Origin of the sequence: Pluralibacter gergoviae ATCC 33028 = NBRC 105706 (assembly GCF_001598855.1) — a bacterium.
GTDB classification, from domain to species: Bacteria; Pseudomonadota; Gammaproteobacteria; order Enterobacterales; family Enterobacteriaceae; genus Pluralibacter; species Pluralibacter gergoviae.
This window is the reverse complement of record NZ_BCZS01000012.1, coordinates 56,750-157,550: the sequence shown is the minus strand read 5'-3', so window position 1 is coordinate 157,550 and position 100,801 is coordinate 56,750. Positions and strand designations below refer to the sequence as shown.

Genomic DNA, 100,801 nt, shown 5'->3' with positions numbered 1-100,801 from the left:
CCGGCGTGGAAGATTTCGACGTTGGTAACAGAATTTGCCTGGCGGCACTAGCGCGGTGGTCCCACCTGACCCCATGCCGAACTCAGAAGTGAAACGCCGTAGCGCCGATGGTAGTGTGGGGTCTCCCCATGTGAGAGTAGGGAACTGCCAGGCATCAAACAAACGTGAAAGCCTCATGCGAAAGCATGGGGCTTTTTCGTTTGTCTGCTGTCTGTCGGTGAGCGCTCTCCGGGAGCAGGACAAATTCGCCGGGAGCGAATTTGCCTTGCGTTATTGCTGCCTGGGCCATCCGGCCTTACTCATGTACCAGATTCAATAACGGATAGGGTTTTCCAAGGTCATCCGTTTCAGAGCGCCCCGCCACCTTAAAGCCCATCTTCCTGTAAAAACCGACCGCCTGTTCATTCTGCTCGTTCACATCGGTCGTCAGCCTGGGCGCTAATGTCAGTGCGTGTTCAATCAACAGTTTACCCACACCACGGCCGCGGACGGCGGGATCAACGAATAGCGCATCCATATGTTCCCCCGTAAGGAGCATAAAGGCGACCGGCTCGTCTTTCTCCGTCACCGCTACCCACAGCGGCGCTTCGGGTAAAAACGCGCTCACCAGACCTTCCAGTTCTGCCCTGTACGCTCCTGACAGGAAATCGTGCGTTGCATCGACCGACCGGCACCAGATAGCAATCAGTTGTTTCCCTTCCTCATGCCGCGAACGGCGGATCTTAATAACCATATTTGCTCCTTTTATTTGTTCTTATATTCTAACGTAGATATGGCCGTGAAATTTTCTCACCCTGAACCTGCAGGCTCGACATTCACATCATTCCCGGTTATCTTCGGCTATCTGGATGTCTAAACGTTTAAACGTATGCTTTGAGGTAATGAAGATATGCCGATTCGGGTTCCGGACGAGCTGCCAGCCGTCAATTTCTTGCGCAATGAAAACGTCTTCGTGATGCCGTCATCGCGTGCCACAACTCAGGAAATTCGTCCGCTGAAGGTGCTGATCCTCAACCTGATGCCGAAGAAGATCGAGACTGAAAACCAGTTCCTGCGCCTGCTCTCTAACTCCCCCCTGCAGGTGGATATTCAGCTCCTGCGTATCGATTCCAGGGAATCGCGGAACACGCCGGCGGAGCACCTGAATAACTTCTACTGCAACTTCGAAGATATCTGTCAGGATAACTACGATGGCCTGATTGTCACCGGCGCGCCGCTGGGCCTGGTGGAGTTCAACGACGTCGCCTACTGGCCGCAGATCGAGCAGGTGCTGGAGTGGGCAAAAGATCACGTCACCTCGACGCTGTTTGTCTGTTGGGCGGTACAGGCCGCCCTCAACATCCTCTACGGTATCCCCAAGCAGACCCGCACTGAAAAGCTCTCCGGCGTATATGAACACCACATCCTCCACCCGCACGCGCTGCTGACGCGCGGATTTGACGATACTTTCCTCGCGCCCCACTCACGCTACGCAGATTTTCCCGCGCAGCTGATCCGCGACTACACCGATCTGGATATTCTCGCCGAGACGGACGCGGGAGATGCCTATCTGTTCGCCAGCAAGGACAAGCGTATCGCTTTCGTCACCGGCCACCCGGAATATGACGCCCACACGCTTGCCGGGGAGTATTTCCGCGACGTTGAGGCCGGCCTATCGCCGGAGGTACCTTACAATTATTTCCCGCAAAATGACCCGCAGAACAAGCCAAGGGCGACCTGGCGCAGCCACGGTAATCTGCTGTTCACCAACTGGCTGAACTATTATGTCTACCAGATCACCCCGTACGATCTGCGCCGTATGAATCCAACCCTGGATTAATCTTCTGCTGCCACGATCGTAAAGCGATTCAGCACTCCATCTCAGGCACCTTCGGGTGCCTTTTTTATTTCCGAAAGATAAACCAATTTGTTAATTAACTTTAAATTCATATTTATCATAATGTTAAATGCAATTTAAATTGAAAATGGAAATTGTTTTTGATTTTGAAAAATAAATGAGTAGGCTAGACCCTGCTGAACGAAAAAGAGACAAGGATCTTCGTTCGCACGCGGGAGTGATTTTGGATCAACGATTGAGGAGCCATGCGATGACACAACAGGCAACAACCACCGAAGAACTGGCCTTTAGCCAGCCGTTTGGCGAGCAGGAGAGACAGATCCTTACGCCGGAAGCGGTCGAGTTTCTCAGCGAGCTGGTGACCCGCTTTACGCCGAGGCGCAATAAGTTGCTGGCCGCGCGCATCCAGCAGCAGCAGGAAATTGATGACGGTAAGCTGCCTGATTTTATTTCGGAAACAGCTTCCATTCGCAATGGTGAGTGGCAGATCCGCGGCATTCCGCAGGACCTGCTCGATCGTCGGGTCGAAATTACCGGCCCCGTTGAGCGTAAAATGGTGATTAACGCCCTGAATGCCAACGTAAAAGTGTTCATGGCCGACTTCGAGGATTCGCTGGCGCCGAACTGGGGCAAGGTCATCGACGGCCAGATTAACCTGCGCGATGCGGTTAACGGCACCATCAGCTACACCAATGAAGCCGGTAAAATCTACCAGCTGAAGCCCGATCCTGCCGTGCTGGTCTGCCGGGTACGCGGCCTGCACCTGCCGGAAAAACACGTCACCTGGCGTGGGGAGGCGATCCCGGGCAGCCTGTTCGACTTCGCGCTCTACTTCTTCCACAACGTTAAAAATCTGCTGGCGAAAGGCAGCGGCCCCTACTTTTACCTGCCGAAGACGCAGGCCTGGCAGGAAGCGGCCTGGTGGAGCGAGGTGTTCAGCTATGCGGAAGACCGCTTCAGCCTGCCGCGGGGCACCATCAAGGCGACGCTGCTGATTGAAACCCTGCCCGCCGTGTTCCAGATGGATGAGATCCTCCACGCGCTGCAGGATCACATCGTCGGCCTCAACTGCGGCCGCTGGGACTACATCTTCAGCTACATCAAGACGCTGAAGAATCATCCGGATCGCGTCCTGCCGGACCGTCAGGTCGTCACTATGGATAAGCCGTTCCTCAGCGCCTACTCCCGGCTGCTGATCAGGACCTGTCACCGCCGCGGCGCGTTCGCCATGGGCGGCATGGCGGCCTTTATCCCCAGCAAAGACGCCGAACGCAACGAATGGGTGCTGAACAAAGTGCGCGCCGATAAAGAGCTGGAAGCGCGCAACGGCCACGACGGCACCTGGGTTGCGCATCCGGGGCTGGGCGACACGGTGATGGAGGTGTTCAACAAAGCGCTCGGCGAACGGCAGAATCAGCTGAACGTCAGCCGCGAAGACGATGCGCCGATTACGGCTGAAGAGCTGCTGGCGCCCTGCGACGGCGAGCGCACCGAAGAGGGAATGCGCGCCAATATTCGCGTAGCGGTGCAGTACATCGAAGCCTGGATCTCCGGCAACGGCTGCGTGCCGATTTACGGCCTGATGGAAGATGCCGCCACGGCGGAGATCTCCCGCACCTCCATCTGGCAGTGGATCCACCATCAGAAGACCCTCAGCAACGGCAAGGCGGTCACTAAAGCGCTGTTCCGCCAGATGCTGGCCGAAGAGCTGGAGGTGGTGAAGCAGGAGTTGGGCGACGCGCGCTACGACGGCGGCCGCTTTGAAGAGGCCGCGCGTCTGATGGAGCAGATCACCACTTCCGATGACTTGATCGATTTCCTTACGTTGCCCGGCTATCGCCTGCTGGCTTAATCCCTCACATAAAAATATGGAGCATCTGCATATGAAAACCCGTACCCAACAAATTGAAGACATCAAGCAGGCATGGACCGACGCGCGCTGGGAAGGCATTCGCCGCCCGTACAGCGCGGAAGAGGTGATTAAGCTGCGCGGTTCGGTTAACCCGGAAAATACCCTCGCCCGCCGCGGGGCGGAAAAAATGTGGCGCCTGCTGCACGGTGAATCGAAAAAAGGCTACGTTAACAGCCTCGGCGCCCTGACCGGCGGCCAGGCGCTGCAGCAGGCGAAGGCCGGTATTGAGGCTATTTACCTCTCCGGCTGGCAGGTGGCGGCGGACGCTAACCTGGCCTCCAGCATGTACCCGGATCAGTCGCTCTATCCGGCCAACTCGGTGCCGGCGGTGGTCGATCGGATCAACAATACCTTCCGCCGGGCGGATCAGATCCAGTGGTCGTCGGGCATTGAGCCGAACGATCCGCGCTTTATCGACTACTTTCTGCCGATCGTCGCCGATGCCGAAGCCGGATTCGGCGGCGTGCTGAACGCCTTTGAGCTGATGAAGTCGATGATTGAAGCCGGCGCGGCCGCCGTACACTTTGAAGATCAGCTGGCCTCGGTGAAGAAGTGCGGCCACATGGGCGGCAAGGTGCTGGTGCCGACGCAGGAAGCCGTGCAGAAGCTAGTTGCCGCGCGCCTGGCGGCCGACGTCCTCGACGTCCCGACGCTGGTGATCGCCCGCACCGACGCCGACGCGGCTGACCTGATCACCTCTGACTGCGATCCGTACGACAGCGAGTTCATTACCGGCGAGCGCACCAGCGAAGGCTTCTTCCGCACCCGCGCCGGTATCGAGCAGGCCATCAGCCGCGGCCTGGCCTACGCGCCTTACGCCGACCTGGTGTGGTGCGAAACCTCCACGCCGGACCTCGACCTGGCGCGCCGCTTCGCCGAGGCTATTCACGCCAAATATCCGGGCAAGCTGCTGGCCTACAACTGCTCGCCGTCGTTCAACTGGAAGAAGAACCTCGACGACAACACCATCGCCAGCTTCCAGCAGCAGCTCTCCGATATGGGCTACAAGTACCAGTTCATCACCCTGGCGGGCATCCACAGCATGTGGTTCAACATGTTCGACCTGGCCCACTCCTACGCCCAGGGCGAAGGCATGAAGCACTACGTCGAGAAGGTGCAGCAGCCCGAGTTTGAATCTGCCGGCAAGGGCTACAGCTTCGTCTCGCACCAGCAGGAGGTGGGCACCGGCTACTTCGACAAGGTGACGACCATCATCCAGGGCGGCGCGTCGTCGGTTACCGCGCTGACCGGCTCGACGGAAGAATCGCAGTTTTAAAACCGTCCCTCACCCTCACCCTGTCCCTTTGGGAGAGGGTGGGGTGAGGGAAAACCACGACTCGCCAGCAAAAAGGAAACCCCATGTCCCGAGGCCTGCCGCTGCTGATCGCCCACACCATACTGCAGGGTTTCGACGCCCAGTATGGCCGCTTTCTGGAAGTGACCTCCGGCGCCCAGCAGCGCTTTGAGCAGGCCGACTGGCACGCGGTGCAGCAGGCGATGAAGCAGCGCATTCACCTCTATGACCATCACGTGGGGCTGGTGGTGGAGCAGCTGCGCTGTATTACCGACGGCAGGCTGCCCGATGCCGATTTCCTGCAGAGCGTAAAGGCCCACTACATCGCCCTGCTGCCCGACTACCCTCGCTTCGAGATTGCGGAAAGCTTTTTTAACTCCGTGTATTGCCGGTTATTTGACCACCGCTCGCTGACGCCGGAGCGGCTCTTTATTTTCAGCTCCCAGCCCGAACGGCGGTTTCGCGCTATTCCGCGTCCGCTGGCGAAGGACTTCTGGCCTCATGACGGCTGGAGCACGCTGCTGACGCGGGTCCTGAGCGATCTGCCCCTGCGCCTGCCGTGGCAGGATAAGGCCCGCGACGTCAGCTATATTGTCGCCCATCTGAACGAGCACTTTGCCGCCCGCACCCTGCGCGACTCGCACCTGCAGGTCGCCAACGAGCTGTTCTACCGCAACAAGGCCGCCTGGCTGGTGGCAAAACTCTGCACCCCCGACGGCACGGTGCCGCTATTGCTGCCCATCCACCGCAGCGACGAGGGCGAGCTGTTTGTCGATACCTGTCTGACGACCGCCGCCGAGGCCAGCATCGTCTTCGGCTTCGCCCGCTCCTATTTTATGGTCTATGCCCCGCTGCCCGCCGCGCTGGTGGAGTGGCTGCGCGAGATCCTGCCCGGCAAAACCACCGCCGAACTCTACATGGCCATCGGCTGCCAGAAGCACGGCAAAACCGAGAGCTACCGGGAGTACCTGACCTGGATCCAACAGAGCGACGAGCAGTTTATCGAGGCGCCGGGCATTCGCGGCATGGTGATGCTGGTCTTCACCCTGCCGGGCTACGATCGGGTCTTCAAGGTGATCAAGGACCGCTTCGCGCCGCAGAAGGAGATGAGCGCCGCCCACGTCCGCGCCTGCTATCAGCTGGTCAAGGAGCACGACAGAGTGGGGCGCATGGCGGACACCCAGGAGTTCGAGAATTTCGTGCTGGAGAAGCGGCAGATCTCTCCCCAACTGATGGCGCTTCTTCAGCAGGAGGTGCCGCAAAAGCTGACCGATCTCGGGGAGAAAATCGCCATCAGCCACCTCTATATTGAGCGGCGGATGGTGCCGCTGAACCTGTGGCTGGAGCAGGTGGACGGCCAGCAGCTGCGCGATGCGGTCGAGGAGTACGGCAACGCCATTCGCCAGCTGGCCGCCGCCAACATCTTTCCCGGCGACATGCTGTTCAAGAACTTCGGCGTCACCCGCCACGGTCGGGTGGTCTTCTACGACTACGATGAAATCTGCTACATGACCGAGGTAAACTTTCGCGACATTCCTCAGCCGCGCTATCCGGAGGATGAACTCTCAGGCGAGCCGTGGTACAGCGTCTCGCCCGGCGACGTCTTCCCGGAGGAGTTTCGCCACTGGCTGTGCGCCGATCCGCGCATTGGTCCGCTGTTTGAGGAGATGCATGCCGACCTGTTCCGCGCCGCTTACTGGCGCGAGCTGCAGGCCCGCATCAAGGGCGGCCACGTTGAGGACGTATTTGCCTACCGCCGGCGGCAGCGGTTCTGCGTCCGCTACGCCGACGCAATCAGCGCGAAGGTTTCGTAAACCAGCTCCATCTCAGGAGACCAGCCTCCCTCACGTTCGAAAAATTGCCGGTGGGCGCTGCGCCAGTAGTTCAGGCTCAGATCGCCTTCGCCCTCCAGCGCGGCCTGCGCCTCGCTCACTTCATTAAAGCGCACCAGCGTCAGCGACAGGGTGCGGATAACGCACGCGGGCTCGCCGCGCCCGTTGAGGACAATATGATAATCCCCCGGCTTAACCGCGCGCGCTTCGGCCTGAAAGCTGGCCAGCGAGCCGCAGGTGCCGCGCTTTTTCCCGGCAATCACCAGCGCCGCCAGCTCGTCCGCCAGCGCGGGCGAATCGCCGAACGCCCAGCAGTGCGCGTCCGGGTATTTCTCCAGCCAGCGTGCTTTGCGCTCCATCAGCGCGTACCGCCGTAGGCCAGAGTCACCTCTTTTGCCGCCCGGATAACCATTGCGCCCAGTTCGGTCACCCGGTCGTCGGTCATGCGCGAAATCGGCCCGGAAATGGAGATGGCGGCGAACGGCTCGCGGTGTTCGTCAAAGATGCAGGAGGCGATGCAGCGCAGGCCGAGGGCGTGCTCCTCATCGTCAAACGAATAGCCGCGCTTGCGCGACTGGGCTAAATCTTCCTTCAGATGCACCGGCGACACCAGCGTCGCATGGGTGTAGGCGTGCAGCCCGTTGCGGTGCAGCAGATTGCTTACCTGCTCTTCGCTCAGCTGGGAGAGGAAGGCCTTCCCCGCGCCGGAGGCGTGCATCGGCAGCTTGCCGCCGATGGGCGCCGACATGCGCATCAGCTGGGTACACTGCACCTGATCGATGATAATCGCCTGATGATCGTTCTGGTCCAGCACCGCCAGGTTGACGGTTTCGCCCGACTCCTCCATCAGCTTGCGCAGGATCGGGTGCACAATGGCCAGCAGGTTGCGGCTCTGCAGAAAGCTGCTGCCGACGATAAAGGCGTGGGCGCCGATGGTCCAGTGGCCGAGCTCGCCCACCTGGCGGACGAAGCCCTGCTGCTGCATGGTGGTCAGCAGGCGGTGCGTCGTCGAGTTAGGCAGCCCCGCCTGCTGGGCCAGCTCGGTCAGCGCGACGCTGCCGTGGGCCTCGGCGATAAACTCCAGCAGCGTCAGGCCGCGGGTGAGGGACTGAACCTGACCGCCTGTCTGGGCGGCAGCGGTGGCCGGAGCGGGTTTTCTGCCGCGCTTAGCGGGTACGGTGGCAACCATGACGGCCTCCTTTTTCTGTATCGTGGAAACTATTTTCGTTTTATATGGTTATAATGCAACCGTTAAACAACTGATCGGATCAGTCGTGGTGAACATCTCTCATGTTTATTGGGGTTCTCTTTTCCGCATCGGGTGATTATGCCACTATGACGTGTTGATTAGCGCCTTGTCGGAGTTTTACGTGAGCAGCCTCGTTACTACATTAAAACAGCAATTAAATGACCGCATCCTCGTCCTCGACGGCGGCATGGGCACCATGATCCAGAGCCATCGCCTCAGCGAAGCGCAGTTTCGCGGCGACCGCTTTAGCGACTGGCCCTGCGACCTGAAGGGCAATAACGACCTGCTGGTGCTGACGCAGCCCGACATTATCGCCGCTATTCACAACGCCTATTTCGAGGCCGGGGCGGATATCGTCGAGACCAACACCTTTAACTCGACCACTATCGCCATGGCGGACTACCAGATGGAGTCTCTGTCGGCGGAGATCAACTACGCCGCGGCGAAGCTGGCCCGCGCCTGCGCCGATGCGTGGACGGCGAAAGATCCGCACAAGCCGCGCTATGTAGCGGGCGTGCTCGGCCCGACCAACCGCACCGCCTCTATCTCACCTGACGTTAACGACCCGGCGTTTCGCAATATCACCTTTGACCAGCTGGTGGCCGCCTACCGCGAGTCCACTAAAGCGCTGGTGGAGGGCGGGGCGGACCTGATCATGATTGAGACGGTGTTCGATACCCTCAACGCCAAGGCCGCGGTCTACGCGGTGAAGGCGGAGTTTGAAGCGCTCGGCGTCGATCTGCCGATCATGATCTCCGGCACCATCACCGACGCCTCCGGGCGCACGCTCTCCGGGCAGACCACCGAGGCCTTCTACAATTCCCTGCGCCACGCCGACGCCCTGAGCTTCGGCCTCAACTGCGCGCTGGGCCCGGACGAGCTGCGCCAGTACGTGCAGGAGCTGTCGCGCATCGCCGAATGCTACGTCACCGCGCACCCCAACGCCGGGCTGCCCAACGCCTTCGGCGAGTACGATCTCGATGCCGATACCATGGCGACGCAGATCCGCGAGTGGGCCGAATCCGGTTTCCTCAATATTGTCGGCGGCTGCTGCGGCACCACCCCGGAGCACATTGCCGCCATGAGCCGGGCGGTTACCGGCCTGCCGCCGCGCCGGCTGCCGGACGTGCCCGTCGCCTGCCGCCTCTCCGGCCTGGAGCCGCTCAATATCGGCGACGACAGCCTGTTCGTTAACGTCGGCGAGCGCACCAACGTCACCGGTTCGGCGAAGTTTAAGCGCCTGATCAAAGAAGAGAAATACGCCGAAGCGCTGGACGTCGCCCGCCAGCAGGTGGAGAGCGGTGCGCAGATTATCGACATTAACATGGACGAAGGGATGCTCGACGCCGAGGCGGCGATGGTGCGCTTCCTCAACCTGATTGCCGGCGAGCCGGACATTGCCCGGGTGCCGATCATGATCGACTCCTCTAAGTGGGAGGTGATCGAGAAGGGGCTGAAGTGCATTCAGGGCAAAGGCATCGTTAACTCCATCTCGATGAAAGAGGGCGTGGAGCCCTTTATCCACCACGCGAAGCAGGTTCGCCGCTACGGCGCGGCGGTGGTAGTGATGGCCTTTGACGAAGTGGGCCAGGCCGATACCCGCGAGCGTAAAATCGAGATCTGCCGCCGGGCCTATAAAATTCTTACCGAAGAGGTGGGTTTCCCGCCGGAAGACATCATCTTCGATCCCAATATCTTTGCCGTCGCCACCGGCATTGAAGAGCACAACAATTACGCCCAGGACTTTATCGGCGCTTGCGAAGATATCAAGCGCGAGTTACCCCACGCCCTGATCTCCGGCGGCGTCTCCAACGTCTCGTTTTCGTTTCGCGGTAACGACCCGGTGCGCGAGGCCATTCACGCGGTGTTCCTCTACTACGCTATCCGCAACGGCATGGACATGGGGATCGTCAACGCCGGCCAGCTCGCCATCTATGACGATCTGCCCGCGGAACTGCGCGATGCGGTCGAAGATGTGATCCTCAACCGCCGGGACGATAGCACCGAGCGACTGCTCGATCTCGCTGAGAAGTACCGCGGCAGCAAGAGCGACGAAGCGGCCAATACCCAGCTGGCGGAGTGGCGCGGCTGGGAGGTAAAAAAGCGGCTGGAGTACTCGCTGGTCAAGGGCATCACCGAATTTATCGAGCAGGATACCGAAGAGGCGCGCCAGCAGGCGGAGCGGCCGATCCAGGTCATTGAAGGTCCGCTGATGGACGGCATGAACGTGGTCGGCGACCTGTTCGGCGAAGGCAAGATGTTCCTGCCGCAGGTGGTGAAATCCGCCCGCGTAATGAAGCAGGCGGTGGCCTACCTGGAGCCGTTTATCGAAGCCAGCAAAGAGCAGGGCAAAAGCAACGGCAAAATGGTGATCGCCACCGTGAAGGGCGACGTTCACGACATCGGCAAGAACATTGTCGGCGTGGTGCTGCAGTGCAACAACTACGAGATTATCGATCTCGGCGTGATGGTGCCGACGGAGAAAATCCTCAAAACCGCCCGGGAAGTGAACGCCGACCTGATCGGCCTCTCCGGCCTCATCACGCCGTCGCTCGACGAAATGGTCAACGTGGCGAAAGAGATGGAGCGCCAGGGCTTCACCATTCCGCTGCTGATCGGCGGGGCGACCACCTCCAAGGCCCATACGGCGGTAAAAATCGAACAGAACTACAGCGGGCCCACCGTCTACGTACAGAACGCCTCCCGCACCGTCGGCGTGGTGGCGGCCCTGCTGTCGGATAGCCAGCGCGACGATTTCGTCGCCCGCACCCGCAAAGAGTATGAAACCGTGCGCATCCAGCACGGCCGCAAAAAGCCGCGCACGCCGCCGGTCACGCTGCAGGCGGCGCGCGAAAACGATCTGGCCTTTGACTGGGAAAGCTATACGCCGCCGGTGGCGCACCGTCCGGGCGTGCAGGCGGTAAGCGCCAGCATCGAGACGCTGCGCAACTACATCGACTGGACGCCGTTCTTCATGACCTGGTCGCTGGCGGGCAAATACCCGCGCATCCTCGAAGACGAGGTCGTGGGCGAAGAGGCGCAGCGCCTGTTTAAGGACGCGAACGACATGCTCGACCGGCTCAGCGCGGAGAAATCCCTCAACCCGCGCGGCGTGGTGGGGCTGTTTCCGGCCAACCGCGTCGGCGATGACGTCGAGATTTACCGCGACGACACCCGCACCCACGTGATTGCCGTCAGCCGCCACCTGCGCCAGCAGACCGAAAAAGTCGGCTTCGCCAACTACTGCCTCGCGGACTTCGTGGCGCCGAAACTTTCCGGCAAAGAGGATTACATCGGCGCCTTCGCCGTCACCGGCGGCCTGGAGGAGGACGCTCTGGCGGAGGCCTACGACGTGCAGCACGACGACTATAACAAAATCATGATTAAGGCCGTGGCCGACCGCCTGGCGGAAGCCTTCGCCGAGTACCTGCACGAGCGGGTGCGTAAGGTTTACTGGGGCTATGCCGCCAATGAGAATCTCAGCAATGAAGATCTCATTCGCGAGAACTATCAGGGCATTCGTCCGGCGCCGGGCTATCCGGCCTGCCCGGAGCACACGGAGAAAGCGACGATCTGGCAGCTGCTGGACGTGGAGACCCACACCGGCATGAAGCTTACCGAGTCTTACGCCATGTGGCCGGGCGCTTCGGTTTCCGGCTGGTACTTCAGCCATCCCGACAGCAAATACTTCGCCGTGGCGCAGATCCAGCGCGATCAGGTGGAGGATTATGCCCGCCGTAAAGGCATGACCGTGGCGGAAGCGGAGCGCTGGCTGGCGCCAAACCTCGGCTACGACGCCGACTGATTCACAAAACTGTCATTTTTGTTTACAACAAACGGGGCACCTTCACGGTGCCCTGTCTCTTTCTGGCGCGTAAGTCTCTATACTGAAAGATAACGCTTTTTTCTCCATCCTCAGGAAGAGGCCGCAAAAGAGCGTAAGGACTACCTATAACGATAAGGAGAACAATAACCCGTGCTAACCTTGTTACACCTGCTTTCCGCCGTTTCGCTGCTGGTGTGGGGCACCCACATCGTGCGCACCGGCGTGATGCGCGTCTTCGGCGCCCGCCTGCGCACCGTGCTCAGCCGCAGCGTAGAGAAAAAACCGCTCGCCTTCTGCGCCGGTATCGGCGTCACCGCCCTGGTGCAGAGCAGCAACGCCACCACCATGCTGGTGACCTCCTTCGTTGCCCAGGATCTGGTGGCGCTGACGCCCGCGCTGGTGATCGTCCTCGGCGCCGACGTCGGTACCGCCTTGATGGCCCGCGTGCTGACCTTCGACCTCTCCTGGGTGTCGCCGCTGCTGATTTTTGTCGGCGTGATCTTCTTCCTCGGCCGCCGGCAGACCCGCGCCGGCCAGCTTGGCCGCGTTGGCATCGGCCTCGGCCTGATCCTGCTGGCGCTGGAGCTTATCGTCCAGGCGGTGCATCCCATCACCCAGGCCAACGGCGTACAGGTCATTTTCGCCTCGCTTACCGGGGATATCATCCTTGATGCGCTGATTGGCGCGGTATTCGCCATCATCACCTATTCCAGCCTGGCGGCGGTGCTGCTGACCGCGACCCTGACCGCCACCGGCGTCATCTCATTCCCGGTAGCGCTGTGCCTGGTGATTGGCGCCAACCTCGGTTCCGGCCTGCTGGCGATGCTCAACAACAGCGCCGCCAATGCCGCCGCCCGCCGCGTCGCGCTGGGCAGCCTGCTGTTCAAGCTTATCGGCAGCCTGATCGTCCTGCCGTTTATCCATCCGCTGGCGAACCTGATGGCCGATCTGCCGGTATCGAAATCCGAACTGGTTATCTACTTCCACGTCTTCTATAACCTGATCCGCTGCCTGGCGATGGTGCCCTTTGCCGAACCGATGGCGCGCTTCTGCAAGCGGGTGATCCAGGACCAGCCTGAGCTGGACGGGCGCCTCAAGCCGAAGCATCTGGATCCGACCGCGCTGGATACGCCCACCCTGGCGCTGGCCAACGCCGCCCGCGAAGCGCTGCGCATCGGCGATGCGATGGAAAACATGATGACGGGGCTGCACAAGGTGATGCACGGCGAGCCGCGCGAAGAGAAGGCGCTGCGCAAGATTGCCGACGACATCAACGTGCTCTATACCGCCATCAAGCTCTATCTGGCGCGGCTGCCGAAAGAGGATCTGGCGGAGGAAGAGTCCCGGCGCTGGGCGGAAATCATTGAGATGTCGCTCAATCTGGAGCAGGCGTCGGATATTATCGAGCGCATGGGCAGCGAGATTGCCGATAAGTCGCTGGCGGCCCGCCGCGCCTTCTCGCTGGAAGGGCTGAAAGAGCTGGACGCGCTGTACGAGCAGCTGCTCAGCAACCTGCAGCTGGCGATGTCGGTCTTCTTCTCCGGCGACGTGGACAGCGCCCGCCGCCTGCGCCGCAATAAGCACCGCTTTCGCATTATGAACCGCCGCTATTCGCACGCCCACGTGGACAGGCTGCACCAGCAGAACGTACAGAGCATCGAGACCAGCTCCCTGCACCTGGGGCTGCTGGGCGATATGAAGCGTCTGAATTCTCTGTTCTGCGCGGTGGCCTACAGCGTGCTGGAGCAGCCGGACGAAGACGACGAGCGGGACGGATATTGACAGGAAGAGGCAGCCGGAAAGGCTGCCTCATTAACGATTAGCCCGCGCGGGCAAAGGCGGCAGCTTCGGCGATCAGCGCGTCATCCGGACGCACGCCGGTGTACATCGCAAACTGCTCGACGGCCTGCAGGGCGATGACCTCCGCGCCACTGATGGTCTTTTTATTCAGCTTCTGCGCCAGCCTGATGACCGGCGTTTCCGCCGGCAGGGCAATCACGTCGAACACCACGCCCGCCGCCGCGACCATTTCCTCATTGAAGGAGAGCGCGTCGCTCTCGCTGCCGCCGGCCATGCCGATGGGCGTGACGTTCACCAGGATATCCGCCTGAATACCCTCCGGCAGCGGCTGCCACTGGAAGCCGTACTGGCGCGCCAGCGCCGTACCGCTCTGCTCATTGCGCGCCGCAATAATGACGTTCTTAAATCCCGCGTCGCGGAAGGCGGCGATCACCGCCTTACCCATGCCGCCGCTGCCGCGGATCATCACCCGGGCAGCCGTATCAAGCCGGTGGCTGTCAATCAGGCTTTTCACCGCAATATAGTCGGTATTGAAGCCCGTCAGATGGCCGCCGTCGTTGACGATGGTGTTCACGGAGTCAATGACCTTCGCCGACGGATCGATAGCGTCCAGAAACGGCATACAGCTCTCTTTGAAGGGCATCGACACCGCGCAGCCGCGGATGCCCAGCGCCCTGACGCCTTTGACCGCCGCCCCGATATCCTGGGTCGTAAAGGCTTTGTAGATAAAGTTGAGGCCCAGCTTCTCGTACAGATAATTGTGAAAGCGGGTACCAAAATTGCCGGGGCGTCCGGCAAGCGACATGCACAGCTGAGTGTCGCGGTTGATCATCTTAAATCTCCTCGGCGTGGGGCTGCAGAAAGTATTGCGCTGTCCTGACCATATCCCACAACGGCTTTCAGGTATAGCCCCGGATAGCCGGGTCATCATCCTGATTTTCAGTCATTTATATGCAAAACATCGCTTTGCATCACATTTATTCCCCGGATGGGTAAAAATGGCTGTTTTTTCTCACCCGCAATGTGCGGTATATTGCGCGGCAATTGACAGGAGACCTTATGCTGCCAGCCCAATCCACCCGTTTAAACAAGTACATTAGCGAGAGCGGCATCTGCTCCCGCCGCGACGCCGACCGCTATATAGAGCAGGGAAACGTCTTTATTAACGGCAAGCGCGCCAGCGTCGGCGACCAGGTGATGCCCGGCGACGAGGTAAAGGTTAACGGGCAGCTGATTGAGCCGCGCGATGCGGAAGACCTGGTGCTGATCGCCCTCAATAAACCGGTCGGCATCGTCAGCACTACCGAAGACGGCGAGCGCGACAACATCGTCGATTTTGTTAACCACAGCAAGCGCGTCTTCCCCATCGGCCGCCTCGATAAAGAGTCGCAGGGGCTGATTTTTCTCACCAACCACGGCGATCTGGTGAACAAGATCCTGCGCGCCGGCAACAATCACGAGAAAGAGTACGTGGTGACGGTTAATAAGCCGGTAACCGACGACTTTATTCGCGGCATGGGCGCCGGGGTGCCGATCCTCGGCACGGTAACGAAGAAATGTAAGGTAAAGAAAGAGGCGCCGTTCGCCTTCCGCATTACCCTGGTACAGGGCCTCAACAGGCAGATACGCCGTATGTGCGAGCACTTCGGCTATGAGGTGACGAAGCTTGAGCGCACCCGCATCATGAACGTCAGCCTGAAGGGGCTGCCCGTCGGCGAGTGGCGCGATCTGACCGACGACGAGCTGATTGAACTGTTTAAGCTGATTGAAGGCTCCTCGTCCGAGGCGAAACCGGCGAAAGCGAAGGCGAAGCCGAAAGCGGGCGCGCCGAAGAAGCCCGCCGGCGGCGGCAAGAATATGGCGAAAACCCCCGCCGAGCTGGCGTCGCGCAAGCGCTTTACCTCCCCGGGCAGGAAGAAGAAGGGACGCTAAGGTTTACTCTCTTTTCGCGCCGGGGTCTTCTGTCCCGGCGCCGTATCGCGCATGTCTTCTGCAGGCCGCTCACAGCATCTCACGCTTTTGCCCTATTTTTTATCGCGCGTAACGTGCTGGCAGTTCGAGGACTGATTGTGGTATAAAATTTTATACAAAAATGTAATATGCTTCGTCTCGCTCGGTATTAACAAACTGCAGGGTAGGCCATGAAACAGATGACTGACGGTAAGATCGCCCACATCACCCCGGCGGACGGCAATATTTTTGCCGATCTCGGCGTTGCTGCCGATGAGGCGCAGCAGCTTAAGCAGCAGGCAGAGCAGGAAGCCGCGCAACTGCTTAACCTTAAGCGCCAGCTGATGAACGAGATCGCCGGCTGGATTGACGAGCATCATCTCAAGCAGGCGGAGGTTGCCCGCAGGCTGCACATTTCCCGGCCGCGCGTTTCCGACGTGGTGAATCAGAAGACCAGCAAATTTACCCTCGATGCGCTGGTCCTGATGCTCGCCCGGCTCGGCAAACCGGTCACTCTTCAGGTCGGCTAACTAGCGCCTGCCGCGCACCGGCGCGCTGGCTGACCACGAGAACGTCGCTTCCTTATCCGTTTTATAGGCCTGCTTCTTCTTCAGCTGGCGGGCCTTCTTCGCTTCCGCTTCGCGCTCGGCCATCAGCGCGTCAATGTAGGCCTTCTTGATCTGATTGGTTTCCGCGTTGGTCAGTACCCGGCCGTGGGCGATTCTGGCGCGGTCGAGCCGGGTTTTCAGCTCGCGCTTTTCCTGCTCGGTCATGTCCTGCTGGGTGAGGCGTGGGATGGCCATGATGGGAGTCTCCTGAAGGATGAATGCTGAGTGTATCGTACAATCAGAACTGGAATGAGGATCGCGTGCAGAAATTATGGCACCGACTTTCAGTTGCCTTTATCGCCGCAGGAGATTATACAGACTCGTGTGGATCCCCGTGCAAATGTTCGTTTATATTATTGTGCATAATAAACGAGCGGGGCGGAAAGTATGTCAATAAAACAGCGAACAACGCAGAGCGTTACTATGACCATCGATCGTAATCTTCTTGCGCGTGCGCGTGAGGCCGGTATTAATCTCAGTGCTGTATTGGCTGCAGCGCTCAGTGCCGAAGTGAGCCAGTACGAAACAAAAAAATGGCAGGTAGAAAACAGCGCGGCTATTGAGGCGCTCAATCAATTCCACGATGAGCATGGCGGCTTCAGCGATGACTACAGGACATTTTAGTGATGCAATTTACCGTATATGGAAATACCGGAAAAAGTGCTGTTTATCCTTTACTGATTGACGTGACGAGCGACATCATCGGACAGCTCAATCGACATATTGCGATTCCACTTTTACCTTTAGAAAAGTATCCCGCAAGCCAGCGTCCTGAACGCCTGATCCCGTTAATCAGGCTGAGTGACGGCAAGGAATATGCCGTCATGACGCATGAGATGGCGAGTATCCCTGTTAGCGTGCTGGGGCCAGTGTTTTGCGATGCTTCTCACTACCGTCCGCAAATTAAAGCGGCGATAGATTTCCTTCTCGACGGCATTTAGCGTGCGTTGCCGAACGACCCGGCTCGTTCGGCGAAGGTTCACGCTCAGGTTTTGTCTTTACTGACTGCCTTCCCCGACCAGTATCCCGCCAGCAGCGAGCCAGACAGATTGTGCCACACCGAGAATAGCGCGCCGGGCAGGGCGGCGAGCGGGCCGAAGTAGATTTTCCCCAGCGCAGCGGCAAGGCCGGAGTTCTGCATGCCTACCTCAATCGCCAGCGTGCGGCAGGTGGATTCGTCGAAGCCGAACAGCCGCCCGCCCCAGTAGCCGCTCAGCAGGCCAATACCGTTGTGCAGGATCACCGCCACAATCACCATCAGGCCCACGGAGGCGATATGCGACGCCGAACCGGCCACCACCGCGCTGATAATGGCCAGAATGCAGACCATCGAAAACGCCGGCAGATACGGTTCCACGGCTTTTACCACGCGCGGCAGCAGGTGGTGGACAATAAGCCCTAACCCAATCGGGATCACTACAATCTGCATAATGCTCAGCAGCATCCCCCAGACGTCCACCTGAATGTGGGCGTCGACGTACAGGCGGGTCAGCAGCGGCGTGGCGATGACGCCCACCAGAGTAGAGACCGACGAAATCGTCACCGACAGCGCTACGTCACCCTTCGCCAGATAGATCATCACGTTGGAGGCCGTGCCGCTGGCAACGCTGCCCACCAGCACCATCCCCGCCGACAGTTCAGGCGGCATATGAAAAATCAGCGCCAGCAGCCACGCCGCGAAAGGCATCACCAGATAGTGCAGAAAGGTGCCGGCCAGGACAGGCGCCGGGCGCGACAACACCCGCTTAAAGTCGTCAATTTTCAGATGCACGCCCATGCCGAACATAATCAGCATCAGCAGCGTGGCGACCCAGGGGCCAATGGGAGTAAACGTGGCGGGCGTAAAGTACGCCAGTACGGAGAGCAGCAGCGCCCAGAGCGGGAACAGCCGCGTCAGCGTCGATAACATAGGGATATCCTTGCGATTGTGAAGGTTGTTGTTGTGTTTTTATAAAAAAGCCGGGTTCGAGCCCGGCCTTAGGTATTGTTTATCGCGTGGCGCTGTCTAATTCAAACTAAAAATGCCTATCGCGAATAGTTTCCCAGCTGAAACCAAAGCGTGCCAGATACTTACGCAGGCGATCGGCATCATTCGGATTGGCTTTTTTCAATCTTGAAACGGCAAACAGTTCTCTTCCAGCCTGCGACAGCGATTCGCTACGGCGGCAGACCTCAAGTACCGTTTCAAGCTGCTGGCGATCGAAGAGGTCGATCTCCTGTTCCATTAGCGGTTCCCGCGACTCTTCATACCAGCTTTCACGTAGGCGCATAATCTCTTCCTCAACGAGCGCTACGGTAATTCGCCCCTGCTCAGCTAACGTTGCCATTCTGGTTATTGAGGAGCCAAGTTCGCGGAAATTACCGCGCCAGCTGGCCTGCGAGGAACTGGAAAAAGCCAGAAAGCGTTCCCTTGCCTCTTTATCAAAGCGCACCTGATTTTGTTGCTCATGGCAAAATCGCTGAAGCTCATATTCGACGTTGGGCGCAATATCTTCCCGTCTTTGGGCCAGTCCCGGCAGTGCGAAACTCCAGAGATTAATTCGCGCGTAAAGATCCTCACGAAAGCGCCCCTCTTTGACCCACTGGCGCAGATCGCGATGTGTCCCGGCAATCAGTTGAAAATCGCTTTTTACCTCGTTATCAGAACCGAAGGGTAAGAAGGTTTTCTCCTCGATGGCCTTGAGGAGCATCGCCTGCTCGTCGAGTCCCAGTTCCGCTATTTCGTCAAGAAAAAGTACGCCGCCGTTGGCCTCTTTAAGCAAACCGCTTCTGGCCGACAGCGCTCCGGTGAACGCCCCCTTTACATGGCCAAATAGCGTCGACATGGCATTATCCCCGCGTAGCGTCGCGCAGTTAACCGCCACGAATTTTCCCGCAACAAGATGGCGGCTTTGGCGCAGCATAAAAATACGCTGAGCGAGAAAGGATTTTCCCGAACCAGTCGGGCCCGTCAACAGTATGGGAGCGGAGGAACGGAGTGCGACTCGCTCAATCTGATCAATAAGCCTGTTAAAAGTGGGATTTCGTGTCTCAATTCCCGCTTTAAGAAAAGAGACCGACTGCTGCTGCTCGCGCTGAAAGCGGCTTGTGAGGGTGGCATAGCGGCTTAAGTCCAGGTCGATCATCGAGCAGACGCCGGCGACTGTTGCTTCCTGTGTTGAATCTTTGGGCGCGGGACCGGTTTGCAGCAGGGTGGCTGGCAGATAGCGGGCCTCCGTCAGCAGGAACCAGCAGATCTGAGCGACGTGCGTACCGGTGGTGATATGTACCAGATACTCTTCATTTTCAGTATCGAACGGATAGTGGATGGCGAAATCGAGAAAGGCGGCGTACACCTCCTCGAAATCCCACGGATTTTGCAGCGCAATGGCGTGCGGCCTGACATGAGTACCGGCAGATACCTGAGTTATATCTTCAGCAAGCTGCTTCGCCAGTCCGGCGTCACGAGGCTGGTGAATCAACTCCAGGCGGTCAATAGAGAAATCGGGCTGCAGGCATAACCCGACCGTAGGGCGCCACTTGCGGTGGCGATTCGCTCGTTTTCCACGCTTATCCAGTACCGTACCCAGTACGCCAATCACTACTCGACGCTTTTTCATATCTTATCCTGTGGGATAAATAGCGATATTAAAAGATAGTTAATTTGCATTTTTCAAACAATAGCAACCCAGCATTTAAATTTTTAATTCTTTATTTATCAGTTAATTGAAAGCAAAAAAAACGTGATCTTCCGCTTCTGGCACGTATCTGGCTTTAACGTATGGGTCAATACGCTGAAAGCGCAGGGGTTTGTACCCCGCCGGCACTTCCGAAACAGCACTGGCTGTATTTCCGACGTGTTCCGTCAGCCGCTGACACCTGAACAGGGTTCGATTCCCGACTCACTCTTCTCAGTGATAAATGGTTTACAGAGCAATACCGGGGCAGCGCGCAGTTGGGCGTCCCCAAAGCAGGCAGCCGGTAAAGATACCGGGCGACAGGCGAAAAGGTCTTCCCCTGCCGCTCCGTACGGCACCCGCGCCTGTCCAGAAAAAGGATCAGAGAAATGATGAAAAAAGTGACCCTAAAAAAAGGCCAGCTTGGCCTTCTTTCCAGAAACGGAGACTACGTTAAGGTGCTGGAAGCCGGCGAGCACCGCCTGCCGTGGTTTAATGCGCCGCAGGTCCTGACCGTGAATGCCGATGGCAATGCCGTTGAACGTTCACTGGCTGACTATCTGCGCCGCTTCCAGCCGGAGTGGGTAGAGCGCTACTGTCTGCAGGCTGACATGACGGAAAACGAAGCCGGCGCCCTCTATCTGCACGGCGTATTGCAGGAGATTATCCCGCCGTTAACCCGTCGACTGTACTGGCAGGCCGGTGATGCACTCACGCTGGTGCGGATGGATAGCCGAGAGGCCCGGGTACCCGCCGAAGTAATGAGTGCGGTGCTGCAGCCGCGGGCTAATGAGCCGGTAAAAGGCCGGGACGCCATACTGGCCGTGTCGGTACCGGCCTGGCACGTGGGTGTGCTGAAAATTGACGGTAAGACGCAGCCTCTGCTGCCGCCAGGCGTGACGGGCTGGTGGCAGGTTAATCATCTGGTCGAGGCGGAGGTGGTAGACACCCGTCTGCAGGCGCTGGAGGTTAGCGGTCAGGAGATTCTGACAAAAGATAAGGTAAACCTGCGCCTGAACCTGGCGGCAAACTGGCGCTATAGCGCCGTTATGCAGGTTTTCGAGCAACTGGCAAAACCGCTGGAATATCTCTACCGCGAGCTGCAGTTCGCGCTGCGGGAAGCAGTAGGCACCCGCACGCTCGATGAACTTCTGGAAGACAAGCAGCTCATCGATGAGGTCGTCAGCGCTCAGGTGAAGGCGCGAATGGCCGCATTCGGTATCGAAATCGCTTCTCTTGGCGTAAAGGACATCGTTCTGCCCGGTGATATGAAAGCGATCCTCTCCAGAGTGGTCGAAGCTGAAAAGGCAGCGCAGGCAAATGTTATTCGCCGAAGAGAAGAGACGGCCGCGACGCGCTCTTTGCTGAATACCGCAAAGGTGATGGAGAACAACCCCGTGGCGTTGCGTCTTAAAGAACTGGAGACGCTTGAGAGAGTCGCAGAGCGTATCGACAAAATTTCCGTTTTCGGTGGCCTGGATCAGGTATTGAACGGCCTCGTGAACATTAAAGGATAGGGCAATGGAAACAGAACAATTCCAGTTAGTGAGTGCGCCAGGCGGCGCGCCGATAAAAATGTGGACCTGCGGTGTGCCGGTCGATGCAAAAGCGCAGGAGCAACTGCTTAATACCGCAAAAATGCCCTTTATTTTTAAGCATCTGGCGGTGATGCCTGATGTGCATCTCGGAAAAGGCTCGACTATTGGCAGCGTTATTCCTACTAAAGGCGCAATTATCCCGGCCGCAGTTGGCGTGGACATCGGCTGCGGCATGATTGCCGTGCGCACGTCGCTAACGGCAGGCGATCTGCCCGACCACCTTAGCGGCCTGCGCAGCGCCATTGAGTCGGTGGTGCCGCACGGGCGGACAAATATGCGCTCCCGGCGCGATAAGGGCGCTTGGCATACGCCGCCTGAAATCGTAGACGGACACTGGTCTGTGCTGGCACCGCGTTTTAAGCAACTGACGGATAAATACCCGCAACTGCAGAAAACTAATCACTATTTACATCTGGGGACGCTCGGCACCGGGAACCACTTCATTGAAGTTTGCCTGGATGAGCAACAGCAGGTCTGGGTCATGCTGCACAGCGGATCGCGGGGCGTAGGGAATGCCATCGGCAACCTGTTTATTACGCTGGCGCAGAAAGATATGCAGCAACATATTGCCAACCTGCCGGACTGCAATCTGGCCTATTTCCGCGAGGGTAGCCGGCACTATGATGATTATATTGAAGCGGTTGAGTGGGCTCAGGACTTTGCCCGCCACAACCGTGAGGTCATGATGTCCAGGGTGCTGGCAGCGCTGTCCCTTATAGTGGCAAAACCGTTTACCACGCATCAGGAGGCGGTTAACTGCCACCACAACTATGTACAAAAAGAGACGCACTTTGGCGAGGAGGTACTTATCACCCGCAAAGGCGCGGTTTCAGCGCAGAAAGGGCAGATGGGGATCATTCCCGGCTCAATGGGCGCGAAAAGTTTTATCGTGCGCGGGCTGGGAAATGCTGAGAGCTTCTGCTCCTGCAGCCACGGCGCCGGCAGAACAATGAGCCGTACCGCGGCAAAAAAACAGTTTACCGTTGCGGATCAGATCAGGTCTACGGCGCACGTTGAATGCCGCAAAGACGCAGAGGTGATAGACGAGATCCCGATGGCCTATAAAGATATCGATGCCGTGATGGCGGCACAGTTATCGCTGGTGGAGATTGTACATACGCTACGGCAGGTAGTGTGCGTGAAAGGATAATAAATGATGACCTTAAACAGCGTTGATACCGCGATGCGCGAGCGCGTGCTGCGGCAGCTCGGAGATATCGAACAGCAACACGATGTGCGCATTCTTTACGCCTGCGAGTCCGGCAGCAGGGGCTGGGGGTTCGCTTCACCGGATAGCGACTACGATGTCCGCTTTATCTATGTGCATGCCCCCGAATGGTACCTGAGGGTGGAACCGCAGCGCGACGTTATTGAACTGCCGATCGACGACGAGCTGGATGTCTCCGGCTGGGAGTGGCGCAAGGCGCTGGGACTGCTGAAGGGGGCAAACCCCACGCTCATCGAATGGCTGCGATCGCCCATTGTCTATCGTCAGGACGATGAGGTCGTAGGGCAGTTACGCCAGCAGGTGCCGCTGTGGTTCTCTCCCTTGCGTGCTCGCTGGCATTACTACTCAATGGCGCGAAAAAACTTTCGCGGCTATCTGCAGGGCAGCGAAGTGCGTCTGAAAAAGTATTTCTACGTGCTGCGTCCGCTGCTGGCAGTGCGCTGGGTCGAGGAGGGAAAAGGTATTCCACCTATGCGTTTCGCCGATCTGCTGGCGGGAAGTGAGCTGGATGCAGCGCTGCGCGAGGAGATCTCTCTGCTGCTTGAGAAAAAGCAGCGCGCCGGGGAGGCGCATTACGGTGCGCGAATGCCGGAGCTGCACGCTTTTATCCAGCAGGAACTGGTGCGGGGGGAGACACCGTCGACGCTACCGGACAGCCGCAAAGGTGACATCCGAGCGCTGGACTGGCTATTGATGAACACCGTTCTGCAAAATAAAAAGGCCCGGTAGCGTAGCTCCGGGCCGTCTTCACTAAATATTATTCAAACAAATTATGATGCAGCTTCTGCACCACCTGCTCGGCGTCGCCGCCGGGCACCAGGAAGCAGAGGTTGTGGCTGGATGCGCCGTAGCAGATCATGCGGATATTAAACGGATCCAGCACGCCGAACACCTCTTTACCGACGCCGCGGGCGTTGACCAGATTGTTGCCAATCAGCGCCACCAGGGCCAGGTCCTGCTCAACTTCCACCAGGCACAGGGACGACAGCTCGGTGAGCAGCGCCTGGGTCAGCAGCGTGTCGGCGGTGGAGGTGGAGCCGGTGGTGTCCAGCGTCAGGGCGACGCTCACTTCCGAGGTGGTGATCAGGTCAACCGAGATGCTGTGGCGCGCCAGAATGCCGAACACCTCCGCCAGAAAGCCGCGCGAATGCAACATGTTGAGACTGTGCAGGGTCAGCAGCGTCTGCTTGCGGCGCAGGGCCAGGGCGCGGAACAGCGGCGGCTGCTCGGTTTTATTGCACACCAGCGTCCCGCCCGCTTTCGGCTCTTTGCTGGAGCCGACGAACACCGGAATGTCGCTGCGCACGGCGGGCAGCAGGGTAGCCGGATGCAGTACCTTGGCGCCGAAGGTCGCCATCTCGGCGGCTTCTTCAAAGGCGATAACGTCGATGCGGCGGGCGGCGGGCACAATGCGCGGATCGGTGGTGTAGATACCGGGCACGTCGGTCCAGATATCGACCCGCCCGGCGTGCAGGGCCTCACCCAGCAGGGCGGCGGTATAGTCGCTGCCGCCGCGGCCCAGCGTCGTGGTGCGGCCTTTATCTTCGCTGCCGATAAAGCCCTGGGTGATCACCAGGCTCTCTGCCAGGCGCGGCGCCAGCTGCTGGGTGGCAAGCTCCGCCAGCGCGGGAACGTCCGGTTCGGCGCGGCCAAACTGGTGGTTGGTGCGCATTACTTTACGCACATCGAACCACTGCGCTTCCACGCGGCGCTCGCGCAGGATCTCGACAAACAGCAGGGTGGACATCAGCTCCCCGTGGCTGACCAGCTCGTCGGTCAGCGCCGCAGACGTCGCCAGCGAGGCCGCTTCGGCAAGGGTGGTAATATTATCCAGCAGGCGCTCCACCTCTTCGCGGATCACCAGCGGGTTCTGCATCCGCTCCAGAATATCGAACTGAATCTTGCGCAGGGCATCGAGCTTCACAAAGCGCTCGGTGGCCTCCAGGCCTTCAGAGAGTGCCACCAGCAGGTTGGTGACGCCCGCAGACGCAGAGAGCACCACCAGGCGCACGGCGCTGTCGGCCAGCACCACGTCGGCGCTGCGGTTCATGGCGTCATAATCGGCCACGCTGGTGCCGCCAAATTTGGCCACGACGAATGAGGAGAGAGCAGTAGTCATTAGTGTAAAACCTCGTGTCAAGTATTCAGCCATGGCACAAGGGAAGAGCGAAAAACAGGGTGGGCGCAGAGCAGTTAACAACTACGAATTCACCCAGAAGTGCTCCACCTTGCGAAACGCCCGACTGGGAACGTTTCTGGTGACAGCCCAGGGGATTCAGCCCCTGTAGCCGGTGATTAACGCGCCAGGACGTTTAATCACCTCGGCGTTGCTCCCCCTCAGGTGCTTTCGTCGAACCGGCTTCTCAAACACCGTACCTGGGCAACGCGCCTCTTCTGGCCTGCGTAAGTGCAGGTTGTACATAATAAATACGGGTTAATACGGTGTGCTGTCAATGTTGCGGTTATGCGGATTTTTCATGCAGAGATAAGACGAAGTAATGGCGCTTATAACAACTATACTTTGCGGGGCATTTTACGAATAACGGTGTATCGCCCTGGCAATGATATAAAAATCATCACAATCCCGATCTCAGGCGCTACAATCGACCAAGGTCACAAATCTCACACCAGAAAGAGTATTGTTATGAAAAACATCAACCCAACGCAGACCGCCGCCTGGCAGGCGCTACAGAAACATTACGATGAAATGAAGGACGTGACGATCGCCGAGCTGTTCGCTAAAGATGGCGACCGCTTCGCGAAGTTTTCCGCCACCTTTGATGACCTGATGCTGGTGGATTTCTCTAAAAACCGCATCACCGAAGAGACGCTGAGCAAGCTGCAGGACCTGGCAAAAGAGACCGACCTGACCAGCGCCATCAAATCGATGTTCGCCGGCGAGAAGATCAACCGCACGGAAGATCGCGCCGTCCTGCACGTTGCCCTGCGTAACCGCAGCAACACCCCGATCCTGGTCGACGGCAAAGACGTGATGCCGGAAGTGAACGCGGTGCTGGAGAAGATGAAAAAATTCTCCGAGGCGATTATCTCCGGCGAGTGGAAGGGCTATACCGGCAAGCCGATCACTGACGTGGTCAACATCGGCATCGGCGGCTCCGACCTCGGCCCGTTCATGGTGACCGAGGCGCTGCGCCCGTATAAAAACCACCTCAACATGCACTTCGTGTCCAACGTTGACGGCACCCACATTGCGGAAGTGCTGAAGAAGACCAGCCCGGAAACCACGCTGTTCCTGGTCGCCTCCAAAACCTTCACCACCCAGGAGACCATGACCAACGCCCACAGCGCCCGCGACTGGTTCCTGAAAACCGCCGGTGATGAAAAGCACGTGGCTAAACACTTTGCCGCGCTCTCCACCAACGGCAAGGCCGTAGGCGAGTTCGGGATTGATACCGCCAATATGTTCGAGTTCTGGGACTGGGTCGGCGGCCGCTACTCCCTGTGGTCGGCGATTGGCCTGTCGATCATTCTTTCCGTCGGCTTCGACAACTTCGTTGAGCTGCTCTCCGGCGCGCACGCCATGGACAAGCACTTCTCCACCACGCCTGCGGAGAAAAACCTGCCGGTACTGCTGGCGCTAATCGGCATCTGGTACAACAACTTCTTCGGCACCGAGACCGAAGCTATCCTGCCGTACGACCAGTACATGCACCGCTTTGCCGCCTATTTCCAGCAGGGCAACATGGAGTCCAACGGCAAGTACGTGGACCGCAACGGCAACAAAGTGGATCACCAGACCGGGCCTATCATCTGGGGCGAGCCGGGCACCAACGGCCAGCATGCCTTCTACCAGCTGATCCACCAGGGCACCAAAATCGTACCGTGCGACTTTATCGCCCCGGCCATCAGCCACAACCCGCTCTCTGACCACCATCAGAAACTGCTGTCTAACTTCTTCGCCCAGACCGAGGCGCTGGCCTTCGGCAAGTCCCGCGAAGTGGTTGAGCAGGAGTATCGCGATCAGGGTAAAGATCCGGCCACCCTCGACTACGTGGTGCCGTTCAAGGTGTTCGAAGGCAACCGCCCGACCAACTCCATCCTGCTGCGCGAAATCACCCCGTTCAGCCTCGGCGCGCTGATTGCCCTGTATGAGCACAAAATCTTCACCCAGGGCGCGATTCTTAACATCTTCACCTTCGACCAGTGGGGCGTTGAGCTGGGCAAACAGCTCGCCAGCCGCATTCTGCCGGAGCTGGAAGATGGCAAGGAAATTGAAAGCCACGACAGCTCGACTAACGGCCTGATTAACCGTTACAAAGCCTGGCGCGCGTAATCGCCTAATACAGTAAGCCCTTCCCGGTGAGAAGGGCTTTTTGTCTTCTCGCCCTCAAATCCTCATCCCCAGCACCTGCAGCACGCTAACCTGCGTAGCGGAGGCAAAGGTCGTGTCTCTGAGGTGCGTCATACCCAGGCGTTCGTAAAACCGCCTGGCGCGCGGATTTTCAGCCAGCACTTCCAGCCAGAGGTAGCGTTCGCCGTGCGCTTTTGCCTGGCGGATCACCTCATTCATCATTGCCTCTCCGCATCCTGCCCCGGTTGCGCCCGGCATCAGGTAAAGTTTGTGCAGCAGGGTTCCCGTTACGCCGCCCGGCTCAGCGCTACGCTGAAAGCTGAACTTCGCGAAGCCGGCGTCAGCGCTGTCGCGCGTGGCGATCAGCCAGCGGCTGGCGTCGTGCGTCATAGTTCTGGCGATGGACTCCGGCGCGTACTCTTTCTCGACAAAAGCCGCAAGTTCCTGCGGGCTGTGCCAGAGGTGGGCAAAGTGGTGCGGATAGCTGATTTTCCCCATCGCGCTGAGCCGCGGGGCATCTTCTTCGGTCGCGAGCCGTATCTGTAGCATCGCTCTCCTCCCGGGATAAACGGACAATAAAAACATCACAAAAGATAAGTAAAAAATGTAGATCTGCGTCACATTTCTGCGCTATACAACACTCCATGTTAACAATGGAGCTGACGTCATGAATTCCCTGCCACGACCGCTGGTCGAGCTTATCTCAACGCTTCTGCAGATTGTGCTTAACCTTGGGCTGCTGTGCCTGGCCGTAATCCTGGTCGTGTTTCTCGGTAAGGAGACGCTGCACCTCGCCGACGTCCTGTTTGCGCCGGAAAAGACCAGCAAGTTTGAGCTGGTCGAGGGGCTGGTGGTCTACTTTCTCTACTTCGAGTTTATCGCCCTGATCGTGAAGTATTTCCAGTCGGGATTTCACTTCCCGCTGCGCTATTTCGTCTATATCGGCATCACCGCCATTGTGCGGCTGATTATCGTCGATCACCAGTCGCCCGTTGACGTGCTGATGTATTCCGGATCGATTCTGCTGCTGGTGGTGACGCTGTGGATCTGTAACTCGAAGCGGCTGCGGCGGGAGTAGCGAAACTGCAGGGGCAGTGCGCCCCTGCGGTGAGGTTATTATTTCTTCGGAATGATCAGCGTCTGGCCGGGATAGATCTTATCCGGATGGCTGAGCATCGGCTTGTTGGCTTCAAAAATCTTATTGTAGGCGTTGGCATCACCGTACTGCGACTTTGCAATAGCGCTCAGCGTATCGCCGGACTTCACGGTGTAGTAGGTGCTCTCTGCGCCGCCGTCGGTGGCTTTCATATTGTTGACCACCTCGGCGATGCCGGAGACGTTACCCACCGCCACCATCATTTTTTCCTTCGCCTCCTGGCTCAGGCCGTCACCTGACACTTCGGCTTTACCGTTCTCATCCACCTTCACATCGACCTTATCGGCCCCCGGCAGATTCAGCTTTTGCAGGTGCGACTTCAGCGTCTGGCCCAGGCTTTCGGGGCTTTTATCGCTTACCGCGTCCAACAGTTTCTCACCCGCGTCTTTCACAAAACTAAAGAGACTCATCCTAACCTCCTGAAGTTGATGCTGAGGAACAATTGTTCCGGACCTCTTGAGGTTAGGTAAAATAGTCGGGTGGGGCAATGAGGAAAGGACTGAAATCTCTTCGGACAGGCCTCATCATGCCGGTGAGGCTGTTCGGAGCGGGTCAGGCGCGTAATAGCACGCAATCAATCTTTACCACAATTTTGCGGATCGCCGCAGGCGCGCCTGTGGCGCACATCGGGCGATGCAGCTCCTGCGGGAAGATGATGGCAAGCGATCCCGGCGCCAGGTGGATCAGCGTTTCGCCGCTGATACCGGTGCAGAAGCCCAGATCGAAAGCATCGTTGAACGGCTCGCTCTGATGCAGCGGCTGGCCCTGAGGCGCCGCGCCGATGATCTCTTCTCCGGCGAGGACAATGTGGATATCAAGGTACTGGCGGTGAAACTCCGGCCGCTGCTCCTGATGCGGGCGCGTCTGCCCCTCGTTGACGGAAAAGAAGACCGTATCGCCCTGCAGCGGATATTTACCGGCAGGCAGCGTGTCCGGCTTCATGTCAATGATGGCCTGCAGGGTGCGGCGAATTACGGGCGGATAGAGCGGGTTGGCGGCACCCGCAGATAACGTATCAATAATCATGCTGGCTCCCTCCGGGCAGCGGCGTATTGGAGCAGGTCGAGGCTTGTGGTCACGATGGCCTCCACCGGCGGTGTAATATCGACGGCGATGACGTCCGTTTCATCCTCTGCGGGCGTCTCCAGCGCGGCGAACTGGCTCTTCAGCAGCGCTTCCGGCATAAAGTGCCCCTTGCGGCGCTGCATCCTGTCCAGCACGCAGGCGTAGTCGCCTTTGAGCCACAGAAAGCGGACGTTGGGATTGCCCTCGCGCAACCGGTCGCGGTAGCGCCGCTTGAGCGACGAGCAAACCAGCACGCCCAACTCATTTTTCTGCTCAAGGCTAAAGATCACATCGGCAAGCCGCTCCAGCCACGGGGCGCGATCGTCGTCGTTCAACGCTTCTCCGGCGCCCATTTTGCGGATGTTATTTCGCGGGTGAAGGTCATCGCCATCGATAAATTTCGCCCGCATTGCGCCGGCAAGGGCCAGTCCCACGGTGGATTTACCGGTGCCGGAAACGCCCATTAAAATAATGCACTGTCCTGCCATTTTGCGCTCCTTACACCGCCGCCAGCATGCCGCCGTCAACAAACAGTAGATGGCCGTTAACGAAATCAGAGGCTTTGGATGAAAGGAACACCGCGGCGCCCACCAGCTCCTGCGGATCGCCCCAGCGCGCAGCCGGCGTCCGCTTACACAGCCAGTCGGTAAAGGCTTTATCGTCCACCAGCGTTTGGGTCATTGCGGTTTTAAAGTAGCCCGGTGCGATGCCGTTGACCTGAATATTGTGGCGCGCCAGCTCAACGCACATGCCGCGGGTGAGCATTTTTACCGCGCCTTTAGCGGCGGCGTAGGGCGTAATGGTGTCGCGGCCAAGCTCGCTCTGCATCGAGCCAATATTGACGATTTTGCCTTTTTTGCGCGTCACCATGCGTCTGGCGACCGCCTGGGATACCAGGAATACGGCCGTCTGATTGACGGCGATCACCGCATTCCACTCCGCCACCGGAAATTCGGTAAAAGGATGACGCCGCTGAATGCCGGCATTATTAAATAAGACATCGATCGCCCCGATATTGATTTCGATATCGTTAATCGCCTGCTCGACGGCGTCGCTGTCCGTGACATCAAATATTGCGGTCCAGACCGTCGCGCCTTCATCGCGTAATTTCATCGCGGCCTGTCCGGCGCGCTCTGCCGAAACGTCGTTAATCACGATTTCCGCGCCATATTTCGCCAGCCCCTGAGCCAGAATAAAGCCAATACCCTGACCGGCGCCGGTGATTAATATACGCTGACCCTGCAAGTCAAAAAGATTCGTCATGGTGCTTTCCTGAAACGGTAATGTATTACCTATCTCACGGTTTTTAGGGGCGATGAACTGTGATGCAGATCACCAGAATCCATGTTACAAAAAGGGGTTACTTTTAGTGTGATGCTGGCGGCAATCGGGCAGGTTACTGCCGTCCCCGGCGCACTGACATGCGTTCTCTTTTGCTGACGCAGAGGGCATAATGTCCGACTCAGACTGGCGTCCGGCGGGGGTTAATAGTGAAAGCACACCGCATTACCTTAAGTGATATCGCTACCCTGGCTGGCGTAACAAAGATGACGGTCAGCCGCTATCTGCGCACGCCGGAGCAGGTCCGGCCCGATACCGCCGAGCGTATCGCCAGCGTTATTGCCGAAGTGGGCTACCGGCCCGATCCCGATAATGCGGCGGTATTTGCCAGCGGCCAGCCGCGCATCGGCGTATTGATCCCCTCCTTTCATAATCAAATTTTTGCCGACGTGCTGGCGGGCATTGAGTCCGTGACGTCCGCCAACGGCTACCGGACGCTGGTGGTGAATTATGATTACGATAGCCAGCGGGAAGAGGAGCAAATCGCGGCCGTGCTTGCCTTTAAGATCAAAGGTCTGCTGCTCACCGAGTCGGTCCACAGCCTGCGGGCGGAAAAATTCCTTAAAGCGGCAAAAATCCCGATTGCGGAAATTATGGGCCTGTCGGACACGCCGGACAGGATCAACGTCGGCTTTGACAATGATAAGGCCGGCTTTGATATGACCACTATGCTGCTGGCCAGCGGCAAAAAGCGCATCATCTACTTTGGCTCAATGTCAGATATCCGCGATGAACAGCGCTATGCCGGCTACTGCCGGGCGATGGCGGAGCAGGGGATGCCCGTCGGGCGCATCTCGCCGAATAAAGTCTCGTCGATTTCAATCGGCGCGGGCATGATGACCCTCGCGCGGCAGATGTATGCCGATATGGACGGCATCCTCTGCACCAACGACGATCTGGCCGTTGGCGTTCTGCAGGAGTGCCTGGCGCGCGGTATCAGCGTCCCGTCGCAAATGGCCATTGCCGGCTTTCACGGCCTGGAGATCGGCCAGGTGACGACGCCCAGACTGGCGAGCGTGCTGACGCCCCGCTATGAGATGGGAAAAGTGGCTACGGAGATTATCATAAAGAAAATCAACGGATTGCCGACCATCGAACACGTCGATCTTCACTACCGTCTTTCAATGGGCGAAACTATTTAGCCCGCGATTATTCTGCGCCGATCACGAAGCCTGTAACACGTTTTTTTAACACGATTCAGTGTGATGCAGGTCGCAAAACGAACTGCCCAAAACCCGTTTGATAAGACGTAAATAACGTTCTTACATGCTCAAACGGATCTCCCTATGACTAATGACACCCAGGCTGTACTCCTGATTGCTCCCGTGGTTGACGACCTCATAACGCGCCTCTCTGCGGCGTATACCGTCTACCGGCTCTACGACCAGCAGGAGGATCCGGACGACTTTTTACAGCGCGTCGGCGACCGGGTGCAGGTCGTGGTGACGCGCGGCGATATCGGCGTCACCCGTGCCGTACTGGACGCGCTTCCCCGTGTCGGACTCATCGCCATCTTCGGTGTCGGCACCGACGCCGTGGATCTGCCGTATGCCCGTTCCCGCGACATTGCGGTGACCATTACCTCCGGCGTTCTGACCCAGGGCGTAGCGGACCTGGCGATGGGCCTGCTGCTGGCGGGCGCGCGGCAGCTGTGCCTCGGCGACCGCTTTGTGCGCGAGGGGCGCTGGTTAAACTCGACGCTGCCGCTGGCGACCCAGGTCAGCGGCAAGCGCATCGGCATTCTCGGTATGGGCAACATTGGGCAGGCGATTGCCCGGCGCGCCAGCGGCTTTGATATGCAGATCCTCTATCACGACCGCAATCCAAATCCGCAGCTGGACTATCAGTGGTGCAGCAGCCTGCACGCCCTTGCCCGCGAAAGCGACTTTCTGGTTATCGCCGCCTCAGGCAGCGCGGAAAACCGCAGGCTGATAAATGCGAATGTCTTTGAGGTCATGCCGGCGCACGCCTGGCTGATTAATATCGCCCGCGGATCGCTGATTGATGAGGCCGCGCTTATTCAGGCGCTGCAGAATAAGACCATTGCCGGCGCGGCGCTTGACGTCTACGAAGATGAACCGAATGTCCCAGCGGCATTAATGGCGCTCGACAACGTCGTACTTCAGCCGCACGTCGCCAGCGCCACCCGCGAAACGCGGCAGAATATGAGCAATGTGGTGTTTGCCAACGTTGAGGCTTATTTTTCCCGGCGTCCCTTACCTAACCAAATTATCTGATTAGCTGCGTCGTTTCTGTCTTATTGCACAGAGGAAACAGGATGAATACTAAAATACCCGGCACCCGCTGGTGGCGCATTATTGCCCCGGTGCTGATTGCCTGCATTATTTCCTTTATGGACAGGGTGAATATTAGCTTCGCCCTCCCCGGCGGTATGGAGTCCGATCTGGGGATTACCAGCCAGATGGCGGGCGTCGCCAGCGGCATTTTCTTTATCGGCTACCTTTTTCTGCAAATTCCCGGTGGGCGCATTGCGGTTAACGGCAGCGGCAAGCGCTTTATTGCCTGGTCGCTGGTGGCGTGGGCGGTGGTTTCGGTGGCAACCGGCTTCGTCACCCACGAATATCAGCTGCTGGCGCTGCGCTTTATTCTCGGCGTCGCCGAGGGCGGCATGCTGCCGGTGGTGCTGACCATGGTCAGCAACTGGTTTCCTGAGAAGGAGATTGGCCGCGCCAACGCTTTTGTGATGATGTTCGCTCCGCTGGGCGGGATGCTGACGGCGCCGGTATCGGGCGCCATCATCGCCGCCTTTGACTGGCGCTGGCTGTTTATTATCGAGGGGCTGCTTTCGTTTGTGGTGCTCTTTATCTGGTGGTTTTTGATAAGTGACAGGCCGGAAGAGGCGCACTGGCTGCCGGCGAGCGAGCGCGAGTATCTGGTGACGACGCTTAATCAGGAGCGTGAGGCGCGGCTGAGAGAGAACCCGCCGGTCGCCAGCGCCTCCATCAAAGAGGTCTTCCGCAACTCCGGCCTGCTGAAGCTTATCGTCCTTAACTTCTTTTATCAGACCGGCGACTACGGCTACACGCTGTGGCTGCCGACGATCCTTAAAAACCTGACCGGGGCCAATATGGCGGGCGTCGGCGCACTGGCTATCCTGCCCTTTGTCGCGACCCTCGCCGGGATCTACGTCATCTCCCTGCTCAGCGATCGCACCGGCAGGCGGCGGGCGATGGTGCGGCTTTCGCTCTACTGCTTCGCCGGATGTCTGCTGGCCTCGGTTCTGCTTAAGGAGCACATTGTCGCCGCCTACATTGCGCTGGTGATGTGCGGCTTCTTCCTCAAAGCGGCGACCAGCCCGTTCTGGTCGATGCCGGGCCGCATCGCCTCGCCGGAAGTGGCGGGCAGTGCGCGCGGCGCTATCAATGGCCTGGGCAACCTGGGTGGCTTCTGCGGGCCTTACCTGGTCGGCGTGATGATCTACTTTTACGGGCAGAATGTGGCGATCTGCGCCCTGGCGGGCTCGCTGATTATCGCCGGGACAATCACCTTCTTCCTGCCGGCGAAGTGCGATCTGGTGTCTGCGGATAAAACCGCAAAAGCGGGAAAGCCGGCATCGGCAGCGCTTAAAAGCGGGAGGGGCCTGTGAATACTGAACGGCAGCTCGCCGTCTGCCGGGAGCATCAGGCCATGTTGCGCTTCCCCGCATTCGGCGCCGCGCAGGCCTGGGCGCTCGGCCAGTCCTTGTATCACAATGCGGCCGGACGCGACTTTGCGCTGGCCATTGAGATCCGCGTCAATCACCTTTGCCTGTTCAGCGCCCTGATGCCCGGCGCCTGCGCCGAAAATCAGGACTGGGTTCGCCGCAAGCGTAACCTGGTTGATTTTCTCGGTATCAGTTCGTGGGCCGCCGGGCTGATGCTGCAGGAGCGGCAGACCACGCTTGCGGAGCGCTACGGCCTGGACAGCCGCGATTATGCCGCCTTTGGCGGCGGCTATCCGCTTTACCTGACTGATGGGACAATGGCGGGCAGCGTCACGGTATCCGGCGCGCCCCAGCGCGACGATCACTGCCTGGTGATTGCCACTCTGGGCGAGATGCTGGGGATCGCGATACCCGAATAGCGTTTGCTGCGGGCGCGGCGTCTTCAGGAGGCGCCGCTCTCTGAAACCGCCGCCGCAATCACCAGCGCCCAGCGCTCACCCTCCAGCACCTCGCGTCCGCTCTTACTCAGTCCGGCGTCGGTAATCAGCATATCGAACTGCGTCAGCGGCAGCGCCAGATGGGTCGCTATCTTGTTGTACTTCGAGCTGTCGCTCAGCAGCACCCGCTTGCTGCTGACGCCGCTTGCCGCCTGCTTGACCGGCACCTTCTCCTCATCCGGAGTAAACAGCCCGCGCGGCCCCCAGCAGGAGGCGGAGATAAAGGCGATATCGATCGCCAGCTGGCGCAGGCTGCGGGCGGCGGATTCGCCGACGGTGGAGCAGTTCTCCCGGCAGACGGTGCCGCCGATGTGGATCAGGCGGCAGCGGCTGCTCTCCATCAGCAGGCCGGCGATCGCGAAGTCGTTGGTGACCACCAGCAGATCGTCGCGCTCCAGCAGCTCGCGGGCCAGCGCCAGCGTCGTGGTCCCGGCGTCGAGATAGATACAGCTGTTGCGCGGGATGTAACGGGCGGCGCAGCGGCCAATCGCCGTTTTTTCCTCGCTGTACATGCCGGTTTTCGCCAGATGCGTCGGCTCTGCCGCCAGGCGGTCTGTCGATCGCACGCCGCCGGACACCGACAGCAGGGCCCCTTGCTCCTCAAGCTTCTGCACGTCGCGGCGAATGGTCATGTGCGAGACGCCCAGGCGCTCGGTCAGCTCGCTGATGCTGATGACGCCGCGCTCCGCCACCAGGGCTAAAATTTTTTGATGTCGCTCGGTTGGGATCATAGCCGCTCTCTTTATCATTTTTTCACATTGTAGATCATCGGCCTGCCGCCTACAGCACGCTTTTTGCCGCCGGTGGGAGCCGCCAGCATGTGAATATCTGTTATTTTCGACTGTGATAAGTTAATTTTTGTGATTATCAGCACGTTTATCTGCCCGCCATTGCGGCAAAGTTAACCTATCGGAACAAATTATCACTTAAATTAACACTGGAGGTCTGCCGTGTCAGCACCCGTTAACAACGTTGGCATTATTGGATTAGGCTCTATGGGCATGGGCGCCGCGCAGTCCTGCATTCGCGCCGGGCTGAACACCTGGGGGGCGGATCTGAATCCCCAGGCGCTGGAAACCCTTCGCAAGGCGGGGGCGCGCGATGCGCAGCCCTCCGCCGCCGCGTTCGCCGGCGAGCTGGAGGCGGTTGTACTGCTGGTGGTTAACGCCGCCCAGGTCAACGCGATCCTGTTCGGCGAAGAGGGGCTGGCGGCGCGGCTGAGGCCCGGCACGGCGGTGATGGTCTCCTCCACCATTTCCGCGCAGGACGCGCAGGCCATCGCGCAGCGGCTCGCGGAGCATCAGCTGCTGATGCTGGATGCCCCGGTCTCCGGCGGCGCGGCGAAAGCGGCCCTCGGCGAGATGACGGTGATGGCCGCCGGCAGCGATGACGCCTTCGCCCGCCTGCAGCCGGTGCTGGATGCCGTCGCGGCGAAGGTCTATCGCGTCGGCGATAAAATCGGCCTCGGGGCGACGGTGAAAATTATTCACCAGCTGCTGGCGGGTGTACACATCGCCGCCGGCGCGGAGGCGATGGCGCTGGCCGTCCGGGCGGGCATTCCGCTGGAGACCATGTATGACGTGGTGACCAATGCCGCCGGCAATTCGTGGATGTTCGAAAACCGCATGCGCCACGTGGTGGACGGCGACTACTCGCCGAAATCGGCGGTCGATATCTTCGTTAAAGATCTCAATCTGGTGGCCGAAACGGCGAAGTCGCTGCACTTCCCGCTGCCCCTGGCCTCCACCGCGCTGAACATGTTCACCGAAGCCAGCAACGCCGGATACGGCCGCGAGGACGACAGCGCGGTGATCAAAATTTTCAGCGGTATCACGCTGCCCGGCGGGGAGAAATAGCCATGCGCTTAGGGGTCATCGCCGACGATTTTACCGGCGCCACGGACATCGCCAGCTTCCTGGTGCAGAACGGGCTGTCCACCATTCAGTTCAGCGGCGTCCCGACGCAGAGCGGCCCGCTCAGCGCGCAGGCCATCGTCATCAGCCTCAAGTCGCGCTCCTGCCCGCCGGCGCAGGCCGTTGCGCAGTCGCTGGCGGCGCTGGAGTGGCTGCAGCAGCAGGGCTGCGACCGCTTTTACTTCAAGTACTGTTCTACTTTCGACAGCACCGCGCAGGGCAACATCGGTCCGGTGACCGACGCGCTGCTGGCGGCGCTGGGCGAAACGCAGACCGTTATCTCTCCGGCGCTGCCGGTCAACGGCCGCACTGTCTACCGCGGCTACCTGTTCGTCGGCGACCAGCTGCTGGCAGAGTCGGGTATGCGCCACCATCCGGTGACGCCGATGACCGACAGCAGCCTGGTGCGGCTGATGGAGCGCCAGGCGCAGGGCAGGGCGGCTGTGATAGACGCCGCAGAGCTGGACAAGGGCGCGGCGGTGGTCGCTGCCCGGCTGGACGACCTGCGCGCGCAGGGCATTCGCTACGCGGTCCTCGATGCGCTCCACGAGCGGCACCTGCTGACCCAGGGCGAAGCGCTGAAGCAAATGCGGCTGGTGACCGGCGGATCGGGGCTGGCGCTCGGCATCGCCCGGGCGTGGGCCCCGGCGCGGCAGGGGAACGATGCACAGCAGGCAGGCTGGCCGCAGGGAGAGCGGGCGGTGGTGCTCTCCGGCTCCTGCTCGCCGATGACCAACCGGCAGGTGGCGGCCTACCGCCAGCAGGCCCCGGCGCAGGAGGTGAACGTAGAGCGCTGCATCGCCGATGCCGCAGGCTATGCCGCCGCCCTCTGCGACTGGGTTGAGGCAAACGCGGCGTCGCCCCTGGCGCCGCTGCTCTACGCCACCGCCGATCCGCAGCAGCTGCAGGCCATCCAGCGGCAGTACGGCGCGGCCCGCAGCAGCGAGGCGGTAGAGCAGCTGTTTGCCGCCGTCGCCCGCGCGCTGAAAAACCGCGGCTGGCAGCGCTTTATTGTGGCGGGCGGCGAAACCTCCGGCGTGGTGGCGCAGGCCCTGGGCGTCACGGCGTTCCATATCGGTCCGGCCATCTCGCCCGGCGTGCCCTGGGTGCGCGACATTCACCAGCCGCTGTCGCTGGCCCTCAAGTCCGGTAACTTCGGCGATGAGCAGTTCTTCGCCCGCGCCCAGCAGGAGTTTTTGCCATGAGTGAACAGCGGGCAAGGGAGGAGATGGTCAGGCTCGGCGCCTCTTTCTTTCAGCGCGGCTACGCCACCGGCTCGGCGGGCAATCTCTCGGTCCTGCTGGCGGACGGCACCCTGCTGGCGACGCCCACCGGCTCCTGCCTGGGCGAGCTGGCGCCGGAGCGGCTGTCGAAAGTGACCCTCAGCGGCGAGTGGCTCAGCGGCGATAAGCCGTCGAAAGAGATCGCCTTTCACCGGGAGCTGTACCTGAATAACCCGCAGTGCCGGGCCGTCGTACACCTGCACTGCCACTATCTGACGGCGCTCTCCTCCCTGGAGGGCCTGGACACGCAGAACTGCATCCGGCCCTTTACGCCCTACGTGGTGATGCGGGTCGGCGACGTGCCGGTGGTGCCCTATTACAAACCCGGCGATATCCGGCTGGCGCAGGAGCTGGCCCGCCGGGCGGGCGGGCATCGCGCGTTTTTGCTGGCTAACCACGGCCCGGTGGTGACGGGAACGTCCCTGCGCCAGGCCGCCGATAATCTTGAAGAACTGGAAGAGACCGCGCGTCTGATGTTCACGCTCGGCGACCGCGCCATTCGCTATCTGACCGACGGCGAAGTGGCTGAACTGAGGGACTACTAATGCCAAAATTCGCAGCAAACTTATCGACCCAATTTAACGAATACGCTTTCCCTGATCGCTTCGGCGCGGCGGCAAAGGCGGGCTTTCGCGCCGTGGAGTTTCTGTTTCCCTATGACTACCCGGCGGAGGTCATCAAAGCTGAACTGGATAAGCATCAGCTAAAGCTGGTGCTGTTCAATACCGCGCCGGGCGACGTGCAGGCGGGGGAGTGGGGGCTGTCCGCCGTGCCGGGATGCGAGGCGCAGGCCCGGGCCGACATCGACCAGGCGCTGGAGTACGCCCTGGCCCTCAACTGCCCGCAGGTGCACGTCATGGCGGGCGTCGTGCCGCCGGGCGCGGACCGCGGGGCGTATGAAGCCGCGCTGATCGGCAACCTGCGCTATGCCGCAGAGCGCTTTGCGCCGCACGGCATTAACCTGCTGCTGGAGGCGCTCAATCCGCTCACTAAGCCCAACTATCTCTACGCCAGCCAGTACCAGACCCTGGAGATGGTGGCGCGCATCGACCGGCCCAACGTCTTCACCCAGCTCGATCTGTTCCACGCCCAGCGGGTGGACGGCAACCTGAGCCACCTGATCCGCGAGTATGCGGGCCGCTACCGCCACATCCAGATTGCCTCGGTGCCGGACAGGCGCGAGCCGGACGAGGGCGAAATCAGCTACCCGTACCTGTTTAACCTGCTGGATGAGGTGGGCTACGATGGCTGGATCGGCTGCGAATATATTCCGCGCGGCCGCACCGACGCCGGGCTCGGCTGGATAGCGCCGTACCTTAATTAATCCTGTGTCGTGACGTCTGCCGCCGCGCTCCCCGCGCGGCGGCAGACCGCGTGCACCCTGAAAACGCCAGTCTGTACCCTATTATTCTAATTAAATCAGGTGATTACTATGTCAACCGCCCTGCTGTTAGCCATTGCCGTCGCCAGCATTCTGATCCTGCTGCTGCTGGTGATCAAAGCCAAAGTCCATCCTTTCGTGGCCCTGCTGGTGGTCAGTCTGCTGGTGGCCATCGCCACCGGCATTCCCGCCGATAAAATTATGGAGACCATCTTCAGCGGCATGGGCAACCTGCTGGGACATATCACGATCATCATCGTGCTGGGCGCGATGCTTGGAGCAGTGATTGAGGCCTCCGGCGGCGCCGAGTCGCTGGCGCAGCACTTCAGCCGCCGACTGGGGATGAAGCGCACCGTCGCCGCCCTGACTATCGCCGCCTTTATCCTCGGCATTCCTGTCTTTTTTGAGGTGGGCTTTATCATCGTCATTCCGCTGATCTACGGCTTCAGCAAGGTGGCGCAGGTATCGCCCCTCAAGTTCGGCCTGCCGATGGCCGGGGTGATGCTGACGGTGCACGTGGCGCTGCCGACCCATCCCGGCGCGGCGGCGGCGGCGGGCATTCTGCACAGCGATATGGGTTGGCTAATGATGCTGGGTATTCTGGTGTCGATTCCGGTGGGCGCGGTGGGCTACTACGTGGCGAAGGCGATGAACCGACGCCGGTACCACCTCTCCGTTGAGGTGCTGGAGCAGCTGCAGCTGGCGGAACCCGCCGACGCGGAAGGTAAAGCGGCGCCGAAGGTGGCGCCGCCGGGGGCAATGACTATCGCCGGGCTTATCGTGGTGCCGATTGTCCTGATCGTGCTGGGCACCCTCGCGCACTCGATGCTGACGGAGGGCAGCGCGCTGCGGGCTACCATGATGGTGCTCGGCAACCCGCCGGTTGCCCTGCTGATCGCCCTCGCGCTGGCGGCCTGGCTGCTGGGCGTGCGCCGCGGCTGGAGCAAGGAGAAGCTTGAGGATCTGACCGGCCACGCCATTCCCGGCTCCGCCAGCGTCATCCTGGTGGCGGGGGCGGGCGGCGCTTTCGGCAAGGTGCTGGTGGAGTCCGGCGTCGGCAGAGCGCTGGCCCTGACGCTGGAGACGCTGCACCTGCCGCTGATCCCGGCGGCCTTTATCCTGTCGCTGGCCCTGCGCGCCTCGCAGGGGTCGGCCACCGTCGCCATTCTCACCACCAGCGGCCTGCTGAGCCAGGCGGTAGGCGACGTCACCGACATGCAGCGGGTGCTGGTGACCCTGGCGGCCTGCTTCGGCGGCCTCGGCCTCTCCCACGTCAACGACGCCGGTTTCTGGGTGGTGACCCGCTACCTCGGCCTGTCGGTCTCCGACGGCCTGAAGACCTGGACGGTGCTAACTACCCTGATGGGCCTCAGCGGCTTCGCCATCATCTGGCTGCTGTGGGCCGTGCTGTAGATCAAAAAAAGTAGCGATGGCTTGCGCGATCGCTACAAAGAACTTCCAGGATCAAATGTTGAGGATAACAGTGGCAATAATGATGATGAAATTTAGCCCTTCACGCCGCCCGCCGTCAGGCCGTTGACCAGCCAGCGCTGGGCCAGCAGGAAGACGACGGTGATCGGGATCGCGGACAGCACCGCCGCCGCCGCAAAGTCGCCCCACAGGTAGTTCTGCGGATTCAGGTACTGCTGCATCCCGACCGCCAGGGTGTAACTGTCGACATCGCGCAGCAGCAGCGAGGCCACCGGCACTTCGGTGATCGCGGCGATGAACGACAGAATAAAGACCACCGCGAGGATCGGTACCGACAGCGGCAGCAGCACCAGGCGGAACGCCTGCCACGGCGTGGCGCCGTCCAGCGCGGCGGCCTCTTCCAGCGAGCCGTCGATGGTTTCGAAGTAGCCCTTAATGGTCCAGACGTGCAGGGCGATGCCGCCGAGGTAGGCGAAGATCACTCCGCCGTGGGTGTTGAGGCCGATAAACGGAATGTACTGGCCCAGGCGGTCGAACAGGGCGTACAGCGCCACCAGCGACAGCACCGCCGGGAACATCTGGAAAATCAGCATTCCCTTCAGCAGCGTCGCCTTGCCGGGAAACTTCATCCGGGCGAAGGCGTAGGCGCAGGTGGTGGAGAGCGCCACGATGCCGACGGCGGTGATCCCGGCGATCTTCACCGAGTTCCACAGCCACAGCAGCACCGGGAACGGCGGCGGCGTCACCCGGCCGTCGGCGTGCTCAACGCTGAAGCCCAGCGCCAGCCGCCAGTGCTCCCAGGAGATGTGTTCCGGGATCAGGCTGCCGGTGGCGAAGTTGCCCTCGCGCAGAGAGATGGCGATGACCATCAGCAGCGGGAACATGATCCCGGCGATAAACAGCAGCAGCAGCAGGTGGGTGATGAACAGCCGCAGCTTCTGGGATTTGGGTTGTACCATAGCCATGATTTTTCTCCCTTAATCAAACTTCATGCGCGTGGCTTTGAGGTTCACAACCGCAAGTGCGCCCACCAGCAGGAAGATCAGCGTGGCAATCGCCGCCGCCAGCCCGAAGTCCTGGCCGCCGCCGCCTTCAAAGGCGATGCGGTAGGTATAGCTCACCAGCAGGTCGGTATAGCCCGCCGGCGTGGTAGTGCCGAGCCGGTCCGGGCCGCCGTTGGTCAGCAGCTGGATCAGCACGAAGTTGTTAAAGTTAAAGGCAAAGCTGGCGATCATCAGTGGCGTCAGGGGCTTGATCAGCAGCGGCAGGGTAATTTTAAAGAAGTTCTGCAGCGGCCCCGCGCCGTCCATCGCCGAGGCTTCGTACAGATCGTCCGGGATCGCTTTCAAAAGCCCCATGCAGAGGATCATCATGTACGGGTAGCCGAGCCAGGTGTTGACGATCACGATCATCGCCCGGGCGGTGGTCGGATCGCTGAACCAGGCCGGCTTGATGCCGAACAGGGCGCTGAGCATCATGTTGATCTCGCCGAAGCTCTGGTTGAACAGCCCTTTGAAGATAAGGATCGAGATAAACGACGGCACGGCGTAGGGCAGGATCAGCAGCACCCGGTAAATCGCCTTGCCCTTCAGGGCTTCCCACTGCACGACGCAGGCCAGCACCATCCCCACGGCGACGGTCAGAATCACCGTCAGCACCGAGAACACCACCGTCCAGACGAAGATGGCGAAGAAGGGCTTCTGGATCCCCTCGTCGGTGAAGACGCGGGTAAAGTTGTCAACGCCGATGCTGACGGTATAGCCGGGGCTCAGCTTCTCGCCCGCCCAACTGCCGTCGCCATTGACCGATTCGTAAAAGCCGATGTGGTTATTGGGGCGATACTTGACGCCGGTCTGGTTATTGGTCAGCTCGCCGTCGTCCGCCAGGGCGTAAAGCGGGCGGGTGCCGGAGAACTGGCGCAGTGAGCTCATGGTCACTTTGCTGTTATCCGGCAGGATCGCCGTCAACTGGCCGAGTGCCTGACGATTCTGGGTTATCACCCGCAGGTTGCCGCGCTCGCCGTCCGGCAGGGCGTCGGCCTGCCTGAGCGGGATCTTTTGTTCACCGCCGAAGGTAAAGGCGTCGGAAACATAATATTTATCGTTATCGCTGAGCGCCAGCCGCCACTGCTCCCCGGCCGGATAGAGGGCAAACTGGTAGGTTTTACCCGCCTGATAGGCGCGCTCCATCAGCACCTGCTGCGCCCGCTCCTGGGTCAGCTGGTTGGTGCTGCTGTAGTTGGTAAAAGCGATGGCGATGGTGCAGATCAGCGGGAAGAGGACAAACAGCCCCATTCCGGCGAGACCCGGGTAGACGTAGCGCCAGGCATAGGTTTTGCGGTTTGCAAAAATGTAGAGGCCAGCCGAGCTTAATATCAGCGTCATGATGGCAAACAGGTACTCCCCCTGGGCGTACATCACGACAACAAGATAGCCGACCAGCAGGCCCAGCAGCCCGATGATGGACCACTTCAGGGCATCGCTCTGCCACCAGTGACTCTTCTTAACGACATCCATGGGGAATCTTCCTCTGTAGCATTTTCCCCCTCACCTTAACCCTCTCCCCGGTGGGGGAGAGGGGCGGGCCGGGGTTGTGTTTCTTCCTCTCCCCTCCGGGGTGAGGGGCAGCCGTTACTTCGTAATACGACCTTCTGCATCCTTCAGCGCCGCATCCACCGTCTGGCGACCGCTGGCGGCGTTAATCACCGCCGTACGCACCGCATACCAGAAGGCGGACATCTGCGGAATGTTCGGCATGATTTCGCCCGCCTTGGCGTTGGCCATGGTGGCGGCGATGCGCGGATCTTTCTCCAGCGCCTCCTGATAGGACTTCAGCGCCACGGCGCCCAGCGGCTTATCTTTGTTCACCGCTTCCAGACCCTGGTCGGTCAGCAGGTAGTTTTCCAGGAACTCCTTCGCCAGCTCTTTGTTCGGGCTGGCGGCGTTGATACCCGCGCTCAGCACGCCGACGAACGGCTTCGAAGCTTTGCCTTTGAAAGTCGGCAGCAGGGTAACGCCGTAGTTGACCTTGCTCTTATCGATGTTCGACCACGCCCACGGGCCGTTGATGGTCATCGCCGTATCGCCCTTGTTGAAGGCCGCTTCGGCGATGGAGTAATCGGTATCGGCGTTCATGTGCTTGTTCTTGATGAGATCCACCAGGAAGCCGAGGCCCGCTTTCGCGCCCGCGCTGTCAACGCCGACGTCCTTAACGTCATACTTGCCGTTTTCAAACTTAAACGCGTAGCCGCCGTCGGCGGCGATCAGCGGCCAGGTGAAGTACGGCTCCTGCAGGTTAAACATCAGCGCGGACTTGCCTTTCGCCTTCAGCGATTTATCCAGCGCCGGGATCTCTTCCCAGGTCTTCGGCGGGTTCGGCACCAGGTCTTTGTTATAGATGAGCGACAGCGCTTCGACGGAGATCGGATAGGCAATCAGTTTGCCGTTATAGCGCACCGCGTCCCAGGTGAAGGGGTAAAGTTTGTCCTGGAAGGCTTTATCGGGAGTGATTTCCGCCAGCAGGCCGGACTGGGCGTAGCCGCCAAAGCGGTCGTGGGCCCAGAAGATGATATCCGGGCCGTCACCGGTGGCCGCCACCTGCGGGTACTTCTCTTCCAGCTTATCCGGGTGCTCAACGGTCACCTTGATGCCGGTATCCTGCTCAAATTTCTTACCGACCTCGGCGAGGCCGTTGTAGCCCTTGTCGCCATTGATCCAGATAACCAGTTTCCCTTCCTCAATTTTGGCGAGGGCAGAGGCGGAAAACATCATCGCGGTCAGGGCGGACAGTGCGAGGATGCGTGCGCCGGTATTCATTTTCATATGTTCCATCCTTTTGGTGGGGTACGCGTAGGCTCTTAATGTCCCTTAGTTTCTTTATATGACATCCTCTTTCCATCCTCCCCGCGCCTACGCCCCCGGCGGTGTTTGTGTGATCTGCATTGCTTAAATCGCCGTTATGCGCGCTGGCGCACATAATCACCGGCTGAATTTTGCAGGCGGCATCACGATTTTTTGCCCTGTCCGCCGGCCGCCGCTTTCGCACCGACCTTCTCATCCTCCCGTCTCCTCCCCCATCAAAAAGCCCGCAGGCGGAGGATTTACGCCCGTAACGGATAACGCATAGTCAGGCCCATCTTGATGTTTTTAGGGAGAAGGGCATGGCGAGCGTACAGCTGAGAGACGTGACAAAAGCCTGGGGCGACGTCGTGGTATCGAAAAATATCAATCTCGATATCGGCGACGGCGAATTCGTGGTGTTTGTCGGGCCATCGGGCTGCGGTAAATCGACGCTGCTGCGGATGATCGCCGGGCTGGAGACGATAACCCGCGGCGAGCTGCTGATAGGCGGTAAGCGGATGAACGACACGCCGCCCGCCGAGCGCGGCATCGGCATGGTGTTTCAGTCCTACGCCCTCTATCCGCACCTGTCGGTGGCGGAAAATATGTCTTTTGGCCTCAAGCTGGCCGGGGCGAAAAAAGATCTTATCCAGCAGCGGGTGAATCAGGTGGCGGAAGTGCTGCAGCTGGCGCACCTGCTGGACCGCAAGCCGAAAGCGCTCTCCGGCGGTCAGCGCCAGCGCGTCGCTATCGGCCGCACGCTGGTGGCCGAGCCGCGCGTCTTCCTGCTCGATGAGCCGCTCTCCAACCTCGACGCCGCGCTGCGGGTGCAGATGCGCATTGAGATCTCGCGCCTGCACAAGCGCCTTGGCCGCACCATGATTTACGTCACCCACGATCAGGTCGAAGCCATGACCCTGGCGGACAAAATCGTGGTCCTCGACGCGGGCCGCGTCGCCCAGGTCGGCAAGCCGCTGGAGCTGTATCACTATCCGGCGGACCGCTTCGTCGCCGGCTTTATCGGCTCACCGAAGATGAACTTCCTGCCGGTGAAGGTCACCGCCACCGCGATTGAGCAGGTGCAGGTCGAGCTGCCGAACCGCCAGCAAATCTGGCTGCCGGTCGAAAGCACCGGCGTGCAGGTCGGCGCCAACATGTCTTTAGGCATTCGCCCCGAGCACCTGCTGCCGTGCGACATCGCCGACGTCACGCTCGAAGGCGAGGTGCAGGTCGTCGAGCAGCTCGGCCACGAAACGCAAATCCATATCCAGATCCCCGCCATCCGTCAGAACCTGGTCTACCGCCAGAACGACGTGGTGCTGGTAGAAGAGGGAGCCACATTCGCCATCGGCTTGCCGCCGGAGCGCTGCCATCTGTTCCGTGAGGATGGCTCCGCCTGTCGTCGGCTGCATAAAGAGCCGGGCGTATAAGGCTTCCCAATTAAAAGCACGAAACCCTGCCCATTCGATGGGGAAAGTGTTCAAAGAAAAGCAACGATCTCAGGAGAAACATGATGATAACTCTGCGCAAACTTCCTCTGGCGGTAGCTGTCGCAGCAGGCGTACTGTCTGCCCAGGCGCTGGCGGTGGACTTCCACGGCTATGCCCGTTCCGGCATTGGCTGGACCGGCAGCGGCGGCGAACAGCAGTGCTTCCAGGCAACCGGCGCACAAAGTAAATACCGTCTCGGTAACGAGTGTGAAACCTACGCTGAGCTGAAGCTGGGCCAGGAAGTGTGGAAAGAGGGCGATAAGAGCTTCTACTTCGACACTAACGTCGCCTACTCCGTTGCGCAGCAGAACGACTGGGAAGACACCAGCCCGGCCTTCCGTGAAGCCAACGTGCAGGGTAAAAACCTGATCGAGTGGCTGCCGGGGGCAACGATCTGGGCCGGTAAGCGCTTCTATCAGCGTCATGACGTTCACATGATCGACTTCTACTACTGGGATATCTCCGGTCCGGGCGCGGGCCTGGAAAATGTGGACCTGGGCTTTGGTAAACTCTCTCTCGCCGCCGCCCGCTCCTCGGAAGCCGGTGGTTCAGCCACGTTCGCCAGTAAAGATATTAAGGACTACAGCCACAGAACCGCCAACGATGTATTCGATGCGCGTTTAGCGGAAATTCAGGTTAACCCGGGCGGCTCGCTGGAGCTGGGCGTTGACTATGGCCGCGCTAACTATCGCGATCACTACCATCTGGCCAACGGCGCCTCTAAAGACGGCTGGATGTTTACTGCCCAGCATACCCAGAGCATGCTGAACGGCTACAACAAGTTTGTGGTGCAGTACGCGACGGACTCGATGACGTCTCATGGTAAAGGCCTCTCCCAGGGCGCGGGCGTCGGCATTGGCCGCGATGAAAGCGGCAAACTCTACGGTGACGGCATCAACAACAACGGGCACATGCTGCGCCTGCTCGATCACGGGGCTATCTCTCTTGCCGACGACTGGGATCTGATGTACGTGGCGATGTACCAGGACATCAACTGGGATAACAACAACGGCACCAAGTGGTACACCGTGGGCGTGCGTCCGATGTACAAGTGGACGCCGATCATGAGCACCCTGATGGAAATCGGCTATGACAACGTCAAGTCGCAGAAAACCGACTCCACCAACAACCAGTACAAAATCACCCTCGCCCAGCAGTGGCAGGCGGGCGACAGCATCTGGTCCCGTCCGGCGATCCGCGTCTTTGCTACCTACGCCAAGTGGAAAGAGCGCTGGGGCTATGACTATACCGGCAGCGCGGACACTAACCCTAACTACAGCACGGCGGTGAAAGATAACTACAACGGTGGCTCCTTCGGTCGCGGCAACGATGACGAATGGACCTTCGGCGCCCAGATGGAAATCTGGTGGTAAACCCTGTTTAACCCGATGTAATGCCTGAATAAAAGAGGGGCGAAAGCCCCTCTCTCTTCGACGCAGCGCGCTATTGCCTGGCCACCGCTGCGCCCCCGTTTTGAGGTGATAACAATGAAAATGAATAAAACGCTCGTTGCCCTCTGCCTGTCCGCCGGCCTGCTGGCCAGCGCCCCGGCAGTCAGCTTTGCCGATGTCAACGTGGTGCCGCAGAATACCGCCGCCGCGCCGGCGATCCCGACCGCTGCGCTGCAGCAGCTGACCTGGACTCCCGTTGACCAGTCAAAATCCCATACTACGCCGCTGGCGACCGCCGGGCAGAGCCTGCATGTGTCCGGCATCACCGGGCCGGTGGCGGCCTACAGCGTGCCGGCCAATATCGGTGAGATAACCCTGACGCTGACCAGCGAAGTGAACAAGCATAGCGGCGTGTACGCGCCGAACGTGCTGATCCTTGACCAGAACATGACGCCGTCCGCCTTCTTCCCGAGCAGCTACTTTACCTATCAGGAGCCGGGCGTGATGAGCGCCGACCGCCTGGAGGGCGTCATGCGTCTGACGCCGGCGCTGGGCCAGCAGAAAATCTACGTGCTGGTCTTTACCACGCCGCAGGATCTGCAGCAGACCACGAAACTGCTCGATCCGGCGAAAGCCTATGCCAAAGGCACGGGTAACGCGATACCGGATATTCCCGATCCGATTGCCCGCCACTCCGCTGAGGGTACGCTGAAGCTGAAGGTAAAAACCAACACCAGCTCCAGCGTGCTGGTTGGTCCGCTGTTTGGCTCTTCCGGCCCGGCGCCGGTAACCGTCGGCAACACCGCTGCGCCGGCCTACAGCGCACCGGCTGCGGCACCGGCTACGGCACCCGCCTCGGCCCCTGCTGCGGCGCCTGTCGCTGCCGCACCGGTGAAGTCCGAACCCGTACTCAACGACACTGAAACCTACTTCAACAACGGCATTAAGCAGGCCGTTAAAGAGGGCAATATTGATAAAGCGCTGAAGCTGCTCAACGAAGCCGAGCGCCTCGGCTCGACCTCCGCGCGTTCCACCTTTATCAGCAGCGTAAAAGGCAAGGGGTGATGGCTGCCCCACGCTGCTGATGTTTGATGTTTGGCCTTAGCCTTTCGGTACGCCCTTCGGGGCGTACTGTTTTTTCTGTTGCGCTATTGTTGCGCCAATGATCGTATATTGCCCTTTCCTCCTTTCGTCGCGCCGTTTCTACGATACAATGCCTTGATACCAGGTATCGGAGAGACGGACATGTCACACCCTGCGCTGGCGCAGCTGCGCGCGCTACGCTATTTCACCACTCTGCCGCAGCTCGATGCGCGCCTGCTGGACTGGCTGCTGCTGGAAGACTCAATGACCCAGCGCTTTGAGCAGCAGAAAAAACGGGTCACGGTCACCCTGCTGCGGGAAGAGTGGGTCACTGGCGCCGACATCGAATCAGAGCGGCCGCTGCTCGCTGACGAGCCCCGCTACTGGCTGCGCGAGATCCTGCTCTGCGCCGACGGCGAGCCGTGGCTTGCCGGGCGCACCGTAGTACCTGAATCCACGCTGAACGGGCCTGAACTCGCCCTTAGGCAGCTCGGCACCACGCCGCTGGGGCGCTATCTGTTTACCTCCTCGTCCCTGACCCGGGATTTTATCGAGGTAGGCCAATGTGGCGAACTGTGGGGGCGGCGCTCCCGCCTGCGCCTGGGCGGCAAGCCGCTGCTGCTAACCGAACTTTTTTTACCCGCATCGCCGCTGTACTGAGAGGAAGTAAAATATGGAGAGGAGTCTGAGCCAGAATAAGCTGCTGGCGTTTCATCGCCTGATGCGCACCGACAAGCCCATTGGCGCCCTGCTGCTGCTGTGGCCGACCCTGTGGGCGCTGTGGGTGGCGACGCCCGGCGTGCCGCCGCTGTGGATCCTGGTCGTATTCGTGGCGGGCGTCTGGCTGATGCGCGCCGCCGGCTGCGTGGTGAACGACTACGCCGACCGCAAATTTGACGGCCACGTTAAGCGCACCGCCCGCCGCCCGCTGCCGAGCGGCGACGTCAGCGAAAAAGAGGCCCGCATCCTCTTCGCGGTACTGGTGCTGCTGTCGTTTCTGCTGGTATTGACCCTCAACACCATGACCATCGTGCTGTCGGTCGGCGGCCTGGCGCTGGCGTGGGTCTATCCGTTTATGAAGCGCTATACCCATCTGCCGCAGGTGGTGCTCGGCGCGGCCTTCGGCTGGGCGATTCCGATGGCCTACGCGGCGGTCAGCGAGACCCTGCCGCTCAGCTGCTGGCTGATGTTTCTGGCGAATATCTGCTGGTCGGTGGTCTACGACACCCAGTATGCGATGGTTGACCGCGACGACGACCTGAAGATCGGCGTCAAATCGACGGCCATTCTGTTTGGCAAAAACGACAGGCTGATTATCGGCATTCTGCAGGTGGTGGTGATGGCGCTGATGGCGACCGTCGGCTGGCTGAGCGGCCTTGGCTGGGTTTACTATGCGTCGATTCTGGTGGCGGGCGGGTTCTTTGTCTATCAGCAGGGGCTTATCAAGGATCGCGATCGCGATGCCTGCTTTAAGGCGTTTCTCAACAATAACTATGTCGGGCTGGCGCTGTTTGTCGGCCTGGCGGTGAGCTATTTCGGCTAACCGCAGATGCCCTCTCCCCATCGGGGAGAGGGCGAAAAGCGCTTAACTATCCTGACTCGCGCTCTCAATCGTCAGCCGCACGTCCGACGTAATCAGCTCCGCCAGCATCTGGTAGACCTTCATCGTCTCTTCCGCGTCCGCATCGCCGGAATCGCTGATGTAGCCCTCGTCGCGCAGGGTCAGCACCAGGGTACTGAACACCGCCTTATCGAAGAACTCCGGCGCATTGATGCCGTGCAGCACAGACAGACGCTGGGCCACGGTGCGGCTCTCTTTTTCCAGCGTGCTGCGGTTAATCGCCGGGTTGGCGCTCAGCAGCCAGAAGGTGATCGCGTAGCGCTGCAGCGTTTCGCGCGCGCCGGCGGCCAGCAGCTGCAGGATGCGCGAATGCGTGGCGTCGATGCTGATCAGGTCATCCTGCACCGTCACCAGCGCCTGGCGCTGCATCTCAGCCAGCAGCTTATCGATAAGCCCCGCCAGCTCCGCGCTGTCCCAGCGCAGGAACAGTTCGCTCTTCAGCATCGGATAGAGGATTTCCACGTGGCGCACCAGCTCTTCGCGGGTAATTTTGCGGTGCTGGGTCACGATCGCCGCCAGCAGGGACGGGATCATCAGCATGTGGGCGATATTGTTGCGGTAGTAGGTCATCAGCACCGCCTGCTCGCGCGGCAGAACGATGATCTCGCCAATCGTATCCTGCTCAACCTCAAACTTGTTCATCTGCAGGGCGTGATCGATAAGCGCGCTGGCGCTCACTGCCGGCACCGTTGAATCCGGCGAGTAGGGCACGTTGCGCATCAGTTCAAGGTAGCACTCCAGCTGCTGGGTCAGCTGCTCGCGGGTCAGCGAGCGCTGGCGTGAGGCCAGCAGGGCGGTCACGCACAGGTTCATGGCGTTGGCCGCCCCGGCGTTGTTGATGCGCACCATCAGATCGGCGGCGATATTGTTCACCGTCGGCGTCAGCCACGCCGGGCGTATCGCTTCGATAGGATCGATAGACTCGCGCCACTCCGGCACGTGGTGATTGAGGTAGCTCATCAGCGGCAGCGGCTCGCCGAAGTTGACGTAGCCCTGGCCGAGATTGCGCAGCTTGCTCAGGCCCTTGAGCATCTGCGGCAGGCTCTCTTTCTCTTTGGTCGCGCCGCGCAGCTCTTTGGCGTAGGTGCCCACTTCCATCACGTGCTCGTAGCCGATGTAAATCGGCACCAGCGTAATCGGACGGGTGCCGCCGCGCAGCATCGCCTGAATCGTCATCGACAGCGTGCCGGTCTTCGGATCCAGCAGGCGGCCGGTGCGGGAGCGTCCGCCTTCGACAAAGTACTCGACCGAGTAGCCGCGGTTGAACAGCTCGCCGAGATATTCGCGGAACACCGTGGAGTAGAGCTTGTTGCCCTTAAAGGTGCGGCGAATAAAGAACGCGCCCAGGCGGCGGAAAATCGGACCCGCCGGCCAGAAGTTCAGGTTGATGCCGGCGGCGATGTGCGGCGGCACCAGGCCCTGGTGGTAGAGCACGTAGGAGAGCAGCAGGTAGTCCATGTGGCTGCGGTGGCAGGGCACGTAGACTATCTCGTGGCCGTCGTGGGCCAGCTGGCGCACGCGCTCGGCGTTATGGACGTTGATGCCCTGATAGAGGCGGTTCCAGGTAAAGCCCAGCACGCGGTCGCTGAGGCGGATCATCTCGTAGGAGAAGTTGGCCGCAATCTCTTCCATCAGCGCGATGGCGTTCTGCTGCGCCTTCTCGTGCGAAATCTTCTTGCTGCGCGCCTCGTCTTCTACCGCTTTGGCGATGGCCTTGGAGGCCAGCAGCTTATTGAACAGATCCTGACGGGCGGGCAGGCGCGGGCCGACGGCCGCCAGGCGCTGGCGGGCGAAGTGCATGCGCGCCACGCGGGCCAGCTTCTGGGCAATGGTTTTATCCGTGCCGTGTTCATCCGCCATCCAGCGCATAGAGAGGGAAGGCGAGAAGCGCACGAAGCTGTCGCGGCCGAGCCAGGAGACGGCGAAAAACTTCTGCACGCCGTTAAGCATACGCAGCGGCGGGTTCTCTTCGCCCTTTTCGCGCCCCGGCGAACGACCGAACATCACCGAGACCGGCACCATCTGCACGTCCAGCTGCGGGTTGCTGCGGTGCAGATCGAGATAGTCGTGGAACAGCTTAATGGACTCTTCTTTCGGCGTGTAATAGGTAAACACGCGCGGACCGCCGTGGATAAAGACATAGCGCGGCAGCAGCGTGCCGTCGATCTCCAGCGGTTCCAGCGGATCCGGCAGATCGTGCGCCAGGCACTGGGCGCGCAGGGTCAGCAGATCGGCTTTTGAGTTATACGGCAGGACGTACATGATGGGACGCGAGGTATCGAGCCCAAGTTCCTGAGCCGGTTCTGCCGGAATAGACTTGCTTTTCACCAGCAAGCCTAATGGTAAATTCAGTAATTTGTAGTAAATTCTTGGCCAGCCAGACATAAACGATGTAAAGCCTCTGGTTAATCGTGCAAATGCGCCGCAAGGATAACAGAAAGCGTGGAGAATTTCTGTTGTCCCACTGCCGGCGCGCAGTAACATATGACGCTTAATAAACGAAAAGGTTCTTTCTGATGGCCAATGATAACACCGGCTTAACCCGAATCATTAAAGCAGCAGGCTACTCCTGCAAAGGTTTTCACGCCGCGTGGAAAAACGAGGCGGCCTTCCGCCAGGAGACGCTGCTCAGCGTCGTCGCCATCATTGTCGCCTGCTGGCTGGACGTCGATGCCATTACCCGGGTGCTGCTGATTGGCTCGGTGCTGATGATTGTGGTGGTCGAAATTCTCAACAGCGCCGTTGAAGCCGTGGTGGACCGGATTGGTTCAGAGCGCCACGAACTCTCGGGGCGGGCGAAAGACATGGCATCGGCGGCGGTGCTGCTGGCAATCCTCATTGCCGTCTTCACCTGGGCAACCCTGCTGTGGGCGCATTATCACTAGCCCCCCATTTTTGCACAACCATCTGGTTTTTTGTGCATTTTACGGTTCCAAAATCACCATTAACTGTATATACTCACAGCATAACTGTATATACACCCAGGGGGCGGAATGAAAGCGTTAACCACCAGGCAGCAAGAGGTGTTTGATCTTATTCGGGATCACATCAGCCAAACGGGCATGCCGCCGACGCGTGCCGAAATCGCGCAGCGCCTGGGATTCAAATCCCCGAACGCTGCCGAAGAGCACCTCAAGGCGCTGGCGCGTAAAGGCGTTATCGAAATTGTTTCCGGCGCCTCGCGCGGCATCCGCCTGCTGGTCGAAGAGGAAGACGGCCTGCCGCTGATCGGCCGCGTCGCTGCCGGTGAGCCGCTGCTGGCGCAGCAGCATATCGAAGGCCACTACCAGGTTGACCCGGCGATGTTTAAGCCGAGCGCCGATTTCCTGCTGCGGGTCAGCGGCATGTCGATGCGCGATATCGGCATCCTCGACGGCGACCTGCTGGCGGTGCACAAAACCCAGGACGTGCGCAACGGCCAGGTGGTTGTCGCCCGCATTGACGATGAAGTCACCGTTAAGCGTCTGAAAAAGCAGGGCAGCACCGTTGAGCTGCTGCCGGAAAACAGCGAATTTTCTCCGATTGTCGTCGATCTGCGCCAGCAGAGCTTCTCAATCGAAGGGCTGGCCGTCGGCGTGATCCGCAACGGCGACTGGCAGTAACCCGCTTTTCCCCGCAGCGCCTCTCCGGCGCTGCGCTTGATCCTGACAGGCTTTACCCATGCCTCTGCTGACTCATGCGGACAAAGCGCTGTGGCGCCTTGCGCTGCCGATGATTTTGTCCAATATCACCGTGCCGCTGCTCGGCCTGGTGGACACTGCCGTTATCGGCCACCTCGACAGTCCGGCCTATCTCGGCGGCGTGGCGGTGGGCGCTACCGCCACCAGCTTTCTGTTTATGCTGCTGCTGTTTTTACGCATGAGCACCACCGGGCTGACGGCGCAGGCGCTGGGCGCTCAGGACCGCGAGGGGCTTGCCCGCGCGCTGGTGCAGCCGCTGCTGCTGGCGCTGGTGGCCGGGCTGGCGATTGTCCTGCTGCGCGGCCCGCTTATCGACCTGGCGCTGTACGTCGTCGGCGGCAGCGGCGAGGTGCTGGAGCAGGCGCGGCGCTTTCTTGAAATTCGCTGGCTGAGCGCCCCGGCCGCGCTGGCCAACCTGGTGCTGCTCGGCTGGCTGCTGGGCGTGCAGTACGCCCGCGCGCCGGTCATTTTGCTGATCGTCGGCAACGCGCTGAATATCGTGCTCGACCTCTGGCTGGTAATGGGCCTGCAGATGAACGTGCGCGGCGCGGCGCTGGCAACGGCCTGCGCGGAATACGCCACGCTGCTGGTCGGCCTGCTGATGGTGGTGAAAGTGCTGCGCCTGCGCGGCATCTGCCTCACTCTGCTGAAAAAGGCCTGGCGCGGCAATATTCGCCGCCTGCTGGCGCTCAACCGCGACATCATGCTGCGCTCCCTGCTGCTGCAGCTCTGCTTCGGCGCGCTGACGGTCTACGGCGCCCGTCTCGGTGGCGACATTGTGGCAATTAACGCGGTACTGATGACCATGTTGACCTTTACCGCCTACGCGCTCGACGGCTTCGCCTATGCGGTGGAGGCCCACTCGGGGCAGGCCTACGGCGCCCGCGACGGCAGCCAGCTGATGGCGGTGTGGAAGGCGGCCATTCGTCAGTCCGGGCTGGTCGCGCTGAGCTTTGCCCTGGTCTATGCTTTATTCGGACAGCAGATCGTCGCCCTGCTCACCTCCATTCCCGCGCTGCAGCAGCTGGCGGATCGCTACGTTATCTGGCAGATGGTGCTGCCGGTGGTCGGCGTCTGGTGCTATCTGCTCGACGGCATGTTTATCGGCGCCACGCGCGGGGCGGAGATGCGCAACAGCATGGCTATCGCCGCTCTGGGCTTCGGCCTTACTCTGCTGAGCGTGCCGCTGCTGGGCAATCACGGGCTGTGGCTGGCGCTCACGGTGTTTCTTGCTCTCCGCGGCCTGTCGCTGGCGTGGATCTGGCGCCGGCACTGGCGCAACAATACCTGGTTCGTATAGCGGCTCAGCCATTCGGATGGTAAAAGATTCTGAGTTTTTCCGGCCCCGTAAAATCCTCATCTACACTTATTATCACGTCCAGCACAAAACGACGCTTTAACAGGACGATGGCAGTTAACTCTGTATCACTGAACGATGAGGACACGATCATGAATAAAGACCAGGCTAGCGGTAACTGGAAGCAGATCAAAGGTAAAGTGAAAGAGAAGTGGGGCAAGCTGACTGACGACGATTTCCAGGTAATGGAAGGTAAGCGCGATCAGCTGGTCGGCAAAATCCAGGAGCGCTACGGCTACGGTAAAGACCAGGCCGAGAAAGAAGTGAAAGACTGGGAAACCCACAACGACTATCGTTGGTAACCTGACTCACGGCTCACACCGAGCAACAGGGAAGTTAACCCCGAAGGGCGGCGCAAGCCGCCCGACGTCTATTTGTGGCCCGGCTTTTTCTTGATTTGAATGGTGTGGTCGTGCTCGCAGCACTCCTGACTGCTGCAGGACTCCACTTCAACGCACTCGGCGCACAGACCGTGGGCCTCAATCACATTGTGGCGCAGGGCAAAGCCCATCTTCGCCGCCAGCGAATGCATGATATCTTCAACGCCTTCCGCACCCTGCTCCTTGACGCTGCCGCAGCGGTCGCAGATGAACATTGCCGACGAGTGCGACGGATGGTCGAACAGATGGCACAGCACGTAGCTGTTGGTCGACTCGACTTTGTGAACAAAACCCTGCTCCAGCAAGAAGTCCAGCGCACGATAGACAGTAGGCGGCTTGGCCTGCGGTTCGCTGATTTTCAGCAAATCGAGCAGGTCATACGCGCTAATGGCCCCTTTCTGCAGGGTCATCAGGCGTAATACTTCGAGACGCTGGGGCGTCAAACGTACGCTACGCTGGGCGCAGATCTTCTCAGCGTGGGCGAGCATACTTTGCGAAGTGGTCTTGTCCATTGGCATTCTCGAATGGTAAACGTAAACCCCTATTCTATCATGGAATGGTAAAAACACCGAGATTCTGCCCGCTGTGCTATACCTGACTCATCTCACTCTTTTGGATGTTTATCATGAAAAGACCCGACTGTATTCGCCACTGGCGCGACGCCGAAGAACCCGACCAGCCGGGCTATCCCGACAGCAGCGAGCGCTTTTCGATTGGCGCTCCGCTGGCGCGCCAGCTGGGGCTGCTGCGGCTGGGTATCCATCATGAACGTCTGCCGCCGGGCAGACGTACCTCTTATCCGCACGCCGAGAGCGATGAAGAGGAGTTTATCTACGTGCTGGAAGGGCATCCGCAGGCGTGGATCAACGGCTACCTGTGGCAGCTTGAACCCGGCGACAGCGTCGGCTTTCCGGCGGGCACCGGCGTCTGCCATACCTTTATCAATAACACTGAGGAGGAGGCGTGCCTGCTGGTGATTGGCGAAGTGAACAAAAAGCACAACCGCATCTACTATCCGCTCAATTCGGAGTATGCCGCCACCCGGGCGGACCGCTGGATAGACCATCCTCCGCAGTTCTTTGGTCCGCACGACGGCAGGCCGTCGCGAAAATAGCGGCGGCGCGGGCGCGCGCCTCCCGCTCACCTTTGTGCTATAGTAGCGCCCCTTTTTAACCGGATGCCTGAATTTTCACCATGTCGCCAGAGACTCAAACACCCGCCTTTCCCGCGCACCGCTTCTCGATTGCCCCGATGCTCGACTGGACGGACCGGCACTGCCGCTACTTCCTGCGCCTGCTGTCGCGCCAGACCCTGCTCTATACCGAGATGGTCACTACCGGGGCGATTATCCACGGTAAGGGCGACTATCTGGCCTACAGTGACGAAGAGCATCCGCTGGCGCTGCAGCTGGGCGGCAGCGATCCGGCGGCGCTAGCGCACTGCGCTAAGCTTGCCGAGGCGCGCGGCTATGATGAAATCAACCTTAACGTCGGCTGCCCGTCCGATCGCGTGCAGAACGGTATGTTCGGCGCCTGCCTGATGGGCAACGCGGCGCTGGTGGCGGACTGTATTAAGGCGATGCGCGACGTCGTCTCCATTCCGGTGACGGTGAAAACCCGCATCGGCATTGACGACCAGGACAGCTACGCCTTCCTCTGCGACTTTATCGACACGGTTTCCGGCCGCGGCGAATGCGACACGTTCATTATCCACGCCCGCAAGGCCTGGCTCTCGGGCCTCAGCCCGAAAGAGAACCGCGAGATCCCGCCGCTCGACTATCCGCGCGTCTATCAGCTTAAGCGCGATTTTCCGCAGCTGACGATGTCGATTAACGGCGGCATCAAATCGCTGGAAGAGGCAAAGGCCCACCTGGCGCATATGGACGGCGTCATGGTCGGGCGCGAAGCGTATCAGAATCCCGGCATCCTGGCGGCGGTAGACCGCGAGATCTTCGGCGCAGATGGCGCTGACGCCGATCCGGTGGCCGTCGTGCGCGCCATGTATCCCTACATTGAGCGCGAGCTGAGCCGCGGGACTTACCTGGGTCATATCACCCGCCACATGCTCGGCCTGTTCCAGGGCATTCCCGGCGCGCGCCAGTGGCGCCGCTACCTGAGCGAGAACGCCCACAAGGCCGGCGCCGACGTTAACGTTCTCGAGCAGGCGCTGCTGCTGGTCGCCAGCCGGCGCTGATTTTTACGCTAAAACCTGGTCAAATTCACCACGCCTCGCCCATCGCTGCGAGGTATTTTCTTTATTATTCATGAACTTAAAAAATGGCACGCTTCTTGTAATGCTCTATGCATAATCAATTTGCGAGGAATAGCCATGTTTGAACTGTTATTTGTGATTGGCTTTTTTGTCATGCTGCTGGTGACCGGCGTCTCGCTGGTGGGGATTATTGCGGCGCTGGTTGTCGCGACGGCGGTGATGTTTATCGGCGGCCTGTTTGCCCTGATGATCAAGCTGCTGCCCTGGCTGCTGCTGGCGATTGGCATCGTGTGGGCGATTCGGGCGATAAATTCACCGAAAGTGCCGCGCGCCCGGCGGGGCAGGGAGTGGCGCTATTAAGGTATTGCGGAGCGCGTCACAACCTGAGAACAAGCCGATAGGCGGTGCGCAATAAATCTGTCATTATTAGCCAAATAACGAATTCATCGTGCTGTACCCTACATACAGCCAACGATAAAAAAAGAAAGGGCTTCCTCCGGGAAGCCCTAATTCTTTTAGGGGATCAGCAGGCTCGACCCCTGCGTAGCCCGGCTCTGCAGCACCTCGTGCGCCCGGCTGGCGTCCGCCAGCGGGTACTTCTGATTTTCCGCCACATCGACCTTTATCGCGCCGCTGGCGATCAACGAGAACAGCTCATTGCTGGCCTCCGCCAGCTCCTCCCGCGTCGTTATATAGCCCTGCAGGGAAGGGCGGGTGACGTACAGGGAGCCCTTCTGGTTGAGGATCCCGAGGTTGACGCCGGTTACCGGGCCGGAAGAGTTGCCGAAGCTGACCATCAGGCCGCGCCGCTGCAGGCAGTCCAGCGACGCCTCCCAGGTCTCTTTCCCCACCGAATCGTACACTACCCGCAGCATTTCGCCGCCGGTTATCTCGCGCACGCGTTCGGCGATGTTCTCATCGCGGTAGTTAATGACCTGCCATGCCCCGGCGTCCAGCGCGCTCTGCGCTTTTTCCGCTGAGCCGACGGTGCCGATAAGCTTCGCCCCCAGCGATTTTGCCCACTGGCAGGCGATAAGCCCCACGCCGCCGGCGGCGGCGTGAAACAGGAACGGCTCGCCGGGCCGGATCTCATACGTTTTGCGCAGCAGATAAAACACCGTCAGTCCCTTCAGGAACGAGGCCGCGGCCTGCTCAAAGGAGATGGCGTCGGGCAGCAGGGCGGCCTTATCCGCCGGGACATTGTGCACCGTGCTGTAGGCTCCCAGCGGCGACTGGGCGTAGACCACCCGGTCGCCCTCTTTCAGGTGGCTGACGCCGCGGCCCACTTTGACCACCACGCCCGCGCCCTCGTTGCCCAGGCCGCTCGGCAGCGACGGCGGCGGATAGAGCCCGCTGCGAATATAGGTGTCGATATAGTTGATGCCGATAGCTCTGTTCTCGACCTGTACCTCATTCTCTGCGGGAGCCGCGGGGGTGAATTCGACGGGTTGCAGAACCTCCGGCCCGCCGTGCTGGTGAAACTCAATACGTGTTGCCATGATTCTGATTCCTCCTGAAAATGTGGTAACCTTTCGGCCCACTCTTTATCTCGGTAAGCTCCATTCACTATGGCAGGAAATAAACCCTTCAACAAACAGCAGGCTGAGCCCCGCGAACGCGATTTTCAGGTCGACGGTCTGAAGGTCCCGCCGCACTCGATTGAAGCGGAACAGTCGGTGTTGGGCGGTTTGATGCTGGATAACGAGCGCTGGGACGACGTCGCCGAGCGCGTGGTCTCTGACGATTTCTACACCCGTCCGCACCGCCATATCTTTACCGAGATGGCGCGCCTGCAGGAGTCGGGCAGCCCGATTGACCTGATCACCCTCGCCGAATCGCTGGAGCGCCAGGGGCAGCTCGATAGCGTGGGCGGTTTTGCCTATCTGGCCGAGCTGTCAAAAAATACGCCAAGTGCAGCAAATATCACGGCCTATGCGGACATCGTGCGCGAACGCGCGGTGGTGCGCGAAATGATCTCGGTGGCTAACGAGATCGCCGAAGCTGGCTTCGATCCCCAGGGGCGTACCAGCGAAGATCTGCTCGACCTCGCCGAGTCGCGGGTGTTTAAAATTGCCGAAAGCCGCGCCAATAAGGATGAAGGCCCGAAGAACATCGCCGACGTGCTGGACGCCACCGTCGCCCGCATCGAGCAGCTGTTCCAGCAGCCCCACGACGGCGTGACCGGCGTGAACACCGGCTATGACGATCTCAACAAGAAAACCGCCGGCCTCCAGCCGTCGGACCTGATCATCGTCGCCGCCCGTCCGTCGATGGGGAAAACGACATTTGCGATGAACCTCGTTGAAAATGCGGCGATGCTGCAGGATAAGCCGGTACTCATCTTCAGTCTTGAGATGCCCTCCGAGCAGATTATGATGCGTTCTCTCGCCTCCCTGTCGCGGGTGGATCAGACCCGCATCCGTACCGGCCAGCTCGACGACGAGGATTGGGCGCGGATCTCCGGCACCATGGGCATTCTGCTGGAGAAGCGCAATATCTATATCGACGACTCCTCCGGCCTGACGCCGACGGAAGTGCGCTCCCGCGCCCGGCGCATCGCCCGCGAACACGGCGGCATCGGTCTGATAATGATCGACTACCTGCAGCTGATGCGCGTGCCGTCGCTCTCCGATAACCGCACCCTGGAGATCGCGGAGATTTCCCGCTCCCTCAAAGCGCTGGCGAAAGAGCTGCAGGTGCCGGTGGTGGCCCTGTCGCAGCTTAACCGTTCCCTTGAGCAGCGCGCCGACAAGCGGCCGGTCAACTCGGATCTGCGTGAATCCGGCTCCATTGAGCAGGATGCAGACCTTATCATGTTCATCTACCGCGATGAGGTTTATCACGAGAACAGCGACCTGAAGGGGATCGCCGAAATTATTATTGGTAAGCAGCGTAACGGCCCTATCGGCACGGTGCGCCTGACCTTTAACGGGCAGTGGTCGCGTTTTGATAATTACGCGGGCCCTCAGTATGACGATGAGTAATTTTTAAGGAAGACACATGCAAGCGGCAACTGTGGTTATTGACCGCCGCGCTCTGCGACACAACCTGCAGCGCATTCGCGAGCTGGCGCCCGCCAGCAAAATCGTTGCAGTGGTGAAAGCAAACGCCTACGGGCACGGTCTGCTGGAGACCGCGCGTACGCTCCCCGATGCCGATGCCTTCGGCGTCGCCCGCCTGGAAGAGGCTCTGCGCCTGCGCGCCGGCGGTATCGTGCAGCCCATTCTGCTGCTGGAAGGCTTCTTTAACGCCGACGACCTGCCGGTGATCGCCGTGCAGGGTATGCAGACGGCGGTGCATAATCTTGAGCAGCTTGAGGCTCTTGAAAAGGCTACCCTTTCCGAGCCGATCGCAGTGTGGATGAAGCTCGACACCGGTATGCACCGCCTCGGCGTGCGCCCGGAAGAAGCTGAAGCCTTCTACCAGCGGCTGTGCCAGTGCAAAAACGTTCGCCAGCCGGTTAACGTCGTCAGCCACTTTGCCCGCGCCGACGAGCCGGAGAGCGGCGCCACCGAGCGGCAGCTGGATATCTTCAACACCTTCACCGCAGGCAAACCCGGCCTGCGCTCTATTGCCGCGTCGGGCGGCATTATCCTTTTTCCGCAGTCCCACTTCGACTGGGTGCGTCCGGGCATTATCCTCTACGGCGTCTCGCCGCTGGAGCAGCATCCCTGGGGCATCGAGCTGGGCCTGCAGCCGGTGATGTCGCTCACCTCCAGCCTGATTGCCGTGCGCGAGCACAAGGCGGGCGAGCCGGTGGGCTACGGCGGCACCTGGGTCAGCGAGCGCGATACCCGCCTCGGCGTGGTGGCGATGGGCTACGGCGACGGTTACCCGCGCGGCGCGCCGTCGGGCACGCCGGTGCGGGTCAACGGCCGCGAAGTGCCGCTGGTCGGGCGGGTGGCGATGGATATGATTTGCGTCGATCTTGGCCCAGAGTCGCGCGACAAAGCGGGCGATCCGGTGATTATGTGGGGCAAGGGCCTGCCGGTTGAGCGTATCGCTGAGATTACGAAAGTGAGTGCTTACGAACTTATCACGCGCCTGACGTCAAGGGTGGCGATGGAGTATATTGATTAATTCTTAGTGGCAGGCATCTTAAGACTATATAGCCACAGTCGGTTCAGTGCTCTATCATCTTTGTAAGATATGTTCTTACAGAGAGGTGCCTTATAGCACGCACAGTAACGGTCGATCTCGGTGATGAGCTGCGTGAATTTATTGAGTCCCTCATTGAGGCTGGCGATTACCGTACGCAGAGTGAAGTCATTCGTGAATCGCTAAGACTCCTCAGAGAAAAGCAGGCCGAGTCGCGCTTACAGACGCTACGTGACCTGCTGGCTGAAGGGTTAAGCAGCGGCGAACCGCAGGCGTGGGAAAAGGATGCTTTCCTGCGCAATGTGAAAAAGGGCACAAGGAAGGACAGTGAAGACCGTTAAACTCACGCCCCGGGCAAATGAGGATCTGGAGGCCATCTGGCATTATGGCTTCCGGCAGTTGGGTGAGACGTGTGCCGATCGTTATATCGCGCACATGTCTGAACTCTTTGAATATTAAGCAGTAATGCGATTGGGACCCGCCGTCCCGAACTTGGGGAAGGGATTTTTTCACTTCCCGTTGCACGCCATACGCTTTATTTCCTGCAGACCGCGATGGACATTATCATTATCCGCATTCTTAGCCAGCACCAGGATGCGGGGCGCCACCTTATCTGGCGGTAACCTCCTGTCGGTCAGACGGCGAACATCCCCCTCGATCTTCCCCCGCATCCAGTTTATTGTGGTGATCCCTGCCCTACATAACAGACTCCAGGAGAACCATCGCGTGTTTCAGAACGTTGACGCCTACGCCGGCGATCCCATCCTCTCTCTGATGGAAAAATTCAAAGACGATCCCCGCAGCGACAAGGTCAATCTCAGCATCGGCCTCTACTACAACGAAGAGGGCATTATCCCTCAGCTGCAGGCGGTTGCCGAGGCGGAGTCCCGCCTGAATGCCCAGCCGCACGGCGCCTCGGTGTATCTGCCGATGGAAGGCCTGAATACCTATCGCAGCGGCATTGCGCCCCTGCTGTTTGGCGCCGACCATCCGGTGCTGGCCCAGCAGCGCGTGGCGACCATTCAGACCCTCGGCGGCTCCGGCGCGCTGAAGGTCGGCGCCGATTTCCTTAAGCGCTACTTCCCGCAGTCGAAGGTGTGGGTCAGCGATCCGACCTGGGAAAACCACATCGCCATCTTTGAAGGGGCCGGCTTCGAAGTGGGTACTTACCCCTGGTTCGACAGTGAGAGCAACGGCGTGCGCGTTGAGGCCCTGCTGGAGAAGCTCGGCACCCTGCCGGAAAAAGATATCGTTCTGCTGCATCCCTGCTGCCACAACCCCACCGGCGCCGACTTGACGAACGCCGAGTGGGACTCGGTGACCGAAGTGCTGAAGGCGCGCAACCTGATCCCGTTCCTCGATATCGCCTACCAGGGCTTTGGCGCCGGGATGGAAGAGGACGCGTACGCTATCCGCACCATCGCCAGCGCCGGCCTGCCCGCGCTGGTCAGCAACTCGTTCTCGAAAATCTTCTCGCTGTACGGCGAGCGGGTCGGCGGGCTGTCGGTTATCTGCGACGATGCCGCCACGGCGGGCCGCGTGCTGGGTCAGCTGAAGGCGACCGTGCGCCGCAACTACTCCAGCCCGCCGAACTTCGGCGCGCAGGTCGTCTCGGCGGTGCTTAACAGCGCCGAGCTGAAGGCCAACTGGCTGGCGGAAGTGGAGATTATGCGCACCCGTATCCTGGAGATGCGCCAGGCGCTGGTGGCGGTGCTCAGGCAGGAGATGCCGGAAGGCAACTTTGATTATCTGCTTAAGCAGCGCGGCATGTTCAGCTATACCGGCCTCAGCGCGGCCCAGGTCGAGCGGCTGCGCGAAGAGTTTGGCGTCTACCTGATCGCCAGCGGCCGCATGTGCGTGGCGGGGCTGAACAGCCGCAACGTGCAGCGCGTGGCGAAAGCCTTTGCTGCCGTAATGTAAGTACTCACTGACGCACCCTGCCAGCGGGGTGCGCCAGGTTGAGGGTAAAAACCCTGCAAAGAGTGTGATCATCACCGTTTTCTATGACATCTACGTCATTTATTCCTTTCCTTCATCCCCCCGAGCCGTTAAGGTCTCAGATATTCGTTAAATACCCCCACATTCAAATTATTTATCAGCGGAAGATCCAGTGATTAACATGCGTAAGCTCACTCAGGCGCTCAGCGCGGCCTGCCTGCTTTTTACCGTTAACTGTACCGTGGCCGATGCCCACGCCTCGTCGCCATCGCCGCTCTACACCGGCACGAATGTCGCGAAGCTCGCCGAACAGGCGCCTATCCACTGGGTATCTATCGCGCAAATTGAAAATAGCCTGCTCGGTCGCCCGCCGATGGCGGTGGGTTTTGATATAGACGACACTGTGCTCTTCTCCAGCCCCGGCTTCTGGCGCGGCCAGAAAACCTGGGGCGATGACTACCTTAAAAACCCGGCCTTCTGGGAGAAGATGAACAACGGCTGGGATGCATTCAGCATTCCTAAAGAAGCCGGACGGGCGCTGATCGCCATGCACGTCAAGCGCGGCGACAGCATTTATTTCGTGACCGGCCGCAGCCAGACGAAGACCGAAACCGTCTCGAAGATGCTGCAGGATGATTTTCTTATTCCGGGCATCAACATGAACCCGGTGATTTTTGCCGGCGAGAAGGCCGGGCAGAACACGAAAGTCCAGTGGCTGCGCGAGAAGAACATAAAGGTGTTCTACGGCGACTCCGACAACGACATCACCGCCGCCCGCGACGCCGGCGCGCGCGGCATCCGCCTGCTGCGCGCCTCGAACTCGACCTACCGCCCGTTGCCGAACGCCGGCGCCTATGGCGAAGAGGTTATTGTTAATTCTGAGTATTAATTACGTGCACCGGCGGCTCCGGCCGCCGGTTCTTTACACATCTCTATTTTCCCTTTCTGTCGTCTTGCTGCACACTGAATACGTACTCTTTTAGTCGTATGGAGCAGCCGATGTGGCATCAGCAAATCGTAACCCTGTCCGCGAAACCGCGCGGTTTTCATCTTGTAACCGACGAACTGCTTGGCCCGATCCGCGAGATCGCATCCTGCAACGCGGGTCTTCTGCACCTGCTACTCCAGCACACATCCGCTTCCCTGACGCTCAATGAAAACTGCGACCCGACGGTGCGTTTTGATATGGAGCGGCACTTCCTGGGCGCCGTCCCGGAGGATGCGCCCTACGAACACGACTATGAAGGCCCGGACGATATGCCCGCGCACATCAAATCGTCGCTGCTCGGCGCGTCGCTGACTCTGCCGGTACAGAAGGGGCGGGTGCTGCTGGGGACCTGGCAGGGCATCTGGCTGGGGGAGCATCGCATACGCGGCGGCGCGCGGCGCATCGTCGCCACGCTGCAGGGGGAATAACAATGACGAGTTCGGATCTATTGCAGTACTGCATGGCAAAGGCCGGGGCAGCGCAGAGCGTGCACAGCGACTGGAAGGCAACCCAGATTAAAGTCGCAGATGTGCTGTTCGCGATGGTGAAAGAGGCGGAGGGGCGGCCGGCGGTAGCGCTGAAAACCACCCCGGCGCTGGCGGAGCTGCTGCGCCAGCAGCACAGCGATGTGCGCCCGAGCCGTCATCTCAATAAGCACTGCTGGAGCACGGTTTATCTCGACGGCTCTCTGCCGGACTCGCAGATCTACTATCTGGTGGACGCCTCATACCAGCAGGCGCTGACGCTGCTGCCGGAGGGGCTCCGGCAGCAGCTTTCTTCCTGACTATTTCAGCATTGGCTTGAGGAAGCGCGCCGTGTGTGAAGACTCACATTCGGCGACAGTTTCCGGCGTGCCGGCGACGAGGATCTCGCCGCCGCCGCTGCCGCCTTCCGGACCAAGATCGACAATCCAGTCGGCGGTCTTGATCACGTCAAGATTGTGCTCAATGACCACGATGGTGTTGCCCTGGTCGCGCAGCTGGTGCAGCACCTCCAGCAGCTGCTGGATATCGGCGAAGTGCAGGCCGGTGGTCGGCTCATCGAGGATATACAGCGTCTGACCGGTGCCGCGCTTGGAGAGCTCGCGCGCCAGCTTCACGCGCTGGGCCTCGCCGCCGGAGAGCGTGGTAGCGGACTGGCCGAGGCGGATATAGGTCAGGCCCACATCCATCAGGGTCTGCAGCTTGCGCGCCAGCGCAGGCACCGCGTCGAAGAACTCGCGCGCCTCTTCGATGGTCATATCCAGCACTTCGTGGATGGTCTTGCCCTTGTACTTAATCTCCAGGGTTTCGCGGTTATAGCGTTTGCCCTTGCACTGGTCGCACGGCACGTAGATATCCGGCAGGAAGTGCATCTCAACTTTAATCACGCCGTCGCCCTGGCAGGCCTCGCAGCGGCCGCCGCGCACGTTAAAGCTGAACCGGCCCGGCGTATAGCCGCGGGCGCGCGCTTCCGGTACGCCGGCAAACAGCTCGCGCACCGGGGTAAACACCCCGGTGTAGGTGGCCGGGTTGGAGCGCGGGGTGCGGCCAATCGGGCTCTGATCGATATCGATCACCTTATCGAAGTGCTCCAGGCCGCTGATATCGCGGTACGGCGCCGGTTCGGCGATGGTCGCGCCGTTGAGCTGGCGCTGGGCCAGCGGGAACAGCGTATCGTTAATCAGCGTTGACTTGCCGGAGCCGGAGACGCCGGTGATACAGGTAAACAGCCCCACCGGCAGCGTCAGGGTCACGTCCTTCAGGTTGTTGCCGCGGGCGCCGGTCAGCTTCAGCACCTTCTCCGGGTCGGCGGCCACGCGCTGTTTCGGCACGTCGATTTTACGCTTGCCGCTCATGAACTGGCCGGTGAGCGATTCCGGTACTGCCATAATGGCGTCCAGCGGCCCTTCGGCCACCACCTGGCCGCCGTGGACCCCGGCGCCTGGGCCGATGTCGATCACGTGGTCGGCGGCGCGGATCGCGTCTTCGTCGTGCTCCACCACGATCACCGTGTTGCCGAGGTTGCGCAGGTGGATAAGCGTGCCGAGCAGGCGCTCGTTGTCGCGCTGGTGCAGGCCGATGGACGGCTCGTCCAGTACGTACATCACGCCCACCAGTCCGGCGCCGATCTGGCTGGCCAGGCGGATGCGCTGGGCCTCGCCGCCGGAGAGCGTTTCCGCCGAGCGGGAAAGCGTCAGGTAGTTGAGGCCGACGTTAACCAGGAACTTCAGGCGGTCGCCGATCTCCTTCAGCACCTTCTCGGCGATCTTCGCCCGCTGGCCGGAGAGCTTCATGTTATTGAAGAAGTCCATCGCGTGGCCGATGCTCATGTCCGAAATGGTCGGCAGGGCGGTATTCTCCACAAATACGTGGCGCGCCTCGCGGTTCAGACGGGTGCCTCCGCAGCTGGCGCACGGGCGGTTGCTGATAAACTTCGCCAGCTCCTCGCGCACCGCGTTGGACTCGGTCTCTTTATAGCGGCGCTCCATGTTGTGCAGCACGCCTTCGAACGGATGGCGGCGCACCGAGGTATCGCCGCGATCGTTTATGTACTTAAACTCGATAGACTCTTTGCCCGAGCCGTTGAGCACCACTTTCTGCACCTTGTCGCTGAGGCTGCCCCAGGGCGCTTCTACGTCAAACTGATAGTGGTCCGCCAGCGACTTGAGCATCTGGAAGTAGTAGAAGTTGCGGCGATCCCAGCCGCGGATCGCGCCGCCGGCCAGCGACAGCTCCGGATTCTGGATCACGCGCTCGGGATCGAAATACTGCTGCACGCCGAGGCCGTCGCAGGTCGGGCAGGCGCCCGCCGGGTTGTTGAACGAGAACAGGCGAGGCTCAAGCTCGCGCATGCTGTAGCCGCAGATCGGGCAGGCGAAGTTGGCGGAGAACAGCAGCTCTTCCGCTTTTTCGTCATCCATATCCGCCACGATAGCGGTGCCGCCGGAGAGCTCCAGCGCCGTTTCAAAGGATTCGGCCAGCCGCTGCGCGAGGTCGTCGCGCACCTTAAAGCGGTCAATCACCACTTCAATAGTGTGCTTCTTCTGCAGCTCCAGCTTCGGCGGATCGGAGAGGTCGCATACTTCGCCGTCGATGCGGGCGCGAATATAGCCCTGGCTTGCCAGGTTCTCCAGCGTCTTGCTGTGCTCGCCCTTACGCTCTTTGATCACCGGCGCCAGCAGCATCAGGCGCTTGCCTTCCGGCTGCGACAGCACGTTATCGACCATCTGGCTGACGGTCTGCGCCGCCAGCGGCACGTCGTGATCCGGGCAGCGCGGCTCGCCGACGCGGGCGTACAGCAGGCGCAGGTAGTCGTGAATTTCGGTAATGGTGCCGACGGTGGAGCGCGGGTTGTGCGACGTCGACTTCTGCTCGATGGAAATCGCTGGCGATAGCCCTTCGATATGGTCGACGTCCGGCTTCTCCATCAGCGACAGAAACTGGCGCGCGTAGGCGGAGAGCGACTCCACGTAGCGCCGCTGCCCTTCGGCGTACAGCGTATCGAACGCCAGTGAAGATTTGCCAGACCCCGACAGCCCGGTGACAACGATCAGTTTGTCGCGAGGAATGACGAGGTTGATATTTTTGAGATTGTGGGTGCGGGCGCCCCGAACTTCGATCTTATCCATTCACCTTTCCCGGTAGAGACACGGACGCGGAATGCTGCCTGCGTGGTGGGCAGTACAATCGGCGGAAACGGCTAATTATGACACAGTTTTACCTGAATGAATATACAGTGCTGGAATTGTGGCCGCAGGCCCGGCAGTAACGGCCTTCCAGGTAAAGAGTTCTGCGGAATCGGCCTCGCAAACTATCAAAGCGCCGTCTGGTAATGCTACAATCCCGCGCTTAAACTTGTATAGAAATCCCTTCAGGAGACTCGATCATGGCCAGCAGAGGCGTAAACAAGGTAATTCTCGTCGGTAATCTGGGTCAGGACCCGGAAGTCCGCTATATGCCAAGCGGCGGGGCCGTGACGAACATTCGTATCGCCACCTCCGAATCCTGGCGCGACAAGGCGTCCGGCGAAATGAAAGAAGTGACCGAATGGCACACCGTGGTGATGTTCGGCAAGCTGGCGGAAGTGGCCGGCGAATACCTGCGTAAAGGCTCTCAGGTGTACATCGAAGGCCAGCTGCGCACCCGCAAATGGCAGGACCAGAGCGGCAACGATCGCTACTCGACCGAAATCGTCGTCGGCATGAACGGCGTGATGCAGATGCTCGGCGGCCGTCAGGGCGGCGGCGCACCGGCCGGTGGTCAGCAGCAGGGCGGCTGGGGCCAGCCGCAGCAGCCGCAGGGCGGCAATCAGTTCAGCGGCGGCGCGCAGTCTCGCCCGCAGCAGTCCTCCGCGCCGGCGCCGTCCAACGAACCGCCGATGGACTTCGACGACGATATTCCGTTCTGATGACTTAGCGTCAGCGAACATAAGCCTCCCGGCAACCGCCCGGAGGCTTTTTTATTAATAGCGTATCGTTATTAAATATTCCCTTAAAGTATAATAAGCTTCCTTTATTCAATTACTTCATTTCCTCAAAAGTCCATTTTTCTCCAGCGAGAAACCACCTAAAAACGTGCGTGAAATACCATATAGTTTCTCTGGTTGACTATATTGCTTTGGTTCTTCCGCTATTACCGGATTCATCTTTTAGATCGCTGAAATTAAATAAAATAAATACTCAGCGGATACTTAAGTTAAATTCCGATTATCATGAGAAAAATCTTAAATATATGGATTATGTTCTGAAATTTAGTGGGTTACTAAATTACCGTGTTGAATTGAAACGCACGTTATGTAAAATCTTGACCATAAGGTTAAAAAAATGTAAGCGCCGGGGCTTCTGTTCGCAGAAGGTCGTGCGGTAGCTATGGATTTAAGAACTGACAGTTTCTTCGCAGAAATAAATCAGGATGAACCCCGAATATAAAATGGCCTTACGCGCTTAATACTGCTTTCATAAAATAACAGAGTGCATGGAAAAACAGATGAAAATTAGAATGTTATTCGCCGCTGCAATCGCAGTGGGCCTGGTAGGATGTCAAACACCGAAACCGAAAATTACCGACGATACGATTGAAACCTCACAGGTGAATGGCGTGACGCTGACTCACCGCCATATCGTTGTCCCGCCCACAGAATTTACACCCATCAATACCGCCTATCGCGCGCTCTACTCTGCGGCAGTCATGAACCGTCCGGGCTACGGCGGCAAGGTTATTACCCAACTGCAGACCGGCGATACCTATACCGCGCTGGGCCAGGTTGACGGCGGATGGATTGCGCTGGCCAACGACGGCCAGGAACAGCTTATCGGCTATGCGCCTGCTAACGCGGTCGTGAAAAGCGAGCTGTACGACAAGACCGTCCGCGATCAGTCGCGCCGGCCGAAAAAAGCGCGCAAAAAAGCCACCTGCGTTAACGTCGATGGAAATACCAAAGCCTGCAAAAGCGGCAATAACGGTACCTGGATCCTTAACTGATCCCGGCCCTACGGATGATACCGTATGAAAAAACACATTTTTTTACGCCGGAGCTTTCTGGCGTTTTATTTGATTATGGCTACGTTGGTCAGCGGCTGCGGTTCGGCCTCGCACAGTGACCCCTCCCGGTACAATCTTCATTTTCAAGCCCACCCGCAAATAAACAACTCTGCGCCGCTGAAGGTTCGCGTGATGCTGCTCAAGTCTGATGCTGAATTTATGTCATCCGACTTTTACTCGCTGCAGAACCAGGCCCAGAAGGTGCTCGGCAGTAACCTGATCAATAGCGATGAGTTCTTCCTTATGCCCGGTCAGCTGGCAAAAAACCTGAGCGGACCGAGTTCGCCCGATGCCCGCTATATCGGCGTCATGGCGGAGTATCAGTCTCTGGATGGCAAAAAGTGGCGCATTTCGCTGCCGCTGCCCGATGCCGGCGACACGCCGTTCTGGAAGTTCTGGAAGCTCTCCTCGGATGAACTCCAGGCCAACCTCTTTCTTGACGTCAACGGGATCCGCGTCGTGACCCATTAATGCCTCCCTACAGGAATTCAGCATGAACAAAGCAGAAAAGGTGGTCTGGACCGAAGGCATGTTCCTGCGTCCGCACCACTTTCAGCGGGCGGAAAGCTACCTGCAACACCAAATCCGCGAGTGGGGCGGCCTGCAGCGCTCCTACCTGTGGGGATTTCTTGACGTCGAACTGGACGAAACCATGCTGCGCCAGGGCTGTATCGCCCTGAGCTATGCCAGCGGCCTGCTGCCGGACGGCACCTTCTTTCAGTTTCTCGACGGTCGCCACGGTCCGGCGCCGCTGGCCATCCCGGACAATACCAGCAACGAAAAAGTGGTGCTGGCGCTGCCGGTGCGCCGCGGCGGACGGGAAGAGGTTATCTTCAGCGAAGAGCGTGACACGCTGGCGCGCTTTACCGCCTTCGAACAGGAAGTGGAGGACGACAACGCCCTGTCGGTGGGCGATGCCACCGTGCAGTTTGCCCGCCCGCGCCTGAAGCTGATGCTGGAAAAAGACCTCACCGCCGAGTGGACCGCCATCGGCGTCGCCTTTGTGGTCGAGAAGCGTAACGATAACCTCGTGCGCCTCGATAGCGGCTATATTCCGCCGACGCTCAACGCCAGCAACCAGACGCTGCTCTTCGGTATGCTTAACGATCTGCACGGCCTGCTGGTGCAGCGCAGCCAGCAGGTGGCGGGGCGCCTGCGCCAGCCGGGGCGCTTCAATACCTCTGAGCTTATCGAATTTACCCTGCTGACGCTGGTTAATCGCCACCTCGGCGAGGCGGCGCACATGAAAAACCTGCCGCTGCTCCACCCGGAAGCGCTGTGGCGCAGCTGGCTGCCCTTCGCCTGCGAGCTGGCGACCTGGACCGCCCAGCGGACCCTTGAGAACGCGCCGCCGGTCTACGATCACGACGATCTGGCCGGCTGCTTCGGCAAACTGATGCTGCTCCTGCGCCAGGGTCTGTCGCTGGTGATGGAAGACAACGCCATTCAGCTGCCGCTCACCGAACGCTCCCACGGCCTCAATATCGCCACCGTGCCCGATACCAGCATGGTACGCGAGTTCGGTTTCGTGCTGGCGGTAAAAGCCAGCGTGCCGGGCGAAATCCTGCTCACCCACTTCCCGGCGCAGATGAAGATCGCCCCGGTCAGCAAGATCCGCGACCTTGTCCAGCTCCAGCTGCCCGGCCTCGTGCTGCGGGCGATGCCCGCCGCGCCGCCGCAGATTCCGTGGCACGCCGGCTACAACTATTTCGAACTGGAAAAGGGCAGCGAGCTGTGGGGTGAAATGGAGAAATCCGGCGCCTTCGCGCTGCACCTGGCGGGCGAGTTCCCCGGACTGGACATGGAATTCTGGGCTATCCGTAGCTCAGCAGAATAATAAAGCGAGCGTTTAACTATGCAGCAACAGCAGGCTCCCGGCAGCACGCAGGAACAACAGGCCACCGGCCCCCGCGCCGTTGAGGCGGGTGCCAGCGGTAATAATCCGCTGGTGGCAGCCGCCAGTCCCTTGCTCAACGCGATTCCGCAGATCCGCCACTCGGTCTCGCACGACGATCGGGAAGGGCTGCGGCAGAAGCTGATCGATGAAATCCGCCGTTTCGAAGTGCGCTGCCAGCAGGCGGGGCTGGCGTATGAGGTGATCGTCGGCGCGCGTTACTGTCTGTGCACGGCGCTGGACGAGGCCGCGGCGCTGACGCCGTGGGGCGGCGGCGGCATCTGGTCGGGCAACGGCCTGCTGGTCACCTTCCACAACGAAACCTGGGGCGGGGAGAAGTTCTTCCAGCTGCTGGCCCGCCTGTCGCAGAACCCGCGCGAACATATTAATCTGCTGGAGCTTATCAACTACTGCCTGCTGCTCGGCTTCGAGGGGCGCTACCGGGTGATGGACAACGGCCGCACCCAACTGGAGACCATCAAGCAGCGCCTGCGGCAGATGATCTACGGCGTGCGCGGCGCCTACGCGCCGCCGCTCTCGCCCCACGGCGAAGACCGCCCGGTGCTGCGCAAGCTGTGGCGCCCGGTGGTGCCCCTGTGGGCCTGCGCCGCGCTGGCGGGTTTCGTCGCCTGTCTGTTCTACATCATTCTCAACTGGCGGCTGGGGGATGCCACCAGCCCGGTGCTGGCGAAAATCTACCAGACCCAGCTGCCGGAGGCCGCCGTCGCGCAGCCCGCCGAGAAGCCGCCGGCGGTGCTCAACCTGCGCGGCTTCCTGCGCCCGGAAATCGAAGAGGGGCTGGTGGCGGTGCGCGACGAAGCCGACCGCAGCGTGGTGATCCTCAAGGGCGACGGCCTGTTCGCCTCCGCCTCAACGGTGGTGCGCGACCGCTACGCCACGGTGATTGACCGCATCGCCCAGGCAATGAATAACGTCAGCGGACGGATTCTGGTGGTGGGCTACAGCGATAACGTGCCGATCCGCAGCGCGCGCTTTGCCTCTAACTACGAGCTCTCCCTGGAACGCGCCCGCTCGGTGCAGAAGCAGCTGCAGAAACATCTTTCCCAGCCCGGCCGCGCGAAGGCCGAAGGGCGCGGCGAGGTCGACCCGATTGCGCCGAACAACACGCCTGAGAACCGCGCACGCAACCGCCGTGTGGAAATTACGCTGCTGGTGTCGCCTGACAACACCCAGGCCGAGCTGAACGGATTGCCACAAGGAAACTAAAGGATGCTGACGACTCTGCTTTCAATACTGACTAACCGCATTCTCTGGGGCTTCCTCGGCGCCACGGCCGTGGCCTCCGTTATCTGGATGATTGGCCCGCTGCTCTCCATCGTTGATACCCGGCCGCTGGAGTCCACCCAGAACCGGATTATCACCATCGCGGTGGTCTACCTGTTCTGGGCCCAGAGCCACATCGTGCCCCGGCTGTACAACGCCTGGCTCAACCGCAAGCTGATGGATAACCTGCAGGAGCAGGAGAAGAAAAAGAGCGCCGCCGGCGAAAATGACCCGCAGGCGCGCCTCAACAGCGAGGATCAGATCCTTTCCGAACGCTTTGACGAGGCGGCGCAGGTGCTGAAAAAGGCCCACTTCAGCAAAGCGGGCAGCAGCGCCTGGACCCAGCGCTTTAGCACCCAGTACCTCTATCAGCTGCCGTGGTACGTGATTATCGGCGCCTCCGGCTCCGGGAAAACTACCGCGCTCGCCAACTCCGGCCTGCAGTTTCCGCTGGCGGACCGCTTCGGCAAGACCGCCCTGCGCGGCATCGGCGGCACCCGCAACTGCGACTGGTGGTTCACCAACGAGGCGGTGCTGCTGGATACCGCCGGCCGCTACACTACCCAGGAGAGCGAACAGGCCCAGGACGCGGGCGAATGGCTGAAGTTTATCGGCCTGCTGCGCAAGTACCGCCGCCGTCAGCCGATTAACGGCGTGGTGGTGACCATCAGTATTTCCGACCTGCTGACCCAGTCGCCGGAGGCCTCCCGCCAGCAGGCGGTAAACCTGCGCCAGCGCCTCTCTGAACTGCACGAGCAGCTGGGTATCCGCTTCCCGGTTTATGTGCTGGTTACTAAAGCGGACCTGCTGAAGGGCTTCCGGGCGTGGTTTGCCGACTACGACAAGGCGCAGCGGGACCAGATCTGGGGCTTCACCTTCCCGTGGGAGCAGGCGAAGCTGGCGGGCTTTGACCTGATGGGCAACTTCCACCAGGAGTTCTCGCAGCTGCAGCAGCGCCTCGATGCCGGGCTGGGGGACACCATGCTCCAGGAGCACGACGCGAAGGCCCGCGCCGAGGCGTGGCTTTTCCCGCAGGAGTTCGCCGCCCTCAGGCCGCTGCTGGCGGACTACCTGAGCACCGTCTTTGCCCGCTCCAACTTTGAAACCGAATTCTCGCCGCGCGGCATCTACTTCGCCAGCGGCACCCAGGAGGGGCTGCCGTTTGACCGGGTGATGGGCGAGCTGAACCGCTCCCTGTCGCTGCCCCAGGGCGCCGAAGGCGACAGCTGGGACGCGGTCAGCAAAGAGGCGCCGATCCCCGGCGGCAAAGGCCAGAGCTACTTTATCAAGAACCTGCTGCAGAACGTCATCTTCCAGGAGGCGGGCATTGCCGGGCAGAACCGCTGGTGGGAGCTGCGCAGCCGGGCGGTGATCTGGTCCGGCTATGCGCTGCTGGCGCTGCTGCTGGTGGTGCTCGGCTGGCTGTGGCTGGTGAGCTACGGCAACAACAAGAGCTATCTGCAGCAGGTGGACGCTAAAGTGCCGCCGCTGGAGCAGCAGAGTAAAGCCCTGCAGGATCCGTCGCAGCGCGACCTGTTCAGCATGCTGCCGCTGCTCAACGGCCTGCAGGCACTGCCGAAGAGCGACGACTTTGACCTCAACGCGCCGCCGCTGACCCGCCGCATGGGCCTGTACCGCGGCAATGACGTCAGCGACGCCTCGCAGACCCTGTATCAGAAGGCGCTGACCCAGATGCTGCTCCCGGACGTGGCGATGCGCATCACCACCTGGCTGCGCAACGACAACGGCAGCGACGTGGAGTACAGCTACGAGGCGCTGAAGGCCTACCAGATGCTCTACCTGCCGAAAAAGTATGACGGCAAGTTCCTCACCTCCTGGGTGATGCTCAACCTGCAGCGCAATCTGCCGCAGAACGTTACCCAGGCGCAGCTGCGCCAGCTTGAGGGGCACCTGATTGCCCTGCTGGAGCCGCAGATCCAGTCGTCGCCCTATGCTAAGGACGATGCGCTGATCGCCCGCGAGCGGGCGCTGATTAACCAGCAGCCGCTCTCGACCCGCGTCTACGGTCGCCTCAAGCGCCTGCTGGAGCACGACGATGACCTGAAGCCGGTGTCGCTGGCGACCCTCGGCGGCCCGCAGAGCGAGCTGGTGTTCTCGCGCAAAAGCGGTAAGCCGGTGAGCGACGGCGTGCCGGGGCTTTACACCCCGGACGGCTACTGGAACGTCTTCAACAAGCAGATCGACAGCGTGACCACCGCCCTGCACGAGGACGACAGCTGGGTGCTGGGCGCCACCACCGCCCAGGAAGACAAGCAGCAGACCGATAACGCCGTGCGCCAGCTTTACGTGCGCGACTTTATCGCCAGCTGGGACAGCTACATCCAGGATATCCAGCTTAACAACAGCGCCGATCTGTCGTCGCGGATCAACACCGCCCGGCTGATTTCCGGCAGCAGCTCGCCGCTGCGCCGGCTGGTGATTAACTTAAGCCAGGTGCTGACGCTGAGCCGCGCCGAGCCGGAGCAGGCGGATGGCGGAAAAGAGAAACCGGCGGACAACCGCGCCACCCGCACGCTGGAGGCGCTGTTCAGCAACGGCGAACAGCGCGCCCCCCAGGGCGGGGCCATCGCCCAGACCCCGGAGCAGCAGGCGACCGACCACTTTGCGCCGCTGATCGAACTGGCGCAGCCGCTGGAGAAGGGCAGCAAGACCATCGTCTTCGATGACTTCCTCAAGCAGGTGGACGAGCTTTACCGCTATCTGACGGCGGTGCAGGACGCGGCCAACAGCGGCATGCAGCCGCCGGGCGGCGACGCTATCAGCCGCCTGCAGGCCAGCGCCGGGCGCCTGCCGGGCGGACTGCAGACCATGTTCAGTAAAATGGCCAGCGGCGCCAGCAGCGACACCCAGCAGCGGGACCTGAACAACATCCGCAAGCGGCTGAACGTTGAGGTGGGCGGCTTCTGCCGCCAGGCCATCGCCGGCCGCTATCCGCTGGTGCGCGGGGCGCGCACCGAGGTGACTCCGGACGACCTGGCGCGCATGTTTGCCCCCGGCACCGGCATGATGGACACCTTCTTTCGCGATAACCTGACCAACAAAGTCGATACCACCCAGAGCAGCTGGCGCTTTACGCCGGGCATCGACGGCAAAACGCTGCCGGGCAGCGAAAGCATGCTGCGCCCGTTCCAGCAGGCGCAGTCGATCCGCGATGCCTTCTTTGCCAACGGCGCGACGTCGCCCGCCTTCAAGGTGAGCGTGCGCACCATCAGCATGGACAACCGCATTCTTAACCTGACGCTCGACGTTGACGGCCAGCAGCTGCGCTACAGCCACGGCCCGCAGGCGGTGCAGATGATGAGCTGGCCGGGACCGGGCGGCACCAGCCAGGTGCGCATGCAGCTGGGCCTGGCGGACGGCACCACCTCCACGCTGACCACCAGCGGCGCCTGGGCGCTCAACCGTTTCTTCGACAAGGCACGCACCGCGCCCGGCAGCAGCAGCCTCAGCCGCCAGGCCACCTTTAACGTTGACGGCCATCAGGTGACGCTGGAGTTTGCGCCGAACAGCATTCGCAACCCGTTCCAGCTGCCGCATTTTTCATGTCCTTAACCCTCCAGGAAAGCCGAATGACGAACATCCCTTCGCCCGGCTGGTACGGCAAGCTGCCGAGTACCGGTGATTTTTTACAGCGCCGCTTCCCGGACATCCTGGTCCGCCAGTGGTCGCACTGGTTCCAGGTAGGGCTGCTCGCCTGGCAGCAGGAGCAGCAGCGCAGCGGCGAGCGTGAATTCAGCAGCGCTCCGGTGTGGAATTTTATCGTGCCGCCGATGCTCAGCGGCCAGATGGTGCAGATGGGCTGCCTGATCCCCGGCCGCGACCGGGTCGGCCGCCAGTATCCGATCTGCGTCCAGCTCGCATTTAACCCGCTGGAGTGGTCGCCGCAGATCCTCAGCCGGGCAGGGGAGTGGTATGAGCAGGTGGGCCGCACGCTGCTGCACGCGGTGCGCAACGGCTACTCCGCCGAACAGCTGGACGCGGCCCTGCTGGCGATCCCGGCCCCGCGCCTCGGCGAGCCGGAGCAGCGCTCGGAGATCCTCGACGTGATCGGCTACGACGGCGACGGCCAGAGCACCCTGGGCTGGCAGCAGGCCGCCGACTGTTTCGATCCCCAGCGGCAGACCAGCTTCTGGTGGACCAACCGCGCCGACGGCTATCCGCTCTACACCCACGTGCACAGCGGCAACCTGACCGGACAGCTGTTTACCCTGCTGTTCGATCCCGCCGGCGGGGCGCGGCCCGGCCGCCACGGCCTCTATCCGCCGATGTTTGAATAAGCAGGCTACCGATGAATATTGATGAATTTCTGACGCCCGTGAGCCACGAACAGCCGTGCGGCGACAACCTTGAATACGACGCCGACTTTCAGGCGATGGAGCAGGCGAGCCAGGGCAAAGCCGAGCAGCAGTTTGGCGACACCATCATCCCGGCGGAGCCCGCCGACTGGATGCAGGTCGAGAAGCTGGCCTCGGACCTGCTGGCCCGCACCAAAGATCTGCGGGTGATGGTCTCCCTGACCCACGCCTGGACCCGCCGCCGGGGCCTGGCGGGCTACGCCGACGGCGTGACGCTGATCCGCCAGGCGCTGACGCTCTGGTGGCAGCCGCTGTATCCCCTGCTGGAAGAGTACGGCGAAGAAGATCCGTTTTACCGCATCAACGCCCTCGCGGGGCTGGGGGACAAATCCTCCCTCACTACCGCGCTGCGCAATGCCCTGCTGCTGCGCAGCAGCGGCGACGAGCTGAGCCTGCGCGACGCCCAGGCGCTGCTCGACGGCAGCAAAACCGAGTGCCCCGACTATCCCGGCGGCCGCTCGCGGCTGATTGACGAACTGGCGAGGGCGGAACAGCCCGGCATTCAGGCGATTGTCACCATTCACCAGCAGCTGCAGGCCATCTACGATCTGCTGGTGGATAAGCTCGGGGAAAGCAATGCCCCGGAGATGGAGCAGCTGCTGAAAAGCGTCGGCCTGGTGGCCAGCGCCTGCCAGATAACCGATCTCTCAACCTTCCAGCCCGCCGGCGAGGAGAGTGCCGTGAGTGAACCGACAACCGCCGCCGCCGCCGCGCCCGCGCCGCAGGCGGTGGACTGGCGCAACGCCCAAGTAACGACCCGCGCCGACGCCCAGCTGATGCTCGAAAAGGCGAAGCAGTATTTTGCCCGCTACGAGCCCAGCCACCCGGCGCCGCTGATGATCGAGCGGGTGCAGAAGCTCGCCGAGCTGGACTTCATGGAGATCATTCGCGATCTCGCCCCCGACGGCGTGCATCAGCTGGAAACTATCTTTGGACGTCGCGACTGACGCGACCAGACGCTACGGCGGCAGGCATAACGTCTGGCGCACAACCTTTACCGCGCATCTACGATGGAGAACATCATGGCTATAAGTAAGAGTGGGCAGAAGTTTATCGCGCGCAACCGCGCGCCCCGCGTGCAGATCGAGTACGACGTCGAGATTTACGGCGCGGAACGCAAAATCCAGCTGCCTTTCGTCATGGGCGTCATGTCCGATCTGGTCGGCAAGCCGGTGGACAACCTGCCGCCGGTGGACGAACGCAAGTTCCTCGATATCGACATCGACAACTTCGACGAGCGCATGAAGGCGCTGAAGCCGCGGGTGGCCTTTAACGTCGACAACACCCTGACCGGCGAAGGCAAGCTCAACGTCGATCTGACCTTCGATAGCATGGAAGACTTCCTGCCGGACGCGGTGGCCCGCAAAGTCGAGCCGCTGAATAAGCTGCTGGAAGCCCGCACCCAGCTCTCTAACCTGCTGACCTATATGGACGGCAAAAACGGCGCCGAAGAGCTGATCGCCAAAATTCTGCAGGATCCGACGCTGCTCAAGTCCCTGAGCCAGGTCCCGAACCAGGATGACAGCGCCAAAGGCAAAGAGGAGTAATCATGAGCAATCCAGGACAACAGCATGAGCAGCAGCCCGGCCAGGCCTTCAGCGAAGACGAATTCAGCGCCCTGCTGAACAAAGAGTTCCGCCCGAAGACCGACCAGGCGCGCAGCGCCGTAGAGAGCGCGGTAAAAACCCTCGCCCAGCAGGCGCTGGAGAATACCGTTACCTTCTCTAACGACACCTATCGCACCATTCAGAACCTGATCGCCGGCATTGACGAGCAGCTCTCCCGCCAGGTCAATCAGATCATCCACCACGATGATTTTCAGAAGCTGGAGAGCGCCTGGCGCGGCCTGAGCTACCTGGTGAACAACAGCGAAACCGACGAGATGCTCAAAATTCGCTTTATGAGCATCTCCAAGCAGGAGCTGGGCCGCACCCTCAAGCGCTTTAAGGGCGTCGGTTGGGACCAGAGCCCGATCTTCAAGAAGGTTTACGAGCAGGAGTACGGCCAGTTCGGCGGCGAGCCGTTTGGCTGCATCGTCGGCGACTACTACTTCGACCACGGCCCGCAGGACGTTGAGCTGCTGGGCGAAATGGCGCGCATCGGCTCCGCCGCCCACTGCCCGTTCATCACCGGCACCGCGCCGGGCGTGATGCAGATGGAGACCTGGCAGGAGCTGGCCAACCCGCGCGATCTGACCAAGATCTTCCAGAATACCGAGTACGCCGCCTGGCGCTCGCTGCGCGAATCGGAAGACGCCCGCTATCTGGGGCTGGTAATGCCGCGCTTCCTCGCCCGCCTGCCGTACGGCATCCGCACCAACCCGGTGGACGGCTTCGACTTTGAAGAGCAGACCGACGGCGCGGACCACAACAACTACGCCTGGGCTAACTCCGCCTACGCGATGGCGGCCAACATCAACCGCTCGTTCAAAGAGTACGGCTGGTGCACCTCCATTCGCGGCGTCGAGTCCGGCGGCGCGGTGGAAAATCTGCCGTACCACACCTTCCCGAGCGACGACGGCGGCGTGGACATGAAGTGCCCGACCGAAATCGCCATCAGCGACCGCCGCGAAGCCGAGCTGGCGAAAAACGGCTTTATGCCGCTTATTCACCGCAAAAACTCCGACTTTGCCGCCTTTATCGGCGCCCAGTCGCTGCAGAAACCGGCCGAATACCACGATGCTGACGCCACCGCCAACGCCCGCCTCGCCGCGCGCCTGCCGTACCTGTTCGCCTGCTGCCGCTTCGCCCACTATCTGAAGTGCATCGTGCGCGACAAAATCGGCTCCTTCCGCGAACGCGACGACATGGAGCGCTGGCTCAACGACTGGGTGATGAACTACGTCGACGGCGACCCGGCCAACTCCTCCCAGGAAACCAAGGCCCGCAAGCCGCTGGCCGCCGCCGAAGTGCAGGTCGCCGAGATTGAAGACAACCCCGGCTACTACACCGCCAAGTTCTTCCTGCGCCCGCACTACCAGCTGGAGGGCCTGACCGTCTCCCTGCGCCTGGTTTCGAAGCTGCCGTCGCTGAAGACGAAAGAGGGTTAACGTCAGACGCCGGGACGTTTGTCCCGGCACTCTTCACGGCAAGGAGGAACGATGAAGCTACTACCTGCAACGCTATTTGCGGCCGCCGCAATGACACTTTCCGCCAGCGCCATAGCCGTGGACGAAGGTTCAAACCTGCTGCGCGATCCGAACAGCCTTAGCCGAAACGATATCCAAATCAGCGGAGAGAAGTTTCTCCACGCCTGGCTGTCAAAAGACGATGGGCAAGAGCGGCTGAAGGCAAATATGTATCTGATGGGCGTGATGGATGCGACGGAGGGGAGTTCGTGGTGCAGTTATAAAGTGGCATTACCGGGGTCATTGAGGGAAAGTATTTATAGCTACTTCAGTAAACTGTCTGACGAACAAAAAAAAGAACCTGCCGCTGCTTTGATAAAAAAAGCACTAATGCTGGATTTACCTTGTTCCAAAGGGAGTAAATAATGAAACCTCTCTATGCACAATTAAAAAAGTATCATTACACCTCTAATGAAGATCGTGTTGACTATGTGCCTCGTGATACGCTTTATAATGAAATAGGTTATGACGCAAGTGCGCTGATAAAATCTAATCCTGGATATGTTAACACATGTGCAGTGCGCATGAGTTTGGCCCTATTAAAATGTGATGTCAATTTTCAGGGGCGACTATCGATAAAATCTGGTCCATACAAAGGTAAAAAAATTGAGCCGGGAGCAAAGCTTCTTGCCGATCAGCTTTATAAGAAGAATGTGTTTGGCGCGGCTGAAGTATACACTGATATACGTCAGGCTGGCGAGAAGCTGAGAAACAGGAAAGGTGTTGTTTTTTCAATAAAATAACAGATTACAATGGCGGGCATATTGATTTATTAGAGCCAATGGGCGACAACATGATTCAATGTAATTCACACTGTTATGTTGACTGTAAAGAAATTTGGTTTTGGGAGCTAAAATAATTCATCGCTATTATATTTTTATGCTGATGATAGTATCACTCTCGGCCGCCGCTAAAGTGCTGCCTGAGACGTCCTCTTTTACGCAGCAACAAATCTTCACCCACTGGGTAGAAAATCGCTGTATCGGAAAAATTACTGCCGATAAAGCGCTGGTATCCGATGCTAATGCCAGCGCCGCAGCGTGGCTTGAAGTCAGCTCGCTGCCGGTTGAGGTATTTGAGAAGGCCGATGCGGCGATTGATAAAGGCTTAAAAGAGCCGCTGACCGGCTCTACGCATTACTCGTATAACGTACTGAAATGTACGCTTATCGCACAGAGTCGTGATATTCAGCATCTCTATTCGCAGTAGCGCCGCCTTTATTGTCGGGTGGCGCTACGCTTACCCGACCTACGGTTTCTGAGAACTTGTAGGCCCGGCAAACGCAGTGCCGCCGGGCACCCGGCACCGCGTTATTCAAGAATCCTGAATTGTTAACCGCAATTCAGTTTCCGAGGCAGAGGTAAAATATGGACTGTTTTATTCAGCCCCATGCTTTCCTGTTTGCCATATAAATGCTTTTTCGAAAGCGTTCATTTTAAACAACGAAGAGTAAATACTATGGCTATTGATATGTTTCTGAAAGTCGAAGGTGTGACTGGTGAATCTAAAGATTCCCACCACACTGGCTGGACTGATATTACCTCCTTCTCCTGGGGCGCATCCCAGCCGGGTAATATGAGCGTAGGCGGCGGCGGCGGCGCAGGTAAAGTGAACTTTAACGACCTGCACATCAACGCGCTGATCGACAAATCCACCACCGCTATCCTCAAGCACTGCGCCAGCGGTAAGCACCTGACCAAAGTTGAAGTCTCCATCTGCAAGGCCGGCGGCCAGCAGGTTGAGTACGCACGCATCACCCTGGATGACGTGCTGGTGACCTCCGTGCAGTACACCGGTGCCGACAACGGCGACACCGTTGGCGTGACCTACGCCTTCCAGGCATCGAAAGTGAAGCAGCAGTACTGGGAGCAGACTTCTCAGGGCGGTAAAGGCGCTGAAAGCACCGCTGGCTGGAACATTAAAGAGAATAAAGAAGCGTAATTTATTCTCTTCAGGATCGGGGAGTTATCCCCGATCTACTAAAAAGTATTTGAGGATATAAAAAATGTTACCAGAAGGAAGCTCGAGATTATTAACAGTTGGAGAGATCTCCTTAGCGAGAACAGTTTTTCGCGATGCTATTAAATATTATGAAGTTAAAGTTCACAATGATAGTTATTTACCGTTTAATATGCAGTCAGCCGATGTGGCAATGACGCCGAATGGAGAGATATATTATCGCGATCCTCATTATAGAGATGACTTCTCAACTGAAGTGCCAAGATATAAGCACTGGTTTATACATGAAATGGTTCACGTGCTTCAGCATCAGGTGGGGATGAATGTTCGTACTCGAGGCGCTTTTAGTTGGGCTGCCAGTTATGAGTATTCGCTACCTTCCGATAAAAAGCTTGCAGATTTTGGGATGGAGCAGCAGGCATCAATAGTGTCTGATTATTTCTTTTTGGTTAACTTTGGCTTAGGCGACTTTGTTAATATTACTGGCTTTAAAGGTATAATCGGACCTGACTTGAAAGAGAAGTACAAAAAAACGCTGGAAGATTTTCTAAGAAACCCTAAGGATAAGCGAGTTTGGTTATGATAAAAAAAATTCTACCGTTTGCTTTCTCAGCGTTGTTGATTAATGGATGTGTTTCACATCCTGCTCAATATAAATCATTAGATGTAGGTATAAGAGATAATGCACCCTGCTTTATTTTTCCTACAAACACATCATTAACAGCTCCTGTAAAAATCTATACACCAACAGTAATGCATAACCGGGCGGGAAAATGGGAAACAATTTCATCTCCCGGAGTATCAGGAAAGATGCAAACGCTTCAGGCAGGAGAATGCTATGCATGGTCAGGAATAGTTTGGCAAGAGGGTGAATACGATGTTTCACTAAAAGCAGAGGGCGCGAATAAATCCCAGCGTTATGCAACCAGATTTATAATCACAAAAAATAAAAATAAACAGCTAGTAATTAATAAAGCTGAATAGTGGAGATGTTGAGGCGCTAATCACCTAACTAATTGTTTTTAAACTCACGAGTGTGAATACCTTTCAGCGCCTTAACGTAGCATGATTTTAATCTGGGGCTGTTTTTATGTCATACTCAACATTTTATATATTTTTTGGTTTGTTTGTCTTTTTAGGAATGGGAGTGATATATTTTTTGCAGAATCGCATTTATAAAAAGTATGATGCAGAATCTTTTGCTGTTTTTTATTCATTGTATCGCAAAGGATTTATTGATAGAGATGAGTTGATGTATTATTTTCAGCCTGGTTCATTGTTCTTTATGCACCGTGCTCAATTCATTATTATGCTGGTTAAAAGAAAAAAGATTAAAAGAACAAAGAGACGTTGGATGGCACCTGAAGCATCACAGTATATTTTATCTGTTTATGAACTCTCTTGGGTGAAAACGTATCGTTACCTGATATGGGCTTCATTATTTTTCTTTTTATTGCTGTGTATTTTATATCTGATAGCTAAGCTTCATCCTAATCAATGAATTATATTTTCGATATTGATCCTTCTGAATGCTTTCAATTGTATATAACTCTCCCCTCAAACGCCGCCGCTTTCCCCGAGAGCGGCAACGTTTGAGCGCCAATCATACCAGCAGGAATACGCTATGCGATTCACGATTATTTCGAGCAAGGCCGGTCAGCAGCCGCCGCAAAGCAGCTGTGACTTTTATCCCCCTGGCGGCACTATCGGACGCGGCACCGATAACAATCTGGTGCTGCCGGACGCCGACCGCGCGATCTCCCGGCTGCAGGCCATCGTTCACGTTGATGCCAGCGGCGAATGCCGGATAACCAACCGCGGTAACGTCACCAAAGTGGTGCTGAACGATATCCCGCTGGAGCACGGCCGTCAGGTAGAGCTGCAGGACGGCGATATCCTCACCATCGACGAATACCGTATCGAAGTCAGCGATCTGGTGCTGGACACCCAGCCGGTGAGCCGCATGGCCGCCGCCGCGCAGCCTGTTGCCCGCCCACAGCCCGCTGCACCGGCCGCACCGGCGCCGCCCGCCGCTGCTCCAACAGCGGAAGCGTCAGACGCGACGCCGACCGCCGTGCCGTCGGAGATCTGGGACAGCCTGAGGCAGGAGTTCTCCATCTCCGACAGCATCTCCACCGGCCGGGCGGCGAAGCCGCAGCCCGCCGCGGAGGAACACGATCCGTTTGAGGCCCCGCAGCCTGCGGAGCGCAATCCGGAAGATCCGCTGGCGATGTTTAACGACAGCGAACCACTGTTCGCGCAGAAGGGCGTCGACACCGACCGCCTGTTTGCCGAAGAGACGCCGTTCAATAAAGAGAGCATCTTTGCTGACGTGACGCCCACCGCGCTGGTACAGCCCGACGGGGCGCCCGCTAAGCCCGCGCCCGCGGCAGAAGCGTCGCAGGACGAGCTGGATCCGCTGGCGCTGTTCGGCGGCGGCGAGGGCGCAAAGGCGGCCCGCAGCGACGATCCGCTGGGGCTGATGGGCGGCGCGCCGCTGACGCCGGTGGACGCCTACGAAGAGCCCGCGCCGCAGGCGCCTGCCAGGCAGGCTGCGACTGAGCCCGTGCGTCAGCCCGAGCCTGATCCCGCGCGGCAGGAGGAGCCCGATCCGGAGCTGACCTCGCCGCTGTTTATGGAGCCGCCGCAGGCCGTCGAGCCGTCGCCGCAGCCCGAACCGGCACCGCCAAAGTCCGCTGAGCCAACCCAATCAGCGCCCCAGCAGCCTCAGACGCCGCCGGAGAGCGACGATCTCTCCGGCATCACCCTGCCGACGCCGCAGACGGTGGTCCGTCAGGCCGCGCAGACGCCGAAGGGCCGCCTGCGCATCGATCCGGTGCAGAACAGCGGATCGGCCGCCGATCCGCAGCAGCCCGCCAGCGGCGACGTGCTGCAGGGCGAACTGCTGGAGGCCCTGCTGGAGGGCATGGGCCTCGGCGACATGCAGCCGGTGCCGCAGTTCGACCGCGAAAACATGCGCCAGCTCGGCCAGATGATGAGCATGTTCTCCCAGGGCACCGTGGCGCTGCTCTCCTCGCGCTCGATCCTAAAGCGCGGGGTCAAGGCCGACATGACGATGGTGCTCGACGACGCCAACAACCCGTTCAAACTGCTGCCGTCCGGCAAAACCGTGCTGATGCAGATGTTCGGCGCGCGGATGCCGGGCTTTATGCCGCCGAAAAAATCGGTGCGCGATGCGCTGATCGACCTGCAGGCCCACCAGCTGGGGATGATCTCGGGGATCCGGGCGATCATCGCCGCCATGCTGCAATCCTTTAACCCGGAGCAGCTGGAGGAGGAGGCGAAGCGCGACGGCGTGACCTCGCGTCTGTCGCTCTCCGCCACCCGCAAGGCCGCGCTGTGGGACTACTTCGTGCGCACCTACGGCGAAACCGCCGGCGAGATTGAAGACGATTTCCATACGCTGTTTGGCGAAGCATTCCTCTACGCCTACGACATGGAAGTGAACCAGTACAAAGACTCCCAGAGCGGCTCGGAAGAATAATGGATATTACAACGGCATCACTTTCCCGCCAGGGAACGCGCGCCAGTAACCAGGATCAGACCGGCGAAACCGTCGGCGATCGCTCCGCTTGTTTTGTGGTCTGCGACGGCGTTGCCGGACTGCCCGGCGGGGATGTGGCCGCCGAGCTGGCGCGCAACGCGATCCTCACCCGCTTCGACGGTGACAACCACCTCAACGCGCAGAGCATCCGCGATTACGTGCGCGAGGCCAACCGGGCCATCATCAGCGAGCAGCAGGCGACGCCGGATTATCACCGGATGGGCACCACCCTCGTCAGCCTGTTTATCGACCGCGATTATAAGCTGGCCTATTGGGCGCACGCGGGCGACAGCCGCCTGTATCTGTTCCGCCGCGGCTGGCTGTACCACGTCACCACCGATCACAGCCTGGTCCAGCAGATGAAGGACGCCGGGCACCAGACGGACGAGATCAACAGCAACCTGCTCTACAGGGCGCTCGGCATGGCCAGCGAGGGGCCGGAGGCCAGCTACAGTGATGTGGTGCCGGTGGAAGACGGCGACGCCTTTCTGCTCTGCACCGACGGGTTCTGGCACTGCGTTGGCGAAGAGCAGATGAAATCTGCCCTGCAGATGGTCAACACGCCCCACGAGTGGCTGACCCTGATGAACCAGATTATTCAAAAAAAGAACCAGGGCGCGCAGGGGTCGCAGGACAACTACAGCGCCGTGGCGGTATGGATGGGGAGCCCGGAAGAGGCAACGCTCCTGCACACGCTCTCCGATGCCGCGCAGTTTTTTCCCCTGCGGGACTGACACAAGGACTTCTATGAAACTCAGGTTAACCGTAATGGCGATGCTGCTCGCTGCCGCTGGCGCCGCGCAGGCCGACAATTTCCGCATCGTACAGTCGCCGTCCCAGAAGCTGGACGTGTGGCTCGATAACGTCAAAGGCAACACCGCCCAGGACTGGTGCGATAGCGAACTCTCCCTGCGCATCGTCACCGGCGGCAGCAAAAGTGCCAAAGTGCTGAATAACTTTCTGCCGCGCGTCGGCGCCCTGCTCGAACACCAGTGCAGCCGTCTTAAACAGATGAACTGGTCGCTGGTGGACGGCAGCAATGCGCAGATCGCCCACGGCACGGCGGCGAAAAGCGACAAATGGGCGGTGAAAGTCGCCGCCGACCAGCCGGCGACGGCGGCCAGCCAGACGGCCGTTCCGGCGGGCCTGCTGGCACCGGAAGATAACATCGAGGCGCGTTCGCCAATCGCGGACCGCACGCCGTGGCAGGAGTTCACCCTGATGGACGGCTGCCGCCTGCGCACCTTCTGGCAGGAGAGCGCCGGCACCCCGGCGCTGTTTATCCCGGCGGGCAGCTCCGGCGACTGCGAGAAGGGCGGCTGGCTGAGCGGCAAAACCACGCTAACCCGCCAGGTCGGCGGCGAAGATCGCCAGCAAACCGTCACCTTCGTCCACGGCTTCCCGGTCACCGGCCTCGGCGACGGCGCCGATCCGAACAAACTGCTGATCACCGCCGTCAATAACCAGCGCATGGTGCTCGGCGCCGAAGAGGCCGGGCAGAGCTGGATAATCCTGCCCTACGACGCTGACCAGAGCAGCTGGAAAATGGACGGTACTCTGGCGGTGGAGATCTCCCGCGAGCAGGCCGCCGATCCGGCGCAGGTGCAGGCAAAAGTGGAGGCGGCCCGCAAAGCCTGGGCGCCCTGGCTACCGGCGCAGGCGCACCTGAGCGTGGTGCTGATTGACGGCCTGCTGCCGCGCCTGAGCAACCCGGCGGCCCGCGCCTGGCGCGCGGCCAACTAAGGAGCACTGATGAACACTCTCTATCAGCAGTTGGGCGGCGAGAGCGTCGCCGCCGCGCTGGCGCGGCTGGAAAATGACATCAAGGCCCGCCCGGCGGATGCCGACCTGCGGGCGGCGTTCGTGCAGTTTCTCTGCCTGAGCGGCAACTGGAGCCGCGCTCTGACCCAGCTGAAGAGCTGGCTGGCGCTCAAGCCCCAGGCGGCGCCGACCGTGACCCTGCTTGAGCAGACCCTGCAGGGCGAACTGCAGCGTGAAGAGGTGCTGGCCGGACGTCAGTTACCGCAGATGCCGCAGGGCCAGTGGCCGTGGCTTGCCGATCTGGCCGCGGCCCTCGGCGCTCCGGCGCAGGCCGATTCGCTGCGTCTCGCCGCCCTGGAACAGGCTGATGCCAATCCCGGGACTCTGACGCCCGGCGGCGATTTCGCCTGGCTGATGGACGGCGATGCCCGGCTCGGCCCGGTATGTGAAACACTCGTTAACGGCCGCTACTTCTGGGTGCCGTTTGCCGCTATCGCCGAAATTCGCTTTCAGGCTCCCGCCAGCGTTACCGACCTGGTATGGCGGCACGCGCTGGTGCGCCTGACCGACGGCAGCGAGCAGGTATGCCAGATCCCGGCCCGCTATCCGCTGGAAGCCCAGTCCGAAGAGCGCTTTATGCTGGGCCGCGCCACCGAGTGGCGGGCGCTGGACGACGACGGCGCGCTCTATCAGGGGCAGGGGCAGAAGGTGTGGCTCAACGATGACGACGAGTACCCCATTCTGGCGCTGGAGACGGTGACCTTTGCATGAATAAACCACAGCGGGACGGCGACGCGCTGCGCACCGGCTGGCAGTCGCGCAGGCAGCAGGACAAGGTGGGGGCGCGCGACAAAATGCAGCCCTCGCTGCTCGATCGCCTGACCGATAATCAGCCGCACAAGAAGCAGGAGCCGGTTAACAGCAATCTGATTGCCCACAGCACCCTGCGCCGCCACGTGCTGCGCGATCTGCAGTGGCTGTTCAATACCATTAATCACGACGATCCGCTGGCGCTGGAATCTCTCCACCAGGTCCGGCGCTCGGTAATCAACTTCGGCGTCGCGCCGCTGGCCGGCAAGCGGATGTCGGACATCGAATGGCAGGATATCCAGCGCAAGCTGACGGAGGCGATTATCAACTTCGAGCCGCGCATTCTGCCCCAGGGCCTGCAGGTGCGCTGCATCTCCGATACCCGCTCGCTGGATCTGCACAACGTGCTCTCCATCGAGATCAAGGGCCGCTTGTGGTGCGTGCCGTACCCGTTGGAGTTCCTGTTCCGCACCGACGTGGATCTGGAAAACGGCCACTTTGAACTGAAAGACGCGGGGTAAGCGACGATGGAAGGCAAACTGCTCGACTACTACAACCGGGAACTGGCCTACCTGCGCGAGATGGGCGCCGAATTTGCCGAGCGCTATCCCAAAGTCGCCGGGCGGCTGGGGATGCGCGGCATTGAGGTCGCAGACCCTTACGTAGAACGGATGATGGAGGGCTTCGCCTTCCTGACTTCCCGCGTGCAGCTGAAGATGGACGCCGAGTTTCCGCGCTTCTCCCAGCGGCTGCTGGAGATGATCGCCCCTAATTACCTGGCGCCGACGCCGTCAATGGCGATTGCCGAGCTGGAGCCGGATACCAACAAGGGCGATCTGAGTAAAGGCTTTCTGGTGCCGCGCGGCACCATGATGGACAGCCAGCTGCTGAAGAAGAACGGCGTCACCTGCAGCTATACCACCGCCCACGACGTTAACCTGCTGCCGCTGCGCATTGAGAAAGCGGAGCTGGGCGGCATCCCGGCGGATCTGCCGCTGTCGGCCCTCGGCCTCAGCCAGCACGGCGCCGCCAGCGCCCTGCGCATCCGCGTGGCCTGCGCCGGGGCGGAGAACCTCGGCCACCTCGACTTCGACCGGCTGGAGTTCTTCTTCAGCGGTCCGGACATCGAGGCCCTGCGCCTGCTGGAGCTGGTGATGGCCCACCAGGTCGGCACCGTCTGCCAGAGCGTCGGCGGCGACCCGCGGCGCGCGGTGCTCGGCGAAGAGGCGCTGCGCCAGGAGGGTTTTACCGCCGACCAGGCGCTGCTCCCGGAAGATCTGCGCAACTTCGACGGCTACCGCCTGCTGCACGAGTACTTCGCCTTCCCGGCGCGCTTTCGCTTCGTCAGCGTCAGCGGCCTGAAAAAGCTGGTGGCGCAGTGCGGCAGCGAGCGCGCTTTCGACATCATCATCCTGCTCGACAAGGCCGATGACCGCCTGGAGCAGGTGGTGGACGCCGGCCACTTTGCGCTGCACTGCACGCCGGTGATCAACCTGTTTCCAAAAGTGGCCGCCCGCCAGAAGCTCGGCGACGGCCAGCATGAATACCATCTGGTGGTCGATAACATCCGCCCGCTGGATTACGAAATTTACTCGGTAGGCAAAGTTCACGGCAGCGCCGACGGCCAGCGCGACCTGCGCGAGTTCCGCCCGTTCTGGAGCTCCTGGAGCGGCGACGCCGGCGACGCCGGCGACTACGGGGCCTACTTCTCCCTGCGCCGCGAGCAGCGGGTGCTCTCCGAACACGCTCTGCGCTACGGCACCCGCACTGGCTACGTCGGCTCCGAAGTCTTTATCTCGCTGGTGGACGAGCAGCACGCGCCCTGGCAGCAGGAGCTGAATTACATCGCCGCCGAGGTGCTGTGCACCAGCCGCGACCTGCCGCTGATGCTGCAGCAGGAGCTGGGGCAGTTTGTCCTGCCTGACTCGCTGCCGGTGAAAACGCTGAGCATGCGCAAGGGGCCGACCCCGCCGCGCCCGGCGCTGGCGGAGGGGCTGAGCACCTGGCGGCTGATAAGCCACCTGCAGATGAACTACCTGAGCCTGATGGACGGCGACAGCGGCGAGGGCGCGGCGGCGCTGCGCCAGCTGCTGGGGCTGTATACCGGGCTGGCGGAGACCGCCGTCGCCCGCCAGATAGAGGGCGTGCGCAGCTGCGTGCTGGAGCCGGTGCATCGCCGGGTGCCGGAGCCGGGGCCGATCGTCTTCGCCCGCGGTATCGGCATTACCCTGACCGTCGACGAGCGCGCCTTCTCCGGCGCCAGCCCGTGGCTGTTCGGCAGCGTGCTGGAGCGGGTCTTTGCCCGCCTGGTGTCGCTCAACAGCTTCACTGAATTTACGCTCAACAGCCTGCAGCGGGGCGAGATTGGCTACTGGGGCCCGCGAATGGGTAAAAGGGCGCTGATATGAGCGACGCCGCCACCCCGACCGCCACCATCCACCGCCTGACGCCGCTGCCCGAATCCTTCTGGCAGGGCGTAATGGCCGCGCCCTGGCAGTACGATCTGTTTCAGCTCCTGCGCCGCCTCGACGCGCTGGGCGGCGAGCGCTACCCGCTGGGGCGCGCGCCGCTGCCGAAGTTTGAGGCGCTGCGCATCGGGCAGACGCCGTCGATGGCCTTCGCGCCCTCGACCCTGGCCTCCGCCAGCCGGCGGGAAAACAGCCAGCTGCACGACGTGTCGATTTTAAGTTTCGGCCTGTTCGGTCCCAACGGCCCGCTGCCGGTGCACCTGACCGAATACGCCCGCGAGCGGCTGCACCACCACCAGGATCCCAGCTTCAGCGCCTTTGCCGACCTGTTTCACCACCGCCTGACGCTGCTGTTCTACCGCGCCTGGGCCGACGCCCAGCCGACGGTGTCGCTGGACCGCAAAGATAACCAGCGCTTTAACCACTACCTGGCGTCGCTGATCGGCATGGGGCAGCCGGGACAGATGGAGAAGGGCGGCCTCGGCGCCCACGCCCGCTTTACCCACGCCGGGCACCTCACCCGCCACGGCCGCGATCCGGAAGGGCTGGAGAAAATTCTCCGCCACTACTTCCGCGTACCGGTGCGGGTGGTCGGCAACGTGCCGCAGTGGATGCCGCTCAGCGAGCGCGATCGCGCCCGGCTCGGCGCCGGGCGGCGCAATCCCCGGCTCGGCGTCTCCGGCTTTCTCGGCGTCGCGGTGCGCGACGTGCAGCACAAGTTCTGCCTCGAACTCGGCCCGCTTGCTGCCGACGAGTACGACCGCTTTCTGCCCGACCAGCCGCAGGTCACCGCCCTGCGCGACTGGGTGCGCCAGTATCTGGGCATCGAATATCAGTGGGAGATCCGCCTGCTACTGCGCGCCGACGAGGTGCCCGCCGCCTCGCTGCAGGGCCGCGGTCGGCTGGGCTACAGCGCCTGGCTCGGCCTGCAGCCGAAGGCTGAGCCGCGCGGGGATCTGGTGTTTGGGGGGGAGCCGGCGCGGGAGTAGGCGGCGGCGGATTTTGCCCGGCGGCACTGCGTTTGCCGGGCCTACGGCACGATAGATTTTTAGCTCAATGGGTAAGTGTTCTGAGGGTGTTTGAGTCCGGCTTAAAATCGCCTCAGATTATGGCGAATGGCCGGGGCAGCCCGCAGGGACGCGGGCTGAGGCGAAACGAGACAGGATGTCGAGTCGAGCCGTACCCGAAAAGCCAGTCGCCATAATCTGAGGTTCCGCGTAGCGGCGATTTTTGTTGCCGGGAGCCGGGATTGTTAAAGGCGCGGCGGCGAGCGCCCTTAACACGTTCACCGCAGAAAGCCTGATAGAGAAGCAGAGAGCTAAGAGTGAACGGAACAATTCCACAATCATGTGAAGAATGGAATTGAATGCGTGCAGGCCGTCACCGTCTCTACGCGTCTTTGCGTCACATATTTATTTGTAGGCCGGGCAAGCGCAGCGCCGCCCGGCGAAGCGACAACGTTTACTGTTATTAATGGAACCCAACATGTCAGAAATCAGCCGCGCCGTACTGTTCGGCAAACTGGATACGCTGTTGTTTACCTCGCTGGAGAGCGCCACCGCCTTTTGTAAGCTGCGCGGCAACCCCTACGTCGAGCTGGTGCACTGGCTGCACCAGCTGATGCAGCAGGAGAACGGCGACCTGCAGCAGGTCATTCGTCACTTCGCCCTCGACGAACAGGCCCTGACCCGCGACATCATCGCCGCCCTTGACGCTCTGCCGCGCGGCGCCGGGTCGGTGTCCGATCTCTCGGAGCATATCGACAGCGCCGTCGAGCGCGCCTGGGTCTACGGCTCGCTGAAGTACGGCGTCGGCCGCATTCGCGGCGGCCACCTGCTGATCGGCCTGCTGAAAACCTGGAACCTCGCCAGCGTGCTGAAGGGCATCTCCGCCCAGTTCGGCCGCATCAACGTTGAGGCGCTCAGCGAGCAGTTTGATATCCTGCTGGCCGACAGCAAAGAGAGCCAGCAGGCGGCGGCCGAGCCGGCGGAGCAGGGCGCGGTCCCGGCGGCGAAGGGGACGCTGGCCCAGTACGGCCAGAACCTCACCGGGCGCGCGCGGGACGGTAAAATCGATCCGGTAGTGGGCCGCGATGAAGAGATCCGCCAGATGGTCGATATCCTGATGCGCCGCCGCCAGAACAACCCGCTGCTCACCGGCGAAGCCGGGGTCGGAAAAACGGCGGTAGTCGAGGGCCTGGCTCTGCGCATCGCCGCCGGCGACGTGCCGGAGCCGCTGCGCGATGTTCAGCTCTGGCTGCTGGATATCGGCATGCTGCAGGCCGGGGCGGGCATGAAGGGCGAATTCGAGGCCCGCCTGCAGGCGCTGATTAACGAAGTGCAGGCCAGCCCGACGCCGATCGTGCTGTTTATCGACGAAATTCACACCCTGATCGGCGCCGGCGGCCAGCAGGGCACCGGCGATGCCGCCAACCTGCTCAAGCCCGCCCTCGCGCGCGGCCAGCTGCGCACCGTTGGGGCCACCACCTGGGCCGAGTACAAAAAATACATCGAAAAAGATCCGGCCCTGACCCGCCGCTTCCAGACCGTGCAGATCCACGAGCCGGACGAAGAGAAGGCGCTGCTGATGCTGCGCAGCACCGTTTCGCCGCTGGAGAAGCACCATCGGGTGCTGCTGCTCGACGAAGCGGTGAGCGCGGCGGTGAAGCTCTCCCACCGCTACATTCCCGCCCGCCAGCTGCCCGATAAGGCGGTGGCGCTGCTTGATACCGCCTGCGCGCGGGTGGCGGTCAGCCAGGGCGCGACGCCGCCCCGGCTGGAAGACCTCCAGCACCGCATCGCCGGGCTGGACGTTGAAATTGAAATAGCGCAGCGCGAAAGCCGCGTCGGCGTCGGCGACAGCCAGCGCCCGGCGCAGCTGCTGGCCGAGCGCGAGCGGCTGGAAGCCGAGCGCGACGCCCTGACCCTGCGGTGGGAAGAGGAGCGCAGGCTGGTGGATGCAACGATCGCCCTGCGGGCGCAGCTGCATGACGCCGATGAGGCGGCGCTGCCCGAACTGCGGGCGGAACTTGAGAGCACGCAGGAGGCGCTGAAAGCGGTGCAGGGAGACGCCCCGCTGCTGTTTGCCGCCGTCGACGAAAACGTGGTGGCGGCGGTGGTCTCCGACTGGACCGGCATCCCGCTGGGTCGGATGGTGAAAAATGAAATCGACGCCGTGCTGAGCCTGGCGGACACCCTCAACCAGCGGGTGATCGGCCAGCGCCACGGCCTGGACCTGATCGCGAAGCGCGTGCGCACCTCCCGCGCCCGGCTGGACGATCCCAATAAACCGGTGGGTGTATTTATGCTCTGCGGCCCCTCCGGCGTCGGTAAAACCGAAACCGCGCTGGCGCTGGCCGAGTCCCTCTACGGCGGCGAGCAGAACGTCATCACCATCAACATGAGCGAGTTCCAGGAAGCGCACACCGTCTCGACCCTGAAGGGGGCGCCTCCGGGCTACGTCGGCTACGGCGAAGGCGGCGTGCTCACCGAAGCGGTGCGCCGCCGCCCCTACAGCGTGGTACTGCTCGACGAGATCGAGAAGGCCCACCCGGACGTGCACGAGATCTTCTTCCAGGTGTTCGACAAGGGCTGGATGGAGGACGGCGAAGGCCGCCACATCGACTTCCGCAACACCATTATTATTCTGACCTCCAATGTCGGCACCGACCTGATTAGCGCCATGTGCGCCGATCCGGAACTGATGCCGGAGCCGGAGGCGCTGGGCACCGCTCTGCGCCAGCCGCTGCTGCAGGTCTTCCCGCCGGCGCTGCTCGGCCGCCTGCTGGTGGTGCCCTACTACCCGCTCAGCGACGAGATGCTGGGGCAGATTGTCCGCCTGCAGCTGGCGCGCATCCAGCGCCGTCTCAAGGAGAACCACAACATACTTTCCGACATCGACGACAGCGTCGTGGACCAGGTCGTCCGCCGCTGCACCGAAGTCGAATCCGGCGGGCGTATGGTCGATGCCATCCTGACCAACACGCTGCTGCCGCAAATCAGCCAGATACTGTTAACCGCCAGCCGCAACGACGAGCAGTTCCGACACCTGCGCGTCAGCTTTGCGGACGGCGAGTTTCATTGTCAGTTTGCCGCGTAACGCAATCATTGAGTGAGTCTTAACCATGACGGATCACGATAACAACCGGACTGTCCTGAACGCGCTGCCGATCGGGTATCGTTTTAATGAGTTTGAAATCAAGGAAGTGATTGGCGGCGGCGGCTTCGGCATTGTCTACCGCGCCTGGGATCATCAGCTGGAGCGCACCATCGCTATTAAGGAGTTTATGCCTTCGTCGCTGGCGGTGCGCAGCGACGACATGACCCTGGTCCTGCGCAGCGAGCGCTTCAGCAAGGCATTCTCCGCCGGGCTGAACAGCTTTATCCAGGAGGCGCGCCTGCTGGCGCGCTTTAATCATCCGAACCTGGTGCACGTTCTGCGCTTCTGGGTGCAGAACGACACCGCCTACATGGGGACGCTGTTCTACACCGGCACCACGCTGACCCGCCTGCGCGAGCAGCAGCCGGATCTGATTGACGAAGCGTGGATCCGTCGCGTGCTGCCGATGCTGTTCGGGGCGATCAAAACGATCCACGACGAAGGCTACCTGCACCGCGACATCTCCCCGGACAATATCCAGATCCAGGAAAACGGCCTGCCGGTGCTGCTCGACCTCGGTTCCGCCCGCCGTACCATCGGCAACCTCTCCGACGAAACGGAAACCATGCTGCGCCCGGGCTACGCGCCCATCGAACAGTACACCGACGACAACGAGAGCGAGCAGGGCGCGTGGACCGATATCTACGCCGTCGGCGCGGTGCTGCACACCCTGATCGCCGGCTCCCCGCCGCCGGTCAGCGTGGTGCGCAGCATCCAGGACACCTACGTGCCGCTGGCGGAGCGCCAGCCTGCCGGCTACTCCATGGAGCTGCTGAAGGCCGTCGATAAAGCGCTGGCCCTGCACATTCAGGACCGGCCGCAGAGCATCGACGAATTTGCCGCCCTGATCGAGATGCCGGTCTCGCACATCAACGACGTGATGGCCGGGAAAAAGCCGGGCACCATGCTGGCGGTGGTGGAAGAGGAGAAGCCGGCCCTCACCGACTGGCGGCGCTACAAGGTTCCGGGGATGATCGCCGCGGGCGTGCTGGTGGGCATCATTGCCGGCGGCCTGCTATTCAGCGGCGGCAGCGAGGCACCGACGGCAGATACCGCCGCCGCGACGCCGACGACCCAGCCTCCGGCAGCGGAGTCCGCGCCGTCGCAGACGCCTGCTGTTCAGCCGCCCGCCGCGACTCAGGCGCCGACGGAAACCGCTGCCGCGACGCAAACCCCGCCGCCCGCGCAGCAGGAGCCGACCCAGGCCGCCGTCGCCGCGCCGCCGGTGGCGCTGATTTACGTGCGCATGCGCGCCGGCGAGAAGCTCACTCTCAACGGCGAAGCGCAGGATGTGACCCCGGCCACCAGCGGCTTTGCTTCCCTCAAGCTGGCGCCCGGCCACTACCAGATCGTCCTGCAGGGCAGCGGCGGTAGCCGCACCCAGACCCTGGAAATCGGCAAGGCGGGAACGTGGCTGATTAATCCGGCGGGGTGATCCCCGCCAGCGCAGCCAAAAAAACGATAGCGCACCGGCCGCCGGCGGTGGCCCACTTATGATGAATGGAATAAACCCTATGCTCAACCGCATCACCGTCACGCTCCCCGCCGGGGAGCTGCTTTTCTGGAAACTGTCGGGCCGCGAGGCAATATCCGAGTCGTTTGAACTGAGCCTGACGCTGCTCGGAACCGACGCGCGCATCGACCGCAGCCGGCTGCTGGGCCAGCCGGTGACGGTGACGATACCGACGCAGAGCCTGCTCTCCCCGCGCTACATCAACGGCAAGGTGACCCGCGTCGCGGTCAGCGCCACCGAGCTGAGCGGGACGCGCTACGCGGTCTACACGCTGACGGTGGAGCCGGACCTGTGGCCGATGAAGCGGGACCGCAACCTGCGCATCTTCCAGGGCCAGACGGTGCCGCAGATAGTGAAGACGCTGCTCGGCGAGTACCAGGTCAACCTGGAGGATAAGCTGACGGGCAGCTACCGGACGTGGGAGTACTGCGTGCAGTACCAGGAGAGCAGCTTCGCCTTCATCAGCCGGCTGATGGAGCTGGAGGGGATTGCCTACCACTTTAAGCACGAGGCGGACAAGCACACCCTGGTGCTGACCGACGCGGAGGGGAGCTTCGAACCGTTCAGCGGCTACGAAATCATCCCCTATCACCAGACGCCGTCGGGGGGCAGCACCAGCGAGGAGGGCATCAGCCAGTGGGCGCTGGCGGACAGCGTGACGCCGGGGATTTACAGCCTGGACGACTACGACTTCCGCAAGCCGAACGCGTGGCTGTTCCAGGCGCGGCAGAACCCGGCGTCGCCGGTGCCGGGGAGCATCGACGTGTACGACTGGCCGGGGCGGTTCGTGGAGCACGGCCACGGGGAGTTCTACGCCCGCATCCGCCAGGAGCGGTGGCAGGTGGAGCACCAGCAGATAAGCGGCACGGCGACGGCGATGGGCATCGCGCCGGGCAACACCTTCGCGCTGACCAGTGCGCCGTTCTTCAGCGACAACGGGCAGTACCTGACGACGGCGGCGGATTACCAGTTCGAGGAGAACCGCTACGCCAGCGGCGACGGCGGGGAAACGATACACCGCACGGAGTTCACGGTCATCCCGGCGGCGGTGGTCTACCGGCCGGCGCAGGGCACGGCGTGGCCGCGTACCTACGGCCCGCAGACGGCGCGGGTGGTGGGCCCGCAGGGGGAGAGCATCTGGACGGACCGCTACGGGCGCATCAAGGTGAAGTTCCACTGGGACCGTCTGGCGAAGGGGGACGACACCAGCTCGTGCTGGGTGCGTGTCTCGAGCGCGTGGGCGGGCCAGGGGTTCGGCGGGGTGCAGATACCGCGCGTGGGCGACGAGGTGGTGATTGACTTCATCAACGGCGACCCGGACCGTCCGCTGGTGACGGGGCGGGTGTACAACGAGGCGAGCATGCCGCCGTGGGCGCTGCCGGCGGCGGCGACGCAGATGGGGTTCCTGAGCCGGACGAAGGACGGTTCGTCGGAGACGGCGAACGCGCTGCGGTTTGAGGACAAGGCGGGAGAGGAGCAGGTGTGGATCCAGGCGCAGAAGAACCTGGATACCAATGTGAAGAATGATGAGACGCACAGCGTGGGCGGGGCGCGCAGCCACTACGTTGCGAAGAATGAGCTGCACCGCGTCGAATCGAACCAGACGCAGGCGGTAAAAGGCGGGACGGAGATCCTGACCGGTAAAGGCAAGCTTGATGCCGCGGTCGAGAAGTATGAAATAGCGTCAGGGACTATGCTGAGGCTGGTGTCGGGCGAGAGCGCAATTGAGCTAAATGCTAACGGTACGATCAGTCTGATTGGTAAAAGTTTTAACTTTTTTGTCGAGAAAGAAGGGTATATCACGACCGGTGAGAAGCTGCATCTGAATACGTCGAAAGCTAGCCCCGGAACTTCTGCACCGGGTGAAGACCACAAAGGCAATATTGAGGCAGCGGTAAAGGAGTTTTTTACGCCGGGAAAGCAAGGTGAAAGCTCTGCCGCATCCGCATCCGCATCAGCAGCTCCAGCTAAAAATGTGCCATTCGCCGCAAAACCTGGAAGGATAGATAATAGAGTAGTGAAATCAGTGATGGCATCGGAAGGTAGTGCGGGTGAACAAGGTGGACGACGTGAGCTGTATGGATTTCGCCAGGGGAATGGTAAGGCATATGATAAGATTCTGGCCGCCAGAAACAAATATGGAAAAGGTAGCGCAGAAGAGTTTGAAGAAGTTTCTAAAGCGATGAGTGCCTCGGCAAAATCGGCAGGAGCGTTAAATTTCACCGATCCTGGTAAACAGGGGGCAATTACCTCACTCGCGCACATGCGTGGACCGTCAGGTGCGCAGGCTATTCTGAACTCAATGGAGTCAGGAAAAATCGTGAGGGCCGATAGCCTTACACCTTCTGCGATAACGAAAATAGAATCAATGAAGCCCGATGATTTCCAAAATAGCTTACTAAAAGCCAGGATCGCATACGATAAGGCAATCTATGGAAACACAATTACGACGCAAGCGGGAAAACAGTATAACTGGTGGGAGCATTATGGTAATGGCCTGCAAAAGCGCTATGCCCGTGAAGCTCAGGAATTTCTCAAACTGTCACAAGAGTAATTTTATGTTTAAAAGCCTCGTATTTTCTCTTCTGTTTCTTACTTTTTCTTTCAGGGCTGTCGATGCAGTAGCGGCGCTGAGCGTTGAGTCCTATAATAGCCAGGAGAAAGTCAGTGGTGTCGTTAATGATAAAGCGATAATCGGCGATCTGAAAAACGTTCTTGGGAAAGATTATTCCACTTTTATCGGTAATTTTGACGTTTTTGGTGAGCCGCATAAAACAGCAGATGGCGGACTTTTTATTGAGGGATGGTTGCAGGATCTTTATCTGGAAAATGCCTCGGCTTTCGTTATCTACCCTGACGGTACAATTTATAGTGCATGGGTGGTGCCTGAATCAAATGTTATTCATTATAAATCCAGCGTAAAAGGTGGAGTTGTCAATAAGGACATTAAGTTATGGGCCGCGCGATTTAAAAATATGAATTTTGGCTCTGTGGATGATAAACGTGAAGAAAATGCAGATACGGAATATTTTTCAACTAAATCTTTTTTGATAAAGTTGGCAACAGTATGTCCGGCTGGAGGTTATTGTAATGATGCCACATATCATGCAACGCGTAAAAGTGATGGGGCTGCAGTCACCTTAAAAGGTACGGCAACGCGCGAGGATTGCGGTCGAAAACAGTGCCCGGTAATTAGTTATAAATTTAAAAATGGTAAAACAGTTTATATGTTAAGTAAACTCGATAACAGCTTGGTGATAATAGAGAATAATAAAGTCATTATGCAGCAAAATGGCTCGTGGCAACGAAGTGAAAATTGATTTTAATATCTACTATGCAAATGAAAACGTTCATGTTGATTCTTTCCATGGGAGTATTGAGCAGCGTTAACGCAATAGCTGATACTCGTTTCAGCGGAAGGTGGAGTGGAGAGCAGGAAGGTCGTTCAACGCTGA

The 100,801-nt window shown here is 60.3% G+C and carries 93 protein-coding genes, 1 rRNA gene, 1 pseudogene and 1 riboswitch (1 of these 96 only partly in view); of the genes and pseudogenes, 74 read left to right on the top strand and 21 right to left on the bottom strand.

From position 1 onward, the window contains the following. Window positions 1-37 precede the first annotated feature (37 nt). A 5S ribosomal RNA gene (rrf, locus tag ENGE1_RS14000) occupies window positions 38-153 on the top strand. A 142-nt stretch (window positions 154-295) separates the two neighbouring features. Here rrf and ENGE1_RS13995 read toward each other — a convergent pair. After that, window positions 296-733 carry an acetyltransferase gene (locus ENGE1_RS13995; RefSeq protein ID WP_045289669.1) on the bottom strand — a complete coding sequence of 146 codons (438 nt, stop codon included), beginning with the start codon at window positions 731-733 and terminating at the stop codon, window positions 296-298. 156 nt (window positions 734-889) lie between these two features. Here ENGE1_RS13995 and metA point away from each other — a divergent pair, with 156 nt between their 5' ends. The 4 genes from metA (at window position 890) to aceK (ending at window position 6,857) form a co-directional block, all read left to right on the top strand. Further along, a complete protein-coding gene (metA, locus tag ENGE1_RS13990; protein ID WP_048254035.1) occupies window positions 890-1,819 on the top strand; it encodes a homoserine O-acetyltransferase MetA in 930 nt (309 codons plus the stop codon). A 268-nt stretch (window positions 1,820-2,087) separates the two neighbouring features. Continuing rightward, on the top strand, window positions 2,088-3,689 hold the full coding sequence (gene aceB, locus ENGE1_RS13985) for a malate synthase A (RefSeq protein ID WP_048254034.1): 1,602 nt from the start codon (window positions 2,088-2,090) through the stop codon (window positions 3,687-3,689). Window positions 3,690-3,720: 31 nt separating this feature from the next. Then, window positions 3,721-5,025: an isocitrate lyase gene (gene aceA / locus ENGE1_RS13980; protein ID WP_048254033.1), complete on the top strand. Its 1,305-nt coding sequence runs from the start codon at window positions 3,721-3,723 to the stop codon at window positions 5,023-5,025. 83 nt (window positions 5,026-5,108) lie between these two features. Next, the gene (gene aceK / locus ENGE1_RS13975) at window positions 5,109-6,857 is read left to right on the top strand and encodes a bifunctional isocitrate dehydrogenase kinase/phosphatase (RefSeq protein ID WP_048254032.1); all 1,749 of its coding nucleotides are present in this window, start codon (window positions 5,109-5,111) and stop codon (window positions 6,855-6,857) included. Here the strand turns inward: aceK and ENGE1_RS13970 are convergent. Together ENGE1_RS13970 and iclR are read right to left on the bottom strand one after the other, a co-directional pair. After that, window positions 6,824-7,234: an ASCH domain-containing protein gene (locus ENGE1_RS13970; protein ID WP_048254031.1), complete on the bottom strand. Its 411-nt coding sequence runs from the start codon at window positions 7,232-7,234 to the stop codon at window positions 6,824-6,826. The two genes, aceK and ENGE1_RS13970, sit on opposite strands and share 34 nt — an antisense overlap. After that, window positions 7,234-8,064: a glyoxylate bypass operon transcriptional repressor IclR gene (gene iclR / locus ENGE1_RS13965; RefSeq protein ID WP_048254030.1), complete on the bottom strand. Its 831-nt coding sequence runs from the start codon at window positions 8,062-8,064 to the stop codon at window positions 7,234-7,236. The genes ENGE1_RS13970 and iclR overlap by 1 nt, the downstream gene beginning before the upstream one ends. A 181-nt stretch (window positions 8,065-8,245) precedes the next feature. On the opposite strand from iclR, the gene metH reads away from it, so the two are divergent. Both metH and ENGE1_RS13955 read left to right on the top strand, forming a co-directional pair. Beyond that, complete coding sequence (metH, locus tag ENGE1_RS13960) at window positions 8,246-11,929, top strand: methionine synthase (RefSeq protein WP_048254048.1); 3,684 nt, start codon at window positions 8,246-8,248, stop codon at window positions 11,927-11,929. A 171-nt stretch (window positions 11,930-12,100) separates the two neighbouring features. After that, the gene (locus tag ENGE1_RS13955; protein ID WP_043081630.1) at window positions 12,101-13,732 is read left to right on the top strand and encodes a Na/Pi cotransporter family protein; all 1,632 of its coding nucleotides are present in this window, start codon (window positions 12,101-12,103) and stop codon (window positions 13,730-13,732) included. A 37-nt stretch (window positions 13,733-13,769) separates the two neighbouring features. Here the strand turns inward: ENGE1_RS13955 and ENGE1_RS13950 are convergent, their stop codons facing one another. After that, a complete protein-coding gene (locus ENGE1_RS13950) occupies window positions 13,770-14,582 on the bottom strand; it encodes a shikimate 5-dehydrogenase (protein ID WP_048254029.1) in 813 nt (270 codons plus the stop codon). Between the two features lie 227 nt (window positions 14,583-14,809). Between ENGE1_RS13950 and rluF the strand changes: the two genes are divergently transcribed. After that, window positions 14,810-15,682, top strand: coding sequence for a 23S rRNA pseudouridine(2604) synthase RluF (gene rluF, locus ENGE1_RS13945; RefSeq protein WP_043081632.1), 873 nt, complete (start codon window positions 14,810-14,812; stop codon window positions 15,680-15,682). A 209-nt stretch (window positions 15,683-15,891) separates the two neighbouring features. Next, the gene (locus tag ENGE1_RS13940) at window positions 15,892-16,230 is read left to right on the top strand and encodes a helix-turn-helix domain-containing protein (protein ID WP_080964540.1); all 339 of its coding nucleotides are present in this window, start codon (window positions 15,892-15,894) and stop codon (window positions 16,228-16,230) included. Here the strand turns inward: ENGE1_RS13940 and ENGE1_RS13935 are convergent, their stop codons facing one another. Next, the gene (locus ENGE1_RS13935) at window positions 16,231-16,503 is read right to left on the bottom strand and encodes a YjbD family protein (protein WP_048254028.1); all 273 of its coding nucleotides are present in this window, start codon (window positions 16,501-16,503) and stop codon (window positions 16,231-16,233) included. 192 nt (window positions 16,504-16,695) lie between these two features. Here ENGE1_RS13935 and ENGE1_RS13930 point away from each other — a divergent pair, with 192 nt between their 5' ends. Next, on the top strand, window positions 16,696-16,932 hold the full coding sequence (locus ENGE1_RS13930; RefSeq protein ID WP_048254027.1) for a type II toxin-antitoxin system CcdA family antitoxin: 237 nt from the start codon (window positions 16,696-16,698) through the stop codon (window positions 16,930-16,932). A 2-nt stretch (window positions 16,933-16,934) separates the two neighbouring features. Continuing rightward, on the top strand, window positions 16,935-17,249 hold the full coding sequence (locus ENGE1_RS13925; RefSeq protein ID WP_048254026.1) for a CcdB family protein: 315 nt from the start codon (window positions 16,935-16,937) through the stop codon (window positions 17,247-17,249). A 44-nt stretch (window positions 17,250-17,293) separates the two neighbouring features. Here the strand turns inward: ENGE1_RS13925 and panS are convergent, their stop codons facing one another. Further along, the gene (gene panS, locus ENGE1_RS13920) at window positions 17,294-18,217 is read right to left on the bottom strand and encodes a ketopantoate/pantoate/pantothenate transporter PanS (protein WP_048254025.1); all 924 of its coding nucleotides are present in this window, start codon (window positions 18,215-18,217) and stop codon (window positions 17,294-17,296) included. A gap of 106 nt (window positions 18,218-18,323) precedes the next feature. Then, a complete protein-coding gene (gene rtcR, locus ENGE1_RS13915; protein ID WP_048254024.1) occupies window positions 18,324-19,907 on the bottom strand; it encodes an RNA repair transcriptional activator RtcR in 1,584 nt (527 codons plus the stop codon). A gap of 446 nt (window positions 19,908-20,353) precedes the next feature. Here rtcR and ENGE1_RS13910 point away from each other — a divergent pair, with 446 nt between their 5' ends. The 3 genes from ENGE1_RS13910 to ENGE1_RS13900 are packed head-to-tail and all read left to right on the top strand — an operon-like array spanning window position 20,354 to window position 23,519. Continuing rightward, the gene (locus ENGE1_RS13910) at window positions 20,354-21,481 is read left to right on the top strand and encodes a slipin family protein (RefSeq protein WP_048254023.1); all 1,128 of its coding nucleotides are present in this window, start codon (window positions 20,354-20,356) and stop codon (window positions 21,479-21,481) included. 4 nt (window positions 21,482-21,485) lie between these two features. Then, on the top strand, window positions 21,486-22,712 hold the full coding sequence (locus ENGE1_RS13905; RefSeq protein WP_048254022.1) for an RtcB family protein: 1,227 nt from the start codon (window positions 21,486-21,488) through the stop codon (window positions 22,710-22,712). A 6-nt stretch (window positions 22,713-22,718) separates the two neighbouring features. Then, complete coding sequence (locus tag ENGE1_RS13900) at window positions 22,719-23,519, top strand: nucleotidyltransferase domain-containing protein (protein ID WP_043086348.1); 801 nt, start codon at window positions 22,719-22,721, stop codon at window positions 23,517-23,519. Window positions 23,520-23,547: 28 nt separating this feature from the next. On the opposite strand, the gene lysC is transcribed toward ENGE1_RS13900, so the two are convergent. Beyond that, window positions 23,548-24,909: a lysine-sensitive aspartokinase 3 gene (lysC, locus tag ENGE1_RS13895; protein ID WP_048254021.1), complete on the bottom strand. Its 1,362-nt coding sequence runs from the start codon at window positions 24,907-24,909 to the stop codon at window positions 23,548-23,550. Between the two features lie 89 nt (window positions 24,910-24,998). Next, a riboswitch (Lysine riboswitch) is annotated at window positions 24,999-25,192 on the bottom strand. A 242-nt stretch (window positions 25,193-25,434) separates the two neighbouring features. Between lysC and pgi the strand changes: the two genes are divergently transcribed. Continuing rightward, window positions 25,435-27,084 (top strand): glucose-6-phosphate isomerase, encoded by a 1,650-nt coding sequence (gene pgi / locus ENGE1_RS13890; RefSeq protein WP_043081641.1) that lies wholly within the window; start codon window positions 25,435-25,437, stop codon window positions 27,082-27,084. 54 nt (window positions 27,085-27,138) lie between these two features. Here the strand turns inward: pgi and ENGE1_RS13885 are convergent, their stop codons facing one another. Continuing rightward, window positions 27,139-27,651, bottom strand: coding sequence for a GNAT family N-acetyltransferase (locus tag ENGE1_RS13885; RefSeq protein ID WP_048254020.1), 513 nt, complete (start codon window positions 27,649-27,651; stop codon window positions 27,139-27,141). 118 nt (window positions 27,652-27,769) lie between these two features. Here ENGE1_RS13885 and psiE point away from each other — a divergent pair, with 118 nt between their 5' ends. Further along, complete coding sequence (gene psiE, locus ENGE1_RS13880) at window positions 27,770-28,180, top strand: phosphate-starvation-inducible protein PsiE (protein ID WP_043081643.1); 411 nt, start codon at window positions 27,770-27,772, stop codon at window positions 28,178-28,180. 38 nt (window positions 28,181-28,218) lie between these two features. On the opposite strand, the gene lysM is transcribed toward psiE, so the two are convergent. The 4 genes from lysM to idnO all read right to left on the bottom strand — a co-directional run bounded on the left by lysM (window position 28,219) and on the right by idnO (window position 30,586). After that, entirely contained in the window at window positions 28,219-28,668 is a 450-nt protein-coding gene (gene lysM / locus ENGE1_RS13875; RefSeq protein WP_043081644.1) for a peptidoglycan-binding protein LysM, read from the bottom strand. Window positions 28,669-28,810: 142 nt separating this feature from the next. After that, on the bottom strand, window positions 28,811-29,284 hold the full coding sequence (locus ENGE1_RS13870) for a YhcH/YjgK/YiaL family protein (protein ID WP_048254019.1): 474 nt from the start codon (window positions 29,282-29,284) through the stop codon (window positions 28,811-28,813). Next, a complete protein-coding gene (locus ENGE1_RS13865) occupies window positions 29,281-29,811 on the bottom strand; it encodes a gluconokinase (protein ID WP_048254018.1) in 531 nt (176 codons plus the stop codon). Before ENGE1_RS13865 ends, ENGE1_RS13870 begins: the two co-directional genes overlap by 4 nt. A gap of 10 nt (window positions 29,812-29,821) precedes the next feature. Next, window positions 29,822-30,586, bottom strand: coding sequence for a gluconate 5-dehydrogenase (gene idnO / locus ENGE1_RS13860; protein ID WP_048254017.1), 765 nt, complete (start codon window positions 30,584-30,586; stop codon window positions 29,822-29,824). Between the two features lie 227 nt (window positions 30,587-30,813). Between idnO and ENGE1_RS13855 the strand changes: the two genes are divergently transcribed. The 4 genes from ENGE1_RS13855 (at window position 30,814) to ENGE1_RS13840 (ending at window position 34,747) form a co-directional block, all read left to right on the top strand. Continuing rightward, complete coding sequence (locus ENGE1_RS13855; protein ID WP_048254016.1) at window positions 30,814-31,806, top strand: LacI family DNA-binding transcriptional regulator; 993 nt, start codon at window positions 30,814-30,816, stop codon at window positions 31,804-31,806. A gap of 144 nt (window positions 31,807-31,950) precedes the next feature. After that, window positions 31,951-32,901: a 2-hydroxyacid dehydrogenase gene (locus tag ENGE1_RS13850; RefSeq protein ID WP_048254015.1), complete on the top strand. Its 951-nt coding sequence runs from the start codon at window positions 31,951-31,953 to the stop codon at window positions 32,899-32,901. A 41-nt stretch (window positions 32,902-32,942) separates the two neighbouring features. Further along, complete coding sequence (locus ENGE1_RS13845; protein WP_048254014.1) at window positions 32,943-34,271, top strand: MFS transporter; 1,329 nt, start codon at window positions 32,943-32,945, stop codon at window positions 34,269-34,271. Continuing rightward, the gene (locus tag ENGE1_RS13840; protein WP_048254013.1) at window positions 34,268-34,747 is read left to right on the top strand and encodes a heme-degrading domain-containing protein; all 480 of its coding nucleotides are present in this window, start codon (window positions 34,268-34,270) and stop codon (window positions 34,745-34,747) included. Before ENGE1_RS13845 ends, ENGE1_RS13840 begins: the two co-directional genes overlap by 4 nt. Window positions 34,748-34,770: 23 nt before the next feature. Here the strand turns inward: ENGE1_RS13840 and ENGE1_RS13835 are convergent, their stop codons facing one another. Continuing rightward, a complete protein-coding gene (locus ENGE1_RS13835; protein WP_048254012.1) occupies window positions 34,771-35,556 on the bottom strand; it encodes a DeoR/GlpR family DNA-binding transcription regulator in 786 nt (261 codons plus the stop codon). Window positions 35,557-35,820: 264 nt separating this feature from the next. Between ENGE1_RS13835 and ltnD the strand changes: the two genes are divergently transcribed. From ltnD to ENGE1_RS13810, 5 genes are all read left to right on the top strand, one after another. Then, the gene (gene ltnD, locus ENGE1_RS13830; RefSeq protein WP_048254011.1) at window positions 35,821-36,681 is read left to right on the top strand and encodes an L-threonate dehydrogenase; all 861 of its coding nucleotides are present in this window, start codon (window positions 35,821-35,823) and stop codon (window positions 36,679-36,681) included. A gap of 2 nt (window positions 36,682-36,683) precedes the next feature. Continuing rightward, window positions 36,684-37,943: a 3-oxo-tetronate kinase gene (gene otnK, locus ENGE1_RS13825; RefSeq protein WP_048254010.1), complete on the top strand. Its 1,260-nt coding sequence runs from the start codon at window positions 36,684-36,686 to the stop codon at window positions 37,941-37,943. After that, complete coding sequence (otnC, locus tag ENGE1_RS13820) at window positions 37,940-38,566, top strand: 3-oxo-tetronate 4-phosphate decarboxylase (protein WP_048254009.1); 627 nt, start codon at window positions 37,940-37,942, stop codon at window positions 38,564-38,566. The genes otnK and otnC overlap by 4 nt, the downstream gene beginning before the upstream one ends. After that, window positions 38,566-39,345 (top strand): 2-oxo-tetronate isomerase, encoded by a 780-nt coding sequence (gene otnI, locus ENGE1_RS13815; RefSeq protein WP_048254008.1) that lies wholly within the window; start codon window positions 38,566-38,568, stop codon window positions 39,343-39,345. Before otnC ends, otnI begins: the two co-directional genes overlap by 1 nt. A gap of 108 nt (window positions 39,346-39,453) precedes the next feature. Beyond that, complete coding sequence (locus tag ENGE1_RS13810) at window positions 39,454-40,815, top strand: GntP family transporter (protein WP_048254007.1); 1,362 nt, start codon at window positions 39,454-39,456, stop codon at window positions 40,813-40,815. A gap of 92 nt (window positions 40,816-40,907) precedes the next feature. Here ENGE1_RS13810 and malG read toward each other — a convergent pair whose 3' ends face one another. The 3 genes from malG to malE all read right to left on the bottom strand — a co-directional run bounded on the left by malG (window position 40,908) and on the right by malE (window position 44,654). Beyond that, entirely contained in the window at window positions 40,908-41,798 is an 891-nt protein-coding gene (malG, locus tag ENGE1_RS13805) for a maltose ABC transporter permease MalG (RefSeq protein WP_043081656.1), read from the bottom strand. 12 nt (window positions 41,799-41,810) lie between these two features. After that, a complete protein-coding gene (malF, locus tag ENGE1_RS13800; RefSeq protein ID WP_043081657.1) occupies window positions 41,811-43,349 on the bottom strand; it encodes a maltose ABC transporter permease MalF in 1,539 nt (512 codons plus the stop codon). 114 nt (window positions 43,350-43,463) lie between these two features. Further along, window positions 43,464-44,654 (bottom strand): maltose/maltodextrin ABC transporter substrate-binding protein MalE, encoded by a 1,191-nt coding sequence (malE, locus tag ENGE1_RS13795; protein WP_048254006.1) that lies wholly within the window; start codon window positions 44,652-44,654, stop codon window positions 43,464-43,466. 338 nt (window positions 44,655-44,992) lie between these two features. On the opposite strand from malE, the gene malK reads away from it, so the two are divergent. The 5 genes from malK (at window position 44,993) to ubiA (ending at window position 50,179) form a co-directional block, all read left to right on the top strand. Continuing rightward, window positions 44,993-46,102: a maltose/maltodextrin ABC transporter ATP-binding protein MalK gene (malK, locus tag ENGE1_RS13790; protein ID WP_043081659.1), complete on the top strand. Its 1,110-nt coding sequence runs from the start codon at window positions 44,993-44,995 to the stop codon at window positions 46,100-46,102. Between the two features lie 80 nt (window positions 46,103-46,182). Beyond that, on the top strand, window positions 46,183-47,535 hold the full coding sequence (locus tag ENGE1_RS13785; protein WP_043081660.1) for a maltoporin: 1,353 nt from the start codon (window positions 46,183-46,185) through the stop codon (window positions 47,533-47,535). A 114-nt stretch (window positions 47,536-47,649) separates the two neighbouring features. After that, complete coding sequence (gene malM / locus ENGE1_RS13780) at window positions 47,650-48,618, top strand: maltose operon protein MalM (protein ID WP_048254005.1); 969 nt, start codon at window positions 47,650-47,652, stop codon at window positions 48,616-48,618. 180 nt (window positions 48,619-48,798) lie between these two features. Continuing rightward, complete coding sequence (gene ubiC / locus ENGE1_RS13775) at window positions 48,799-49,296, top strand: chorismate lyase (protein ID WP_045289623.1); 498 nt, start codon at window positions 48,799-48,801, stop codon at window positions 49,294-49,296. Window positions 49,297-49,309: 13 nt separating this feature from the next. Continuing rightward, the gene (gene ubiA / locus ENGE1_RS13770) at window positions 49,310-50,179 is read left to right on the top strand and encodes a 4-hydroxybenzoate octaprenyltransferase (protein WP_048254004.1); all 870 of its coding nucleotides are present in this window, start codon (window positions 49,310-49,312) and stop codon (window positions 50,177-50,179) included. A 42-nt stretch (window positions 50,180-50,221) separates the two neighbouring features. Here ubiA and plsB read toward each other — a convergent pair whose 3' ends face one another. Further along, window positions 50,222-52,642: a glycerol-3-phosphate 1-O-acyltransferase PlsB gene (gene plsB / locus ENGE1_RS13765; protein ID WP_048254003.1), complete on the bottom strand. Its 2,421-nt coding sequence runs from the start codon at window positions 52,640-52,642 to the stop codon at window positions 50,222-50,224. Window positions 52,643-52,773: 131 nt separating this feature from the next. On the opposite strand from plsB, the gene ENGE1_RS13760 reads away from it, so the two are divergent. The 4 genes from ENGE1_RS13760 (at window position 52,774) to ENGE1_RS13745 (ending at window position 55,596) form a co-directional block, all read left to right on the top strand. After that, window positions 52,774-53,142: a diacylglycerol kinase gene (locus ENGE1_RS13760; RefSeq protein WP_043081665.1), complete on the top strand. Its 369-nt coding sequence runs from the start codon at window positions 52,774-52,776 to the stop codon at window positions 53,140-53,142. 108 nt (window positions 53,143-53,250) lie between these two features. Further along, window positions 53,251-53,859: a transcriptional repressor LexA gene (gene lexA / locus ENGE1_RS13755; protein ID WP_043081666.1), complete on the top strand. Its 609-nt coding sequence runs from the start codon at window positions 53,251-53,253 to the stop codon at window positions 53,857-53,859. A 58-nt stretch (window positions 53,860-53,917) separates the two neighbouring features. Then, the gene (gene dinF, locus ENGE1_RS13750) at window positions 53,918-55,237 is read left to right on the top strand and encodes an MATE family efflux transporter DinF (RefSeq protein WP_045289619.1); all 1,320 of its coding nucleotides are present in this window, start codon (window positions 53,918-53,920) and stop codon (window positions 55,235-55,237) included. 149 nt (window positions 55,238-55,386) lie between these two features. Next, window positions 55,387-55,596, top strand: coding sequence for a CsbD family protein (locus ENGE1_RS13745; protein WP_043081668.1), 210 nt, complete (start codon window positions 55,387-55,389; stop codon window positions 55,594-55,596). Window positions 55,597-55,664: 68 nt separating this feature from the next. Here ENGE1_RS13745 and zur read toward each other — a convergent pair whose 3' ends face one another. Next, entirely contained in the window at window positions 55,665-56,186 is a 522-nt protein-coding gene (gene zur, locus ENGE1_RS13740) for a zinc uptake transcriptional repressor Zur (protein WP_043081669.1), read from the bottom strand. Window positions 56,187-56,299: 113 nt separating this feature from the next. On the opposite strand from zur, the gene ENGE1_RS13735 reads away from it, so the two are divergent. From ENGE1_RS13735 to pspG, 3 genes are all read left to right on the top strand, one after another. Further along, the gene (locus ENGE1_RS13735; RefSeq protein ID WP_043086351.1) at window positions 56,300-56,788 is read left to right on the top strand and encodes a cupin domain-containing protein; all 489 of its coding nucleotides are present in this window, start codon (window positions 56,300-56,302) and stop codon (window positions 56,786-56,788) included. Between the two features lie 80 nt (window positions 56,789-56,868). Beyond that, the gene (dusA, locus tag ENGE1_RS13730; protein WP_048254002.1) at window positions 56,869-57,867 is read left to right on the top strand and encodes a tRNA dihydrouridine(20/20a) synthase DusA; all 999 of its coding nucleotides are present in this window, start codon (window positions 56,869-56,871) and stop codon (window positions 57,865-57,867) included. A gap of 135 nt (window positions 57,868-58,002) precedes the next feature. Beyond that, the gene (pspG, locus tag ENGE1_RS13725; RefSeq protein ID WP_043081671.1) at window positions 58,003-58,245 is read left to right on the top strand and encodes an envelope stress response protein PspG; all 243 of its coding nucleotides are present in this window, start codon (window positions 58,003-58,005) and stop codon (window positions 58,243-58,245) included. Window positions 58,246-58,400: 155 nt separating this feature from the next. On the opposite strand, the gene ENGE1_RS13720 is transcribed toward pspG, so the two are convergent. Further along, window positions 58,401-59,384, bottom strand: coding sequence for a quinone oxidoreductase (locus tag ENGE1_RS13720; RefSeq protein ID WP_048254001.1), 984 nt, complete (start codon window positions 59,382-59,384; stop codon window positions 58,401-58,403). 69 nt (window positions 59,385-59,453) lie between these two features. Between ENGE1_RS13720 and dnaB the strand changes: the two genes are divergently transcribed. The 8 genes and pseudogenes from dnaB to ENGE1_RS13685 all read left to right on the top strand — a co-directional run bounded on the left by dnaB (window position 59,454) and on the right by ENGE1_RS13685 (window position 65,693). After that, window positions 59,454-60,869 carry a replicative DNA helicase gene (gene dnaB, locus ENGE1_RS13715; RefSeq protein ID WP_043081673.1) on the top strand — a complete coding sequence of 472 codons (1,416 nt, stop codon included), beginning with the start codon at window positions 59,454-59,456 and terminating at the stop codon, window positions 60,867-60,869. 16 nt (window positions 60,870-60,885) lie between these two features. Continuing rightward, a complete protein-coding gene (alr, locus tag ENGE1_RS13710; RefSeq protein ID WP_043081674.1) occupies window positions 60,886-61,965 on the top strand; it encodes an alanine racemase in 1,080 nt (359 codons plus the stop codon). Between the two features lie 53 nt (window positions 61,966-62,018). Next, window positions 62,019-62,324 carry a type II toxin-antitoxin system ParD family antitoxin gene (locus ENGE1_RS26990; RefSeq protein WP_106913018.1) on the top strand — a complete coding sequence of 102 codons (306 nt, stop codon included), beginning with the start codon at window positions 62,019-62,021 and terminating at the stop codon, window positions 62,322-62,324. Next, window positions 62,311-62,606 (top strand): annotated as a pseudogene (locus ENGE1_RS28040) (type II toxin-antitoxin system RelE/ParE family toxin). The gene ENGE1_RS26990 and the pseudogene ENGE1_RS28040 overlap by 14 nt, the downstream one beginning before the upstream one ends. 103 nt (window positions 62,607-62,709) lie before the next feature. Continuing rightward, on the top strand, window positions 62,710-63,903 hold the full coding sequence (gene tyrB, locus ENGE1_RS13700) for an aromatic amino acid transaminase (protein ID WP_048253999.1): 1,194 nt from the start codon (window positions 62,710-62,712) through the stop codon (window positions 63,901-63,903). A 199-nt stretch (window positions 63,904-64,102) separates the two neighbouring features. Beyond that, complete coding sequence (gene aphA / locus ENGE1_RS13695) at window positions 64,103-64,810, top strand: acid phosphatase AphA (RefSeq protein ID WP_048254046.1); 708 nt, start codon at window positions 64,103-64,105, stop codon at window positions 64,808-64,810. A 110-nt stretch (window positions 64,811-64,920) separates the two neighbouring features. Beyond that, on the top strand, window positions 64,921-65,337 hold the full coding sequence (locus ENGE1_RS13690; protein WP_043081679.1) for a secondary thiamine-phosphate synthase enzyme YjbQ: 417 nt from the start codon (window positions 64,921-64,923) through the stop codon (window positions 65,335-65,337). Window positions 65,338-65,339: 2 nt separating this feature from the next. Beyond that, on the top strand, window positions 65,340-65,693 hold the full coding sequence (locus ENGE1_RS13685; RefSeq protein WP_043081680.1) for an MmcQ/YjbR family DNA-binding protein: 354 nt from the start codon (window positions 65,340-65,342) through the stop codon (window positions 65,691-65,693). Here the strand turns inward: ENGE1_RS13685 and uvrA are convergent, their stop codons facing one another. Continuing rightward, window positions 65,694-68,519 carry an excinuclease ABC subunit UvrA gene (uvrA, locus tag ENGE1_RS13680; RefSeq protein ID WP_048253998.1) on the bottom strand — a complete coding sequence of 942 codons (2,826 nt, stop codon included), beginning with the start codon at window positions 68,517-68,519 and terminating at the stop codon, window positions 65,694-65,696. A gap of 257 nt (window positions 68,520-68,776) precedes the next feature. Here uvrA and ssb1 point away from each other — a divergent pair, with 257 nt between their 5' ends. The 29 genes from ssb1 to ENGE1_RS13550 form a co-directional block, all read left to right on the top strand. Further along, the gene (gene ssb1 / locus ENGE1_RS13675) at window positions 68,777-69,298 is read left to right on the top strand and encodes a single-stranded DNA-binding protein SSB1 (protein WP_043081684.1); all 522 of its coding nucleotides are present in this window, start codon (window positions 68,777-68,779) and stop codon (window positions 69,296-69,298) included. Between the two features lie 578 nt (window positions 69,299-69,876). Continuing rightward, complete coding sequence (locus ENGE1_RS13670; protein WP_048253997.1) at window positions 69,877-70,371, top strand: hypothetical protein; 495 nt, start codon at window positions 69,877-69,879, stop codon at window positions 70,369-70,371. Window positions 70,372-70,395: 24 nt separating this feature from the next. Continuing rightward, window positions 70,396-70,902 (top strand): type VI secretion system lipoprotein TssJ, encoded by a 507-nt coding sequence (gene tssJ, locus ENGE1_RS13665; RefSeq protein WP_043081689.1) that lies wholly within the window; start codon window positions 70,396-70,398, stop codon window positions 70,900-70,902. Between the two features lie 22 nt (window positions 70,903-70,924). Further along, window positions 70,925-72,268 (top strand): type VI secretion system baseplate subunit TssK, encoded by a 1,344-nt coding sequence (tssK, locus tag ENGE1_RS13660; RefSeq protein ID WP_043081691.1) that lies wholly within the window; start codon window positions 70,925-70,927, stop codon window positions 72,266-72,268. A gap of 18 nt (window positions 72,269-72,286) precedes the next feature. Then, window positions 72,287-73,552 carry a DotU family type VI secretion system protein gene (locus tag ENGE1_RS13655; RefSeq protein WP_043081692.1) on the top strand — a complete coding sequence of 422 codons (1,266 nt, stop codon included), beginning with the start codon at window positions 72,287-72,289 and terminating at the stop codon, window positions 73,550-73,552. Window positions 73,553-73,555: 3 nt separating this feature from the next. Beyond that, window positions 73,556-77,182: a type VI secretion system membrane subunit TssM gene (gene tssM / locus ENGE1_RS13650; protein ID WP_048253996.1), complete on the top strand. Its 3,627-nt coding sequence runs from the start codon at window positions 73,556-73,558 to the stop codon at window positions 77,180-77,182. A gap of 17 nt (window positions 77,183-77,199) precedes the next feature. Next, window positions 77,200-77,907 (top strand): type VI secretion system-associated protein TagF, encoded by a 708-nt coding sequence (gene tagF / locus ENGE1_RS13645; protein ID WP_048253995.1) that lies wholly within the window; start codon window positions 77,200-77,202, stop codon window positions 77,905-77,907. Between the two features lie 11 nt (window positions 77,908-77,918). Continuing rightward, on the top strand, window positions 77,919-78,932 hold the full coding sequence (tssA, locus tag ENGE1_RS13640; RefSeq protein WP_048253994.1) for a type VI secretion system protein TssA: 1,014 nt from the start codon (window positions 77,919-77,921) through the stop codon (window positions 78,930-78,932). A 75-nt stretch (window positions 78,933-79,007) separates the two neighbouring features. Beyond that, entirely contained in the window at window positions 79,008-79,532 is a 525-nt protein-coding gene (tssB, locus tag ENGE1_RS13635; RefSeq protein WP_043081696.1) for a type VI secretion system contractile sheath small subunit, read from the top strand. Between the two features lie 2 nt (window positions 79,533-79,534). Continuing rightward, complete coding sequence (gene tssC / locus ENGE1_RS13630) at window positions 79,535-81,034, top strand: type VI secretion system contractile sheath large subunit (protein ID WP_048253993.1); 1,500 nt, start codon at window positions 79,535-79,537, stop codon at window positions 81,032-81,034. Window positions 81,035-81,085: 51 nt separating this feature from the next. After that, window positions 81,086-81,478, top strand: a complete 393-nt coding sequence (locus ENGE1_RS13625; protein ID WP_048253992.1) for a Rap1a/Tai family immunity protein — start codon at window positions 81,086-81,088, stop codon at window positions 81,476-81,478. Then, on the top strand, window positions 81,478-81,855 hold the full coding sequence (locus ENGE1_RS26975) for a T6SS effector amidase Tae4 family protein (protein ID WP_307653996.1): 378 nt from the start codon (window positions 81,478-81,480) through the stop codon (window positions 81,853-81,855). The genes ENGE1_RS13625 and ENGE1_RS26975 overlap by 1 nt, the downstream gene beginning before the upstream one ends. A gap of 100 nt (window positions 81,856-81,955) precedes the next feature. Next, entirely contained in the window at window positions 81,956-82,321 is a 366-nt protein-coding gene (locus ENGE1_RS13620) for a T6SS amidase immunity protein Tai4 family protein (protein WP_306725735.1), read from the top strand. 249 nt (window positions 82,322-82,570) lie between these two features. Next, entirely contained in the window at window positions 82,571-83,053 is a 483-nt protein-coding gene (locus ENGE1_RS13615) for an Hcp family type VI secretion system effector (RefSeq protein ID WP_043081699.1), read from the top strand. 64 nt (window positions 83,054-83,117) lie between these two features. Further along, entirely contained in the window at window positions 83,118-83,654 is a 537-nt protein-coding gene (locus ENGE1_RS13610; RefSeq protein ID WP_048253990.1) for a hypothetical protein, read from the top strand. Further along, window positions 83,651-84,055 (top strand): putative T6SS immunity periplasmic lipoprotein, encoded by a 405-nt coding sequence (locus ENGE1_RS28465; RefSeq protein ID WP_144244708.1) that lies wholly within the window; start codon window positions 83,651-83,653, stop codon window positions 84,053-84,055. Before ENGE1_RS13610 ends, ENGE1_RS28465 begins: the two co-directional genes overlap by 4 nt. 106 nt (window positions 84,056-84,161) lie before the next feature. After that, window positions 84,162-84,572 carry a hypothetical protein gene (locus tag ENGE1_RS28460; RefSeq protein WP_139625850.1) on the top strand — a complete coding sequence of 137 codons (411 nt, stop codon included), beginning with the start codon at window positions 84,162-84,164 and terminating at the stop codon, window positions 84,570-84,572. Window positions 84,573-84,695: 123 nt separating this feature from the next. Beyond that, complete coding sequence (gene tagH / locus ENGE1_RS13605) at window positions 84,696-86,576, top strand: type VI secretion system-associated FHA domain protein TagH (protein WP_064360636.1); 1,881 nt, start codon at window positions 84,696-84,698, stop codon at window positions 86,574-86,576. Further along, window positions 86,576-87,370 carry a PP2C family protein-serine/threonine phosphatase gene (locus ENGE1_RS13600; RefSeq protein ID WP_043081702.1) on the top strand — a complete coding sequence of 265 codons (795 nt, stop codon included), beginning with the start codon at window positions 86,576-86,578 and terminating at the stop codon, window positions 87,368-87,370. The genes tagH and ENGE1_RS13600 overlap by 1 nt, the downstream gene beginning before the upstream one ends. A 13-nt stretch (window positions 87,371-87,383) precedes the next feature. Beyond that, window positions 87,384-88,379, top strand: a complete 996-nt coding sequence (locus tag ENGE1_RS13595; RefSeq protein ID WP_048253988.1) for a hypothetical protein — start codon at window positions 87,384-87,386, stop codon at window positions 88,377-88,379. A 9-nt stretch (window positions 88,380-88,388) separates the two neighbouring features. Next, the gene (locus ENGE1_RS13590) at window positions 88,389-89,168 is read left to right on the top strand and encodes a type VI secretion system accessory protein TagJ (protein ID WP_048253987.1); all 780 of its coding nucleotides are present in this window, start codon (window positions 88,389-88,391) and stop codon (window positions 89,166-89,168) included. Then, window positions 89,165-89,728 carry a type VI secretion system baseplate subunit TssE gene (gene tssE / locus ENGE1_RS13585; protein ID WP_043081705.1) on the top strand — a complete coding sequence of 188 codons (564 nt, stop codon included), beginning with the start codon at window positions 89,165-89,167 and terminating at the stop codon, window positions 89,726-89,728. The genes ENGE1_RS13590 and tssE overlap by 4 nt, the downstream gene beginning before the upstream one ends. Before the next feature lie 6 nt (window positions 89,729-89,734). After that, window positions 89,735-91,615 carry a type VI secretion system baseplate subunit TssF gene (gene tssF / locus ENGE1_RS13580; protein ID WP_048253986.1) on the top strand — a complete coding sequence of 627 codons (1,881 nt, stop codon included), beginning with the start codon at window positions 89,735-89,737 and terminating at the stop codon, window positions 91,613-91,615. Further along, window positions 91,612-92,664 (top strand): type VI secretion system baseplate subunit TssG, encoded by a 1,053-nt coding sequence (gene tssG, locus ENGE1_RS13575; RefSeq protein ID WP_048253985.1) that lies wholly within the window; start codon window positions 91,612-91,614, stop codon window positions 92,662-92,664. The genes tssF and tssG overlap by 4 nt, the downstream gene beginning before the upstream one ends. A 496-nt stretch (window positions 92,665-93,160) precedes the next feature. Then, the gene (gene tssH, locus ENGE1_RS13570; RefSeq protein ID WP_048253984.1) at window positions 93,161-95,773 is read left to right on the top strand and encodes a type VI secretion system ATPase TssH; all 2,613 of its coding nucleotides are present in this window, start codon (window positions 93,161-93,163) and stop codon (window positions 95,771-95,773) included. A 25-nt stretch (window positions 95,774-95,798) separates the two neighbouring features. Continuing rightward, window positions 95,799-97,268, top strand: coding sequence for a serine/threonine protein kinase (locus ENGE1_RS13565; RefSeq protein ID WP_048253983.1), 1,470 nt, complete (start codon window positions 95,799-95,801; stop codon window positions 97,266-97,268). A gap of 79 nt (window positions 97,269-97,347) precedes the next feature. Further along, complete coding sequence (locus tag ENGE1_RS13560) at window positions 97,348-99,900, top strand: type VI secretion system Vgr family protein (RefSeq protein ID WP_048253982.1); 2,553 nt, start codon at window positions 97,348-97,350, stop codon at window positions 99,898-99,900. Between the two features lie 4 nt (window positions 99,901-99,904). After that, entirely contained in the window at window positions 99,905-100,666 is a 762-nt protein-coding gene (locus ENGE1_RS29015) for a hypothetical protein (protein ID WP_048253981.1), read from the top strand. 32 nt (window positions 100,667-100,698) lie between these two features. Then, window positions 100,699-100,801: the 5' portion of a hypothetical protein gene (locus tag ENGE1_RS13550; RefSeq protein ID WP_053075598.1), read on the top strand. Its footprint extends 278 nt past the window's final position; only the first 103 of its 381 coding nucleotides appear in the window; the start codon lies at window positions 100,699-100,701; the stop codon falls past the right edge of the window.

Coding starts and splice junctions, on each gene's coding strand:
- ENGE1_RS13995 (WP_045289669.1), bottom strand. CDS start 733: ATGGTTATTAAGATCCGCCGTTCGCGGCATGAGGAAGGGAAACAACTG.
- metA (WP_048254035.1), top strand. CDS start 890: ATGCCGATTCGGGTTCCGGACGAGCTGCCAGCCGTCAATTTCTTGCGC.
- aceB (WP_048254034.1), top strand. CDS start 2,088: ATGACACAACAGGCAACAACCACCGAAGAACTGGCCTTTAGCCAGCCG.
- aceA (WP_048254033.1), top strand. CDS start 3,721: ATGAAAACCCGTACCCAACAAATTGAAGACATCAAGCAGGCATGGACC.
- aceK (WP_048254032.1), top strand. CDS start 5,109: ATGTCCCGAGGCCTGCCGCTGCTGATCGCCCACACCATACTGCAGGGT.
- ENGE1_RS13970 (WP_048254031.1), bottom strand. CDS start 7,234: ATGGAGCGCAAAGCACGCTGGCTGGAGAAATACCCGGACGCGCACTGC.
- iclR (WP_048254030.1), bottom strand. CDS start 8,064: ATGGTTGCCACCGTACCCGCTAAGCGCGGCAGAAAACCCGCTCCGGCC.
- ENGE1_RS13950 (WP_048254029.1), bottom strand. CDS start 14,582: ATGATCAACCGCGACACTCAGCTGTGCATGTCGCTTGCCGGACGCCCC.
- rluF (WP_043081632.1), top strand. CDS start 14,810: ATGCTGCCAGCCCAATCCACCCGTTTAAACAAGTACATTAGCGAGAGC.
- ENGE1_RS13940 (WP_080964540.1), top strand. CDS start 15,892: ATGAAACAGATGACTGACGGTAAGATCGCCCACATCACCCCGGCGGAC.
- ENGE1_RS13935 (WP_048254028.1), bottom strand. CDS start 16,503: ATGGCCATCCCACGCCTCACCCAGCAGGACATGACCGAGCAGGAAAAG.
- ENGE1_RS13930 (WP_048254027.1), top strand. CDS start 16,696: ATGTCAATAAAACAGCGAACAACGCAGAGCGTTACTATGACCATCGAT.
- ENGE1_RS13925 (WP_048254026.1), top strand. CDS start 16,935: ATGCAATTTACCGTATATGGAAATACCGGAAAAAGTGCTGTTTATCCT.
- panS (WP_048254025.1), bottom strand. CDS start 18,217: ATGTTATCGACGCTGACGCGGCTGTTCCCGCTCTGGGCGCTGCTGCTC.
- rtcR (WP_048254024.1), bottom strand. CDS start 19,907: ATGAAAAAGCGTCGAGTAGTGATTGGCGTACTGGGTACGGTACTGGAT.
- ENGE1_RS13910 (WP_048254023.1), top strand. CDS start 20,354: ATGATGAAAAAAGTGACCCTAAAAAAAGGCCAGCTTGGCCTTCTTTCC.
- ENGE1_RS13905 (WP_048254022.1), top strand. CDS start 21,486: ATGGAAACAGAACAATTCCAGTTAGTGAGTGCGCCAGGCGGCGCGCCG.
- ENGE1_RS13900 (WP_043086348.1), top strand. CDS start 22,719: ATGACCTTAAACAGCGTTGATACCGCGATGCGCGAGCGCGTGCTGCGG.
- lysC (WP_048254021.1), bottom strand. CDS start 24,909: ATGACTACTGCTCTCTCCTCATTCGTCGTGGCCAAATTTGGCGGCACC.
- pgi (WP_043081641.1), top strand. CDS start 25,435: ATGAAAAACATCAACCCAACGCAGACCGCCGCCTGGCAGGCGCTACAG.
- ENGE1_RS13885 (WP_048254020.1), bottom strand. CDS start 27,651: ATGCTACAGATACGGCTCGCGACCGAAGAAGATGCCCCGCGGCTCAGC.
- psiE (WP_043081643.1), top strand. CDS start 27,770: ATGAATTCCCTGCCACGACCGCTGGTCGAGCTTATCTCAACGCTTCTG.
- lysM (WP_043081644.1), bottom strand. CDS start 28,668: ATGAGTCTCTTTAGTTTTGTGAAAGACGCGGGTGAGAAACTGTTGGAC.
- ENGE1_RS13870 (WP_048254019.1), bottom strand. CDS start 29,284: ATGATTATTGATACGTTATCTGCGGGTGCCGCCAACCCGCTCTATCCG.
- ENGE1_RS13865 (WP_048254018.1), bottom strand. CDS start 29,811: ATGGCAGGACAGTGCATTATTTTAATGGGCGTTTCCGGCACCGGTAAA.
- idnO (WP_048254017.1), bottom strand. CDS start 30,586: ATGACGAATCTTTTTGACTTGCAGGGTCAGCGTATATTAATCACCGGC.
- ENGE1_RS13850 (WP_048254015.1), top strand. CDS start 31,951: ATGACTAATGACACCCAGGCTGTACTCCTGATTGCTCCCGTGGTTGAC.
- ENGE1_RS13845 (WP_048254014.1), top strand. CDS start 32,943: ATGAATACTAAAATACCCGGCACCCGCTGGTGGCGCATTATTGCCCCG.
- ENGE1_RS13835 (WP_048254012.1), bottom strand. CDS start 35,556: ATGATCCCAACCGAGCGACATCAAAAAATTTTAGCCCTGGTGGCGGAG.
- ltnD (WP_048254011.1), top strand. CDS start 35,821: ATGGGCATGGGCGCCGCGCAGTCCTGCATTCGCGCCGGGCTGAACACC.
- otnK (WP_048254010.1), top strand. CDS start 36,684: ATGCGCTTAGGGGTCATCGCCGACGATTTTACCGGCGCCACGGACATC.
- otnC (WP_048254009.1), top strand. CDS start 37,940: ATGAGTGAACAGCGGGCAAGGGAGGAGATGGTCAGGCTCGGCGCCTCT.
- otnI (WP_048254008.1), top strand. CDS start 38,566: ATGCCAAAATTCGCAGCAAACTTATCGACCCAATTTAACGAATACGCT.
- ENGE1_RS13810 (WP_048254007.1), top strand. CDS start 39,454: ATGTCAACCGCCCTGCTGTTAGCCATTGCCGTCGCCAGCATTCTGATC.
- malG (WP_043081656.1), bottom strand. CDS start 41,798: ATGGCTATGGTACAACCCAAATCCCAGAAGCTGCGGCTGTTCATCACC.
- malF (WP_043081657.1), bottom strand. CDS start 43,349: ATGGATGTCGTTAAGAAGAGTCACTGGTGGCAGAGCGATGCCCTGAAG.
- malE (WP_048254006.1), bottom strand. CDS start 44,654: ATGAAAATGAATACCGGCGCACGCATCCTCGCACTGTCCGCCCTGACC.
- malK (WP_043081659.1), top strand. CDS start 44,993: ATGGCGAGCGTACAGCTGAGAGACGTGACAAAAGCCTGGGGCGACGTC.
- ENGE1_RS13785 (WP_043081660.1), top strand. CDS start 46,183: ATGATGATAACTCTGCGCAAACTTCCTCTGGCGGTAGCTGTCGCAGCA.
- malM (WP_048254005.1), top strand. CDS start 47,650: ATGAAAATGAATAAAACGCTCGTTGCCCTCTGCCTGTCCGCCGGCCTG.
- ubiC (WP_045289623.1), top strand. CDS start 48,799: ATGTCACACCCTGCGCTGGCGCAGCTGCGCGCGCTACGCTATTTCACC.
- ubiA (WP_048254004.1), top strand. CDS start 49,310: ATGGAGAGGAGTCTGAGCCAGAATAAGCTGCTGGCGTTTCATCGCCTG.
- plsB (WP_048254003.1), bottom strand. CDS start 52,642: ATGTCTGGCTGGCCAAGAATTTACTACAAATTACTGAATTTACCATTA.
- ENGE1_RS13760 (WP_043081665.1), top strand. CDS start 52,774: ATGGCCAATGATAACACCGGCTTAACCCGAATCATTAAAGCAGCAGGC.
- lexA (WP_043081666.1), top strand. CDS start 53,251: ATGAAAGCGTTAACCACCAGGCAGCAAGAGGTGTTTGATCTTATTCGG.
- dinF (WP_045289619.1), top strand. CDS start 53,918: ATGCCTCTGCTGACTCATGCGGACAAAGCGCTGTGGCGCCTTGCGCTG.
- ENGE1_RS13745 (WP_043081668.1), top strand. CDS start 55,387: ATGAATAAAGACCAGGCTAGCGGTAACTGGAAGCAGATCAAAGGTAAA.
- zur (WP_043081669.1), bottom strand. CDS start 56,186: ATGGACAAGACCACTTCGCAAAGTATGCTCGCCCACGCTGAGAAGATC.
- ENGE1_RS13735 (WP_043086351.1), top strand. CDS start 56,300: ATGAAAAGACCCGACTGTATTCGCCACTGGCGCGACGCCGAAGAACCC.
- dusA (WP_048254002.1), top strand. CDS start 56,869: ATGTCGCCAGAGACTCAAACACCCGCCTTTCCCGCGCACCGCTTCTCG.
- pspG (WP_043081671.1), top strand. CDS start 58,003: ATGTTTGAACTGTTATTTGTGATTGGCTTTTTTGTCATGCTGCTGGTG.
- ENGE1_RS13720 (WP_048254001.1), bottom strand. CDS start 59,384: ATGGCAACACGTATTGAGTTTCACCAGCACGGCGGGCCGGAGGTTCTG.
- dnaB (WP_043081673.1), top strand. CDS start 59,454: ATGGCAGGAAATAAACCCTTCAACAAACAGCAGGCTGAGCCCCGCGAA.
- alr (WP_043081674.1), top strand. CDS start 60,886: ATGCAAGCGGCAACTGTGGTTATTGACCGCCGCGCTCTGCGACACAAC.
- aphA (WP_048254046.1), top strand. CDS start 64,103: ATGCGTAAGCTCACTCAGGCGCTCAGCGCGGCCTGCCTGCTTTTTACC.
- ENGE1_RS13690 (WP_043081679.1), top strand. CDS start 64,921: ATGTGGCATCAGCAAATCGTAACCCTGTCCGCGAAACCGCGCGGTTTT.
- ENGE1_RS13685 (WP_043081680.1), top strand. CDS start 65,340: ATGACGAGTTCGGATCTATTGCAGTACTGCATGGCAAAGGCCGGGGCA.
- uvrA (WP_048253998.1), bottom strand. CDS start 68,519: ATGGATAAGATCGAAGTTCGGGGCGCCCGCACCCACAATCTCAAAAAT.
- ssb1 (WP_043081684.1), top strand. CDS start 68,777: ATGGCCAGCAGAGGCGTAAACAAGGTAATTCTCGTCGGTAATCTGGGT.
- ENGE1_RS13670 (WP_048253997.1), top strand. CDS start 69,877: ATGAAAATTAGAATGTTATTCGCCGCTGCAATCGCAGTGGGCCTGGTA.
- tssJ (WP_043081689.1), top strand. CDS start 70,396: ATGAAAAAACACATTTTTTTACGCCGGAGCTTTCTGGCGTTTTATTTG.
- tssK (WP_043081691.1), top strand. CDS start 70,925: ATGAACAAAGCAGAAAAGGTGGTCTGGACCGAAGGCATGTTCCTGCGT.
- ENGE1_RS13655 (WP_043081692.1), top strand. CDS start 72,287: ATGCAGCAACAGCAGGCTCCCGGCAGCACGCAGGAACAACAGGCCACC.
- tssM (WP_048253996.1), top strand. CDS start 73,556: ATGCTGACGACTCTGCTTTCAATACTGACTAACCGCATTCTCTGGGGC.
- tagF (WP_048253995.1), top strand. CDS start 77,200: ATGACGAACATCCCTTCGCCCGGCTGGTACGGCAAGCTGCCGAGTACC.
- tssA (WP_048253994.1), top strand. CDS start 77,919: ATGAATATTGATGAATTTCTGACGCCCGTGAGCCACGAACAGCCGTGC.
- tssB (WP_043081696.1), top strand. CDS start 79,008: ATGGCTATAAGTAAGAGTGGGCAGAAGTTTATCGCGCGCAACCGCGCG.
- tssC (WP_048253993.1), top strand. CDS start 79,535: ATGAGCAATCCAGGACAACAGCATGAGCAGCAGCCCGGCCAGGCCTTC.
- ENGE1_RS13625 (WP_048253992.1), top strand. CDS start 81,086: ATGAAGCTACTACCTGCAACGCTATTTGCGGCCGCCGCAATGACACTT.
- ENGE1_RS26975 (WP_307653996.1), top strand. CDS start 81,478: ATGAAACCTCTCTATGCACAATTAAAAAAGTATCATTACACCTCTAAT.
- ENGE1_RS13615 (WP_043081699.1), top strand. CDS start 82,571: ATGGCTATTGATATGTTTCTGAAAGTCGAAGGTGTGACTGGTGAATCT.
- ENGE1_RS13610 (WP_048253990.1), top strand. CDS start 83,118: ATGTTACCAGAAGGAAGCTCGAGATTATTAACAGTTGGAGAGATCTCC.
- ENGE1_RS28465 (WP_144244708.1), top strand. CDS start 83,651: ATGATAAAAAAAATTCTACCGTTTGCTTTCTCAGCGTTGTTGATTAAT.
- ENGE1_RS28460 (WP_139625850.1), top strand. CDS start 84,162: ATGTCATACTCAACATTTTATATATTTTTTGGTTTGTTTGTCTTTTTA.
- tagH (WP_064360636.1), top strand. CDS start 84,696: ATGCGATTCACGATTATTTCGAGCAAGGCCGGTCAGCAGCCGCCGCAA.
- ENGE1_RS13600 (WP_043081702.1), top strand. CDS start 86,576: ATGGATATTACAACGGCATCACTTTCCCGCCAGGGAACGCGCGCCAGT.
- ENGE1_RS13595 (WP_048253988.1), top strand. CDS start 87,384: ATGAAACTCAGGTTAACCGTAATGGCGATGCTGCTCGCTGCCGCTGGC.
- ENGE1_RS13590 (WP_048253987.1), top strand. CDS start 88,389: ATGAACACTCTCTATCAGCAGTTGGGCGGCGAGAGCGTCGCCGCCGCG.
- tssE (WP_043081705.1), top strand. CDS start 89,165: ATGAATAAACCACAGCGGGACGGCGACGCGCTGCGCACCGGCTGGCAG.
- tssF (WP_048253986.1), top strand. CDS start 89,735: ATGGAAGGCAAACTGCTCGACTACTACAACCGGGAACTGGCCTACCTG.
- tssG (WP_048253985.1), top strand. CDS start 91,612: ATGAGCGACGCCGCCACCCCGACCGCCACCATCCACCGCCTGACGCCG.
- tssH (WP_048253984.1), top strand. CDS start 93,161: ATGTCAGAAATCAGCCGCGCCGTACTGTTCGGCAAACTGGATACGCTG.
- ENGE1_RS13565 (WP_048253983.1), top strand. CDS start 95,799: ATGACGGATCACGATAACAACCGGACTGTCCTGAACGCGCTGCCGATC.
- ENGE1_RS13560 (WP_048253982.1), top strand. CDS start 97,348: ATGCTCAACCGCATCACCGTCACGCTCCCCGCCGGGGAGCTGCTTTTC.
- ENGE1_RS29015 (WP_048253981.1), top strand. CDS start 99,905: ATGTTTAAAAGCCTCGTATTTTCTCTTCTGTTTCTTACTTTTTCTTTC.